This window comes from Planococcus sp. FY231025 (assembly GCF_052078085.1).
Taxonomy (GTDB): domain Bacteria; phylum Bacillota; class Bacilli; order Bacillales_A; family Planococcaceae; genus Planococcus.
Window position 1 is genome coordinate 1 of sequence record NZ_JBQJJG010000004.1, and the last position, 115,343, is coordinate 115,343.

Below are 115,343 nucleotides of genomic sequence, written 5' to 3' on the forward strand. Positions count from 1 at the left end.
GAGTCTGGGCCGTGTCTCAGTCCCAGTGTGGCCGATCACCCTCTCAGGTCGGCTACGCATCGTCGCCTTGGTGGGCCGTTACCCCACCAACTAGCTAATGCGCCGCGGGCCCATCCTGCAGTGACAGCCGAAACCGTCTTTCCGTCGGGTCCCAGGAGGGACCCAAAACTATTCGGTATTAGCACCGGTTTCCCGGAGTTATCCCGATCTGCAGGGCAGGTTGCCCACGTGTTACTCACCCGTCCGCCGCTAAAGTTGAAGAGCAAGCTCTTCAACTTCCGCTCGACTTGCATGTATTAGGCACGCCGCCAGCGTTCGTCCTGAGCCAGGATCAAACTCTCCATTATAGAAGATTTGATTGCTCAAATGCTTGCTGGCGTGCCGCCGTCCAAAAGGACGCGCGGCTCGCTTTGATCTGCGTGAGCTGATCAGTAATTAAGCCACGAACGCTTGTGGGGTGAAGACCTGTGCTCCGATTGCCTTGCGGCAACCTTCGCAAAAGCCGTTCTCGCGCCTCGGCGCTCGTGACGTCTTTCGTTGACGTTTTGCTGTTCAGTTTTCAAGGTTCATGTTGTTCGCCGCACTCATTGGCGACTTGATTAATATACCATGTACAAAAGTCTGCGTCAACAGTTTTACGAAAAAACTTCTGCATTTAGAAATTCTTTTTCTCTAAGGAAACTTTTCAGAATTGAACGTCAGCTTGCCCGAGGTAAAACCTTCCGGCACAGGCAAAATAAAAACCCGCTGATTGCCTCAGCGGGTTGTGTTCTTATTCTTCATCTTCTTCTTGCTCGTTGTCTTCAATTACTTCTTCGACATGATCGACTTCTTCATTGGCCACGACTTCATCTTCTGCGAAGACATCAGCTGCAGCACTTTCTTCGATCAAGGCTGTATCCACATCTTCATCCTGCTCTTCAGCATCTTCCGGAATGTCGATGTCTTTTTTCACGCGTGCGACTGTCGCAACCGTCTCGTCTTCTGACAGACGAATCAGGCGGACGCCTTGTGTGCTCCGGCCGGTCGTCGAGATATCGTTGACGTCCATACGGATCAAAATGCCGTTGATGGTGATCAACATGATATCTTCCGATCCATTGACTGTGCGGACTGCTACCAGCGGGCCGTTCTTATCGGTGATCTGGCACGTCCGGATTCCCATCCCGCCTCTTGACTGGACGCGGTACTCGGATTCCTTCGTCTGTTTGCCGTAGCCTTTTTCGGTGATGACCAAAATGTTATCGTTCGGCTCCAGGATTTCCATGCCGACCACTTTGTCGCCTTCACGCAGACGGATGCCGCGGACACCGCTGGCTGTACGTCCCATGCTGCGGATATCCGTTTCAGGGAAGCGGATCAATGCGCCGTCGCGCGTACCGATGACCATTTCCTGTTTGCCGTCCGTAAGTTTGACCGAAATCAGCTCATCGTCTTCACGGAGGCTAATGGCAATCAATCCGTTTTGGCGGATATTGGCGTAATTCGATACCGGTGTCCGCTTGCTGATGCCTTCGCGCGTCGTAAAGAAGAAGAAGTCGTCTTCTCTGAACTCTTCGACACGGATGACGGCGGTCACTTTTTCATCTTTGCTGATTTCCAGCAGGTTGACCAATGGAAGGCCTTTGGCGGTGCGGCCATATTCCGGTATATGGTAGCCTTTTTTGCGGTACACTTTCCCTTTGCTCGTAAAGAACAGGATCGTGTCATGGGTGGACGTATATAGAAGGTGTTCAACGAAATCATCGTCGTTCGTGCCCATTCCTTGTACGCCGCGCCCTCCGCGTTTCTGGCTGCGGTACGTGTTCGCCGGCAGGCGTTTCACGTAGCCATTATGCGTCAACGTGATAACGGACGCTTCTCTTGGAATCAAATCTTCATCTTCGAACATTTCAGTTCCGCCGGAAGTGATTTCCGTTCTCCGGTCGTCGCTGAAGCGTTCCTTCACTTCGGTCAATTCTTCGCGGATGATTTCAATGATCCGGTATTCGTTGGCCAAAATTTCACGAAGCTCTTCAATAAGTTTGACAAGACCCTGGTACTCTTCTTCAATCTTGTCGCGTTCGAGGCCCGTCAAGCGCTGGAGGCGCATATCGAGGATTGCTTGCGACTGGCGCTCCGACAAATTGAAATCTTTCATCAATCCATTGCGCGCTTCCTCTGTTGTCTGGGAGCCGCGGATCAATGCGATGATGGCATCAATATGGTCGAGCGCGATGCGCAAACCTTCCAGGATATGTGCGCGGTCTTCCGCTTTCGTCAAATCAAATTGCGTACGGCGGCGGATGACCACTTTCTGGTGTTCTAAGTAATGGTAAAGGACTTCTTTCAATCCCAGTACTTTCGGATGGCCATCCACGAGTGCCAGCATGTTGATGCCGAAGCTCGTCTGCATCGCCGTTTGTTTATAGAGATTGTTCAATAGCACGCTGGCGCTTGCATCGCGGCGGACTTCGATCACGATGCGCATGCCATTGCGGTCGGACTCGTCGCGAAGATCCGTAATGCCGTCGATTTTCTTATCGCGGACAAGTTCAGCGATTTTTTCGATCAGGCGGGCTTTATTGACCTGATAAGGAAGTTCGTGGACCAGAATGACTTCTTTGCCATTCGGTTTTGTTTCGATTTCGACTACGGAACGGATCAGGATGGATCCTTTGCCGGTTTCGTATGCACGGCGGATGCCGCTCCGGCCCAGGATGATCCCGCCTGTCGGGAAATCAGGCCCTGGAATGAACTCCATCAATTCTTCCGTGCTGATGGCCGGATTTTCAGCTACAGCCAATACGGCATCAATTGTTTCGCCCAGGTGGTGCGGCGGAATATTCGTTGCCATTCCGACTGCAATCCCTGACGTTCCGTTAACCAATAGGTTCGGAAAACGGCTTGGCAGAACAATCGGCTCTTTTTCCTGGCCATCGTAGTTGTCGCGGTAATCAATCGTATTTTTGTTCAAGTCACGCAGCAATTCCATGGAAATCTTTGACATTCTGGACTCGGTATAACGCATTGCGGCAGCCGAATCGCCGTCGACGGATCCGAAGTTTCCGTGTCCGTCCACCAGCATGTACCGGTAGCTGAAATCCTGGGCCATGCGGACCATCGTTTCGTAAACAGCCACGTCGCCGTGCGGGTGGTATTTACCGATTACATCCCCGACGATACGCGCTGATTTTTTATAGGCCTTGTCCGAAGTGATCCCTAAATCATGCATTGCATATAGGATGCGGCGATGGACAGGCTTTAACCCGTCGCGCACATCCGGTAAGGCACGGGAAACGATGACGCTCATCGCATAATCCAAAAACGATGTGCGCATCTCCGTGCTTATATTTATTTCTTCAACACCACTGCTAGGCCGTTCAGCCATATCCGCAGCCTCCTCTCAACTCTACATCACTTAAACGTCCAGGTTTTTCACGTATTTCGCATTTTCCTCAATAAAGTTGCGGCGCGGTTCGACGTCGTCTCCCATCAGAATATGGAAGGTTTCATCCGCTACCATCGCATCGTTCAATGTCACTTGCAGCAAGGTCCGGACATCCGGATCCATTGTCGTATCCCAAAGCTGGGTCGCGTTCATTTCCCCTAACCCTTTATAGCGCTGGATATTCGGCTTCGGCGTCGGAGACAATTTCTCAAGCGCGTCTTTCAGTTGCGCATCGGTATAGACATAATCCACGTGCTTGCCTTGTTTAATCTGGAACAATGGCGGCTGGGCAATGTAAATATAGCCAGCTTCAAGCAGCGGCCGCATGTAGCGGAAGAAGAACGTCAGCAGCAACGTACGGATATGGGCGCCGTCGACGTCGGCATCGGTCATGATGACGACTTTATGGTAACGGGCTTTTTCCAAGTTGAACTCTTCGCCGATCCCTGTGCCAAGCGCTGTAATGATGTTGCGGATTTCAGCATTTGTCAGGATTCTATCGAGGCGGGCTTTCTCCACGTTCAGGATTTTACCGCGCAGCGGCAGAATCGCCTGGAAATGGCGGTCGCGTCCTGATTTTGCCGAACCTCCGGCCGAGTCGCCCTCAACGATGTAGATTTCACTGATTTTCGGATCGCGTGAAGAACAGTCGGCCAATTTGCCGGGCAGACTGGAGACTTCCAATACGGATTTTCGGCGCGTAAATTCACGGGCTTTTTTCGCAGCCATGCGGGCATGCGACGCCATGATGCCTTTTTCGACAATCTTGCGTGAAACCGATGGGTTTTCAAGAAGGAAGCGCTCAAAACCGCCGGAGAACAAGTTATTGACGATTGTGCTGACTTCCGTATTGCCCAATTTGGTCTTCGTCTGGCCTTCAAACTGAGGATCCGGGTGCTTGACCGAAATGATGGCCGTCAACCCTTCCCTTACGTCATCGCCTGTTAAATTGGCATCCTGTTCTTTCAGCATGCCGTTTTTGCGGCCGTAATCATTGACGACGCGCGTCAAGGCCGTCTTAAATCCGGACTCGTGCGTACCGCCTTCGTGGGTATTGATATTATTGGCAAACGAAAAAATATTGGCAGCATAGCCGGCATTGTATTGCATCGCAACTTCCACCGTAATACCGTCTTTTTCAGCCTCAACAAAAATCGCCTCTTCATGAAGCGGGTCTTTGGTTTTATTCAAATGTTCGACGTAGGATTTGATCCCGCCTTCGAAATGGTAGACCTTCTCTTTTTCTTCGCCTTCGCGCTCATCGCGGACAACAATCCGCAAGCCGCGGTTCAAATAAGCGAGCTCGCGCAGACGGTGATCTAGAATGTCAAATTCGTAGACAGTCGTTTCCTTGAAGATTTCGCCGTCCGCTTTGAAACGGATCGTCGTGCCGGTCTTTTCGGCGTCGCCGATCACGTGCAGTTCTTCTGTAACCGCTCCGCGTTCGAATTTGATGTAATGGCGTTTGCCGTCGCGGTTGACGTATACTTCCGTCACTTCCGACAATGCGTTCACTACAGAAGCGCCAACGCCGTGGAGGCCGCCGGAAACTTTATAGCCGCCGCCGCCGAATTTACCGCCTGCGTGGAGGACGGTCATGATGACTTCAACAGCCGGCCGGCCCATTTTTTCCTGCATGCCGACCGGAATGCCGCGCCCGTTGTCTTCTACACGGATCCAGTCGCCGGATTCGATCGTCACTTGGATTTCATCACAATAGCCTGCAAGTGCTTCATCGATACTATTATCCACAATTTCCCAAACGAGGTGGTGAAGCCCTTTTGAACTCGTTGAACCGATGTACATCCCGGGTCTTTTGCGGACTGCTTCCAATCCTTCCAGAACTTGAATCTGATTTGCGTCATATGATGGTTGAAGATCTTTTTCTTCCATTGCCACTGCGTTCACCTGCTCTTTCCTTACTGCATAATCTATTGACATATTTGCTATAGCCTTTGTTCTTGCACTTTTTTCAAGATTGACTGCGCCTTTAGAGGCGTTCCATAAATGAAATCATCCGTAACGACGAATGATTTCACTTTATCTATGGGCACAAGCAGCCGCACGAAAGCGGCGGGCGTGTAGTTTTCATGCGAAATGACAGCGATGATTTCATCGGTCCGGACGGTCTGGTCCGTGCTGATGGAAACATACATGGAACCTCACTCCTTGACCGCGCCTTTCGATACTTCGAAAAGGCGGGCGTTCTGGATCGTTGCGTGTTCGATGCCATCCACGCTGGTGGTGGTGACGAATGTCTGGACCGATCCATGAATCGTATTGAGCAGATGCGACTGCCGGTAATCGTCAAGTTCCGACAAAACATCATCCAAGAGCAATACAGGGGCTTCGCCGACTTCCTGCTTGATCAACTCGATTTCCGCCAGTTTCAGCGACAACGCGGTTGTCCGCTGCTGCCCTTGGGAACCATAGGTCTGGATATCGTATCCGTTGACATAGAATTGCAGATCGTCCCGATGAGGCCCGACCAGCGTCACACCTCGTTCGATTTCCCGTTTGCGCACTTCCATAAGTTTCTGCTCTAAAAAAGACGCCATCTCGGTCGGCGTCCATTCGGGCTTTAAACCGCTGATTGGCTGATAGCGGATTTGAAGTTGTTCCAGCCCTCGGGAAATGCCATGATGGATCGGCTCGGCCCATTTCTGCAAAAGCTCCATGAACTGATAGCGTTTCCGGATGATTTTCACTGCCGCATCGATAAACTGCTCGGTGTAGACATCAAACATGACGTCATTGATCTCTTTTTTGCCGTAATGCTGCTTTAATATATGGTTGCGCTGTTTTAATAGCTTTTGGTAAATCAATAAATCGTGCAAATAAACCGGGGAAATCTGCCCGATCTCCATATCGATAAAGCGCCTGCGCACTTGCGGGCTTCCTTTGACGAGATGGAGGTCTTCCGGTGCAAACATCACCACATTCAGCTGTCCGATATAATCGCTCAGCCGGCGCTGCTCCAGGTGGTTGACCTTCGCCTTTTTGCCTTTTTTTGACAAAATTATTTCAAGGGGCAATTTGCCGTATTTACGATGCACATCAGCTTTTATTTTACCATAGTCTGCATCCCAGCGTATTAATTCCTTGTCATTGGTCGTCCGGTGCGATTTAGCCATGGATAAAACATACAGAGATTCCATGATATTGGTTTTCCCCTGCGCATTTTCCCCGATAAAGACGTTGATTTCCGGTGAAAAGTCCAATTTGAGCGTTTCATAATTCCGGTAATCCGTTAACTCGAGATGGTCAATCCACATCGAAGCTCATGCCTTCAGCAACTGCAATGCGGAATTCACCCACTTCTGGAATTGATACTGTGTCGTCCGGACGAAGCTTGCGGCCTCTGCGGTCTTCCGGCTCCCCGTTGACAAAAACTTCATGTTCGCTCAGGAACCATTTGGCCATTCCGCCGGAGCTGATCGTATCGGTCATCTTCAATAATTGGCCAAGGGTAATAAATTCCGTTTCAATCCCTATTTCTCTCAAAATGCACTCATCCTTCAATTCGTAGTCTATCCCTCTATTTTACCTTACCGGGGGTAAAAAGTAAAAAGGATAGCCTTTATGGCTATCCTTGAGGGTCTTTTGTGTTTTTAGTATGTCCGGACAGGAAGAATCAGCTGCAAAATGGAATCGTCCAGCGCTGATTTCAAAATGAACGGGCGCATCGCTCCTGTGAACTGGATCAAGACGTCCTGGCCGTCGATCGCCTTCAGAGCGTCCATCATGAATTTCGCGCTGAATGAAATCTTCAATTCTTCGCCTTCAATGCTTTGTGCCTGGAGCTGCTCTTCCACTTTCCCGACTTCCGGTGAATTGGAAGAAACTTCGATTTCGCTGCCTGAATTTGTGGAAAAGCGCACTACATTATTGCGTTCTTCACGGGCAAGCAAAGAAGCACGGTCAATCGCCTGAAGCAGCGAACGGCCATTGACGACCACTTCCGTTTTGTATTCAGAAGGGATCAGCCGCGACGTATCCGGGTAGTTCCCTTCCAATAGACGGGAGAAGAACAGGATATGCTTCGATTTGAAAAGGACTTGCTGGTTGGTCATGACGATTTCAACCGGATCCGAATTGTCATCGAGGATCTTGTTCAGTTCATTCAAGCTTTTCCCCGGGATGACCACGCTGTACTCATCTTCCGGAAGCGTTTCAAGCTTCGTTTTGCGGCGTGCCAAGCGGTGGCTGTCTGTAGCGACACAAACAAGCTCCCCGTCCTTGACTTCCCAATGGACGCCCGTTAATACCGGCCGCGTTTCCGAACTTGAAACTGCAAACACGGTTTCGCGGTTGATGGTTTTCAACAAGTCGGCAGGAATTGAAAACAGCCGGTCATCTTGGATTTCAGGCAATTGTGGATAATCGAGTGCATCCAGGCCGATCAAGTGAAACTCAGATTTCCCTGAACGGATATGCGTCTGGAAATTCCCGGTGATTTCGATTTCGACATCATTTGTCGGCAATTTGCGGATGATTTCCCCAAAAACTTTTGCCTGGAGCACGATGCTTCCGCCTTGAGTGACACGGATGATCTGTTCTCCATCTTCTTCTGCAGGGATGAACGTCTGGATGGTAATATCCGAATCGCTTCCTGTCAGTCTCATGCCTTCTGAAGAAACATCCATTTTAATACCGGTCAAAATCGGAATCGTCGTTTTTGAACTGACCGCTTTCATTACATCATTTAAACCTTCGACTAATCGTTCACGCATTATCTCGAATTTCATTCTCGAACCTCGCTTATATATATATTTTATTTAATGCTTTTAAAGTAATAATAGTAGTAGGGCCTGTGATTATGTGGATAACCCCAATAAAGTGAATAAAAGCAGCTTATCCACATGTAGATAGCCTGTGTATAAACTGCTTGGGAAAATACCGGGTTATCCACATGTGGATCAACCCTTTCCGAGCGTGCTCCGGATGTCCTTGACGTCCTGCTGGAGCTGCTGGTTGTCTTTCAACATCTTCGAAATCTTCTCATGGGCATGGATGACCGTCGTGTGGTCCCGCCCTCCGAACTCTTCCCCTATTTTCGGCAAAGAAAAATCCGTCATTTCACGGGACAGGTACATCGCTACCTGGCGCGGATAGGCAATGTCCTTTGTCCGGCGCTTCGTCTTGAAATCTTCCAATTTTACATTGAACTGCCCGCCGACCGCGTTCTGGATGTCCAGAATCGTGATCACTTTCGGCTTCGAGTTCGGCATGATGTCTTTCAATGCTTCCGCTGCCAGCTCTGCACTCATATCACGGTTGATCAAAGAGGAATACGCGACCACGCGGATCAAAGCCCCTTCAAGTTCCCGGATATTCGAATCGATGGAATTGGCGATATACGTCATCACGTCATTCGGGATATCGAGCCCGTCGGCTTTCGCTTTTTTGCGCAAAATCGCAATCCGCGTCTCCAAATCAGGCGGTGTGATGTCGGTGATCAATCCCCATTCAAAGCGGGAGCGCAAACGGTCTTCGAGTGTCGGGATTTCCTTAGGCGGCCGGTCACTCGAGATGATGATCTGTTTCGACTCTTCGTGGAGCGTATTGAATGTATGGAAGAATTCTTCTTGCGTCTGCTCTTTTCCGGCCAAAAACTGAATATCATCAATCAAAAGAATGTCGACACTGCGGTATTTATTGCGGAAATCGACGGTCTGGTTGTCGCGGATCGAGTTGATGAACTCGTTGGTGAATTTTTCCGAAGACAAATAAACCACTTTGGCATTCGGATTGTGTTCGAGGACATAATGTCCGATCGCGTGCATTAAATGTGTCTTGCCAAGTCCGACTCCCCCGTAGATAAACAGCGGGTTGTAAGCTTTTGCAGGCGCTTCTGCCACTGCCAGTGAGGCAGCGTGCGCAAAGCGGTTGCCGGATCCGATAACAAATGTATCGAATGTGTATTTGGGATTGAGCATCCCCGGCAAAAATTCCTGCTGCTCATTTTGCCCTGGCTTGACGCGCGGGGCCGGAAGTTGAAAATCGTCCATATCCTGATCTTTGGGCACAACAAACTTTATCAGCAGATCGTCACCCGTCAAATCTGAAAGGATCCCAGTAATTAAATGCACGTAATGGTTTTCCAACCAATCACGTGCAAACGAATTCGGCGCTGATATTGTGACTGTATCGTTCTGATAAGATAAAAGTTTTGTTGATTTTAACCACGTTTCAAAACTAGGTTTGGAGATTTTGGTTTCAACTTGGGCTAAGACACTTGACCATAGTTCGTCTAAGTGTTCCAATAGCTCTTCTCCTTTATATGTAAATATTTTTTTAGTATACCATACACAAAACCACAGCCTGTGGATAACGTTTGCAAACAAGCCCTTGGAAAACTGTCCACACCTTACCCACAATTTGTGGATAAGTTTTTAGGGCTCAAAATTATCAACAAGTGAAAACAAGTTAATGTTATCAGAAAAACTGAGACATTACAAGCGCTTCTTCAAGTTATCCACATTACATTTATTACACACATAAAAGCTATCCACAAGGGGTTCTTATGTGCGGAACTTGTAGATAAGGGGTGTGGATAATTTTATTTGAGAAAAAAACAGCGCACACTGATTTTCACTTTTTCTGGAGGGAGTGTGGATAACTCTATAGAAGAAGAATGTCGGCGAAATAGCATCTTTTTTAATAAGGCGTTGACATTTGATGCATAGCGACTATATAATAGTCAAGACTGTCTTTGAGAAATAGTTGACTTATATAATTCAGGAGGTGTCACCATGACATTACGCACATACCAACCAAATAAACGCAAACACAGCAAAGTACACGGCTTCAGAGCACGTATGAGCACAAAAAACGGACGTAGAGTAATTGCTGCACGCCGTCGCAAAGGAAGAAAAGTACTATCAGCTTAAGTCCACTGACCGCATCAGTGGTCTTTTTTTTCTTTTCTGCCGCTTTTTCGGCAGAGATGAACCAAAATAAGCAGGTGAAAAAATGAATAAGCACCAACGGATCAAGAAGAATAAAGAATTTCAACGCATCTTCAAAAAAGGGAAGTCGTTTGCGAACCGCCAGTTTATCGTCTATGTATTGAAAAGCGATCAGCCGGAATTTCGCCTGGGCTTGTCCGTCAGCAAGAAAGTGGGAAATGCAGTCACCCGCAACCGCATCAAGCGTTATATCCGCCAGGCCTTTCTTGAATGCAAGGAAGAACTGATGCAGAATGCGGATTACGTTATCATCGCCCGGCAACAGGCGGCCGACCTCGATTACCATGAAAGCAAGAAAAGTTTGGAGCATGTGCTGAAAATTGCCCGTGCTTTGCCAAAGAAGTAGAAAGTGCTTCAGCGTGAATGTTATTATAGAAGTAATTGAAATTAGTTTGGGGGAAGAAGGTTGAAGAAACGCACAGTATTGCTCCTTTCATTGATAGCGGTTGCATTGCTGCTATCCGGCTGTACCGAGTTCGAACAGCCGATCAGTGAAGACAGTGAAGGATTTTGGAATGAATTCATAGTATGGCCGCTCGTATCGGCTATCACGTACTTCAAGGATCTGCTTGGAACATACGGACTGGGAATCATCGCAGTAACGGTTCTGATCCGTCTGGCGCTCCTGCCGCTTATGGTCAAACAGACGCGCAGCTCGAAGCGCATGCAGGAACTTCAGCCGGAATTGGCGAAGCTTAAAGAAAAGTACAAATCGAAAGATGCGGTAACGCAGCAGAAGTACCAGCAGGAAATGATGGCGATGTTCTCAGAACGCGGCGTCAATCCGATGGCGGGGTGCTTGCCGGTATTGATCCAAATGCCGGTGCTGATCGGTTTCTATCACGCGATCAGCCGCATGAACAGCACGCCATCGATCGATCTTGGCGCTTTCCTGATTTTCCCGCTCGCTGAACCAAGCATCATCCTCGCAATCATTGCCGGCTTGATGCAATTTGTCGTATTGATGACAGGCCCGGCAATGGACAACCCGCAGATGAAGATCATGATGTACTTTATGCCAGTCATGATCATCGGATTCGGTATCATCCTTCCATCGGCGCTGACCCTATACTGGGTAGTCGGGAACATCATTTCCCTGATCCAGAACCTGGTCATCTACCGTCCGTGGGAAAAGAAAAAAGTAAAGCCGGCAGCTCCTACACATGAAAAACAGCCGGTGGGACCGAAACAGACGAAACAAGTGAAGCAAACGAAGCAACCTGTTAAAACGAAAGCAGGAGGGGCTAAAAAGTGAAACGGATTACGCAAACGGGACTGACTGTTGAAGACGCGATATCTGCCGCCTTGGAAAAACTCCAGGTTTCCCGGGAAGAAGCCACGATCAATGTGATTCAAACCGAGAAAAAAGGATTTTTCGGCTTCGGCGCCAAAGAGGCCGAAGTGGAAGTAACGGTGAACGAAGCGGCCGCTCCGCCGGCCGAAGAGAAAGAGCCGGTTGTTGAAGCGGCTGAAGCCGAACCGGCAGCAACCGAGGAGCAGGCTTCCAGCAAACCGGAAGAAATCCTCGAAGAGCTGGTGGAAGAAGCTTCCGAAGAGTTGAATGAGCGGGCGGTCGAAGAGACGAAAAACTACATTCAAACGATTGCCAAGGGCATGAAGATTGATGACTTGCAGATTACGCACCAGCGCAAAGGCAAGCAAGTGAGTTTCTACCTCGAAAGCGAAAAAGTGGCAATGCTGATCGGGAAGCGCGGCAATACGCTGAACTCCCTTCAGCAATTGGCACAGCTTGTCGCCAATAAACACTCGGACCAGTTCATGATTGTTGAGCTGGACGCTGAAAACTACCGTGAACGGCGGCAAGAGACATTGGAGCAGCTGGCTGACCGGATGGCCGACAAAGCGATCCGCACAGGCGGCCGCGTCCAATTCGAACCGATGCCGTCCTATGAACGGAAAGTGATCCATCAGGCGCTTTCACGGCGGCTTGATATCGACACGTATTCAGAAGGAAAAGAACCGAATCGTTATCTGGTCATTGAACCTCTACGATAATCCCGAACAGCCTGCCTATCCGGCAGGCTGTTTTTTTTTATTGTTTTGTTTTCTTTAGTTTCTTTCAACTTATTGGGATACGGTGAATTAAGGAAGATCCTATTTATATGCCGCTTCGGCGCTTTGGGCATGGCTCCCGCCATGAGCCGAGAAGACCACTCGTCTCATAGCTTCGCCCAGCCCGTAGGCGCGCCGGCGCTAGTTTCAATCTTCAAAAGCTGATAACTTTATCCGTTTTAGCAGTGCTGTCTGAGATATGAAGCAAAACAGCGGAGACGCCCGAGGGAAAGCGAGACAGCCGAGACCCCGCAAGCCGCAACGTGGCTGAGGAGGCTTGGCGCTCGCCCGCAGGCAAGCGCAGCTGTTTTGCGGAATATCGAGAATGAAAAATCACTACTTCCCCGTATCCCAATAATGAGCAAAAGAACGTCAAAATTTTTTCTGCTTATTGCAGTAGTGAAAAAATTGGACGTAAAGATTCGGCGGAGATGGCGAGGAATTATGAACTTAAGTAAATTTCAAGCAAAAACCAAGCAGTCTGTCTTTCGGAATGGCGCCATTTGTGCTAATGTAATATGTTAGAAAGTCGTGTGCTTTTGTTGGTTGTCCACATGTGGACAACTTTTTTAAAGAGGAAATCCCCGATTTCGGGCAGAAAAAAGCCTGGGGATAAGTTTTTTGGACGTTTTTTATTGCCAATACCATTTGAGCGTTTACGCTTTTTATAATTATTGAAGGAGGAACACCATGGAATTCGATACAATTGCTGCAATCTCCACGCCAAGCGGTGAAGGGGCCATTGCCATTGTCCGTCTGAGCGGGCCGGAAGCGATCCCGATTGCGGATAAGCTGTTCCGTGCGCCGAGCGGAAAGAAACTGGCCACACAAGCCACCCATACGATCCATTACGGGCATCTGGCAGATCCGTGGACGGAGGAAACAGTGGAAGAAGTCATGGTATCGTTCATGAAAGCTCCAAAAACGTTCACCCGTGAAGACGTCATCGAGATCAATTGCCACGGCGGCATCGTTTCCGTCAACCGGGTGCTCGAACTTGTGCTGCGTGCAGGCGCACGCCTCGCAGAGCCGGGGGAATTCACCAAGCGGGCGTTCCTGAACGGGCGCATCGACCTGTCGCAGGCGGAAGCTGTCATGGATCTCATCCGTGCAAAAACCGACCGTGCGATGGACGTCGCCTTGAACCAGATGGAAGGCCGCCTGTCGAAGCTGATCGGTACACTGCGCCAGGCTTTATTGGAGTCGATTGCCCAGATGGAAGTGAACATCGATTACCCCGAATACGACGACGTGGAAGAAATGACGCGCCCGATTATGCTGGAAAAAGCACAATGGGTGCGCACGGAGATCGAAAAGCTGCTCCAGACATCCTCGCAAGGGAAAATTTTGAGGGAGGGGCTTTCAACGGTCATCGTCGGCCGTCCGAATGTTGGCAAATCCTCTCTTTTGAACAGCCTGGTGCAGGAAAACAAAGCGATCGTCACGGAAATTGCGGGGACAACCCGTGATATAATAGAGGAATATGTCAATGTCCGCGGCGTGCCGCTGCGTTTGGTGGATACGGCCGGGATCCGCGAAACGGAAGATATCGTGGAACGGATCGGTGTTGAACGCTCACGCAAAGTGCTGAAAGAAGCGGATTTGATCCTTTACGTGCTGAACTACGCTGAACCGCTGACCGCGGAAGACGCTTTGCTGTTTGAAGCGGTGAAAGGCATGAATTATATTGTGGTGATCAATAAAACCGATCTGCCGCAGAAGATTGATTTGGACGAAGTGAAAAAACTCGCCGGCGGCAAATTGCTGGTGACGACTTCTTTAATAGAAGAAGAGGGCATCGACCAATTGGAAAAATCGATTGCTGATTTATTTTTCGAAGGGGAGATCGAAGCGGGGGACATGACGTATGTTTCCAATGTCCGCCACATCTCCCTGCTCCACCAGGCGCATGGAACCATTTCGGATGCCATTGAGGCTGCCGAAATGGATGTGCCGGTGGATATGATACAGATTGATGTCACCCGGACTTGGGAATTGCTTGGCGAAATCATCGGCGATACCGCAGATGACGGATTGCTGAACCAGCTGTTCTCCCAGTTCTGCTTAGGGAAATAAAACTCGAAGGGAATGAACGGACATGCCACAATACGAAGCAGGCACGTTCGATGTCATCGTCGTAGGCGCCGGACATGCAGGAGCGGAAGCTGCTCTTGCATCGGCCCGCATGGGTGCTAAAACACTTGTGTTGACGATGAATCTGGATATGATCGCATTTATGCCGTGCAACCCGTCAATCGGCGGACCAGCAAAAGGCATCGTAGTACGCGAAATCGACGCACTTGGCGGTGCCATGGGGCGCGTGATCGATAAAACACACATTCAAATGAGAATGTTGAATACAGCAAAAGGGCCGGCTGTCCGCGCACTGCGCGCACAAGCCGACAAAGTGCTTTACCAACAGGAAATGAAGCGTTTGATGGAAGAAGAGCCGAATTTGACGCTCCACCAGGGCATCGCGGAAGAATTGATCGTCGAAGACGGCAAAGTACAAGGGTTGATCACACAAGTAGGCGGCATTTACCGCGCCAAATCCGTTGTCATTACGACAGGGACGTTCCTGCGCGGAGAAATCATTATTGGTGATCTGCGTTATTCAAGCGGCCCGAACAACCAGCAGCCGTCGATCAAGCTGGCGGAAAACCTGGAAGCGCTCGGTTTTGAAACTGTGCGTTTTAAAACAGGCACGCCGCCGCGCATCAACAGCAACTCCATCGATTACAGCAAGACCGAAATTCAGCCGGGTGATGATGTACCGCGGGCATTCAGCTATGAAACGACGGAATTCATCATGGACCAGCTGCCTTGCTGGCTGACGTATACAAACGAAAAAACCCACCAGATCATCGATGATAATCTGCACCTGTCGCCGATGTATTCCGGGATGATCAAAGGCACCGGGCCTCGTTATTGCCCGTCCATCGAAGACAAAGTCGTACGGTTCAATGACAAGCCGCGCCACCAGATTTTCCTCGAGCCGGAAGGCCGCAATACGCGCGAGGTTTACGTACAAGGGCTTTCGACAAGTCTGCCTGAGCACGTCCAAAGACAGCTGCTGGAATCGATTCCAGGGCTTGAAAAAGCCGAAATGATGCGTGCCGGATACGCGATTGAATACGATTCGATTGTTCCAACGCAATTATGGCCGACACTCGAATCGAAACAGCTTGAAAACCTCTACACGGCAGGCCAAATCAACGGTACGTCGGGCTACGAGGAAGCAGCGGGGCAAGGCCTGATGGCGGGCATCAATGCCGCAGCGAAAGTGCTCGGCAAAGATGAAGTCATCCTCAGCCGCTCAGATGCTTATATCGGCGTGCTGATCGATGATCTTGTGACCAAAGGGACCAATGAACCGTACCGGTTGCTGACGTCGCGTGCAGAATACCGCTTATTGCTGCGCCATGACAACGCGGACATGCGGTTGACGGAACTGGGCCACAGAATCGGCATGGTTTCCGATGAACGCTACGCGAAATTCCAGGCGAAAAAAGCGCGCATCGAAGAAGAGATCAAGCGCTTGAGAGGCATTATGATCAAGCCGAATGAAGCCACCCAGCAATTGATCCGGGATGCAGGCGGCAGCGAATTGAAAGACGGCATCCGGGGTGCGGACCTATTGAAGCGCCCGGAAATGACCTATGACATGATCGCCCAGCTGACGGCTTCTGAAGTGGATCTGGAGGAAGAAGTGAAAGAACAGGTAGAGATTCATATCAAATATGAAGGCTATATCGAAAAATCGCTTCAGCAAGTGGAAAAACTCAAGAAAATGGAGAACAAAAAGATTCCGGAAGACATCGATTACCATGCAATTTCGGGGATTGCGACCGAAGCGCGCGGCAAATTGGCGGAAGTCCGTCCGCTCTCCATTGCACAGGCTTCCCGGATTTCCGGTGTGAACCCTGCTGACATTTCGATTCTTTTGGTGTATATTGAACAAGGAAGAATCGCGAAAATATCAAGCTAAGCAAGACCGATAAAACGTGGGCTGGTTTGTGCCAGCCCATTTTTACATAGAAGGCGAAACAGAAGAGGGAGGCAGACGGGCATGAACGAACAGCAATTCAAAGAAGCCCTCAGCGCAAAAGGCATCGAGCTGACCGACATACAAATGGCTCAATTCCGCACATATTTTGAAGAGCTGGTCGAATGGAATGAAAAGATGAACTTGACGGCGATTACGGACCAGCCTTCGGTTTACTTGAAGCATTTCTACGATTCGATCACGGCCGCATTTTATCTCGACTTCACCAAGCCGATGAAAGTGTGCGACGTAGGTGCCGGGGCCGGATTTCCGAGCATCCCGCTGAAGATCTGCTTCCCGCAGATTGAAGTGACGATTGTGGATTCCTTGAACAAACGGATTCAGTTCCTGGAGCATCTGAGCAAAAAGTTGAATCTTTCCGGCGTGCAGTTTGTCCATGCACGGGCGGAAGATTTCGGCCAGTCGGAACACCGTGAAAAATACGATCTTGTGACCGCCCGGGCAGTTGCCCGCCTTTCCGTGCTGGCTGAATTATGTGTGCCGCTCGTGAAAAAAGATGGTTTGTTTGCAGCAATGAAAGCTGCGTCAGCACCGGATGAACTGAAAGACGCTGAAGGGGCGCTCGAGAAGCTTGGCGTTAAAAACGAGAACGTATATTCGTTTTTATTGCCTATCGAAGAAAGCGAACGCCATATCCAAGTGTTCCGCAAATTCAAGACGACCCCGAAGAAGTACCCGAGAAAAGCGGGGACGCCGAACAAATCGCCGCTCGTGTAATCCATGCGGCGAAAGGGATGTTCCACGTGGAACATTGCAAGGAAGGTATCCAGTCATAGGGCAGCGAATACTATACAAGTGAGCTTTTAAAAGGTGGTGCTTGAGGATGAAAAGTCCTTTCTCCCGTTTCTTCGGGGGCAATGAAAAAGCGGATGAACCAGAAGAACAACAGTCAATCGAATCGGCGAAAGACACTTCGGAAGAAGTAGTCAAATTGCCGATCGATAAAATAAGTGCGAATAAATTCCAGCCGCGGACAGTCTTCGATGAAGAGAAAATCGAAGAACTGGCCCGGACGATTCATATGCACGGCGTAATCCAGCCGATTGTCGTGCGGAAGACCGACGAAGAGGGGACCTATGAAATCATTGCCGGGGAGCGCCGCTTCCGGGCGATGTCTTCATTGGGCTGGGTAGAAGTGCCGGCCATCATTCGCAATCTGAGCGATAAAGAAACGGCTTCGATTGCATTGATCGAGAACCTTCAGCGGGAAGAGCTGACTGCCATTGAAGAGGCAAATGCGTACCAGAACTTGTTGGAGATCCATGCGATCACCCAGGAAGCATTGGCGCAGCGCCTTGGAAAAGGGCAGTCGACAGTGGCCAATAAACTGCGTTTATTGAAGCTGCCGGATGAAATCCAGCAAGCGCTGTTGGACCGCCAGATCACTGAGCGGCACGCCCGCGTGCTGCTGCAGCTGAAGGATGCCGCCGTGCAGAAAAAAATGTTTGACGAAACGATTGAGCAGAACCTCAACGTCAAACAGCTGGAGCTGAAGGTCGAAAAGCTTTTGTCTGTGGAACCGAAGAAACCGAAGCCGCGCCGAAAAGCGTTCAGCCGGGACGTCAGGATTGCCGTCAACACCATCAAGGAATCATTGAACATGGTCAGCAAGAGCGGCATTGATGTTTCGACGGAAGAAGAAGAACATGAAGAGTATTACCAGATCACCGTGAAAATCCCGAAGAAAAAATGAAAAAAAAGCTCTTTCCGACCTAGGAAAGGGCTTTTATTATGTGAATGTAACATTCTTTTCTACAAAGATTTGCTACAATGGATAAAGATGTACCAAAAAAATATGCGTTATTGATGGTATTAGTCACGTGAGCGCAGTAAAATGAGAGAAGTATGAAAGAAAGTTGGTGCAAGTGTGGGTAGAATTATTGCGATCGCCAATCAAAAAGGCGGCGTAGGAAAAACGACTTCTTCAGTAAATTTAAGTGCCTGCCTTGCTTATTTGGGCAAGAAGGTCCTTTTGATAGATATCGATCCGCAAGGAAATGCGACGAGCGGAGTGGGCGTCAACAAAGGGGACGTCGACCAGTGCATCTATGAAGTGCTGATCGATGATGTGGATGTCAAAGACACAATCATGGAAACGAAAGTGGAGAACCTGCACGTCGTGCCGGCCACGATTTCACTCGCAGGAGCGGAAATTGAGCTCGTTTCTACGATGTCCCGCGAGGTGCGCTTGAAGTCAGCGCTGCAGGAAGTCAAGGAAATATACGATTACATCATCATCGACTGTCCGCCGTCGCTAGGGCTGTTGACCATCAATTCGTTGACGGCTTCTGATGCCATCATCATCCCGGTCCAGTGTGAGTATTATGCGCTTGAAGGATTGAGCCAGCTGCTCAGTACAGTCCGGCTGGTCCAAAAGCATTTAAACCACGACCTGGAGATCGATGGTGTTCTTCTGACCATGCTCGATGCCCGTACAAACTTGGGCCTGCAAGTCATTGAAGAAGTGAAAAAGTATTTTCAGGACAAAGTATACCGGACGATCATTCCGCGGAATGTCCGCCTGAGTGAAGCACCGAGCCACGGAGAACCGATAATCATATACGATCCAAAATCCAGAGGCGCAGATGTCTACTTAGAATTAGCAAGGGAAGTGATTCGTAATGGCTAAAGGATTAGGTAAAGGGATAAATGCATTATTCCCTGGCGAATCATTGAGCGAAACAGAAAAGATTACACAGATCAAAATCGGGCAGCTAAAGACCAATCCGTACCAGCCCCGAAAGATTTTCGATGATGCTGCGCTTCAGGAATTGTCAGAATCGATCAAAGAACACGGCATCCTACAGCCGGTTGTTGTCCGGAAGCACGGACAGCATTTCGAGCTGGTGGTGGGGGAGCGCCGGTTCCGTGCCGCTAAACTTGCCAAGCTCAAGGAAGTGCCGGCGATCGTCAAAGAATTGACCGATCAGCAGATGATGGAACTCGCGATTCTAGAGAACCTCCAGCGCGAGGATCTGACGCCGATTGAAGAAGCGGAAGCTTATCAAAAGCTGATGGAAGCCCTGAGCCTGACTCAGGAGCAGTTGGCATTCCGCCTCGGCAAGAGCCGTCCGCATATCGCGAACCATGTCCGTCTGTTGGCGTTGCCGGAAAACGTGCGGAACATGATTTCGGACAAAAAGCTGACGATGGGCCATGGCCGGACATTGCTCGGCCTGCGCTCCAAGAAACTCATTCCGGAAACCGCTGAAAGAGTGGCGAAAGAAGGATTGAACGTACGCCAGCTGGAAAATCTCGTCCAGAAATTGAATGAAGATGTTCCACGTGAAACAATCGAGAAGAAAAAGGACTTGTTCATTGAAGAAAAGCAGTCTGAACTCCGAGACCGCTTCGGGACGAATGTCCAAATCAAGAAAACAAAAAACAAAGGGAAAATCGAAATCGAATTTTTCTCTGAAGAAGACTTGGAACGCATACTTGAAATCCTAAATTGAGCCGCGCCTATTCCTTGGAAAAGGGATAGGCTCTGTTATGTTGTGGAAATGGGCAGGCAACTTGAAAGGCCTGCTAAGGGCTATAAGACTTTTTCGGGATTAGATGAACTAGTTATTTGAGATAGCCGATATTCCGCAAAACAGCTGCGCTTGCCGCGGGCTCGCGTCTAAGCCTCCTCAGTCGCTAACGCGACTTGCGGGGTCTCGGCTGTCTCGCTGTCCCGCAGGCGTCTCCGCTGGTTTGCTCCATATCTAAGATAGCACTGCGGAAACAGCTAGTGCTGTTGTTCTCAGAGAGCTAATCTAGCGCCGGCGCGTCCAAAGGCTAGGCGGAGCAATGAGACGAGTGGTCTTCTCGGCTCATGGCGGGAGCCAAGGTGGTGCCGGGCACTTTCGGCAGCGCCTTTGCGACGAGCTTGCGCAGGAGCAATTGTCTTTGCTCTGCCCAAAGCGCCGAAGCGGTATATAAATATGATCTTCATTAATTCAACGCATACAGACACAAAAGCATATTTCTATCTACATATGCAAAAAGACGTCAAAATTAAATAACGAAACGCTGGCTTCGGGAGTGAGGAAGGGGAAGTACGGAACATGGTTCTCTTAGGAACATTGATCAATGCGATTTTAATTGTAGTGGGAACTTTAATCGGACGGGCGCTTCGGAATATCCCTGAAAAGATGAAGGAAACAGTATTGTACGCCATTGGCCTTGCAGTCGTAGTCTTGGGCTTGCAGATGGGCTTTGAAAGCAACAATTTCGTCGTGGTCATCGTCAGTCTAGTGATCGGGACGGTCATCGGCGAATGGATGGACCTGGATAAGATGCTGAACAACTTCGGACATTGGATTGAAGAAAAGCTTGGAGCGAAAGAAAGCAAAGGAAGCATTGCACAAGGGTTTGTCACGGCAACGCTCATTTTCGTCATCGGCGCCATGGGCATCATCGGAGCCCTGGAAAGCGGTTTGGCCAATGAACACGGCGTGCTGATTTCGAAAGGGCTGATTGATGGATTCACTTCCATCATCCTGGCATCGACGCTTGGCATCGGTGTATTGCTGGCAGCGATTCCGGTATTCGTCTACCAGGGATTGATTGCGCTGTTCGCGACACAGATCAGTTTGATCATTCCGGATGCTGCGCTTGATATGTTCATCACGGAAATGACAGCAACGGGCGGCGTCATGATCGTCGCCATTGGCTTGAATATGCTTGGAATCACAAAAATGCGTGTGGCGAATTTCTTGCCGGGCGTAATCGTAGTAGCATTTATCGTCACGGTCATCTATAAGCTGAATTTGGGGTAAGGCAAGTGAGGAAGGTGAAACAATGAGTGTGAAAACAGGTGCAGAAACAGCTGCAGAAACGGCGAAAAGCGTCGAAAAAGCGGCATTGGAATGGAAGAATGTCCTGCTTGATGAAGGCATGTGGCTCAGTATCGGATTTGTGCTAATCAAAGTGCTTTTGATTGTCATCGTCGCGGCGATTGTAGTAAGAGTGGCAAAAATGCTCATCCGGAAGACCTTTTCGGTGCGCATCAAAGGGCCGTTGAAGTATAACGAGCGGCGCCAGCAGACGATGTCGAAGCTTTTGGAGAATGTCGTAGCGTATGTGGTTTATTTCATGGCCATCATCGCCGTTCTATCGGCGTTCACAATCGACATCACCGGGTTGATTGCAGGGGCCGGGGTGCTCGGCTTGGCCATCGGCTTTGGTGCACAGAACCTGGTGCGCGACGTGATCACCGGATTCTTCATCATTTTCGAAGATCAGTTCTCGGTCGGGGATTATGTGCGCATCGGACAGGCTGAAGGGACGGTTGAGGAAATCGGTCTCCGGACGACCAAGGTGAAAGGGTTCACGGGAGAGTTGTTCATCTTCCCGAACGGCAACGTCACAGACGTCGTCAACTTCTCGATCCACAATTCGATTGCGGTCGTCGATGTCAACATCTCGTATGAATCGGATATGGCGAGAGTCGAGAAATTGATCCAGGAATTCCTGGTGGATATCCAGGACAAATACGAACAGATCATCAAGCCGCCGGAATTGCTTGGGGTGCAGAACCTGACGACGACGGAAGTGGTTATGCGGGTCATCGCCGAGACGCTGCCGATGCAGCATTTTGCGGTATCGCGCGGCATCCGCCGGGACTTGAAGGAATACCTCGACAAGCAGGGCGTAGAAATCCCTTATCCGCGGATGGTCATGGTGCAGCGTTCGCCGGAAGACACGAATCCGTCGGTAATTGCCAAAAAGTGAGTAGGAGGCAGGGCCATGGAAAAGAAAGAATACGGATTGAATGACATTGTGGAAATGAAAAAAGGCCACCCGTGCGGCGCGAATGCCTGGAAAATCATCCGGATGGGCGCCGATATCCGCATCAAATGCGAAGGGTGCCAGCACAGTGTCATGCTGCCGCGTGTGGAGTTCAATAAAAAGATCAAGAAGATCCTGGTGAAAGCCGAAGCGGCGGAATAAAAACCGCGGCGTATAAGAAGAATATTATATTTGTATAAGTTTTGAAAAATGGACAGATTGCGCTTCTATTCCTATAATGGAGAGGTCGCAAAAAAATAATTCGTTTCATATAGAAGAGAGGTTGTGAATCCTATGGCATTGACTGCAGGGATTGTAGGTTTACCAAACGTGGGGAAATCCACTTTATTCAACGCTATTACAAAAGCGGGGGCTGAAGCAGCCAACTACCCGTTCTGTACAATAGACCCGAACGTCGGGATTGTGGAAGTGCCGGACGAGCGGCTGGACAAATTGACGGAATTGGTCGACCCGAAAAAGACCGTTCCGACAGCTTTTGAATTCACCGACATCGCAGGCATCGTCAAAGGCGCCAGCAAAGGTGAAGGACTTGGAAATAAATTCCTTTCCCACATCCGTGAAGTGGATGCCATCGTCCAGGTGGTCCGCTGTTTCGCCGATGAAAACGTCACGCACGTATCCGGCAAAGTGGATCCGATTTCGGATATCGAAGTCATCAACCTTGAATTGGTGCTTGCGGATATGGAAAGCATCGAAAAACGCATTGCCCGCGCAGCGAAACTCGTCAAACAGAAAGACAAAGATGCCGTTGCTGAAGAGCCGGTATTGATGAAGCTCCGTGAAGCGTTTGAAGCCGGCGACTTGGCCCGTTCGATCGATTTTACAGAAGACGAATTGCGCATCGCGAAAAACCTGAACTTGTTGACGCTGAAGCCGATGCTTTATGTCGCGAACGTGGCAGAAGATGAAATCGCAGATGCTGATAACAATGAATACGTCCAGCAAGTCCGCGATTATGCAGCGAAGCAAAATTCGGAAGTGATCGTCGTTTGTGCGAAGATCGAAGAAGAAATGGCTGAACTGGATGACGAGGAAAAAGAAATGTTCTTGGAAGAGCTGGGCATTCAGGAATCCGGCTTGGATCAATTGATCAAAGCTTCTTATAACCTGCTTGGATTGGCAACGTACTTCACTGCCGGAGTGCAGGAAGTGCGCGCATGGACGTTTAAAAAAGGCATGAAGGCTCCACAATGTGCTGGCGTCATCCACTCCGACTTTGAACGCGGATTTATCCGCGCAGAAACAGTCGCTTACGAAGACTTGGTCGAAGCGGGTTCCATGGCTGCTGCGAAAGAAGCCGGGAAAGTCCGCCAAGAAGGCAAGGAGTACGTCGTGAAAGACGGCGACGTTATGTTGTTCCGCTTTAATGTGTAAGTTTTAGGTTTATGCAAGTGGCGGAACGGCTATGTAGGACCAGTATGAAAACACGCCACGGAATACAACCGAACTGGCTGGATGCAAAAGCATCCAGTCTTTTACAGGAGGATCGAACATGCTTTTATTTGTATATGGAACATTGAAACAAGGCGGGAAATACCATTGTTATCTGGGGGAAGCCGCTTTAGTCGCAGAACACGCCACGGCAAAAGGGACATTATATGATTCAGGAATGGGCTATCCGGCGATGGCCGTTTCAGATGAAGGCGAGATTCAAGGCGAGGTTTACGATATTCCTGAAGAGCTTTGGCCCGCCATCGATGATCTGGAAGGATATACGGATGGAGCAGTGACTGACCTTTTCGATAAGATTGAAACCACTGTCAACGCTGCAGGCGAAGTGCTGAATACGATCGTTTACGTTGCGAAAGATCCGGCATTGCTTCAAAAGCAAGTGGAGTCCGGCGTCTGGGACGTCCGCATCCCACAAGAACAGCTGTAAAAAATAAGGCCCCGATGCTTACGCGTCGGGGTTTTTTAGATTGTTGAGAAAGATATAAAATACTTGTCTCTTAATCGATATTCCGCAAAAAAGCTGCGCTTGCCTGCGGGCGAGCGCCAAGCCTCCTCAGCCGCGCTGCGGCTTGCGGGGTCTCGGCTTTCTCGCTTTCCCGCGGGCGTCTCCGCTGTTTTGCTTCATATCTTGGATAGCACTGCTAAATAAGCAAGGTATCAACTTTTAAAGAACTGTACCAGCGCCGGCGCGTCCACGGGCTAGGCGTAGCTATGAGACGGATGTCCTTCCCGGCTCATGGCGGGAGCCATGCCCAAAGCGCCAAAGCGGTATAACTACTTTATTCCATTCATTAATCGACCTCTAAGAGGTTTTTCGACAACTTTAAAGCCCCGATGCTTACGCGTCGGGGCTTTTACTATGTGGTTTTTCGTCGAAGATGTGCAGGCGCGGCAGTTCGGGGTCATCGAGCACCCAGGCGCTTTTCGGTTCTTTCAGCAACGCTTTGTACATATAGAAGTCGCCGTAAGCGCCGGCTGCGAGCATTGCGGCAAGCAGGACCAGCACCTGGTCGCCGATCCAGAAGCCAATGAACCCCGGAATGGCGGCAGTCATCCAGAAGGGCAGAAGAAGCGCTTTTTTCATCGCTTTGACCGGAATGGGCTCAGTGGTCGTCGCATAGGCGACACCCATATCCAGATTCAATCCGACGTCTAGGGAAGAGAAGGGCACTTTAGCGAACAGGACAAAGCCGATCAAATGAAACGCTTCGTGGATAAAGATCAAAACGGCATAGCCGATGATGAAATAAAGGATGCCGGGAATCGAAAAGGCGAAATCCAGCGGTTCGGCCAAAAAATGAAAAGCGGCGGCAAATCCAATAAGAAGCAGGATGTTTGCCCACAGCGCTTTCGGGGCAACTTTCCGCACTTCCATGGTGATAATGCGGGACCTTTCCACGTCATCACTCCTTTCGGCGTCTTGCTTCAATTATAGCTGAGGAATGGCTGAAAAACATAGTTGCGGCGCATCGACGCTTGTGATACAATACATTGATGTGAGTAATAATATGAATTGCTTGCTCCTTGCCCGCTGGAAACAGCAGGGCCCAAGTCCATGAGGAGGTGACAACACGATGAGAGAGTATGAACTAATGTACATCATGCAGCCTGCAATTGAAGAGGAAGCGAAAAAAGCTCTAGTTGAGCGTTTTAACGATATCCTTACTTCAAACGGTGCTGAAATCATCGAGTCGAAAGAGTGGGGTAAACGTCGTTTAGCTTACGAAATCAACGATTTGCGTGAAGGTTTCTACCAGATCGTAAAAGTAAACGCTGGTTCTGAAGCTATCAACGAATACACACGTCTTGCGAACATTAACGAAGACATTATCCGTCATATCGCTGTACGCAAAGACGCGTAAGGCATATAACGAAAACCATGACTTAAAGGAGGTTGAATTCTGATGATTAACCGAGTTGTTTTAGTCGGAAGACTGACAAAAGATCCTGACCTTCGCTACACTCCAAGCGGAGCGGCGGTTGCCCGTTTTACACTTGCTGTAAACCGGACATTCTCCAACGCGCAAGGCGAGAAGGAAACAGATTTTATCAATTGTACTGTTTGGCGCAAACAAGCTGAAAACACGGCGAACTTCTTGAAAAAAGGAAGCTTGGCTGGTGTAGAAGGCCGCATCCAGACTGGAAGCTACGAAGGACAAGACGGGAAACGCGTCTATACGACGGAAGTTGTGGCAGACAGTGTCCAGTTCCTTGAGCCGAAAAACTCTGGAGCTAATGCAGACCGCTCGCAAGGGCAGCAGCCGTCTTATCAGCAGAACCAATCGCCGAGCCCAAGTCAGCAGAACTATACACGTGTAGACCAGGATCCATTCTCAAGCGGCAGCGGCCCGATCGAAGTATCGGATGACGATTTGCCGTTCTAAGAAGGACCGGAACTCGCGATGAACGAAAATCCATTATAAAAAGGAGGTAATTCGATATGGCACCACGTCGCGGAGGAAAGAAACGCAAAAAGGTTTGTTATTTCACTTCAAACAACATTACTTTCATCGACTACAAAGACACTGACTTGTTGAAGAAATTCATTTCTGAACGAGGAAAAATCTTGCCACGTCGTGTTACAGGCACTAGCGCTAAATGGCAACGCAAGTTGACAATCGCTATCAAACGCGCTCGTATCATGGCACTTCTACCGTTTGTTGCGGAAGAAAGATAAGTAAGATGAGGAAAGGCCGGGAAACCGGTCTTTTTTTATTGCCCTAAAATCCGGGCAGGCATGCCGGCGAGCCCCCCTTTTTTGTTCACATTCCTTAATCGTGATACAATTACAAGGATGAAATCAACCCGAAAGAAGGGGAATCTCACTCGGATGCAAAATCAACAAACACGACAACTTACGAACGGTGCGATGATGGCGGCGATCTTCACAGTTCTGCTGGCAATCACAGTCTACGTGCCCGTTTTGAATTTAGCAGCGCTGCTTCTGCTGAGCCTTCCGGTGGCGTGGTACAGCGCCCGCTTCGGCTGGAAAGCGTCCGCCGTTTTTGCGGCGGTCTGCCTCTTGCTGGCCTTTATCGCCGGCGGCCTGCTGGCGCTGCCGCTCGCGCTCGTCCATGTGCCGCTCGGCCTGGCCATCGGCTTGTCGATCCATTATAAAAAGAGCAAGCTGTATATGTTCATGGGCTCGGGCCTCGTGTTTCTGCTGTCGGCCATGCTGCAGTACCTGGCACTGATCTTCCTGTTTGGGATCAACATCCTCGAAGAAATGGTGAATGAAACCAAACGGTCTGCCGAATGGTCTGCGGCTTTAATGGAAGACTTCGGCACGCAGACAGAAGAGTACAAGGAAGCGCTCAATGCACTGATGACCACTTTTGAAATCTTGATGCCTGCCTTTTTGGTGCTGACGGTATTTTTCATGGTGTGGGTCCTCCTGGCGATCCAGCTGCCGATATTGAAGCGCCTAGGCACGGAAGTTCCAAAATTTCCGCCTTTTCGGGATATGAAATTGCCGAAAAGTATATTATGGTATTATCTAATCGTTCTGCTCGCCTCGATGCTGACGGATCTGCAGCCAGGCACCATGGCGTATATGGTGTTCCTGAATGCCTCGGTGCTGCTCCAGTTCCTGCTGTTCCTGCAGGGGATCTCGTTCTACCATTTCTATGTCCGCCAAGAAGGCTGGCCGCAATGGGTGACGGTACTGGTGACAGTGCTGGCGCTGCCGCTGCAGTCGTTCACAAGCATCGTCGGCATCATAGACCTCGGGTTCGATATCCGGGGCTGGGTGAAGCGGGCGCACGAGTTTAAAGGAAAATGAGGAGCTGAAACGGAATGTCGGCTTTTTTTAGACAAAGAAAGCTTCGTTATCCGCTCTTGGCGCTGCTCCTTCTGGGAGTGGCGGCGATTATTTTCATCGCCCTCTGGTCAGAATGGGCAGCCGGGATTTTCACGCTGCTGTTCGGCCTGGCTTTTACAGCCGCCTGGGTGACGGAAAAACGGGTATACGAAGAAACCGAAAAACATATTGAAACGCTCTCCTACCGCATGAAGAAAGTCGGGGAAGAGGCGCTTCTTGAAATGCCGATCGGCATCCTGCTGGTCAATGAGAATTTCGACATCGAATGGGCCAACCCCTATATGACGTCGACGCTGGAATACGATACGCTGATCGGCGAATCGCTTTACAGCTTGTCCGATGAATTCCATACATTGGTGAAGTCGGATGAAATCTCCGACATGACCATCACACTCGGCAACCGCAAATACCGGGTTTATTACCGGGCGGATGACCGGTTGTTCTATTTGTTCGACATTACTGAACAAGTGGAGATCGAGACGCTGTATTATGCAGACCGCACCGTCATCGGCATCCTGTTCATCGACAATTACGATGAATTGTCACAAGGGATGGATGACCAAACGCGGAGCAATCTCAACAGCATCGTGACGTCACTCATCAACGAATGGGGAGCGAAGCACGGAATTTTCGTCAAACGGGTTTCATCTGACCGGTTCGTGGCCGTTTTCAACGAGTCCATCCTGAAAGAACTGGAACAATCGAAGTTCGCCATCCTGGACGACCTTCGCGAAGTGACGTCGAAAGACAATCTCGCACTGACGTTGAGCATCGGCGTAGGGGCCGGTTCGGCTTCGCTTGTCGAACTCGGCAGCATGGCGCAGTCCGGCCTGGACCTGGTCCTCGGCCGCGGCGGCGACCAAGTGGCGATCAAGCATCCGAGCGGCAAAGTGAAATTCTACGGGGGCAAGACGAACCCGGTCGAAAAACGCACACGGGTGCGCGCACGCGTCATTTCGCATGCGTTGCGCGACTTGATCCAGGAAAGCGACCAAGTCTTTGTCATGGGCCATAAAATGCCTGATATGGACGCAATCGGAGCGGCGGTCGGCGTTGCCAAAATGGCGGCGATGAACAAAGTCCAAGGGCGCATCGTCCTGGATTTCAACGAATACGACCGGAGCGTCATGCGGCTGATGGAAGAAATCGAAGGGGACGATGAACTGTTCGACCGGTTCATCACTCCGGAAGAAGCCTTGGCCGACATGACCGACAATTCGCTCCTGGTCATCGTGGATACCCATAAACCGTCGATGGTCATTGATGAACGCCTGCTCCAGCGCATGGAGCGGGTGGTATTGATCGACCATCACCGGCGAGGCGAGGAATTCATCACCAATACGATGCTTGTCTACATGGAGCCGTACGCGTCCTCGACTGCGGAACTGGTCACCGAATTGCTTGAATACCAGCCGAAGCACGAAAAGCTGTCGATGCTGGAAGCGACGGCGATGCTTGCAGGCATTATCGTCGATACGAAGAGCTTCACGCTGCGGACCGGATCGAGGACGTTTGAAGCGGCCTCGTACCTGCGCTCGAACGGCGCGGATACCGTACTGGTCCAGCGCTTGCTGAAAGAAGACCTGGAAACATATATGGAACGCGCGAAAATCGTCGAGACCGTCGAATTTGTGGCGAACGGCATCGCGATCGCCAGAGGAGAAGCCGGCAAAATCTACAGTCCGGTGCTCATCGCACAGACGGCTGATATCCTGCTGACGATGAAAGACGTCAATGCCTCGTTCGTGGTAGCGGAACGGTCAGAAGGCGGCGTCGGCATCTCGGCGCGGTCGCTCGGTGAAGTCAACGTCCAGATCATCATGGAAAATATGGGCGGCGGCGGCCATCTGACAAATGCCGCAACCCAGATGCCGGGCACGACGATCGATGAAGCGATCGACCAATTGAAAACTGTAATAAGGGAACAATACGAGGAGGGCAAATCCGAATGAAAGTTATATTCTTGAAAGACGTAAAAGGCAAAGGCAAAAAAGGCGAAGTGAAAAATGTGGCAGACGGTTATGCACATAACTTTCTGCTGAAAAACAACTTGGCGAGAGAAGCGGACCAGGCGGCAATCAGCCAATTGGCGGGCCAGAAGAAAAAGCAGGAAAAAGAAGCAGCGCAAGAGTTGGAAGAAGCGAAAGCGCTGAAAGAGAAGCTCGAAAGCCTGACGATCGAATTGAAAGCGAAATCCGGTGAAGGCGGCCGCCTGTTCGGCTCGATCACCACCAAACAAGTGGCGACGGAATTGGAAAAGGCGCACGGCTTCAAAATCGACAAGCGCAAGATGGAATTGGATGATGCCATCCGTGCACTCGGCTACACCAACGTGCCGGTCAAAGTGCATCCGGAAGTCACGGCGACACTGCGGGTCCATGTAACAGAAGAAGCGTAAGGTGATGAACTCCATGAATGAAACATTGGACCGCACCCCTCCGCATAACCACGAAGCCGAGCAATCGGTCATCGGGGCGATCTTCCTGGAGCCGCAGGCGCTCATTACCGTAGCGGAAATCGTCATGCCGGAAGACTTCTACCGCCTTGCGCACCAGAAGATCTTCCAGACCATGATTGACCTTTCCGACCGCGGCAAAGCGATCGATGTGGTGACCGTAACCGAAGAATTATCGGTCAAGAAAGAGATTGAAGACGTCGGCGGCCTGTCGTATTTGGCGGAAATCGCCAATTCGGTGCCAACTGCGGCGAACGTCGTGCATTATGCGCGCATCGTCGAAGAGAAAGCGCTGCTGCGCCGTCTGATCCGGGTCGCGACCACGATTGTGGAGGACGGCTTTACCCGCGAAGACGAAGTGGAAGCCTTGCTTGCAGAAGCGGAAAAGAAAATGATGGAAGTGTCGAACCGGAAAAATGCAGGCGACTTCACCCACATCAAAGACGTCCTGGTGAAGACCTACGACAACATTGAACTCTTGCATACCCGCAAAGGCGACGTCACAGGCATCCCTACAGGCTTCCGGGACCTCGACAAGGTCACAGCAGGGTTCCAGCGGAACGACTTGATTATCGTGGCTGCACGGCCTTCTGTCGGTAAGACGGCATTCGCTTTGAATGTCGCGCAGAATGTGGCGACGAAGACCGACGAAAATGTCGCGATCTTCAGCCTGGAGATGGGCGCCGACCAGCTGGTCATGCGGATGCTCTGTGCCGAAGGCAATATCGACGCACAGGTGCTCCGTACGGGGGCCCTTCAGACGGAAGACTGGCGCAAGCTAACGATGGCGATGGGCAGCCTGTCGAATGCCGGCATCTTCATCGACGACACGCCGGGCATCCGGGTCAACGACATCCGGGCGAAATGCCGCCGCCTGAAACAGGAATACGGCCTTGGCATGATCCTCATCGATTATCTGCAGCTGATCCAGGGACCGGGGCGCGCAGGCGAGAACCGCCAGCAGGAAGTATCGGATATTTCCCGTTCGTTGAAAGGATTGGCGCGTGAACTCGAAGTGCCGGTCATTGCACTGTCCCAGTTGTCCCGTGGCGTAGAGCAGCGGCAGGACAAGCGCCCGATGATGTCGGATTTGCGTGAATCCGGATCGATCGAGCAGGATGCCGATATCGTATCCTTCCTGTACCGCGAAGATTATTACGACAAGGAAACCGAAGACCAGAACATGATTGAAATCATCATCGCCAAGCAGCGTAACGGCCCGACCGGAACGGTGAAACTGGCATTTGTGAAAGAATACAATAAATTCGTCACCATCGACTGGAGCCAGCACGAATCCGGCGGGGACTTCTAAACACGAACGTTGAATGTTGAGATACATTCATACGTTCGTGTTTTTCTCTGTTTTTGATTGACGAAGCGGCTTTTCGCTGATACAATGAAGACTGTTTGAAACAAGGGCATAAGCCTAACGGAGGTGCGGACGATGACATCAGTCGTAGTAGTAGGAACGCAATGGGGAGACGAAGGAAAAGGGAAAATCACGGATTTTCTATCGGAACACGCAGAAGTGATTGCGCGTTACCAGGGCGGCAACAACGCCGGCCATACCATCATTTTCGGCGGCGAGACATATAAACTGCATTTGATTCCATCCGGAATTTTCTATAAGGACAAGATTTCGGTAATCGGCAACGGCATGGTCGTGGACCCGAAAGCGTTGGTCACGGAGCTGAAGGCGCTGCACGCACGCGGCGTGACGACGGAGAACCTGCGCATCTCGAACCGCGCACATGTCATTTTGCCGTACCACATCAAGCAGGACGAAGTGGAAGAAGCAAGACGCGGAGCGAACAAAATCGGAACAACTGGTAAAGGCATCGGGCCTGCTTATATGGACAAAGCAGCGCGTGTCGGCATCCGCATGGCGGATCTTCTGGACCACGTTGTGTTCGAGGAAAAGCTGCGCTTGAATTTGAATGAGAAAAACCGGATGTTCGAGAAGTTTTATGAAACGGAAGGCTTCACGGTTGAAGAAATCATGGAAGAGTATTACGAATACGGTCAGGAAATCGCGAAATACGTAACCGATACGTCGAAAGTGCTGAACGATGCCATCGATGACGGCCGCCGCGTCCTTTTTGAAGGCGCACAAGGCGTCATGCTGGATATCGACCAAGGTACATATCCATTCGTCACGTCATCAAACCCGGTAGCGGGCGGTGTAACCATCGGTGCCGGCGTCGGCCCGACAACAATCCAGCACGTCATTGGCGTCTGCAAAGCGTACACATCACGCGTCGGCGACGGCCCGTTCCCGACGGAATTGTTTGATGAAGTCGGCAACCGGATCCGCGAAGTCGGCAAGGAATACGGTACGACAACAGGCCGTCCACGCCGCATCGGCTGGTTCGACAGCGTCGTGGTGCGCCACGCTAGACGCGTCAGCGGATTGACAGATTTGACGGTCAACTCGATCGACGTATTGTCCGGCCTTGAGACAGTGAAGATCTGTACCGCTTACCGCTACAACGGCGAGCTGATCACCGAGTATCCGGCGAACCTCCGCATGCTTGCGGACTGCGAACCGGTATACGAAGAACTGCCAGGCTGGTCGGAAGACGTAACCGGCTGCAAATCATTGGACGAACTGCCGGCGAACGCACGCCATTACCTCGAGCGCATCGCCCAATTGACAGGCGTCCAGATCTCCATCTTCTCGGTGGGGCCTGACCGCAACCAGACCAATATCGTCACAAGCGTTTGGAGATAAGCTTGGACTAACTAAATAAATGCGAAAAGAGCCGGAATACACCTTATTCCGGTTCTTTTTTTGGTTGTGGAGCAATCGATATTCCGCAAAACAGCTGCGCTTGCCTACGGGCGAGCGCAAAGCCTCCTCAGCCGCGTTGCGGCTTGCGGGGTCTCGGCTGTCTCGCTGTCCCGCGGGCAAGTATCGGCCAAACAGCATTTGGTCGATACTTTGCGACGAAGCGCGTAGCGCTGCAGGAGCAGTACGGTTTTCTCCGCTGTTTTGCTCCATATCTCAGAGATGTTTTACTCAACCAGGTTCATAACAAGTACATTTCTCGGATAGAAAGCTTATCTAGCGCCGGCGCGTCCAGGAGCTAGGCGGAGCAATGAGACGAGTGGTCTTCTCGGCTCATTGTGGGAGCCATGCCCAAAGCGGCCGAAGCGGCGTAAATAGTTTTTTTCGTTTATTAACTGGTTTATAAAAGATTCTCGATAGCCCAAAAAGAGCTGGAATAAACATTATCCATCTCTTTTTTTGTCGTTTTTTTGCCCTTTTAACAAAATAGACATATTTTAAGTGGGAAATCTAGTGTTTATATGACAAATATGACAGGAATCCATCGTGTAATTATCGATTTTATTGCATAAAAGGCTCAAATAAAGGCTTTTTCCTCACTGAAAATGCCCGGAAATCTCGGCTCTCTGGCATGTATTGGCAGCAATAAGACAGTTGGGTTACAGGATTGGCGGCGCTGTCGCAGCCTAGGCGGAATATGCTAGAGTGGGAAAAGTTGAAGGAACAGAAAATGAAAAGCGGCAAGCGCTTTAGATATAAAGGAGTAAATGATGAAAAATATCCATACCAAAGGCCTCGCAGCAGGAGGCGGAGCAGCACTCAAGGCAGCTGCCGCGTCTGCCTTGCTGCTGACAGGCCTGACGTTCAGCCCTGCATTCGCCAATCCCCTGGAAATGGACGGCCTCAAGCCGGTCTACCATCTGTATGATGGAGAAGAATATCTAGGTGCAGTCACCGATAAAGACGCCGTCGATTCACTAGTGGAAGCCAAAATCGCCGAAGCCCAGCCCGCATTTGCCGACATGGAACTGGAAGCGGACAAAGAATTCCAAGTGATCAAAGAGCAGGTGTTCAAGCCGGCCGTCAAGGACGAACAGGAGACGCTTGCAAAAGCGTCGGACAGCCTGGAAGTGAAGACGCCGGCCGTCGCCTTGTCGGTCAACGGAGCCGTTGCGGTCCACGTCGAAGATGAAGCGGCGTACCACGAAACGCTGCGCGAGCTGAAATTGGCGTATGCGACGCCGGAGGAACTGGCCCAGTGGGAAGGTGACAATCGCGCTGAAGCGGCCGATACGTCCCTTGCAGCCGGGGAAACCCGCATCCTTGGCCTGTCGGTCAAAGGAAACTTCTCCGGAAAAAGCACACAGGCCGATCCGGAAGCCGTCATGACGGCCAAGGAGGCCGCCCATTACTTGTTGACCGGCGAACGCATCTACACGGCTTTGGACGGAGACAATGCCCGCAAGATCGCCAAAGCGTTCGGCCTGGAATCGGGGCGGCTTGCTGAATGGAACAACGAAGAGGAATTCTCCAAGATCAAAGAAGGAAGCAAGCTTGTAGTGGCAAAAGATGAGCCGCGCGTTGCGGTGGAAATCAAAAAGCTCCAGAACAAGGCGGAGCCGGTTGCTTTCCAAGAGAAGAAAGAGGACGACGCGGCGCTGCTGATCGGCAAGACAAAGGTGAAGCAGCAGGGCAAAAAAGGCGAGAAGCATGTCATGATGGCGGTCCTTTCCATCAACGGCAAGGCGGTTTCGGAAGATGTTATCGAAGAAGAGACCGTCCGTGAGCCGGTGGACAAAATCATCGCTAAAGGCACGAAAGAACTGCCATCTGTCGGCACCGGCCGCTTTGCCTGGCCTGCAGAAGGCGGCTATATTTCAAGCGAGCGCGGCCAGCGCTGGGGGCGCCTCCATAACGGCATCGATATCGCCCAGCCGGACGGGCCGGCGATCAAGTCAGCAGACCACGGCGTTGTAAAAGCGGTGGGGGCAGCCGGCACATTCGGCAACCGAGTCATCGTCGACCACCAAAACGGCTATGAAACGATCTACGCCCATCTGTCGTCGATTGACGTCAAACCGGGCCAGAAAGTGCCGAAAGGGACCAAGCTTGGCAATATGGGGAACACAGGTCGTTCTACTGGCGTCCACCTCCATTTTGAAGTATCTTTAGATGGTAAAACAAAGAATCCATTAAATTATCTTAAATAAATGCTCAACAGATCGGCCTTCCGCAAAGGCCGGTCTTTTTCAATTCATTGCCGATTATTTCCCGGGAAATAGGGTCCGGGGAATGAGAGATGCGAAACCTTCTTAACAGTGATAAAGTAATGGTAGAAAAGAATGTGCATTGGAACAATTCCACCGAAAAAATGCTGGGATATGAAGGGGAGAAAATGATGAATAAAACGATTTTGGTTGTAGATGATGAGAAGCCGATTGCAGACATTCTGCAATTCAATTTGAAGAAAGAAGGATTCAACGTGGTCTGTGCTTATGACGGCGACGAAGCAGTGAAGATCGCTGAAGAAATCCAGCCGGACCTGATGCTTTTGGACATCATGCTGCCGAACCGCGACGGCATGGAAGTATGCCGCGAAATCCGCAAGAAATTCGATTTCCCGATCATCATGCTGACGGCGAAAGACTCGGAAATCGATAAAGTGCTCGGCCTTGAGCTGGGTGCTGATGACTATGTAACAAAGCCGTTTTCAACGCGCGAATTGATTGCACGCGTCAAAGCGAACTTACGCCGCCAGAATGTCGTGCCGCTTGAAGAAGATGGCCCGAATTCGAACGATATCGAAGTCGGCGCCTTGACCATCCAGCCGGACGCATACCTGGTCCAGAAGCGGGATGAAACGATCGAGCTGACGCACCGTGAGTTCGAGCTTCTCCATTACCTTGGGAAACATATCGGGCAGGTCATGACCCGCGAGCATTTATTGCAGACCGTCTGGGGCTATGACTATTTTGGGGACGTCCGCACTGTGGACGTGACCATCCGCCGCCTTCGTGAAAAAATTGAAGACAACCCGAGCCACCCGGCCTGGATTGTGACCCGCAGAGGAGTAGGCTATTACTTGCGGAACCCTGAACAGGAGTAGGTTGAATGCACAAAGTAGGTTTTTTTAAATCGATCCACGTAAAGTTCGTGGTCATTTACATCCTTCTGATCTTGCTGGCGATGCAGATCATCGGGCTGTATTTCGCACAGCAGCTTGAAGATACACTCATCGAGAACTTCACCGGTTCGATTGAAGACCGTATGAATATCGTGGAGTTTAGCGTCAGGGAAGAAATGATCAAAGAACGCACCGAAGACGACTTGACGCTGGAGCAAAGCCTGCGCTCGGTCCTTTACGGCTTCCAATCGGAAGATATCGACGAGATCCGGGTTATCGATTCACGCTACCGGATCCTTGCTTCTTCCGCTGTCGATAACCAGTCGCTCGTCGGCCAGCGTTCGACGGAAGAATTGGTGACGCAGTCCGTGACGAGCGAAACGCCGCTGGACCGGACAAAAGTCAATGCCCAGAAAAACCGGGTATGGGTCCGCACGCAGCCGATCATGGCTGAAGGCGGGGAAGTGCTCGGCACGCTTTATATGGAAGCGGATATCGAAAGCGTCTATAACCAGATGGACGATATCAACTCCATCCTGGCAGGCGGAACCGCCATCGCATTGGCCATCACGGCAATCCTCGGCGTTTTGGTCGCCCAGACCATCTCCAAGCCGATCTCCGATATGCGCCGCCAAGCACAGGCCATGGCCAAAGGGAATTTCTCGCGCAAGGTGCGCGTCTACGGGGACGATGAAATCGGCCAGCTGGCCAAGTCGTTCAATAATTTGACGAACCGCCTGCAGGAATCTCAGCAATCCACGGAAAGCGAACGCCGCAAACTTGCATCGGTCCTGTCGAACATGACGGACGGTGTGCTTTCGACCGACCGCCGGGGGCGGGTGATCCTGATCAACGACCCGGCGCTCCGGCTGTTGAATGTTTCACGTGAAACGGTCATCAACCGGCCGATTACATCTGTCCTAAAGCTCGAAAATGAATATACCTTTGAAGATCTGATCCATTTGAAAGAAGCCGTCACGCTCGATTTCAGCAGCTACGACGAAAGTGCGCTCCTGCGCACCAGCTTCTCGGTCATCCAAAAAGAGACCGGCTTTGTCAACGGCGTCATCGCCGTCCTGCACGACAACACGGAGCAGGAGAAGATCGATGCCGAACGCCGTGAATTCGTCGCGAACGTATCGCATGAACTGCGGACGCCGCTGACGACGATGCGCAGTTATTTAGAAGCGCTCGCAGACGGTGCGTGGGAAGACCCGAACTTGGCGCCGAATTTCCTGAACGTGACCCAGACGGAGACCGAGCGCATGATCCGATTGGTCAACGATTTGCTGAAGCTGTCCAAAATGGACGCCAGCGAAACGGAAATCAACAAAGAAATGGTCGAGTTCAATGTCTTTTTCAACCGCATCATCGACCGCTTTGAAATGTCGAAATCGCAGAATGTGCGTTTTGAACGCCAGCTGCCGGACGAACCTTATTTTGTGGAAGTCGATCCGGACAAGCTGACCCAAGTCATCGACAACATCATCTCCAATGCCTTGAAGTATTCGCCAGAAGGCGGAAAAGTCCGCTTTACCGTGACGGTCGAAGACGGTTTCCTCTTAATCCGCATCAAAGACCAGGGCATGGGGATACCGAAAGAAAACGTCGAGCGCATTTTTGACCGCTTCTACCGGGTCGACCGGGCGCGTTCCCGTGAAATGGGCGGCACCGGACTGGGCCTTGCGATTTCAAAAGAAATGATCAACGCCCATGGCGGCGCCATCTGGGCCGAGAGCGAATACGGCCGCGGCACCACCATCTTCTTCACGCTGCCATTCGAATTGGATGACGGAGGTGAATGGGAATGAAGTATATTGAACACATCAAAACGATCGTCCTGTTCCTCTTGATTTTCCTCAGCCTGGCACTGACATTCAGCGTCTGGACATTCACGCCGGACTACGATGAAATCGAAGCCACGCCGGCTGTCGAAGTGGCCCTGGGTGAAAGCAAGTCGGTCGAACGGGTGGTCAAGCCCCATAAAGTGCTCTACCACGGCGAAGATGAAACAAAAGGCACGATCAACCAAAAGCAAGTGGATCTTTTGCTGAATACGATGAAGAATTGGCAGATCAACGAAATCATGGAAGTCGAAGAAGATGCCTCTCCGGCGCTTCTGAAGTCTTATATGCATGACCCGAACCGCGCGGTCGTCTATTATCCGGCGCCGCTGCCGTTCCCTGTACTGGGTTCGATCCTGCAGATTACAGATGAAAGCCTGCTCGAAGCATCGTTCGACCGCATTGTCCTCGTTTGGGGAGAAAGCAATCAGCCGGAGATGACGCTGTATTTCATCAACTCCCGGTCAGGCCGTATCCATAAAGGCAATGTGGTTTCTGCAGAACTGAATCAGTTCATCCCGAGAATCGTCGAACCCGCGCTGGCGGATTTCGACACATACGTCACAGAGGAAGGGCTTGGCACCATGCCGATCTACTTGCCGGAGAATAAATTGACAGTGGATACGTACCGCTACTTGCTGGAAGACATTCCAGACAAGAAATTCGTCGACGGGCTCTTTGAAAATCCGGGGCAGGTGGAATCTTCCGGAGAGCTGACGAACGAGGAGTACAGCGATGCATCGGAAGCGCTGATGAAGTTCGACGACAGCAAGAAAAGCATCCGCTACGTGCAACCGCAAGCCCAGACATCGGATCCGGCAATCCCGTCCGAGCTGATTTTCGATACGGCCGATTGGATCAACAGCCATAGCGGATGGACGAACGATTACCGGTATTTCAGCATGGAACCGCTGAACCAGCAGATCAACTACCGCCTTTACTTGAACAATCTGCCGGTGTTCAGCGCAGCGCTGGCCGACAGCCTTGAGTTGACGTGGGGCATCGATGGTGAAACGGAACAAATTTTCCGCTATTACCGTCCGTATTATGTACTGGAGTCCCTCGGGGAGCCGCAGCCGGTGGAATTGGCTTCCGGCAGTTCGGCGCTCCACGCCCTCACGCATATGAAAGGACTCAAACCGGAGTCCGTGACGGACGTGATGCTCGGCTACCAGATGACACGCGATGAAAAAGATCCGGACAGGCTCGTGATCCTGGAGCCGACCTGGTTCTATAAAGCCAATGGAAAATGGACGCCGCTTTCAGCAGAAGAGTTAGGGGGCGATCAATTTGGATTGGAATAAAACCAAATCCATTTTCATCATTGTTTTTTCCATCCTGAATGTCTTCCTTTATTCGCTGTATCTGGACCGGTACAACGAGTCGCAGGAATACGATTTTCTGGTGGATCCCACAAACGAAGAAAAACTGAGCGCAGATGATATCACGTACGACGAGCTGCCGAAAAATGTGGAAGATCAGCCGTACGTGACCGGAAAGATTAAATCATTTGTCGCAGCAGACGTTCCGGGTGTAGACTTGAAAGAGAACATCCAGGAAGAGAGTTTTTTGTCGGTGAAATTCACCGAACCGCTGCCGCTCGACGGCAAAGTGAGCACCGAGACGCTGGAGGAATTTGTCGCGAAGACCGTCTACCAGGGCAAGAACTACAGTATCTGGAAAATTGACGAGAAGGAGCGGCAAGCGGTGTTCTTCCAGAACATCAACGGCAAGCCGCTGTACTACAGCGAGCGCGGGAAGCTGACGCTCTATTGGAACGAAGAGTCCGAAGTCACCAATTACGAACAGACGATTTTCGGTGAGATCGAGCTCAGCGAGCAGCAGAAAAAGCTGGTCCCGGCTATCCAGGCCGTGCATACGCTGTACCAGAAGCGGATGCTGCCGACCGGCACGCATATCGATTCTGCGGAAATCGGCTACACCGAATATGTCACGGTATCTGAAGGGACCCAGATGTTTGTGCCGACCTGGCGCATCCAGGCAACACTCGAAGACGGCACGGAAAAGGAATTTTTCGTGAATGCGGTCAAAGGCGACGTCATCGAGCTGAAAGGCAAAACAGAGTCAGAAGTTACACCATAAGGAGTTTTTCACATGCGTTTTAGCGTATTGGCAAGCGGCTCAAGCGGCAATGCGATTTATATAGAAAGCGGGCAGCATTCATTTCTGGTGGATGCGGGCCTGAGCGGCCGGAAAATGGAGGAGCTGTTCGCCGGCATCGGCAAGAACATGGCAGACCTCGACGGCATCCTGGTGACGCACGAGCACAGCGACCACATCAAAGGGCTCGGCATTGTCGCCCGGAAACACAAAGTGCCGGTCTATGCCAATGCGAAGACGTGGGACGCGATGGACGGCCTGGTCGGAGCGATCCCGGTCGAGCAGCGCTTTCATTTCGACATGGGCACCGTGAAAACGTTCGGCTCGGTCGACATCGAGTCGTTCGCGGTCTCGCATGACGCGGCGGACCCGATGTTCTATGTGTTCCACGAGAACGGCCGCAAGCTTTCGCTCATCACCGATACGGGATATGTCAGCGACCGCATGAAAGGGGTCATCGGGGCTTCGGATGCGTACGTCTTCGAGAGCAACCACGACGTCGGCATGCTGCAGATGGGCAGATACCCTTGGTCGGTCAAACGGCGCATCCTGAGCGACGTGGGGCATGTTTCCAACGAAGATGCGGCGGTCGCCATGAGCGAAGTGATGGCGGAGAAGCCGACCCGCATCTATTTGTCGCATTTGAGCAAAGACAACAACATGAAGGCATTGGCACGCATGAGCGTCGAGCAGACGCTGCAGTCCAAAGGCATCATTGTCGGCGAGTACGTCGACCTGCTCGACACGGACGCCAACGTGCCGACGCCGCTTGTCTTGGTATAAAGAAGAATGAAGGCCGGAAGCTTATGCTTCCGGCTTTTTTCTTTGGGGAAATGAAAGGATCGGGCTGAATGATCATGGAACGGCGCAACCTACTTATCGGAGTCGGACTGGAAGTCAGGTGAGTTGGGTGTAAGGGCTGTTAATGAAGACTTCATGTAGAAACGTAAAGAGTTCATGTAGAGGATGAAAAAGTTCATGTAAGAGACGAAAGAGTTTATATAAGAATGAAAATACTACCTGTAGAAATTGTCTTTAAGCGTCATTATTTTATAGACCGCTTCGGCGCTTTAGGCATGGCTCCCGCAATGAGCCGGGAAAAGCACCCGTCTCACAGCTTCGCCTAGCCCGTGGGCGCGCCGGCGTTGGAGAGGTGTTTAGGAGATGCTAGTCACCTTCGTCCTCGTTGATAGGGAGGGTAGAAGTTAAGATGCTGCTTCGGCGCTTTGGGCATGGCTTCGCTGGAGAGTTGTTTAGGAGATGATAGTCAACTTCGTCCTCATAGATATGGAGGAAAGAAGCTGAGGCACTGCTTCGGTGCTTAGGGAGGTTTGGGATCTGACACAAATCGATTTTTTAGGTAAGGAGGAAAGGGTCTCCTGCTTGCCAATCCCGTTTGAGCTTTTTACACTTAGGCTATAGAGAAATAAAGAGGAAGAGAGGATGAGCGAATTGGGATATTACAATCAACCGCCGGAAGGGCGGCAGCGGCCGAGACGGGGTAACTCTTTCCTGGCAGGCCTCGCCGGCGTGTTAGTCGGCGCCTTGCTGGTGTGGCTGCTGTTTCAGACGGTGCCGCAATTGCTGCCGGGTGCCAATAATCGGGCAGAGACGGGCCTCCAAACGACGGAAGGAAATAGAGAAGGCCAGCAGCAGGAATCGGTGTCGGTCGATGTGACGACGGATGTCACGGCAGCGGTCGATGAAGCAGCGGATGCCGTTGTCGGCGTATCGAATTTGCAGGAGACGTCTGATTTTTGGTCCCAGCCGCAGCAGCAGGAAGCAGGCACCGGTTCCGGCGTCATTTACAAAAGTGAGAACGGGCGGGCATTCGTGGTGACGAATCACCACGTAATCGATGGCGCGACCAATATTGAAGTGACGCTGTCGGACGGGACGAAAGTGCCGGCTGAGCTGGTCGGTTCGGATATCTGGACGGATTTGGCCGTTGTAGAGATGGATGCCGCGTCGGTCCAGGATGTAGCGGAATTCGGCGATTCGGATGCATTGAAACGCGGGGAGACGGTGATTGCAATCGGCAATCCGCTCGGCCTTGATTTCTCAGGTTCGGTAACGACCGGCGTCGTCTCCGGCAAGGACCGTGCTGTACCGGTTGATTTGGACGGCAACGGCACGGAAGACTGGCAGGCGGAAGTCCTCCAGACGGACGCCGCCATCAACCCCGGCAATAGCGGCGGTGCATTGGTGAACCTGGCGGGCCAGCTGATCGGCATCAACTCGATGAAGATCGCCACTTCCAACGTGGAAGGAATCGGATTCGCCATCCCGATCAATTCGGCTATGCCGGTCATCCAATCGATTGAGGAAAACGGGGAAATGATCCGTCCGGCAATGGGTGTCGCTTTGCTCGATCTTGCCCAAGTCCCGCAGGCGCAGCGCGAAGAGTCGCTGAACCTGCCGGCCGACATTAAAGAAGGCGTTGTCGTCAACTCGGTCGTCGAAGGCTCAGCAGCCGAAAAAGCGGGCATGGAGCAATTCGATGTCATCGTCGAAATGGACGGCAAGCCGATCGGCGACATCATCGACCTTCGCAAGCATTTATACAACGAAAAGAAAATCGGTGACACGATGGCGGTTAAAGCGTACCGCGACGGAGAACCTTTGGATTTCGAACTCGAGCTTGTGGACAACTCGGCACTATAGGATGGATCCAAAACCGGAGGCACATCGCTTCCGGTTTTATTCGTTTAAAGGGAATAAAACCGATGCCCTTCTGCAAAAGCGGTCCTGAGGCAGGAAAACGTTCTTATGCGGCGAATAGACCAAAGGAGAAAGAAAATGGAGGGATCGAGCGTGTACAGAAAACTGAATGATTTTTTCAAGGATTGGAAGCGCGAAGAAGAAGCCACCCAGAAGATTCTGGATGCGCTAACAGACGAATCACTCAGCCAGCAGGTCACAGATGAACACCGGACGCTTGGTCGGCTGGCATGGCATCTGGTAACCACGCTGGATGAAATGGTCGGACATACCGGGCTGCAGTTTTCAGCAGCTAAATTCGGCAACCCTGTTCCGGATACCGCCGAAGAAATTGCAGAAGCCTACCGGTTTTCCAATCAATCGATGATCACGGCAATGAAAGAAAACTGGACCGATGAAACCTTGGAAGAAGAGCATAATATGTACGGCGAGATGTGGAGCGTGGCGACGCTCCTGCAGGTGCTGATTACTCACCAGGTCCATCACCGGGGCCAGATGACGGTCCTGATGCGCCAGGCAGGATTGAAAGTTCCCGGCGTCTACGGCCCGGCAAAAGAAGAATGGGCAGCAATGGGAGCCCAGCCGCCTGAAATTTAATAAAGTCCGATAGACCGGAATACAGCTTCCCTGTATTCCGGTCTATTTTTATGTAACGCTCCTGTAATTTTTGTAAACAATCTGTCCAAAAATAATAAGCAATGTTCGTGAAAGCAAAAAACTATTATGTGGATAACTTATTTCGATGCAAGAAGGAACAGACTATCCACAGGTCTTCTGAAGCTTGGCTATTCGGGAAGATATTCTTCTGTTAAAATAGAGTGTGGATAAACGTGAACGAAATGTGTATAACTGTGTGGAATATTCGGAAATCGAAAGGAATGAGTATTATGAAAATTTATTGCTGCAAAACCCACGTGGAGCATGCGTTAGACATGTTTGTGGCAGAGGCAAAAACTTATCCGATTCTTACAGAATTGTCAGAGCAAGAAAAGTTATCCACAAAATGCGAGTACTGCGAAGAGGCTGCTTTGTATCTTGTGGCGAACACCTGAGCGGACACAAGATGTAGAAACTTCTGTGGATATGTGTATAACATTTGTGGGTAACTTGTTTGTAAATTTAGCGTAAAGGGGGATAAGGTGTGAATATCTCAATTATCAGTGTCGGTAAACTGAAAGAGAAATACCTGAAGGCGGGTATCGAAGAATACACAAAACGGCTTGGAAGCTATGCGAAAATCACGGAAGTGGAAGTTGCGGATGAAAAAGCGCCGGAGCAATTGAGCGAAGCGGACATGGAAATCGTCAAAAAGAAAGAAGCGGAGCGGATCATGGCCAAGATTTCTCCCGACGCCTACGTCATCGCCTTGGCGATCGACGGCAAGATGAAAACATCCGAAGGGCTGGCAAAAGACATCGAATCCCTCATGACCTACGGCCGCAGCAAAATTGTTTTTGTAATCGGGGGATCATTAGGCCTCCACGACGAGGTCTTGAAGCGGGCGGATGAAAAACTGTCATTCTCGAAGATGACGTTTCCCCACCAGTTGATGAAACTGATCTTGGTGGAGCAGGTTTACCGGGCTTTCCGGATTATGAAGGGTGAGCCGTACCATAAGTAAGTGAATTTTTATATAAATTTAAGGAGAATTATCATGATAACTATTCGATAAATCTATCGAAAAATCTTTCTGAAGGGAAATAGTGTTTTATGAATATATCTTGAAGAATCTTATCATAAGTAATCCCCTGTAATCATAAGATTACAGGGGGTTTATCAATTGGTCGGCAAATTTGCAAGTTCAAGAATTTCATTTAAGTCTTGGAATTGAAGCCACATTATAAAACTCTTATCTACTACACTCAATCGTAAATTGGTTTCATCATAATCAATTATGATAGGTTGAATTTTTTTGGTCACTTGTAGAGAAGCTACAGATTGCAAAGCTTGAGTTAAGTTACCTGGATTTAAGTCAATTCCGCTAGGATGTTTTGATTGGATAGACTTTCTAATTTCAGAATATCTAATGCCTTTTCCTAAAATTTCTGGAGTTGCGGTTATCAAAGGATATAATATCCATTTATGCATTTCTAATGATGTTGCTTGAAATCCATCTGAAAATTTTGTTAAAAAACTATTATATCTTCCAGATTGTTGATTAACTATTTTTTTAATTAATTTATCCATATCGATGTTTGTTCCAATGGTAATATTGGAGTCCTGCGTTTCGTAAATATTATTTTCTAAACAAGCACTATAACAGGCTTCTTGAACAATATAAATACTATCAAAACAATTTTTCAGAAGATAATTTTTAAAGTTGGCATCAAAGGTAATATTAAGCAATTCTTCACCATTAGTTATTGCTTTCTCCAATTCATTTTCTGTCCATTTGTCAGCGTTTATCGAAATTACTCTGCCGGTTAAGTCACCGTTATAAATAGACAGTCTATTTTCATCCAACCATACTCCAATTACTATAAAAGTAAAATTTGAGTTTTCATGAAATGCCTTTAAAGCAATGGAAAAATCTCTTTGAGCATCAGTATTGAGATAGTGAAAATCCTCTAAAAGAATATATTTTTTAAAATTTAATGATTTCAAAGCACTTATAATATCGTTAACATCTTCAGGATCTAATTCCAGTGGATTTAATGTAATTTCAGTTTGTTTTGACTTCTCGATTTCTGAACCAACTGAAGGCGTAAATCCTGGTATTAACATTGATTTTATTGAAGCGACAATTTTATATTTGCCAGAAGAGGTTTTTTTAGTGGATTGAGTAATTTCAAAACCAGCTCGCTTTAAGATGTTTATATGAATATCTTCTAAAGACCATTTGTTGGAACAATGTATTACAATTGTATCGTCTTCGGATAAATATTTTTTCCTGAGTGACGTTTTACCTTGTTTTGAACTTCCAAAAATTACAACATGTTTATTTCTTTTTAAACTATCGTTAAATAGTATATCAATATCATTTCGAATTACGTAATTCAATGGTAAATCTCTAGAAATGCCAAAAACTGATTCAGCTCTATAAATAATCTCTTTAATTTGAACCACCCCTTTCAATCTATGATACAACAAATTTCAGGAAAATTATATTGAAATTTATGAGAAAATAGTCATTATTACTTATTCATAAATATTATCATGTTTATTTATTAATGATTAACTGTGTTTTTTTCTCTAACTCAATTATTGTTATAATAAAAGAGCACCAAAAGCTGCACGCCGGCTTTGGATGCTTCTTTTTTTGTGCCTTGCACGGATTTTATTAGCCAGGGAGTTGGAATTGGACATGAACAACAAAGATATAGCAGATATTCGCAAGCGCTTTAAGCTCGATACCGATCTACTGAAGATCGCCGAGATTTACAACGTCTACATACAGCAGGAAAGCACTGAGATCTTCCATGAGGAGAGCCGTCCGTTTTCGATGTTGGACCGGGAGCAGCAGGAGCTGTTCCTCGCTAATTTCAAGAAGGTGCTGGGCGGCAAGATGGACGTGAAGCTGTTTGAGGTGAAGTTCCAGCCGCAGGAAGAAGGGCAGGCGGACCATACGCAGCGGCTCTTGTACGAAGGCCTGGAGGCAGAGGACGCTGCAGAGTGGAAAACGAATATGCAGCGCATCGCCTTGAAGACGGTGGAAGAGAAGCCGTACGAGAAGGACATGGTGATCACGTTCATCCGCGGCACTTATTTCAAAACGACAAAGCGCCAGGCGGATGAAACGGAAATCGACATGCGCGATGAGGTGTACACGACGCCGTTCATCCTCTGCAGCATGAACCAGACCGAGCTGCCGAAAAGTTCGCTGGTGTTTGATTTTGTCGAAAAGGAGTTCAAGTCGAATGTGCTGATGGATCCGGTCATCAAACTGGCATCGCCAATCGGCGGCTTCCTGTTTCCGAGCTTTACGGACAACGCCGCAGACATCCATCACATCGTCTATGCATCAGGAAAGGCGAATAAACCCGATTTCGGATTTATCGAGAACGTCTTGAACGGCAATGAAATCATGACAGCCGAAGAAGACAAGGCGGTGTTCGAGGAAATCGTCAAAGCGGTAATCGGCGAAGAAGTGAATTCGCGGACGCTTGCTGGCCTCTACGATGAAATCAACATCATGCTCGAAGTAGAGAAAGAAGCCGAGAATGAAGACGCAGAAGCGCCGGTATTGGATACGGTGGAAGTGACGCGTGTGCTGAAGGCGAGCGGCGTCAAAGACGTGAGTGAGGAAAAAGTGGAGCGGGCATTCCAGCAGGTGGTGGAAGACCGCAACTATGAAATGAAAGCAAGCCACGTCGTCCCGAGCTACGCCTCTAAATCCATCAAAATCAGCACGAAAGTCGCGGACATCAAAATCAGCCCGCAGGACTTACGTTACGTCAAAGAAGTCAATTACAACGGCAAGCGCTGCATTTTGATCGAAGTGGAAGAAGACACGATGATCGAAGGGTTCAAGCTGCTTGCGGAAGAAGAGCTGGAATAGGAGAGCGTCGGAAGGGTTTGATGAAAAACACACGAAGGAGGAGCTAACATGATCAGTGAAACGGATTTGAAGCATTTGCAGCGTTGTGTGGAATTGGCGGAAACGGCTTTGGAAAAAGGGGACGAGCCATTCGGGTCGGTTCTGGTTTCCAGAGCGGGGGAAGTGCTTTTTGAAGATCATAACCATGTGGCAGGCGGCGACCATACGCAGCATCCGGAGTTTGCGATCGCGCGGTGGGCGGCTAATAACATGGCACCCGAGGAAAGAAGCCAGGCGACGGTCTATACATCCGGAGAACATTGCCCGATGTGTTCTGCTGCCCACGGGTGGGCTGGCTTGGGGCGGATCGTCTATGCAAGTTCTTCCGAACAATTGGCCGGGTGGCTGAGTGAACTGGGCGCTCCAACCTCGCGCGTCCGGAATCTGGCCATTGCGGATGTGATCAAGGATACGGAGGTAGACGGCCCTGTCCCGGAACTAGCGGAGCAGGTCCGCGAACTCCATCGCCGGCTGTATGAAGCGAAGGGGTAAACAGGCGATATTTTATGTAAGTTGAAGCTAGAGAGCTAGCTTTTATAGGCCGCTTAGGCGCTTTGGGCATGGCTCTCGCCATGAGCCGGGAAGGACACCCGTCTCATAGCTTCGCCTAGCCCTTAAACGCGCCGGCGCTGTTTATGCTCATTAACTTTAAGCATCTCCACCTTTTTTTGAAGTGCTATCTAAGATATGGAGCAAAACAGCGGAGACGCCTGCGGGATAGCGAGACAGCCGAGACCCCGCAAGCCGCAACGCGGCTGAGGAGGCTTGGCGCTCGCCCGCGGCAAGCGCAGCTGTTTTGCGGAATATCGACAATACAAGAAGATGAAAGAGCGGGACTTTATTCCAACAAACAAAAAAAGGACTGCGGAAGAGAGGCAATCTCTTTCCACAGTCCTTTTCATTTTTTATGCCATGACAGGGACTTCGCTTCGGATGAGGTGGTCGAACGCACTCAATGAAGCAGTGGCGCCGGATCCCATCGAAATGATGATCTGTTTGTACGGGCTGTTCGTGCAGTCGCCTGCAGCAAAGACGCCCGGGATGTTCGTTGCACCGCGGTTGTCGATGACGATTTCGCCGAATTTATTGCGTTCGACGGTGTCGCCGAGCCAGTCGGTGTTCGGCACAAGGCCGATCTGGACGAAGACGCCGGACAGTTCGACATGCTTTTCTTCGCCTGTTTGCAGGTCGATATAAGAAATGCCGTTCACTTTGTCCGTGCCGGTGATTTCCTGTGTGCGGGCGTTTGTCAGAACCGTTACGTTCGGCAGGCTCTTCAAGCGGTCCTGCAGCACAGAATCTGCTTTCAGTTCGGCATTGTATTCCAGCACGGTTACGTGGTTCACAATGTTTGCGAGATCGATGGCCGCTTCGACGCCGGAGTTTCCGCCGCCGACAACTGCCACATCTTTGCCGGCAAACAATGGGCCGTCGCAATGCGGGCAGTAGGCGACGCCTTTGTTCTTGAATTCAGCCTCGCCCGGCACGCCGATGTTGCGCCAGCGCGCACCGGTGGAAAGGATGACGGTTTTGCCTTTGAGGACAGCACCGTTTTCGAGTTCAATCTCGACGAACTCCTTCTTCTCCAAGCGCTTGGCGCGCTGCAGGTTCATGACATCGATGTTGTACTCTTTCACGTGCTCTTCGAGGCTTGCTGCGAACTTCGGCCCTTCCGTGTGCTTGACGCTGATGAAGTTTTCGATGCTCAGCGTATCAAGCACCTGGCCGCCGAAGCGTTCAGCGACGATGCCTGTGCGGATGCCTTTGCGCGCCGCATAGATGGCTGCGCTGGCACCTGCCGGCCCTCCGCCGACGACAAGGACATCGTACGGATCCTTGTCCGCGAATTCGGATGCGTCCGGCGCAGTGCCCAGTTTCGCAAGCAGTTCTTCAAGGGACATGCGTCCGCTGGAGAACGGTTCGCCGTTCAGGAAGACCGTCGGGACGGCCATGATGTCTTTGCTTTCGACTTCTTCTTTGAATGCTCCGCCGTCAATCATCGTATGCGAGATATTCGGGTTGAGCACGCTCATCAAGTTCAGGCTCTGGACCACTTCCGGACAGTTCTGGCAGCTTAGGCTGATGTACGAGTCGAAATGGTAGTTGCCTTCGATGCTCTTGATCTGCTCGATGACTTTCACGTCGGCTTTCGGCGCACGTCCGCTCACTTGCAGCAAAGCAAGGACCAAGGACGTGAACTCATGGCCGAGGGGAATGCCGGCAAACGTGATGCCGGTGTCTTCGCCGATGCGGTTGACGCTGAAGCTCGGCGTTCTTTCAAGCTGTGCATGTTCCACTTTGATGCGGGCAGACATTGCGGACAATTCTTCTACGAGAGCCGCCATGTCGCGGGAGACGTCGTCCCTACCTGCGCTGACTTTGAGCAGCACGTCGCCCTCAAGCAGCTGCAGGTATTGCTCTAATTGTGCTTTTATATCTGCATCTAATATCATGATCAGAACTCCTTATATTTTGCCGACAAGGTCGAGGCTCGGCTTCAGTGTCGCGCTGCCTTCTTCCCATTTAGCCGGGCAAACTTCGCCTGGGTTGTTGCGGACATATTGAGCCGCTTTGATTTTGCCTACTAGCGTGCTTGCGTCGCGGCCGATGCCGTCCGCATTGATTTCCGCTGCTTGGACGATGCCGTCCGGGTCAACGATGAATGTACCGCGCTGTGCAAGGCCGGCTTCTTCGTCCAAGACATCAAAGCTGCGTGAAATGCGTTGTGACGGGTCGCCGATCATGACGTATTGGAGTGTGCTGATCGCGTCTGAATGGTCGTGCCATGCTTTATGCGTGAAGTGAGTATCCGTTGATACAGAATATACTTCAACGCCCAAGCTTTTAAGCGTTGCGTATTGTTTCTGAAGGTCTTCAAGTTCAGTCGGGCAAACGAATGTAAAGTCAGCTGGGTAGAAGCAAACCACACTCCATTGGCCTTTCATGTTTTGTTCTGATACCTCGATAAAGTCACCGCTTCCCGCGTGGTAAGCAGAAGCTGCGAATGGCTGGATTTCTTTTCCGATCAAAGACATATTAAATTCCTCCTAAATGTTTTTTTAGAATGATCAAAGCCAATAATTCCATAAAAAAATATTAATCAAAGTCCATCACCTCAATTAATATAATTATTTAACTATAATCATTCTAATTCCTGCTTCTAATTGTTATATGAAATCGGATATTTGTCAAAGGAAACCCTTGAGTTGAAAAAAATCTTTGAATTACTCCGGAAGTTATGGGAGAGTAAGCGTTATCATTTTTCCTTCTGGACCGTTTTATTTCGAAAAGGAGCAAGAAGAACTAATATAAATATTTTAGAATAATTTTAATTTTCAAACCACAATAACGTTTCTCATGTAGAAAACGTTAATTGATAAAAAGGCTTGGTGCTCGTAAAAGGAGTTGAATCAATTGGACACCGTGTGCGGTAATTTTATCTTGCTGCATGCTTTAATAATCACTCAAGCGTCCATCGTCATTCCATTGGCCGTATATCTTGTTCTCGCGGGTGTTTTTAATGAACTTATCCAATCGTTTATTGTAAATTTCAGAATCAACTTCTTTATATCCTTGGATGTTGTCAATTCTGATTCTCCGGTACAATTCGGGGAAATTCATGAAGTTCTGATAGACCTGCGCGTCTTCTTGCAGACGGGATAAAATCTCTGGATGAACCGCAAACGATTCAGGGCGCATGTCAGGGAGCACGTTCAATCCCTGGTCTTTCATCAACCCCAGCTTTTCGAGCCTCCGCACTCTTTCTTTGTTCAATTCCGTCCAGTTGCTCTTTTTCTGTCTCGGGGAAAGCCTTTGGGCCACTTGGGTGCCGGTAAGCTTCTTCTTGATGCCGTCGATCCAGCCGAAGCAAAGGGCCTCTTCGACTGTGTCCAGGTACTGGAGGGCATCGGGCTGCTGCTTCGTGCCAAGAATCACCCAGCAAAACTTTTCTTTCGTTGAATTTTCTTCCAGCCAATCCCTCAATTCCTGCCGGGTCTTAGCGCCGATCATGTTCACGATTTCCATGCCGGTTCCGTCCTTTCCAAAAGAAGGTTTTCTTTACTATAACGGTTCGGAGAAGGCATGGAAAAGCGCCGGATGCACGAAACAGGGATTTAAAAAGGACTTCCTGAAACGCCGATTAAAGAAGCGTTCAGGAAGTCCTTTTGGAGATGGTCCGAAATTTGTCACTCCACGAATCGGTTAAGCGAGAAGATGGAGATGTCCAATTCACTCCGTCCCTCCAAAACCATTTGGCTCAGGACTTCGCCCATCACGCTTCCGAATTTAAAGCCGTGGCCCGAAAAGCCGCAGGCGAAAATGACGTGCTTGTTTTCAGGATGGAAGTCGACGATGAAATCATGGTCGCTTGAAACGGTATAGAGGCAGGTCTTCGCTTCGAGCAGTTCGCCGTTCGCTTCCGGCAGGAAAGTTTGGAGCACGCGCCTAAGGTCGCCTTCATCGGTTTCATACTGCCCGAAGTTCTGTGAATGCACGTCCGGATCAATCGGGTCCCCGCCGTCGGACCGCCCGATTTTCAGGCCGGTGCCGTCCAAGTTCGGGAAGCCGTACGCCTTGTGGTTGTTGTCCTCGATGAAAAAGGACGGAAAGTGTGCGGCATCAAAAAGAGCGGCAGGGGCTTCGAACCAGCCGACGGCTTTTCGGGTCGGCTGGATGGGCAAATGAAGTTCCGGCAATAATTTCGCTGCCCAGGCACCCGCTGTAACAATCACTTTCTTTGCATAAAAGTCCGTTGTTCCAGTCGAAATTTTCACGCCTTGCGGATCATTGGGGTCAATGTGCTGAACCGGTGTATTGGCAGCAAGGTCTGCTCCGTATTTCAAAGCGGTTTCCTTATAGGCCCGAATGGCATTTTCGCTGTAGATCAGCCCCGATGCCGATTCAAAGCAGCCGATGTACTGGTCTGGCACGGAAAACCCCGGCCATCTTTCGTTGATTTCCCGGCCGTTCAAAATCTCTAACGATAGGTTATGCTTCCGGGCAGAAGCGATCGTTTCCTGAAGAAAAGGGGAGTCTTCCGGGCCGATGCCGAGCACACCGGTGTTCTCGAAAATTTTATGGCCCGTTTCTTGTTCGAGCTGCTCCCATAATTGCTGCGCGCGCTTCACAAGCGTCACATATTGCCGGCCTTCGCCGTACGCATGCCGAATCAGGCGGGTGTCGCCGTGATGGCTCCCTTTAGTATGCGGCGGATCGAAGGCATCGATCAGCAAGGTCTTCGCATTCTGCTTCGCCAAAAAGGCGCCGGCCGCCATGCCCATCGTTCCTGCACCGATGATTGCGACATCATAAACCTGGTCTTTTGTCATGTTCAGTCCGCTCCGCTCTTTGTGGAATTCGAAAGTATGACTAGATGGTATGCAAGATTCCGATGATTGTCAATTGGCCAAAAGAGTGCTGCCTGCCTTGGACGAATGAGCGGTTAGCACTTGAAATAAACCCTTCAATCAAGCGAGGAAGGGAAACACGCCGCATGAATTCCGGACATTTCCCGGGAAATAATTCATCAAAATTCGAAATAGATGAAAAATGTGTTTGACAGAAGCGGTAATCTCAAATACTATCTTAATTATGTAAAAAAATTAAATAACTTATCAAGAGAGACTGAGGGACAGGCCCTGTGACGTCCAGCAACCATCATTTTCATGAGCGGTGCTAATTCCTGCAGGGCATTTGCTCTGAGAGATAAGATCTAGATTAAAACCTATTTCCTATCGAAATAGGTTTTTTTGCGTTTACTTGCCTCATCCATCCCAATAGCGCAAGGTTTTCCTGCAAGGCAGGAGCTTGCGACTCTCTACTAACGAAGGAGTTTTAACATGAAAAGAAAAAATTATTTAACCCTCTCACTGGTTTTATTGATCGGCGCAGGCGGCGTCTTAAGCGGCTGTTCGTCAAAAGAAGCGACAGCCACGGGCGAAGGAGTGATCCTGGTGGGAACGCAGAATGACTATCCGCCGTTTGCGTTTGCGGACGATAACAACGAATTGACCGGCTATGATGTGGAAGTGGTCAAAGCGGTCGATGAGAAACTGGACGGCTACACGTTCGAATTCACCGCCGTTCCTTGGGATAGCATGTTCCTGGCGCTCGAGTCCAATAAAATCCAGGCGATCGCCGACCAAGTCGCGAAAACGCCGGAACGCCAAGAAAAGTATCTGTTCACCGATGAATCCTATTTTGCGGCCGAAACGGTCATTGCCGTGAAGAAGGGACGAGAAGATATCCAGACGATTGAAGACTTGGAAGGCAAGAAAGTCGGGGCTTTGGCCGGCGACTCCTACACTTTGCTCTTGGAGGAATACAATAAGGGAGCAGCGACGCCGATCGAATTGAAATACAGCGAAAGCGGCAACCCTTCCGAGATTCTGCAGGACGTGCAAAACGGCCGAATCGACGCTTATGTCAACGATCCGATCATGATCGATGCAGTTTTGGAGAAAAACGATCTGGGCGTGGAAATTGTCGGGCAGCCATTGGTCAATGACGACATGGGAATCGTCTTGAAAAACGGAGAAGAAGGCGAAAAGCTGAAAGCGCTGATCGACCCTGTTCTTGAAGAGCTCAAGCAGGACGGCACACTCGCGGAGCTGTCGAACAAGTGGACCGGCGGAGAGTACATCCCTGAATAGGTTTGTGGAGGGGAAGAGACAATGGAGAATTTACTGGATATCAATTTTTTAATCGAAAGCTTTCCCGCAATCCTTGCGCGGTTGCCCATCACGATAGGCATCGCAGTGGGGTCGCTGGTTATCAGCTTATTGATCGGCGTGATTACCGCCCTTATCAAAATTTATAAAGTCCCGGTATTGCGGGTGATTTCGTCCATCTACGTATCCTTTATCAGGGGAACGCCTTTACTGGTCCAGATCTATCTGGTGTTTTACGGGATTCCGAAAATCATCTACTATCTGCAGATCGAATACGGCTGGCTCCAGTCGGCGGACGTCAACAGCATCCCGCCTGAAGTCTATGCGCTGGTGGCATTCTCCGTGAATCTGGGAGCTTATCTTTCCGAGACGATTCGCTCTGCGATTGAGTCAGTTGACCGCGGGCAGTTTGAAGCGGCCAAGTCGATCGGAATGAGCCCGTCACAAATGATGATCAAGATCATTTTCCCGCAGGCGCTGGCCACAGCCATCCCGAACCTCGGAAACATGTTCATCAGCACGATCAAGGATACGTCTTTGGTATTCATCATCGGCGTCATCGACATCATGGGGCAAGCGAAAATTCTCGGATCCCGCGGATTGGCATTTTTTGAAGTGTATATCGCGGTATCAATCGTCTACTGGATCCTTTGCATCGCAGTGGAGCGGCTGCTGGTAAGAGTCGAGAAGCGGGCACGCCGATATGAAAGAAGGATTGCGTGATGATCAAATTGGAAAATATCCATAAGTATTTCGACAGCCAGCACGTACTGAAAGGAATCGACTTGAACGTCAAGAAAGGCGAAGTGGTTTCGATTCTGGGGCCGAGCGGTTCAGGCAAATCAACGCTCCTGCGCTGCATCAATTTCCTGGAGGAGCCGACCCGCGGGATTGTGGAGATCGGCGGCAAACGAGTGGACGCCGAATCAGCCAAAAAAGCGGACATCGTCTCCTTACGGAATTCGACCGGCATGGTGTTCCAGCAATACAACTTGTTCAAGAATTTCACGGTGCTGCAAAACGTCATGATCGGGTTGACCAGTGTAAAGAAATTACATAAAGAAGAAGCCGAAAAGCGGAGCATGGAAATCCTGGAACGGGTCGGATTGGCGAACCGGATGAACCATTATCCGGCCCAATTGTCGGGCGGCCAGCAGCAGCGGGTCGGCATTGCGCGGGCACTGGCGCTGGGCCCGGAAGTGCTGCTGTTCGATGAACCGACCTCCTCTTTGGATCCGGAGCTGGTGGACGAAGTGCTGGCGACGATCCGGAAAGTGGCGGACGAAGGGAACACGATGCTGATTGTGACCCATGAGCTCCATTTTGCGCAGGATATCTCCGACCGCGTCGTTTTCATGGAAGACGGACAGATTGTCGAAGAAGGAACGCCGGAACAGCTTTTCAATAATCCGAAAATGGAACGGACAAAGCAATTCTTAAGTAGAGCCAACAGAAGCAACTAAGGACAGTATCTTGAAGGTGGACATGGAAAGGATGAGGATGCATGAACCCGATTGAACAGATTTTAAAGGACTTTCCGGTCCTCATTCTCGACGGCGCGATGGCGACAGAACTTGAGAATTACGGCTGTGATTTGAATGACCGGTTGTGGTCGGCAAAAATCGTCATGGAAAACCCGGAAATGATCAAAAGAGTCCATCTGGATTATTTTGAGGCAGGGGCGGACTGTGCGATCACAGCAAGCTACCAGGCAACGATCCAAGGCTATCAGGAAAGAGGGCTTACAGAAGAAGAGGCGATCCGTTTGATCCAACAGTCGGTCGGGATCGCCGTCGGGGCCCGCGATGAATTCTGGGCAGGCGTTGCAGACAAATCCGCAAGGCCGAAACCGTTAGTGGCGGCTTCCGTCGGCCCCTACGGCGCTTTTCTCTCGGACGGCTCCGAGTACCGCGGCGATTATTCGCTGACCGAAGAGGAGCTCGTGGCTTTCCACAAAGACCGCATCCAGGTGCTAATCGAAGCGGGAGCCGACATCTTAGCGTGTGAGACCCTGCCATGCCTTGCGGAAGCGAAAGCTATCGTACACGTGCTCAAGGATTTTCCGGATGTCCATGCCTGGTTCAGCTTCAGTGCGAAAGACGGGCTCCACATCAGTGACGGAGAAAAGATCTCCGCCTGTGCGGAATGGCTGGACGGCGAAGCGCAGGCAGCGGCCATCGGCATCAACTGCTCCGCGCCAGGCTTTATCGAATCGCTGATTGGTGAAGTGAAAAGCCGGTCTGCCAAACCGGTCATCGTCTACCCGAATTCAGGCGAAGAATACGATGCCAAAAGCAAGACGTGGAGCGAAGAGCCGTCGGCAAACCCGTTCTCCGCCCACACCAAAGGATGGCATGAAGCAGGCGCACGAGTCATCGGCGGATGCTGCAGGACCACACCGGAAGATATCGCAGCCATTGCGGCATGGGCCCGGTGAAGCAGAAAAGAACCGGAAGTCAAAATGAATAAGCCCCCGGATGGATGGGCGAAGCCATAAGTGTCATGGCTTCGCCCATCTTTTTTAGGTGCCGCTTGAAGAAGTAGTGAAGAACAGGCCGCAACGCCGAGCGAATTTCCCCTCTCCCTTGTTGCACAATTCCTTTGTGGATGCGGTGTTTATCAAATAAAAGAATTAAATGCTATATTTTATTTGATAATTCTGATAACTTACAGTAGAAAAGAACAAAGTAAATATTAGTAATTAGAAAAGGCTGTTGCCTAAATGGCAACCGAAAGGAGGGAGAAACCATGGTAAGGGAAGAGCGATTGCGCAAAGAACATGAAGTGAATCCATTCACCGCTATTTGGCTGCGCACACGTGAAACGGTCCGCTTCGTCATTGACCGGAAGCCTGTCAATTTTATTATTCTGCTCATCGTCTTGACAGGCTTTGCATCCGGTCTGATCGGGCTTATGAACACCCGCAGCGCCGATATGGGAGGGTGGAACATCTTTATTCAGGTGCTGATCGGCGGGCCGATCGGCAGTGCTTTCGGCTATTTCATCGGTGCTGCCATCTTGCTGCTGGTAGGGCGGCTGTTCAAGGGGACGGCTTCCTACGGGGACATGTTCAAGGCGCTGGCCACTGCACAGATACCGCAAATCTGGCTCCTGCCGGTGCTGGTCATCTGGGCGCTGGCAGCACCGGAAACGTTCTTTGCGGACCGCATGGACGTGGAAGGGAATCCGATTGTGGTAATCATGTCTGTGGTGATGGCAGTCGTTTCGATTTGGACATTCGTCATCGTCTGCAAAGCGGTAGGCGAAGCGCATCGCGTTTCGTCCTGGAAAGGATTTTTCATCGTCATAATACCAGGCATCATCATTACTATCGCTGTGCTAATTATCGTCTTTGTCTTGTTTGCCTCATTCTTCGGCCAGTTCTGGTAGGAAACCGGCGCTGATTCAAATTTAAAAAGCAGATCCCGAAGCAAGGCTATCGGAATCTGCTTTTTATTTAACATTCGACCGATTGAATTTCCGGTAATTTCCAGATTACATACTGGTCAAAAAATTTGAACTTGTTTGAATTCTTATTGCTGTTCAGACGTAGCCCACTTTAGTACAATTCTAATGTAAGAATTATTATCTGCCTCTGGCAATGGCCATGGATAATAGTTATAAACTGAAATTCGCTTTTTGCACTTAATTACTCAGGGGGTTAAAAGATGGAGAACAATGTACATGACAGCAATGACAAAAAACGCCACACAGCGGCAGCAGATGCACAATGTCCGGTAACCGGCGCAGGCGGCGGGGAACTAAGAGGCCAAACTGACGGACATCGGGACAGTGCCATCACAACTTCGAACAAACCGGGCAAAACACAAAATAAAGACTGGTGGCCGAACATGCTGAACGTGGGCATCCTGCATCAGCATGATAAAAAGTCGAATCCTCTAGGGGAAGATTTTGATTACAAAGCAGAATTCGAGAAATTGGATTATGAGGCATTAAAGCAAGATCTTCATGCTTTGATGACCGACAGCCAAGACTGGTGGCCGGCTGACTATGGCCATTACGGCGGGTTGTTCATCCGCATGTCCTGGCATGCCGCAGGTACTTACCGTACGACAGATGGACGCGGGGGCGGCGCTACAGGAAACCAGCGATTTGCACCACTTAACAGCTGGCCGGATAATGTCAACCTGGACAAGGCCCGCCGATTGTTGTGGCCGATCAAGAAAAAATACGGCAACAAAATTTCCTGGGCTGATTTAATTGTCTTAACGGGCAACGTGGCACTTGAATCCATGGGCTTCAAAACGTTCGGATTCGGGGCAGGCCGTGAAGACATTTGGGCACCCGAAGAAGACGTTTATTGGGGCAATGAAAAAGAGTGGCTGGCGGACAACCGTTATTCAGGAGACCGCGAGTTAGAAGAACCTCTTGCTGCAGTTGTCATGGGCTTGATCTATGTCGATCCGCAAGGACCGAACGGCAAACCGGATCCTCTTGCAAGTGCTTACGATATTCGCGAGACATTCGGCCGCATGGGAATGAATGATGAAGAGACCGTTGCATTGATTGCAGGCGGGCATACATTCGGCAAGGCCCACGGTGCTGGAGACGCTTCTAACGTAGGGGACGATCCGGAAGCAGCTGTTATGGAAAACCTGGGCATGGGCTGGAAGAGCACCTACGGCTCAGGAAAAGGCCGCGATACGATTTCAAGCGGCATCGAAGGCGCATGGACGGCCAACCCGATTCAATGGGACAACGGCTATTACGAGCAATTACTCGGCTACGAGTGGGAATTGACGAAATCTCCTGCCGGTGCATATCAATGGACGGCAAAAGATCTGCCCGAAGACCATATGGCGCCTGACGCAGAAGATGCATCCATCAAAGTGAAAACGATGATGACGACGGCAGACATGGCGCTGCGCATGGATCCGGAATACGAAAAAATTTCCCGCCGTTATTATGAAAATATGGAAGAGTTCCAAGATGCCTTTGCCCGCGCGTGGTTCAAGCTTCTCCACCGTGATATGGGACCGATAAAGCGCTACTGGGGACCAGAAGTTCCAACAGAAGAATTGATCTGGCAAGATCCGGTACCGGAAGCACCAGGTGCAGTAAAAGACAAGGAATTGGATGAGCTGAAAGTGAAGATCCTTGAAAGCGGATTAAACCCGCAGTTTTTGGTCAAAACAGCGTGGGCTTCTGCTAGCACGTACCGTGATTCAGACAAGCGCGGCGGTGCCAACGGAGCACGCATCCGATTCGCGCCTCAACGCGATTGGGAAGTAAACGAGCCGGAAGAATTGGCGAAAGTTCTTTCCTTCTACGAGCAGCTGAAAGCGGAAACTGGCGATAAAATCAGCATTGCGGACCTGATCGTGCTTGGAGGGAACGCTGCCATTGAACAAGCTGCAAAAGCAGCCGGCTTCGACCTTGCCGTTCCTTTCACGCAAGGACGCGGAGATGCACTCGAAGAACAAACGGATGCGGAAAGCTTCAAGGTATTGGAGCCGATTTCAGACGGTTTCAGAAACTACCAAAAGAAAGAATATGCAACCAGCCCGGAAGAAATGCTGCTTGATAAAGCGAACTTGCTTGGCCTGACTGCACCGGAAATGACGGCACTAGTCGGCGGCATGCGCGCATTCGGTGCGAATCACCAAGGGGCTACCGAAGGGATTCTGACCGATAAAGTCGGCGTGTTAACAAACGATTTCTTCGTCAACTTGCTGGATATGAACATCGAGTGGACGCCGGCCGAGTTCAATAAATACGAAGGCAGATACCGCGGCACTGAAGAAGTTGTCCGCACAGCCACACGTTTTGACCTGGTGTTCGGCTCGAACGCGATCCTGCGGGCAATTGCCGAAGTATACGCACAAGATGACAATAAAGAAAAATTCGTCCGCGACTTCATCAAAGCATGGAACAAAGTGATGAATGCCGACCGTTTTGATGTTGTAAACTGATCAGGAAAAATCGGAGCTTGCAGAGCAAGCTCGCCGAAAGTTAGATGGTATCTATAAATTACAAAGACATGAGCCCGCTGGTTTGCCGGGCTCATGTCTTTAATTTTGCCTTCATTCGCTACCGGTGGTTGCCCGTGAAAAATGATTCTATCCTAAATTTGGAGAAGTGAAAAAGCGGTCATCTTGAATATCGGCTCACTTGTTAAGTTCTATGTCCACTAATGTTCCGGTTGCTTTCAAGTATGTAGCTTTACAATGGATGTTTTCTTCTTGCAAAAAAGGGAATTCGTCGGCAGCTGCTTTTAGGTTCAGCCCGTTTATGTGCACCGTATAATAGCTTGGATGACCACCCCGGGCACTGTTATTTTCCTCGAAAAAGAAAATTTCACAAATTCCTTCTGAGGTATGGAAATTGTTCGTCTTGAAACTAACGATGTCCGCAACTCCTGTGGAAAAAAGATACAAGGCCAACACTCCGAAAAAGCCACAACCAGTTACGATAAGGTAAAAATCTTTATGGTGCCTGTTTTTAGTTAGGAAATGAACAACGATTAAAAGTAAAACCACCAGGAAGATGCCGGAAAAAATGGTGTTCGAATAGATTTCATTCAATATTTTTAGCTCCTTTCCTCTTACTTTACAACAATCCAAGGCATTCACCTATGTCTGATTCATTGATTTTGTATACGGACAAACAAGAGGAAGTGGACAAGCTCTTGATCCAAATCAAACAAGCCGCCGGACCAGTTGGTGAAAAGAGCCGATAAATTGCTTTACGCAGCCAAAAACATGGGAAGAAACCGGATTGTCTATGCACCGGCAGGGTAAAAGGGAAAGCAGGAATTCATGAACCAAAAGCGGTCGTTTGTTCACCGAAAATCCGGCGCCGGGAACCTCTCCTGCGCCGGATTTTATTAGTAGGGACGCCGAAAAGGGATTTTACAGAGGATGTGGAATAGGTATATAAACGCTGAAACGAAGGGGAGACGCTGCTTGAAGACAGTAGCTGCTTGGTCATGTGTGATAGGCGGAATGTTGTGGGGATTGAAGCCGTTATACGACTGGCTGGTATTGGGCAGAAGGGCCAATACCGGCTATATTGCCAGTGATTTCACTGATTGGATCAAGTTCCTGTTCCCGTTTCTCTGCCTCGGAGGGCTGTATGTTCTTTTCGCGCTGTATAAAGGGAAGGTAAGGAAGTCCGTCGTGATCCTTGCGGCTGCGTTGGTTTTCAATGGCCTGTTCCACTTTTTTGAAATTTATTTCACCGGTTCCGGAATTCCATTCGGCCTTCTGTTCTTGTTTTCCGGGACGCTCCTGCTCTTGGCCGGCGCAGGTTCCCTGATGATCCAGCTGCGTGGCAGCCAGGAGATTCCGCGCGCCTTGGCACGATCGGCCGAAGCCTTGTTCACCGTTACGCTCCTGTTCTGCCTGCTTCCGTTCCTTTCGGGAAGTCTGTCGGAACGGATCCTGAAGCCGGTCATGGTGTTGCTGATGCTCCTCACCGGGTTTATTTGGGCAGCCATGGGCGCTGTGCTTGCCGGTATCGTCAGGAAAGAAGCTTCGGTAAAACTTGGGAAGTCCGAGGTGTAAGCAAGCAGGTTTTTAGCCAAGCACAAAGGGGGAAATCAGATGAAACAATTCTACATCAAGCAAAAAGTATTCAGCTTGAGCGGCAAATTCACCGTGAAAGACCAAGAGGAGCAGGATGCCTATTTTGTGGAAGGCAGCTTCATGCAAATCCCGAAGACGTTCACAGTCATGGACGCCGAGCGGAATGAAGTGGCGCTGATTACGAAAAAGACATTCAGTTTTTTGCCGACATTTTTTGTAGAAGTCAACGGACAGGAAGCCGTGACGATCAAGAAGGAGTTCACGTTCCTGAAAGCGCGATATACGATCGAGGCGGCGGGCCTGGATGTGCAGGGCAACTGGTGGGATATGAATTTCCAGATTCTGCGCGGAGGGGAAGTCGTAGGGGAAGTGAGCAAGGAATGGTTCACATGGGGCGACAGCTATAAAGTTCAGGTATGGAATGAAGAAATGGAGCACCTTATCCTTTCGCTTGTCATTGCGATCGACTGTGTAAAAGCTGATCAGGCAGCGGCTTCCGCGGCCGGTGCAACGTAAAAGGGAGCCACTCATAGAAGGACGGCTCGCACACTGCATTTGCAGCTTGCGAGCCGTCCTTTTTGTTATAAGAAAGAATTCTTCACCGGTGCTGGTCGAACAACACCGGGTTCCCATCCGGGTCATCAATGATGAAGCTGGCTGGCCCTTGGCCCGATTCATCGACTTCGCTGGCGAATGGGACCCCCGCAGCTTTCAGGTTTTTCTGAAGTTCGCGGATGTCAGTGAACGCGTCCAGGTTCTGGGCGTTTTGGTCCCATCCCGGATTGAATGTCAGCATATTCTTCTCGAACATCCCCTGGAACAGCCCGATAATCGTCGGCCCGTTTTTCATAATGAGCCAGTTTTGCTTGATGTCGCCGCCGAACGCCTCGAATCCGATTTTTTCATAGAAGTCTTTTGATGCGTGGATATCCTTCACGGCGAGGCTGATTGAAAAAGCGCCTAATTGCATCTTGTTGCCTCCATTCATTTTTTACTGTTGGATGGGTTGCATCCGGACTCTCCTAACCATTCAAGAAGTTAGGGGGAGATTCCTGCATTGCCCGGCTGGCTTCCTGTAAAGCAGTGCAAAGCCGGAAAATGAAATACAGCCCGGCGTTATCAAAAAATGGAGCGAAAACGTTGTTTTTTAGGGGGAAATGAGGCTCATAGACGGACAATTTCGGCGAAATGGCTTATAATAGAAATGTTTTGAGCTATAATTATCAATCTCACATTATGATATAGTTAGTAGTAACAAGGAAAAGATGGCCTTCCCGGAACGACAGAACGGGCAGCGCATGCATCCTTTCTCCAAATTTCAGGTTAGAAAAGGAAGGTAATAATGAGCAATAGAGAAGCTGATACAGACGTTATCTTGATAGGTGCCGGAATTATGAGTGCGACATTGGGAATCCTTCTGAAAGAATTAGCGCCGGACTGGAAAATTTCCGTTTATGAAAAACTTTCAAGCGCTGGGCAGGAAAGCTCCAACGAATGGAACAATGCGGGAACCGGGCACGCGGCACTTTGCGAGCTGAATTACACGACCGAAAAATCTGATGGATCTGTTGATATTAGCAAGGCCGTCAAAATCAATGAGCAATTCCAGGTGTCCATGCAATTCTGGTCGCACCTCGTGAACAAACAAGTGGTGCCGAACCCGAAAGATTTCATCGTGCAATTGCCGCATATGAGCATGGTCCGCGGGGAAGACAACGTCCGTTTCTTGAGAAAGCGCTTTGAAGCGATGTCGAAAAACCCGTTGTTCGAAGGCATGGAATACTCCGAAGATCCGAAACGGTTGAAAGAGTGGATGCCGCTGGTCATGTATAGCCGGAAGCCGGGCGAACCGATTGCGGCCACCAAAATCGACACAGGGACTGACGTCAACTTTGGCGCATTGACTCGCATCTTGTTCAACCAGTTCCAGCGTGCCAATGTGGACGTCAATTACAACCACAGCGTCGAAGATCTGAAGCGCACGAAAGACGGCCTGTGGGAAGTGAAAGTAAAGGATCAACAAAGCGGCAAAACGAAGCGCCAGACGGCGAAATTCGTCTTTATCGGCGGCGGCGGCGGAAGCATCCACTTGCTGCAGAAATCCGGCATCCCGGAATCGAAGCATATTGGCGGATTCCCGGTAAGCGGCCTGTTCATGGTCTGCAACAACCCGATCGTCATCGACCAGCACAACGCCAAAATCTATGGAAAAGCGGCGATCGGCGCTCCGCCAATGTCCGTTCCGCATTTGGATACCCGCTTTATCGACAACAAGAAATCATTGCTGTTCGGGCCATTTGCCGGCTTTACGCCGAAGTTCCTGAAAACCGGATCGAATCTCGACTTGATCACTTCCGTGAAGCCGAGCAATGTCCTGACAATGCTGTCGGCAGGCGCGAAAGAGATGGCGCTGACCAAATACTTGATCCAGCAAGTCATGCTGACGAAAGAACAGCGCATGGAAGAATTGCGTGACTTTATTCCGGATGCGAAAAGCGAAGATTGGGATCTGATTGTAGCCGGACAGCGTGTCCAGGTCATCAAAGATACCGAATCCGGAAAAGGCACATTGCAATTCGGCACCGAAGTGGTTACAGCTTCGGACGGTTCGATTGCAGCGCTTCTCGGCGCATCTCCTGGTGCGTCGACAGCCGTGAACGTCATGCTGGAAGTCATCACGAAATGCTTCCCGGAACGCATCGTCGAATGGGAGCCGAAAATCAAGGAAATGATTCCTTCGTACGGATTGGCGTTGATGGATAACCCGGAACTGCTCCGCGAAATCCATGAACATACAGCCCGGACGCTCGGTTTTCCTGAGAAAAAACCTGTAGCCCGCTGATCGAAAGCTGATTAGTGCAGCGCTAAAATCTGAACCGCCCATCTCGAAACGGATGGGCGGTTCTTTTGGGTTCGCCGGGGTTTATTGCCATCGAGCGGTTCGGGAATGGAGGGAGGAGCAGCCATCCAAAAGAGCCTTCTGCCCGTGAATTACCGGACGGAAGGCTCTTTTTCTATTGGCTAAAAACCTGAAAGGTTTCCGGCCCCTTGCTATTCGTGTTTTTTAAAGAACGCCAGCGTTTCATCGATGATGCGCTGCTGGTCGTTGTCGAGCGTAGCCACATGGTAGCTTTCGGGCATTTCGATGATGGACTTTTCTTCGGAAGCGATGCCGTCATAGATGAGCTGCGCATTTTCAGGCGGAACCACATGGTCTTCCGGCGATACGAAAATCAGCGCCGGGCATCGGACATCGGACAAGCCGCTGCGCACTTCGTCCATGAATGCGAGGATCTGCTTGACGGAGGCGACCGGCGTCTTTTCGTAGGCCAGTTCCACAATGCCCGGTTTTTTGATGTCCGAGCCGATGGCATCGAGGAATCGGATGTCCTCCTGCATATCGTGCACCGACTTCATCGCCGGCACGTCCACTGCCGCGTTGATCAGGGAGATGGCGCGGATTTCAGGGTGCTGCTGCGCCATATAGAGGGCGAGCGTTCCGCCCATCGACAGGCCGGCCATGAAAATGGTGTCGCACCGTTCCTTCAGCCAGGCAAAAGCCTCTTCAACAGAGGCTATCCAATCCTGGTACGTCGTTCCTTCCATTTCTTCGTGGTGGGTGCCGTGGCCTTCCAGGCGCGGGACCGTCACCGTATAGCCCTCCCGTGCAAATGCTTCGCCAAGCGGCCGCATGCTCTGCACGGTCCCTGTAAAGCCGTGTGAAACGAGTACGCCGGTACGGCTGCCTTCTGCTGTATACGGTTCGGCACCGCTTAATACTTTGAAATCTCCTGCCATTCGCCATCCTCCTTTTTCTTTCTGTTAGTTACTTCGCTGCAGTTTTCAGGAATTCCTTTTTAGCCGCCGCCTTCTTTATGCCAGCAGCCGGGTGCCAATGGGGTGGTGGCAGCCAGCGGCAGGTTTTGCGCAGCAGCTTCAATGAAGAAAAAAAAGACTAAAAAGGAAGGCAGGATGCTAGTTGAACATCCGGCCTTCCTTTTCATGTTTTTAGGAATCGCTGCGTGGTGGAGACAGTACAAAAACGATATAGCCCAAATCCTCATCGAAATTCCAATCCAAAAAAGTCTCCTGTATATTTTGATGCAGAATATTCTCGAGGCCGGCTTGGTCCAATAGAGAGCGTTCCAACGGACGTTTGGCCAACTTCAAAATCTCTGTATAGCCTTCGCCAATTAGCGCTTTTTCGATGCCGACCAAGATCTCTACCCGTTTAATGATCAGCGTCCGGTCGCTGAGCCAATAGCTTTCAATGCCACCCGGCTTTTTCTCTGCTTCCTCATGAACCTTTTCAATTTTTTTGTAGAAGGCCTGTTTGTCTGCCTCATCATGCCATTCAAAATCCTTTTGCGTCGGTTTTTCGTCCATGACACCGAAAATCATCCCTGTTTCCAAAGGCAGGTTCCAGTCGGCATATAAGTGCTTGAACTCCAATCCGGTTATTTTCAATAGTTCATCGGTTATCAAGGGTTTAAGGCTGCTCATCATCAAATCCCGGGTTTCCAGCACCCGTTTCCATTCGTCTTGTTTGAGCAGGACTTTCTCCATCGGGCTATTGAATCCTCTAAAGTGGATGGTGATAAAGGGCCTTTTCATTGTCACATAGACAGAAGTCGGGCCCTTGTCAAAATGCTGCCGCATCAAGGTGGAAATGAACCCGCTTATTTCGGTTTGGACAGTTCTTTCTTTTGGCATGTTTAACAATCCCTTCTCGGCAGATAACCCGCCATTAAAGAAAAGTGAAATCGGCAGCTCCACAACGGGCTTTTAATTCATCACTTTTCAAGCAGCAAGACCATATAGCTGTTATCTTGCTGGAAATCCCAATCCACAAAAAGTTCCTGGACCTGTCCGTTCAATAGCGACTCCAGGTTGAACAGCTTGGTGATCCGGTGTTCAAGCGGCCGTTTAGCCAGCCGCAGCTCTTCGACTATTCCGTTCTTGACCAATTGCTTTTCAATTTCCACTAAGATGCCGATGCGTTCAACCAGCAAAACCTTTTTGCTCAGCCAGTAAAAATTGGTCTGATCCGGCTTCTTTTGGGTATGCATGCTGTTCATGAGGATGATATCCCGGATGGCTTCCTGGTCGACCTCTTCCGGCCATGGAAACTCTTCCGGAAGAGGAGTCTTTTCCATGGTGGCAATCAGCATGCCGCTTTTGTTGGCCAGATTCCAGTCGGCATACAGATCCAGCACTTTTCGGCCGCTGCGTTCTTCGAGTCCCGTGATCAGCTCAGCTTTCATGGACGCGATGATCAAATCGCGTGTTTCCAGAACACGATTCCAATCTCCCCGCTCCACAAACATTTTTTCAGAAGGCAACAGAAATCCGCTCAAGTGGACCAAAAGAAAAGGCGGGTGGAGTGTCACTGTAACTTGATCCGGTTTTTCACCAAGCTGGCTTTCAAGGAATTGTTCAATATATTGAGTAATGGCAGTTTGAACTTGTGGATTTTCAGGCATTGGAAATACTCCTTTCATTGTCGGGAATATGCTGCTGGTACCAATCAATACTGCTGTAAAAAAATAACGCCAAAAAGAATAGTTCATTCTTTTTGGCGTTATTGCCAGCGCTAATTGTCTGGAATACTCTACCTCTATACATCAGCCGCTAGCAGCCAGTTTTGCAAAATCACTATAAATAAATAATAAAAACCAGGAATTTCTCTACATCTCCACCATATCTATTCTTTCCTGAAAAGTAAAGGAGGAGAGCGCCTTTATGTCTATTTTAATGCATCAACATGCTTATTTTTGGATAATTATCGAGTCCGACATATATTTAAGAACATTTGCTTTTTCAGCAATAAAAAAGCTGGAATCGATTGATTCCAGCTTTTGAGAGCCTTTGGTGATTCAGCAAAAATTATTTGAAAAACGGTGTTTTTTTCAAAGCAGCCGCCACCGGAATGGCTACCAGGAGCCCGACGACGTTTTGGACGATATTGCCCGGGATGGAAGCGGCCGGCACCACGAAGTTGCCGAAGATGATCGCTTCGCCGACATAATAGACCGCCAGCATAACCGGAATCGATGCGATAGCTGCGAGGATATTGAAGCTGAAGCTGTTTCCGTTGCGGCCATTCGACCAGGCAATTTTCCCGACAAGGTAGCCTTGTAAACCGCGTGCTACGATGGTGATCGGCGCCCATAATGTCCAACCAGAGACCAGATCGAACAATCCCATGCCGACAGCGCCGGCGATGGCCGCTTTTTTCGGGCCGAAGACGAGGGCAATGATGAAGAGCATGGCTGTTCCGAGGTGGACCAAGCCGCCGTTTGCGGTGATCGGCAATTTGATATTCAGGAGGAGAGTGGCCACGAATACGAGTGCGATGGCCATGGACGTCAAAATAAGATCAAAAGTGCGTTTGTTTGAATATGTCGCAGTGGTTGTTTTTTGCATAGCCTGAACCTGCCTTTTATGTTATTTTTTATGGCTGAAGAAGAGCCGGTCGAGAGCAGCATTCTGCACGCCGTTTATAATTTCTTGCTAATACTAGCAGAGGGGTGGCCTAGTGGAAAGTATCAATAACGAACAATTCTTAGGGGTCAGTTTGGAAAGAGCTTGGAGTTCCGGCTATCCTTCCCAAGCGGTACCAATTGACACAGCGGGCGCCATGCCTTATTGTTAAAGACGCGATGAGCTCGTTTGCGTAAGACGGACCAATACCCCTTTAATTAGGAACACGTTGTGAACCGTGATTTGGACGCCGCAATACACAAGACACTTTACCTTCGGGTAAGGTGTTTTTTTTGTTTCCACGGACAGTCCTATCCATTGCAGCAGCAGGATTTTCATCTCCTGAACAACTTCACTTTCCGAAACATTGCCCCTTGCGCTATTAGATTTCCCCTCCGGCATGTAAAATAAAAGGAGACAGGAATTTATTAGAAAAAGCATGCAGGCTTTTCTGCTCGGCCTGGTGATAGGAGACTGCGCGGATGATACAGGAACAAACAAGATATTCTAGGCTAGCCAATATAACAAAAGTCATCAATACGAAACTGGAGCTTCGCGAAGTGCTCCAGCACGTCACGCTGGCCATCTCGGAAGAAATTATGCAATGCAGTTCGGTCGGCATTTTCCTGCCTTACAAAGACGGGAAATACAAAGCGTTTGCCGGAAAGCCGGAAATCCAGAGCGGCCAATCGCTGGACTCACAGATCATCGACCCGGAAGTCGATCTTTTGGCACGCGAAGTGATTGAGACGAGAAAGACCATCTACATTCCGGACACGTCAAAAGACAGCCGGCCTGATACCGGACCGATCAAGTCATTTGAGATCAAGTCGTTGTTGGCCCTGCCCATTTCGTTTGAACAGGAGCTGTTCGGGCTCGTTTTCCTGTTTGACTACGGGACGCCGATGAATTTGACAGAATTGGAAATTCAGAGCGTCGAAGCCTACGTCAACATGGCGGCGGTGGCGATCCAAAATGCGAAAAACCTGAAGCAGAAGGAAAACCTCATCGCCCAGAAGCAAATGCTGCTCAATGTGACGCGGGACTTGTCGATGTGCTCGTCAATCGAGGAAAGTTTGGAAAAATGCTTCTACTATCTGGAAAAGATTTTGGAGACGAAAAATCTGGCGGCCCACTTGCTCGACCCGGTCGGAAAAAAAGAGATCCGGCTGACGAAGTTCGGCAAAGAATGCGAATGGGCGGAAGAGGAATGGGGTGTGCCGGAAGGGTGCCTGGAAACTTATGAAGAGCTGATCCAGCAGGTCATCCGCGAAAGGGAGATCCTGTTCATCCCGGATACAGAACGGACGGACCTGCTCATGATTCCGTTGGTTTCCCGCGGGCAGGTGCTGGGCGTCATTACCGCCGCCGGCTTGATCGGGGGAGGGCCGAGCTACGAGGACTTCCAGATTCAGCTGGCGCAATCGATTGTCGATGCGACAGCACCGACTTTTTCGAATTTGATGTACATGGATGAACTGGAAAGCATGGTGGATGAACGGACGAGCGAACTCGCCGCTGCCAACGAACGGGTGACCAGTGTCATCGAAAGCATCACCGACGGATTTTTTGCCTTGAACAAAGAATGGCAGTTCATCTACGTCAACAAGCATCAGTATTTGCCGGACGGAAAAAAAGCGAAAGAAGTATTGGGCAAAAGTTTCTGGGACGTCTTCCCGGATACAGCCGGCACCATCATGCAGACGGAGTTCGAACGCGCCATGGTGGACCGGATTCCGGTGCACTTCGAGATGTCTTCGATTTCCGAGGAGCATTGGCACGAAGTGGTCGCATACCCGTATGATGAAGGCATCTGCTGCCTGTTCAAGAACATCTCGGAGAAAAAGAAATACGAAAAAGAATTGAAGAGGCTGGCGAGCCTGGACTTGATCGGGCAAATGGCGGCCGGCATCAGCCACGAGATTCGGAATCCGATGACCACTGTCCGTGGATTTCTCCAGATCCTGCATCAAAAGGATGGGCTGGAAGAGCATAGCGAGCATTTCAAGCTGATGATCGATGAGCTGGACCGGGCAAATTCCATCATCACTGAATTTCTGTCCGTGGGGAATACCCGGACATCTCCGCTGCAGATGCTCGATTTGAACTCAATCATCCATGATATCGCCCCGCTCATCAAAATCGATACGTTCAGCCAGGACAAGCTGATTGAATTCGAAACGGCGGATATACCGGAGCTGCTGCTGAACCGCAACGAGATCCGGCAATTGCTGATCAATCTGTACCGCAACGGCTTGGAATCGATGGAAGCAGGGAAGGTCCTGACCATCGGCACTTATACCGAAGGGGACCATTGTGTGGTGCTGGCCGTGAAGGACGAAGGGGAGGGCATCAAGCCCGAGGTGCTGGAAAAGCTCGGTACGCCATTCTTTACGACGAAAGACAATGGCACCGGCCTGGGCCTTGGCATCTGTTATGCCATCGCCGCCCGACACAATGCCAAGATCGAAATTGACACCAGCCCGAAAGGTACGACATTTTTCATCAAGTTCTATACATGAAGCACGGCGCCGGATGAATAAAATCCTGAAAAAGCTGAAGGGGATTTTATTTTCAAGCGGTGCCGCATCGTTTCAGCGAAAGGGGGAACCGGTTTGTCTTCACTGTCCTATTGGTTCAAAGAGAAATTCTGGGTCACACCTGCAATTTACAGCATTCTCGCTGTGCTGCTGTCGGTCGGTTTTTTCTACGTCGACTTGCTGCTGGTTGAACGCTATAAGGACTTTATCCCGTCGATTCTCCTCACCAAAGTGGATTTGGCGAAAACGATCATGGGCACCTTGTCGGGCGCCTTGCTGACCATGAGCACGTTTACCTTTTCGACAATCCTCGTCGTATTGACGATGTATTCTTCCCAGTTCTCTCCGCGCGCATTGAAGAACTTTGTCCACGATCCGGTGACGTGGCGCGTGCTCGGTGTTTTTCTGGGCGGGTTCATCTACAATACCTTGTCGCTGCTGTTCATGCGGGAGCATCTTTATACGCATGACGTGATTTCTACATTTGTCGGCATTTTGATCGCGTTTTTCTGCCTGGCGACATTCGCATTCTTTATCCATAAAATCGCGACGACGGTCCAGGTCGGGAAGCTCGTTGACGAACTGGTCAAAGACACAGAAGAAGTCATTGCCCGCAGCAAGAAGCTGGAGGAAAAAGAAGCGGACGCTCCTGCACCGGGCTCATGGGCTCCCACCGGCATCAAACAGGAGGTCAAAGGGGAACGGGACGGGTACCTGCAGTTTGTCTCGCTCGAAAAGGTCAAGCAGTATGCCAAAAAGCACGAGCTCGAAATCGAGATCCTGGTTTCCGTCGGCGATTATATTTATGAAGGCATGCCGATCATAAATGTTTATTCGAAGGAGCAAACAGATTTTTCGTTGAAAGAGTTCTACGCTATCGGAAGCGAACGGCTGTCGGGGCAGGACATTCCTTACGCACTGCAAAAACTGGTCGAAATCGCGCTCCGCGCCATCTCGCCGGGCATCAATGACCCGAACACCGCAAACGACATCCTCCTGCGTACCGGCAGCCTGCTCGGGAAGATCGGATCCATCCGGACCGGGACGCTGATCCTCGCGGACAAAGAAGGAACGCAGCTGGTCAAATACCAGTTCCCATCCTATCAATCGATTTTGTACAGCGTGTTCTTCCAGCTGTCGCATTACGGAAAAGAGGATATCTCCGTACTGTATTCCATGACGGACTCCTTGAAGGTGGCGGCTAAAATCGCTCCACAACACCAGCACGAAACCATCTGGAACATGCAGATGTATGTCCTTGAAGTACTGGAAGGGCAGAAGTTGAAATCGTTCGACCACCAAGCGCTCCAGAACAAAATTGACGAACTTGCAGCGGCGACGAATCAGCGCTCCATCGTGCTCGATTCTTTCGAAGCATAAGTTCCACGTGGAACATAAAAAAGCTCCAGCTCTGCAGGCAATGCCGCAGGGCTGGAGTTTTTTTGTCCCTTAGGGGAAAAGCAATTTCGCTGAATAAACGACCACAGTGACCGTCACGATGCTGAAAACGGTCGACATCAACACCGCCTGTGCAGCATAATCGGGATGGTTTCCGTATTCCAGCGCAAAAAGCGAGCTGTTGCGGGAGGTCGGAAACGAACTTGCGATAAAGAGAGCCTGGGCCGTCGTGCCTTCGAGGCTCAGTGCTGTAATCACTAGGATGGCGATGGCCGGAGACAGCACCAGCCGGCCGAGGATGCTGAGCGTCAGCGGCAAGGAAAACCGGATCAGTTTGAGGGAAGCGCTTTGTGCGCCGAGCGTGACCAATGCAACGGCTAAAAAGGCATCGGCCGTATTATCGATAGGCGTCCAGATGGATTGGGGGATATCGACCGACAGCAAGTGGAGAAGCAAACCGGCCACGAACGCATAAATCACCGGATTCCGCAGGAACACTTTCATCGCCTGCAGCCCGCGGTTGTTGACGGAGACGGAATTGTACAAGCCGTATGTGTATGTCAGCAGGTTCTGGAAAATCATGACGATGATCTGAATCGACAGCCCAAGGGGGTTCTGATGGAACACCAGCTGGCTCACCGGCAAGCCGAAATTTCCGGAATTGATGAGGACGACACTGTTCTTGAACGTCGCAGACATGCCGGGTTCGAACTTGGCCGCCCGGGAAATGGCGGTGCTCACAAGCATGAGTGCTGCGCTTTGGACCACCAGGAAACTCAGAACATGGAGGAGCGTATCTGCGCTCATGGAGCTTTCATACACATTGACGAAGCTCAAAGCGGGCATCAGGAGATAGGTGTTCAGCTTGGCGAGCGTCGTCAGGTCCAGCGTATATTTAAGGTGAAGAACCGCTCCTGCCCCGATCAGCAGGAATACCGGCAAAATGACGTTGAGGATAATGAGGGACAGTACATCCATAAGGGCCAACTCCAATTCGATAAAGGGCAGCAGGGTGGTTCCTGCTATACCTCCATCTTAGAACAAGCCGCTTCCGGGGTGAAATAGCAATTTCGCATGTCCGGCCATGCCGAAAGCGAATGGCATCAAAAAGAACGCAGGCTCCAACAGAAGCTTACGTTCTTCAACTTGTTAAGAAAAACATAAATTTCTTTTCTTTTAATTGTTAAACCGATATTCCGCAAAACAGCTGCAAAGCTATTGGCCGAAGGTAATTCGGTCGATAGCTTTGCGACGAAGCGCATAGCGCTGCAACGGTTTTTCATGTCCCGAAGCTAGCGCAGCGATGCAGGGACAGGAGCATATGTTTTAGCCGCGGGCGAGCGCCAAGCCTCCTCAGTCGCGTTGAAGACCTTGTGCTCCTGCATCGCTTCGCAAGCTTCGTCGCAAAGACTTAGCCTCGCAAGCTTCGGCTAATGTCTTGCTTGCGGGGGCTCGGCTGTCTCGTCGCTACGCTGCTCCGTGGGCGTCTCTGCTGTTTTGCTTCATATCTTGGATAGCACTGCTAAATAAGCCAGGTATCAACTTTTAAAGAACTGTACCAGCGCCGGCGCGTCTAAGGGCTAGGCGAAGCAATGAGACGAGTGGTTTTATCGGCTCATGGCGAAAGCCATGCCCAAAGCGCCGAAGCGGTGTAAATAGTTTGTTTCGTTCATTCCCTCATCTATGGAAAGTTTCTCGACAGCCTGAAAAATGCAAACTTATCACTAGCCTGGGTTCTTTTATAATTGATTCTTGAAATCCAGTTCGCCGACGAAACGGACAAATTCTTTGACGGCGCGCGATTCCAGGGAATCTTCCCGGTAGAAAAGCCAAGTCCGCCGTACGAGGGGCTCGCCGTTTCCGTCTAGCAGCGGGATGAGGTGGAGGCCGGGGGCATTTTCAGCGAGGACACCCGGCAGGATGCCGTACCCTAATCCGTTTTGCACCATCTCTTTGCACGTGTCGGCTTTATCGACTTCCATTCCGATCAGTGGCGCCTGCGAGAAGGTGCCTGTCCACCAATTGTCGATCATCGTCTTCAGCAAAGCATCTGTCTCGTACTCGATCCGCGGGAGGCGGGGAAGTTCCTCCAGTTCGATCGCATTCTTGGAAGCGATGCACAAATTCTCTTCAAACAATAAAAGCTTCGGCCCGGCCCATTGGTAGTCGCCGCGGACGATTCCGACTTGGACTTCCTGGTTATAGGTGAGATTGAAGACGTCGCGGCTCCAGCCGGTTGTCACTTTGAAATTCACTTTCGGAAACCGGTCCTGGAACAGCTTCAACAGGAGCGGCAGCTTATGCCGGGTGATGAAATTCGAAACCCCGAGCCGGAGTGTGCCGGCAGCTTCCTGATCCATGTTCTGTACATGGGCCTTGATGTGGTGGAGGCGGTCGAGCATCTCATCTGCACAGCGTGCTAAATATTCGCCTTCGGGAGTGAACCGGATGCCTTTGGTTCCGCGCTGCAGAAGAGGGCGGTCGTATTCCTTCTCGATCTGCTGGATCCTTTTCGTCAAGGAAGGCTGGGACAGGTACAAGCTTTCGGCCGCCTTGGTAATATTCTTTTTCTCATAAAGCGTTTTTAAAATGAGCCAGTCGCGTTCGTTCATTGCGTTTCCTCCAGTACCTGAGTAGCGGTGCGGGCAAATGCCTATAGAAAAACCTTACCACAGAAAGGAACGGGAAGCGGCAGCCTATTCCGGAAAAAATATTGGTGCCCCGCCGTTTAGATTAGGTATTTCCGCAGATTCTTAGTATATTAAGAGGGAAATCAACAGAACCGGATCTTGCCGGGAAAGTAAAGAGGATTCCGTGCAATCGGCTGGGAGGAAGAACGATGGAAGCAATCTTGCTGGAGTATGCCTGGGTGCTGCTGGTCCTTGTGGGGCTTGAAGGGGTTTTGGCTGCCGACAATGCGGTGGTGATGGCCGTCATGGTCAAGCATTTGCCGAAAGACCAAAAGAAAAAAGCCTTGTTCTACGGGTTGGCGGCTGCTTTCGTCTTCCGGTTTGCCGCGCTTTTCATGATTACGCTATTGGTCAACATCTGGCAGATCCAGGCGCTCGGGGCCGCATATCTGCTGTTCATCGCAATGAAACACATCCTGGATGGCAATAATGCAGCCGAGGATATCCGCCGGGGCGGATCGGAGAAGGGTTCAGGCTTTTGGGTCACGGTGCTGAAAATCGAATTAGCGGACATCGCCTTTGCCGTCGATTCGATGCTCGCCGCCGTCGCGCTGGCGGTCACACTGCCGCCTGTCGGCGATTTCCAAATCGGCGGCATCAACGGCGGACCGTTTTTGGTCATGCTTGCCGGCGGGCTGATCGGGGTGGTGCTGATGCGGTTTGCGGCGCATAAATTCGTCCAGCTGCTGGAGAAATACCCCCATCTGGAGACGACCGCCTTTATCGTCGTCGGCTGGGTAGGCGTCAAGCTCCTCGTCATGACGCTCTCGCATAAAAAAATCCATGTGCTGCCGCATGAATTTCCGCATTCCTTGGAATGGTCGATCGCTTTTTGGGGAGTGCTGGTCGCCATCATCGTCACAGGAGCTGCCATCGGATTGAAGAAAAACCGTTCTTAACGCGGCAAGGAAGAGAGGGCTTCTTTCTGCGTTACTTTAGGAACACCGAGTTGAAAAGACACGGCTTCAACCAATAAAAGATGCCATGCGCAATCGGCTGGGAGGGAGTGCGATGGAAGCAGTCTTGCTGGAATATGCCTGGGTGCTGCTGGTCCTTGTGGGATTGGAAGGGATTCTTGCTGCAGATAACGCAGTGGTGCTGGCGGTCATGGTTGACCACTTGCCAAAACAGCAAAAGAAAAAAGCCTTATTTTACGGCTTGGCTGCCGCTTTCGCTTTCCGTTTCGCCGCGCTTTTTGTCATTACACTGCTGGTGGATCTCTGGCAGATCCAGGCGTTCGGTGCCGTGTTTGTCCTGTTTGTCGCTTTCAGAAACCTCTTTAACAAAAAACGAAGAGCAGGAGGCCGCACTAAAGCAAAGCCGGCGAAGGCGTCGGGTTTCTGGGTCACCGTGCTGAAAATTGAACTGGCTGACATCGCCTTTGCTGTTGATTCGATGCTCGCCGCCTTTGCGCTCGCTACGACCTTGCCGCCTATCGGCGATTTCGACATCGGCGGCATGAATGGCACACAATTTTTTGTGATGCTCGTCGGCGGCCTGGTGGGAGTGGTGCTGCTGCGTTTTGCGGCGCATAGATTTGTGGGGCTCCTGGAGAAATACCCGTATTTGGAAACCACTGCTTTTGTGGTTGTCGGATGGGTGGGAGTGAAATATCTTGTCATGACACTGGCACATGAAGAAATTCGCGTACTTCCCCATGCATTTCCCCACTCGTTTGCATGGACGTTGGTTTTCTGGGGAGGAATGATCATCATTATCCTCATTGGTGTTTCTAGCAGGTGGAAAAAGAAGCTTGATTGAAAGCATAATTTATCCGCTTATAGCTGTTGGCAAAAACCATATAGGCACATTTGTTCAGAGGGACGTTTACAAACGCAAAAGAAAGGAATAGGGGGAGTATAGAACAGATTGAAAAGAGGCGTTTGTATTGATGACCCACCAAATACTTATTCTTTTGCTTATCGGCTATATCATCTATACCGTCGACCTGAAGAAAAAGTTCTTTCCGGTTCCTGTCATCTTGGTCGTGATCGGGCTGGCGCTATCGTTTGTCCCTTATTTTTCTGAGCTCCACATTTCCAAGGATATGGTTTTCGAAGTGTTCCTGCCTGCGCTCCTTTTCACAGCCGCTTATCAGTTTCCGCTGAAGCAGCTGAAAGAAAACTGGGGCATCATAGCTGTCCTCAGTACGCTCGGCCTGATTGTGACAGCCGTGCTATTGGGGGCTTCCATCTACTGGATCAGCGGTTTTTTTGTTTCCCTTTCTTTTACGGGGGCGCTGCTGCTGGCCGCAATCCTGATTCCCACAGACCCGGTATCGGTAACCTCCATCCTGAAAGAAAGTACCGGTGCAGAACAAATTGCAGACGTCGTAGAAGGGGAGTCGATGGTGAACGACGGGACCAGCATCGTGCTGTTCACCGTTTTCCTGTCGATGTTCCAGACCGGGAACGGCTTCTCCATCGGGAAGTTTTTGGGCGAATTTCTGCTGGTGTCCGTCGGCGGAGTCGCAATCGGCCTCTTGCTTGGCTGGATTTTGAGCAAAGTCGTCCACATTACGCACCATAAGGAATATCAGGTGATGCTGAGCATCGCCGTTGCTTACGGCGGTTTCTATATTGCCGAAGCTCTGGGCGTATCCGGCGTGTTGGCGACGGTTGTGACCGGCATCATGCTGTCTTATGAAATCGAAAAAACAAAGGAAGACCACAACATCCGGGAATACCTCGACGGCTTCTGGGACATCATCACCCCGACGCTCCTGTCGGTTTTATTCCTCTTGATCGGCATCCAGGCGGCAAGCTACCTGGCGTTTCCGGAGTGGGGCTTCGCAGCGGCCATTTTCCTCTTGTCCCTTGTGGCCCGCTTCGTCATGCTCGGCGGCTTCATCTATGCCGTTCCTGCCTGGCGCAATGAATTCCAGAACGACTTCTCGACCATCTCATTGATCACCTGGTCCGGAATCAAAGGCTCGATGTCAGTAGCGCTTCTTCTCTGGCTGGAGGAGGCGGCGTCCAGCCAAGACCAATTGCTGGTATCGCTGTCATTTGCAGTGATTGTGATTTCGCTGATCGTACAGAGCACCGGCATCTATCCATTGACCAAGCTATTGGCCAAAAAGGACGGCAATTAGAACCGGTCTTCCTTGGAATGGAACATGTGCCGCTCAAAGAGCCGAAGGGAGGGAATCCCGATGACCGCAAGGAAAACCATGGCTTCTGCCACATTCTTGATCGCCTTTATGGCCGCAATCGCCTCTGGGGGCGGCCTGTTCCTTGACGGGCTTTACCGGGACAATGCACTCGTTGTCGCGGCCTGGCGCGGAAATGACATCGTGACCTTGTTCATCGTGGTGCCGCTGCTCCTGGCTTCGCTGGCCTTTTCGCTCCGCGGCTCAAAGAGGGGGCGGCTGTTCTGAATGGGTTCGCTGTGGTATATGGCTTATAATTACATGTTCTACCTTTTCGGCGCGGCCTTCAACGAGTTTTTCCTGCTCTATGCCGCGCTGCTCGTGCTGTCCATCTATGGACTGATTTTTGCATTGGTCCAAACCGATGCACCGGAATTCAGCCGAAGCTTCGGCGAAAAGCTTCCGTATAAACCGGTCAGCGCATTCATGCTGTTTTTTGCTATTCTGCTTGGGGGCATATGGGTCGGCCTGTCACTGCTTTTCGTGTTCACCGACCAGGTGCATGAAAGCATCGCGCAAACCGGCCATCCGACCGCCGTGGTGTTTGGGGTCGATCTGTCGCTGCTGATTCCTTCTTTAGTCATCAGCGGCGTCTTGTTATGGCGCAAGAAAGCATGGGGGCCGATATTAAGTGCCGTGGTATTAATCAAAGCTGCCGCCTACGGATTGGCCTTGATCAATATGACGGTCATCAGCTATCGGGATACGGGAGCGGTGGATCCGTTCCTGTCGTTGTGGATCGTTCTGACGATAGGGTGCGCCGTTTCGCTGGCTTTCTTGCTGCGGAATATTGGATCCGGCTCGAAAAAAGCGGACGGCGGCACGGCCTGAAGGGTGGAAGAGAATAAAAAAAGGAGCCTGCAACTTGCCGCAGGGCTCCCCGTACTTCGATTTCGAAGCGAAAGCTTCTTTACGCTTCAAAGCTATGATAATCCTGGGCATGCATGACTTTAAAACCGACTTCCTCATACAGGCGTAGCGCATGGGCATTCTTGGTTTCCACTTCCAGATGGACGGAATGGCCTTTTTCGCTTTCGGTTTTAACAACGTGCTTCAGGACTTTGCGTCCGATCCCTTTCCCTTGGTGTTCGGGAAGAATCGAAAACCCATAGATCCATGTTTGGCCCGCATCACGCGCCAAGCGGATCTTTCCGATTGTTTCCCCATCCACATCGATCATCAGCATATCCGTATCTTCATCTTTATCAATCCGGCTTTCCGATGCCTGGGCATCTTCAGCCGGCAGTTTGAACGCCTCCACATCAAGCCGTACGCGCATCTCCAAGTCGGCAGTCGTCGCTTTGCGCAGCGTGAAGCCGGTTGAAGCATCGAGCGGCTGAGGCTGCCACTGCATCTGGTGTTCCGAGAATTTATATGGTGCGCCTTGCTCCTTCAGGAACGCTTTCGCGGCAACAGAACTTGCCGGAGCGTTCAAGAGGATCGTCTTATATCCGGTTTGCTTAACTGCTGCCATGGCATCAGCAAACAGCCGGGTGAAATGGCCTTTCCGGCGTTTGCTCAGCTTCACCATTCCTGTGGCTTCGACAGTAGAGCCGAATGGATATAGGCCTAAAAACGCAATCAGTTCATCTTTTTCATAGTGGAAAAAATCGAACCGGTTCGAAGCCCGGGAGCGAAGCATATCCCAGTTCAGCTTCAGTTCCAATCCATCTTGGGCTTCCACTTCTTTTTGCAATTTCTCAATATCACCAAGCTGGCTGGTTGTTAGCATACGTATCTCCTTCGTTTTTTGAATATTCACCTTTTAAAAGTTTCCCATATTCCATTTTATGAAGCAAGCAGTTGTTTTGCTGCGTATCGGGATACGGTGAAGCAGGATGATGTAATTAACCGATATTCCGCAAAACAGCTGCGCTTGCCTGCGGGCGAGCGCCAAGCCTCCTCAGCCGCATTGCGGCTTGCGGGGTCTCGGCTGTCTCGCTTTCCCGCGGGCGTCTCCGCAGTTTTGCTCCATATCTAAGATAGTACTGCTAAATAGGTGAAGTTATCAGCTTTCAAAGAACTGAACCAGCGCCGGCGCGCCTACGGGCTAGGCGAAGCAATGAGACGAGTGGTTTTCTCGGCTCATTGTGAGAGCCAAGGTGGTGCCGGGCACTTTCGGCAGCGCCTTTGCGACGAGCTTGCGCAGGAGCAATCGTCTTTGCTCTGCCCAAAGCGCCGAAGCGGCATATAAATATTTTCTTCATTAATTCACCGTATCCCGATAAGTTGAACTAATTGAAAAAATCCATTCAAAAAGACAGCTTGTGCGGCTGCCTTTTTGGATATTACCATTTAATAGCGATGTCTTTCCTCGGGTACTGATGTTGAATAGTATGCGGCTTCGCGTTTTTCGGGATTCTTCCGGTTTTTCACCAGATCGAACAAGCCGAAAGCCGTGTTGGTCCATTGGTTGACCTGGGCGGTTTTGCTTCTGTCGCGATCGACTCGTGAAGCAATTCCGCTCGTGATGGCATGGACCGATGCGTTCAAGTCGACGACCGAATTCTTGGTGCCTTTTGCGGCATCAAGAAAAACGGTGACTTTCTCTGATTTCTGCTGCATGTCTTCCTTCAATTCATTTGTATGGTGCTGCAGGCTGGTCGTTTCCAGTTTGAGCTTGTCCATCCGGTCTTTTAGATTGTCTGCAGAGCCCTTGATCTTTTTCATCGGCTCTTTCATGCCCTTGATGAACAGGAAAACCCCGATGCCGGCTACAATCAGCGCCAATACAACGATAGCGAGTGCTATGTAAAGCCACATTGTTGAATCCATATTGTTTCCTCCTTCGTTTTGTTGACGTGTTGGTATGCTATACCCGTTATAGGGATTTGATTAACATCATCTGTCCCGGTAAAGTGCAAGGTTTCCGCCTTTACATAAGAAAGACGGACTTTCCATATACCTGGATGCTCTCTGGTTGTTATACTTAAGCGGAAGGCAACTATGATTTTGGCAGCATCCCCGAAGCGGGGCACAAAGAATATTCATTGGTTCATCCATATAAGCAATACATACAGGCGTACGGAGAATAAGTTTTTGGAGGAGGATTCCGGATGTTGAATTTAAAGTACTTGGATTTATTGGCACAGAAATACGATAGCGAAGAAAAAGTGGCGACAGAAATCATCAATCTGGAGGCGATACTGGATCTGCCCAAGGGGACGGAGCATTTTGTCAGCGATCTGCACGGCGAGTACCAGGCGTTTCAGCATGTGCTTCGCAACGGTTCCGGGAATGTGAAAGTGAAAATCAGGGACCTTTTCAAAGATGAAATGCAGGAAAAAGAACTCAATGAATTTGCGACATTGGTTTATTATCCCGAAGAGAAGTTGCAATTGATCAAAAGCCATTTCAGCAGCAAAAAGGAATTGAAGGAATGGTATATCGAAATCATCGAACGGATGCTGAAACTGGTGTCCTATGCGTCCTCAAAATATACCCGCTCCAAACTGCGCAAGGCTTTGCCGAAGCAATTCGTCTATATTATCGAAGAGCTGCTGTACAAGACGGATGAGTTCACCAATAAGAAGGATTATTACGGGAAGATGGTCGAGCAGGTCATTTCACTTGGCCAAGCCGATAAACTGATCATTGGCCTGGCTTACACCACACAGCGGCTGGTGGTGGACCATCTGCATGTGGTCGGCGATATTTATGACCGGGGGCCGGATCCGCATAAGATTGTGGATACACTGATCGATTACCATTCGGTCGATATCCAGTGGGGGAACCATGATGTCCTTTGGCTGGGTGCCTTTGCCGGATCTAAGGTTTGCCTTGCGAACATCATCCGGATCTGTGCGCGCTATAATAATCTCGACATCATCGAAGATGTCTATGGCATCAATCTGCGGCCGCTTTTGAATTTGGCGGAGAAATATTATGACGACAACGCGGCATTCCGTCCGAAACGGATTTCAGGCGAGGTCTTGACTGAGCAGGAGCAGCTGCAGATCACCAAGATCCACCAGGCCATCTCCATCATCCAGTTCAAGCTGGAAAGCCCGATCATCAAACGGCGCCCATGCTTCGATATGTCGGACCGCCTGCTTTTGGAGAAGGCCAATTATGCCAACAATGAAGTCACGCTCAACGGCCAGACGTACGCACTGGAAAATACGTGTTTTGCGACGGTCAATCCGGAGAAGCCGGAAGAATTGCTGGAAGAGGAGCAGCAAGTGATGGATAAATTGCTGTTCTCGATCCAGCATTCCGAAAAACTGGCGCGGCATATGAACTTCCTCATGAAAAAAGGGAGCCTTTATTTGAAATATAACGGGAACCTCCTGATCCACGGCTGCATTCCGTTGGATGAGGAAGGCAATATGGAAAGCATGGAGATCGAAGGGAAGACTTATGCCGGACGTGAGCTGTTGGACGTTTTTGAGCATTATCTTCGGTACGCATTCGCCCATCCGGAAGAGACGGATGATTTCGCGACCGATATGGTTTGGTATTTGTGGACAGGGGAAAAATCGTCCCTTTTCGGCAAACGGGAGATGACCACGTTCGAGCGGTATTTCATCAAGGAGAAAGAGACGCATAAGGAGCGGAAGAACCCTTACTATTACTTGCGGGAAGACGAAGAAGTGTGCCGCAAAATGCTCGCGGAATTCGATTTGAACCCGGACTACGGCCGCATCATCAACGGGCATACGCCGGTGAAGGAGATCGACGGGGAAAACCCGATCAAAGCGAACGGCAAGATGCTGGTCATCGACGGCGGGTTTTCGAAAGCCTACCAGTCGACGACCGGGATTGCCGGCTACACGCTCCTGTACAATTCCTATGGCATGCAGCTAGTCGCCCATCAGCTTTTCAATTCAAAAGAGGATGTGCTCAGCAAAGAAACCGACGTCTTGTCTGTCAAACGCCTGGTGGACGAGGAACTGGAGCGGAAAAAGGTGCGGGAGACGAATATCGGCGAGGCGCTGCTGCAGGAAATTGCAAGTTTGAGAAGCTTGAGGGAACACCGGTATATGGATTGAGGATCGCTTGGCGGGACAGCAGGGTTTATTCCAAAATAAAAAGCCCCTGAATAGGAGCCTGTATATTAGTGAGCCTGCAGTTGCTGGGAAATGGTGTGGGCTGCTTCTGATACAGAGGTGAAGCACTCGATCTTTCCGGTAGTGAGAAAAGTCAGTTCCAAGGTGCTGGTTCCGGGAACGCAACTCACGCTGATCCAATCTGTTCCCTCACGGGTGAAGACCTGGGTGATTTTTACGAAATTGAATCTGCTTACGGTTTCCAATAAGGTTTCTATGCTTTGTAATTTCATCGTAGATTCCTCCTTTCCTTGGCTGGAAATTGACTAAGTAAAGTCGGGAAGAATCCACTGACGTGAAACTTAACCATAACACACAGCAGGCCGAATAAAAACTGTAAGCGGCTCCGCTTGAAAAGGCGGAATCCAAAAAGACTGAAATTAAAAACAGAGGGGGAAAAGCGTCGCTTTTCCCCCTCTGTTGCTTTATACAGTGACAGTAGAATCGATTTCCTGCAGGATCGTTTCTGCAGCTTCGGAAACCGAATCGTAAAGTTCTATTTTTTGATCATGCAAGTATGTAAGTTCCAAAGTGCATGTGGACGGGATGCAGCGAACGCTGATCCAATCGGCCTGGCCGCGGGTGAAGGTCTGGGTGATTCTCACCGTGTTGTATTCACAAACCGTTGATAACAGAAGTTCAATGCTTTCTAATTTCATGCGAATTCCTCTTTTCCGTGACTGGAAATTGACTAAGAAAAGTCTCGAAGAATCCATTGATAATAATAGCCCCAAACATACCATACAACCCCATAAGTAACAAACAAAGCGAGTTAAAAAGCAACAAGGCGCCTTGCTGTCTAAGAGATGCAAACGCCGCTTGAACATATAAGCATATGCTGATATGCTGTTATTGAATAGAAAAATAAAAATACTATAGTAAGTGGCGAGCCAATGTGGCAAATGAAACGGGGTGAACGAAAGTGGAAGTGAAAACAAAGGAGATCGAAATCGAAAAAGCCAGCATTGTCCTGAAATTACTGGGGGACAAAACCCGGCTTGCGATGATGAAGCTGCTGGAGAAAAATGAGTGCTGCGTCTGCGAGTTTGTGGAGATTTTCGGCATCAGCCAGTCGGCGATCAGCCAGCATTTGCGGAAACTTCGGGATGTGGGATTGGTGAAGGAAAACCGGAAAGGCCAGTGGATTTTCTATTCCTTGAACAAAAACAGCGATATGTATGAAATGGTGCTGCATATCCTGGAGCTCATCCCGAACCAGGACGAGCGGATCCGCGAGCTGGAGAAGCGGGGCCTGCGGATCAGCTGCGGCTCGTAAGGGTTTCATTACAGCGCATTTTAAACTATAAAAACAATCATTCGAACCGGAAAAGGAGTTTTATATTATGACGAAAAAAACATTGTATTTCCTATGCACAGGCAACTCATGCCGCAGCCAGATGGCAGAGGGCTGGGGGAAAGAAATTCTTGGAGACGAGTGGCAGGTGCTGAGTGCCGGCATTGAAGCGCACGGGTTGAACCCGAACGCGGTCAAAGCGATGAACGAAGTGGGCATCGACATCTCCAACCAGACATCGGATGTCATCGACACCGACATCTTGAACAATGCGGACTTTGTTGTAACCCTTTGCGGCGACGCAGCGGACAAATGCCCGATGACGCCGCCTCATGTCAAGCGCGACCACTGGGGCTTTACAGACCCCGCAAAAGCGCAAGGCACGGAAGAAGAAAAGTGGACCGTCTTCCAAAACGTCCGCGATGAAATCGGTGCACGCATCCGCCAGTTCGCAGAAACTGGCAAGTAATCAAAGAGCCGTGATTTGGCATCACGGCTTTTTTTCTCAAATGAACATTCGTATATTCTACTATTCGTAATGGAGGGGAATTTATCATGAAAAAAGTCGAAATCTTTGATCCGGCGATGTGCTGCTCCACAGGCGTCTGTGGACCCGTTGTAGATCCGGAGCTCACCCGCATTGCATCTGCTGTTTATTCACTCGAAAAGCGAGGCTTCACAATCAAACGCTATAATTTGACCAGTGACCCCGGTGCATTTGTCGAAAACGGAACCGTCAACCAAGCGTTGGCAGAAAAGGGGCCGGAAGCGCTTCCTGTGGTCCTGGTCGATGGAGAAATCGTGAAGATGGCGGAGTATCCGACAAATGAAGAGCTGGCGAAATGGTTCGGAACAACGCCGGCCGAATTGCAGGAAAAACCGCGGTTACGTGTGTCCGTCAATTTTGGCAACTAAAGGAGAGACGCAAATGTATTCACTGTTCAATCCGAAAAAGATGCCCCTAACACCGTTTCTGTTCTTCACCGGCAAAGGCGGAGTCGGGAAGACCTCGACAGCTTGTGCCACGGCGGTCGCTTTGGCTGACCAAGGAAAAAAAGTGCTGCTGGTCAGCACTGACCCGGCCTCCAATCTGCAGGACGTGCTGGAAGTCGGCTTGACGAACGAGCCGATGGCTATTCCAAGCGTTGCCAATCTTTCGGCGTGCAACATCGATCCCGAAGAATCGGCGCGGGCTTACAAGGAAAACGTGGTCGGCCCGTACCGCGGCAAACTGCCGGAGGCGGTCTTAGCCACCATGGAAGAGCAGTTGTCCGGCGCCTGTACGGTAGAAATTGCCGCCTTTGATGAATTCTCACATTTGCTGGCGGATGAAACCATCTTAGAGCAATTCGACCATGTTTTGTTTGATACGGCACCGACCGGTCACACGCTGCGGCTGTTGCAGCTGCCGACGGCATGGAGCGGATTCCTGGAAGAAAGCACACACGGCGCTTCTTGCTTGGGACCGCTCGCAGGCTTGGAAGGGAAAAAAGAGATGTACGCCAAAGCGGTCGCTTCCCTTTCCGACCGGGAAAAGACGACACTGCTGCTGATTGCGCGCCCCGACAATTCGTCATTGCTTGAAGCGGACCGCGCTTCGGCCGAATTGAAAGAAATCGGCATCCGCAACCAATTGCTGATTGTGAACGGACTGCTGCAGACGCACCAGCCGAAAGATGCGGTATCGGCTGCATTCTACAGGCGCCAGCGGCAAGCGCTGCAAGAAACGCCGGAAGCCTTGAAACAGGTCATGACGTTTGCGCTGCCGTTTGTTTCATATTCCCTGACTGGCGTGGAGAACTTGCGCCACCTGTTCAGCTCGTACGCCATGACGAATTTCGAAGTGGAAGATGCGAACGAAGAAGCGTTGGCCCTTCCGGGTTTGAACCAAGTGATTGAAGATTTCTCTGAAAAGAATATGCGGGTCATCTTCACGATGGGCAAAGGCGGCGTTGGCAAAACCTCGATTGCATCAGCTATTGCGGTGGGCTTGTCCGAAAAAGGGCATCGTGTTCATTTGACTACGACAGATCCGGCTGCGCATCTGGCCTATACGTTTGCAGGAAGCGAGACACGCGATAATTTGTCCATCAGCAGCATCAATCCCCAAATCGAAGTTGCACGGTACAAGCAAACGGTTCTTGCCAATGCTGGGAACGGGCTGAGCGAAGAAGAGCTGGCCTATCTTCAGGAAGACCTGGAATCGCCGTGCACGGAAGAAATCGCCTTGTTCCAAGCTTTTGCAGCGGTGGTTGAGAAATCGGAGAACGAGATTGTCGTGATTGACACGGCTCCGACCGGCCATACGCTGTTGCTGCTGGATTCGACCGAAGCCTACCATCAAGAGATGAGCCGTTCGACGGGTGACGTGCCGGAAAACGTCAAAAAACTCCTGCCGCGCCTGCGCAATCCGCAGGAAACCGCTGTGGTCATTGTGACGCTGGCGGAAGCGACGCCTGTACTCGAAGCGGCAAGGTTGCAGGAGGACTTGAAGCGAGCCCAGATCGAACCGGAATGGTGGATCATTAACCAAAGCCTGTACGCTACGGAAACGGCAGATCCGATTTTACGCGGCCGGGCGAATTCCGAGAAGAAATGGATCAAGAAAGTTAACGATGAACTGGCTCCAAAATGCGCCGTGATTCCATGGCTGCACGAAGAAAAAATCGGCTATACCCAGTTGAAAGAATTCATCCTATAATCCGTTGGAGGGAAGCAGCATGCATAAAGTAGTCATCCTGGGAACCGGCCCTGCCGGTCTTACAGCAGCGATTTACTTGGCAAGAGCGAACATGAATCCACTGATTATTGAAGGGAATGAGCCGGGCGGACAATTGACGCTGACGACAGAAGTAGAGAACTTTCCCGGCTTTGTCGATGGCATTATGGGCCCGGAATTGATTGACAATATGCGCAAGCAGGCCGAACGCTTCGGTGCGGTATTCAAAAGCGGCTGGGTCACTTCAGTCGATACTTCGCAAAGCCCTTTTCTTTTGCAGGTCAATGGCATAGGCGAAGTGGCGGCAGAAGCGCTTATCTTGTCCACCGGCGCTTCCGCCAAAATGTTGCAGATTCCCGGCGAAGCCGAGAACATCGGCACCGGCGTCAGCACGTGTGCGACATGCGATGGTTTTTTCTACCGCGGCAAAAAGATCGTCATTGTGGGAGGCGGGGATTCAGCGATGGAAGAAGCAAGCTTCCTGACGAAGTTTGCAGCAGAAGTCGTTATTGTCCATCGCCGGAACGAATTGCGGGCTTCCAAAATCATGCAGGACCGCGCCCGCCAAAACGAAAAGATTTCATGGAAGCTGAACCGCACGCCGGTTGAAGTGGTCAGCGACGGCATGAAAGTGACCGGGTTGAAAGTGCGCAACGGCGAAACAGGGGAAGAAGAGATCATCGAAACAGACGGCATTTTCGTGGCGATTGGCCATACCCCGAATACGGCTTTCCTGGACGGACAGATTGAGACGGATAACACGGGCTATATCCAGGTGGTGCCTGGCACCACTGAAACGAACATCCCGGGCATCTTTGCCTGCGGCGATGTGCAGGACAAGCGCTATCGCCAAGCGATTACGGCGGCGGGGTCCGGCTGCATGGCCGCGATGGATACCGAGCGCTACCTGGAAGGACAGGAAATCATCGACTGGAGCCAGACATTATCAGAAAAGGCGGGACCGAAATGACCAAAGACTATCAGGAACTTGTAAAAGACCGCATTTTCATCGGCGGGGCAGCAGATGCCAAGGATGCAGTCGAAACGGAACAGGTTGACCTAGTAGTCGATTTGCGCGCCGAAGCGGCGGAAGACGATTACGGATATGAACGGATCCACAGCCCGATTCTTGACGACTCCGAAGAACACCAGGATGAATCGGTCAAGAAAGCGATTGAAGAGGTCGTCAATGCCTACAACGATGGCAAGAAAGTTTATTTCCATTGTGCAGGCGGCAGCAACCGCACCGGCACTGTGGCCATCGGCACACTCCTGGCGTTGGGTAAAGCCGGAAGCATCGGGGAAGCGGAAGCCCAGGCAACCGCCGTGCGCCCTAAAATCAGCGTAAAACCGCAAATGAAAGAGTCGCTGCAGCGGATTTTTCCGAACGCCTGACACAAAAAATAAAATGAACTTTCACCCAAAAGGAGAGACAGATTCCATGAAAATCACAGATGAAGCAAAACAATACATCCAAACGATCCTCGAAGAACATAACGCCGAAGGCCTACGCATTTATGCGACAGCCGGCTGCTGCGGGCCGTCGATCGGCTTGTCGCTTGATGCACCGGAAGCGGCGGATGAAGTGGCGGACGTCAACGGAATCCGCACGGCGATTGCCCCGGATGCAAAAGAAGCTGCCGAAAGCCTGACGCTGGATTTCGAGACGCAAGGCGAGCAGTCCGGCCTTGTAATGGTCGGAGCGACAGCCGGCTGCTAAACAAAGTAAACGCCCGATGAATTCAAAATCCAAAGCCCGCGGAGAAAAGCATCGCTTTCTCCGCGGGCTTTTTGTGTTTCATTGATAAATTAGGTTTATAAAAAGGAATTCGAGCCAGCATATCGAATACTCAGTGGACAGACATGAAAAAGGAAAGGACTTGGTCATCGTATTGCTGGAAACCGCTGGACTCTGACAGTAAAAAGGCGTTGTAAAAGAGGGGATGGATGAAGATGGACGTGATCAGGCATTCGGAATGGGCAGAAACCAAATTCACCTTGCATTTGATCTCACAGATTCTCGGGAAAATAAAACTGGAAACCGCACAGCAGGAACCGCAATGGGCGCATGTGGCTCTCGCCGTTACCCCGGATGGCTTCTCTACCGGCCTGTTGTTTTGGAAAGAGACTGCCTTTCAGCTCGATCTGGATATCCGAAACAGCCGAATACTCGTGAACGCCGATGGGGAGGTTGAAGCGTTTCAATTGGCGGCTTCCAAATCCATCAAGGATTACTACGATGAAGTGTTCAGATCGCTGGCTTCCCACGGCATCGGCGTCGCCATCAACCCAAAGCCGCAGGAGATGGCTTATCAAAAGGGCCTGAACGAAGACCATACACCATTGGCATTCGACCAGCCGGCGGCAATGAGAGGGCTTCGGCTTTTCCATTTCGCCCTTCAGGAACAGCAGAAGTTCCTGGCGCCGCTGCGCTGCCGGAAAATGATGCCGGCTCTTTTCTGGGGAACATTCGATGTATCGATGCTCCTCATCCAAAACAGAATGGAGCCGTTTCCGGAAGACAAAGTGATTGAAAAAGCGGCGTTTGACGAGCCCATGATTGAATATGGGTTCTGGCTTGGCGACGGCAATGTGGATGTGCCGTCCTTTTTTGTCCTGCCTTACCCGTTTATCTACAAGGACTTGAATGGTCCTTCGGTGAAGCCCGCGCAGGCCTATTACGACCAGTCGCTGAGCGAGTACTTTTTGGACCTGGAAAGCGCCGCTGCGTCGAACGGCACAGGCGAAACCGTACAGGAATTTTTCCATTCCACGTTTGCAGTTTTAGCAGAGGAACTCGAGTGGGAAGGCACCTCCCATTTTTTCATTCCGTTGAAAATGAAAAAAACGGAAGGACAAGGCTAAAAAGGCCGATAAAGTTCTCGGCTGTGCTGCATGAGATTCTTCTTTTTTGTTAATTTATACGAATATTCGGTATTTAATTTGAAATCGACAGATATTTCTTTTACGATGAAGGTGCATCAAGGAGTGAAAGTTCACCGGTTTAGACAATCACAAATTGAGGAGGACGATATCGATGACGAAGATTGGCATTATTACAGGAAGCACACGGCCGGGGCGCAACAGCCCGCAGGTGGCGGAATGGGTCAAAGGCATAGCGGACAAGCGGGGGGATGCAGAATACGAAATCGTGGATCTGGCGGAATTCAATCTGCCGATGTACGCCGAACCGATTTCCGCTGCCTATAGCCAGGACTACCAGACGCCGGAAGCGATTCCATGGTCGAAGAAAATTGCCGAGCTGGATGGCTATGTCTTTATTTGCCCTGAATACAATAGAGGCGTGACGTCAGCGCTGAAAAATGCCATCGACTATCTGTATATCGAATGGAACAACAAAGCGGCCGGCATCGTGAGCTACGGCTCGGCCGGCGGAGTCCGGGCAGCGGAATCCTTGCGCATCATCTTGGCAGAGCTCCAGATAGCCTCCGTACGCGCCCACCCGGCAATGTCGCTGTTCACGGATTTTGTCAAAATGAAAGAGTTCAAGCCGGCGGAGGTCCATGAAAAGTCCGTAACAGCGATGCTCGATCAGGTTGTTGCCTGGACGAACGCTCTCGAGCCGATGCGGAATAAAGGATAAATACCAGAGGACAAGGGGCTGCCTATGGTGCCTTGAAAATAAGAAGCGGACGGGGAAAAGCAGGTTCCCGGACGCTTTTCTTTTTCCACAGGTGAGATGCTGAGTCGTATCGATTGTTTCCCGGAAGCCGAAGCGATACTCTTAGAGGTATACATACCCCAAGGGGTTTAAAAGCAAGGAGGAGTCGTTCAATGAGCGAAAAACAATTCGATCCAGGAAAAGCGGAAGTGTTGTTCAGTGAAGAGCGCCAGACACTCTTGCCTACAGAAGCTGTGCTGCAGCATCTGAAGCTGAATTCGGCTGATGCTGTAGCGGATTTGGGCGCAGGGAATGGCTATTTCACCATTCCGATGGCCAAAAAAGTGGATGGCTCGGTCTATGCAGTGGACATCGAACCGAAAATGCTGGCGCTGCTGAAAGAGCGGGCGGCAAAAGAAGGGCTTGGGAACGTCGAATACATCGTCAGCGATTTGGAGAATATCCCACTGAGCGAAGGGTCGGTGGACAAGGTGATGGCTGCATTTGTCATCCATGAAGTGCCGGATGTGGCAAAAGCCATCCACGAAGCAAAAAGAGTATTAAAGCCCGGCGGTACGCTGATGATTGTCGAATGGGAGAAAGTCGAGACTGCTGTCGGCCCGCCGCTGGAAGATAAAATTTCTTCACAAGAAATGGCGGAACTGCTCAGGCAGAACGGATTTGTTCCAGAAGTGGTGCGCTTGAACGACAGGCATTACGCCGCCGTCGCAAAAAATGGTTGATGAAAGGGGCAGAACATGAAACCATTTTGGAATGCGTTATGACCGTCCCAAAAACTTGCGTTCCTGGGAGGAATCGCTTTTCTATTATTCACTTTAGCCGGGAAGTTCTAAATACGATTTGGCGACAAAATGTTTTATTCGGATGAATGAGGGAAATTTACCAAAGACCAAGTTTATAAAAAGAGAGGAGCACCAACATGTTCAATTACACTGTAGAAACATCGAAAAGCCGCGAGGAAGCTGTCCGTGCGCTTGAAGAAAACCTGAAAGAAGAAAAATTCGGAGTCCTGTGGAATTTTGATCTGACGGCAAAACTTCAGGAAAAAGGCACTGACTTTGATACACCGTTCACGATACTGGAAGTCTGCAACCCGCAGGAAGCGAACCGGGTCTTGTCCGAAGATTTGCTGGTCGGCTATTTCCTTCCATGTAAAATCGTCGTCTACGAAGAAAACGGCACAACAAAGATCGGAATGCCGAAACCGAGTGCATTGATTGAAATGGTACAGAAGGATTCGATCAAGGAAATTGCTGTGGACATTGAAGAAAGATTGATCGGGTGCATCGATAAATCTGTCTAACAGCCAATGGTTTTTTTTTACCTGTTTTATACCCCATACGGTAAAAGTGCTGAATGCTAGGAGGAATTCTACATGACGGTAAAATCAATATCGCCAAAGGACGTTGCGGATCAGGTGATCAAGCAGGAGCCGGTATATATCTTGGATGTCCGTGACACTGAGGCTTCAAAGGACTGGCAAATCGAAGGGAGCAATGTGCAGCTCCTGAATATTCCGTTCAAAGAGCTGAAAGGTTCCGGGTCATCGGAGCTTGCGGACCTTCCGAAAGACCGGCCGGTGTATACGGTTTGTGCAAAAGGGAATACGTCGAAGCAAGCGGCGGAGTATCTGACAGAGAACGGATTTGAAAACATCTACTCTATTGAAGGCGGAATGGCTGCCTGGAGTGAACAGCTGGAACCGGTGAAAATCGGGGATGTGGAAGGCGGAGCCATCTATCAATTTGTCCGCCTCGGAAAAGGATGCCTTTCCTACTTGATTGAATCGGATGGCGAAGCTGCGGTGATCGATGCGAACCGCATGATCGAAAACTATAAGAAGTTTGCTCAGGAAAAGGGCTTGACCATTAAATACGTATTGGATACCCATCTGCATGCTGACCATATTTCAGGAGGCAAAGCGCTGGCTGACGATTCGGGGGCCGCATATTATCTGCCGCCGGATGATGCTGACGAAGTGGTGTTTGATTTTGAAGCAGCCACGGACGGGCTGAAGCTGGAAGTCGGCAAAACGGTGATAGAAGCGGTATACTCGCCGGGGCATACAATCGGCAGTACGACCTTCCTTGTCGATGATCAATACCTTCTGACAGGCGATATCCTTTTTGTCGAATCGATCGGCCGTCCGGATTTGGCCGGGAAAGCGCAGGATTGGGCAGACGATTTGTACGAAACATTGAACAAGCGCTATAAAGAGCTTGCCGGGGACCTGCTTGTCTTGCCGGCTCATTATGCAGAATCCGGCGAGATGAATAAAGACGGCAGCGTCTCGGAAAAATTAAGCGTCCTCTATGAAAAGAATGAAGGGCTGCAGATCAAAGACGAAGCCAGCTTTATCAAGCGGGTGACGGAAGGCCTGAAAGAACAGCCGAACGCCTATGAAGAAATCCGGCAGACCAATATGGGGAAACTCAAGCCGGAACCGGAAAAGGCAAGTGAAATGGAGACAGGCCCGAATAATTGCGCGGTCTGATTGATGAAATGGTCTATCTTTGGCGCGCAGCTGCGGCAGACAGCTGGCGTTGGAGATGGTCCATTTATTGTGCTGAGCTAATGGGTTGATTTTATACCCTAAAGGGTATATACTAAGGGTAATGAAGTTAAGAATTAAGGAGGCAAACCATAATGGAATACGATAAACAAATTCAGAATCGCTTGAAGCGGATTGAAGGCCAGCTCAAAGGTGTACTTCGAATGATCGAGAAAAACGATGATTGCCGTGACGTAGTAACTCAATTGTCAGCTGTACGAAGCGCAGTGGACCGCACAATCGGAGTGATTGTCAGCGAAAACCTCGAGCAATGTGTACGGGAAAGCCTTGAAAACGGGGAAAGCACCGACAAATTGGTTAAGGATGCAGTAAGCCTTCTTGTAAAAAGTAGATAAAAAGCAGACAAGAAATCGATTTAAGCTTTCGGGTTGACGCAGGTCATCTCGGATGTTAGGATACCCATGTAGGTATTAAAACTTTGTCGCTCAAGCCGGTGATTTTTTTATTTTGATTTTTAAATACCCCTATAGGTATATTGGATGGAGGAAACAGGATAGTGGAACAAACAAAATCAACAAACATTATTTTATTCAGTGGGGATTACGACAAAGCGATGGCAGCATATATCATCGCGAACGGTGCAGCAGCCTATGACCACAAGGTGACCATCTTCCATACTTTCTGGGGATTGAATGCATTGCGGAAAGATAATCCGCCGGCAGTGAAGAAAACTTTCCTTGAACGGCAGTTCGCGAAAATGATGCCAAGAGGCGCAGACAAGATGGGCTTGTCCAATATGAACATGGTTGGCATGGGGCCAAAAATGATCAAACAAGTCATCAACAAGCACAACGCAATGACAATGCCGCAGCTGATCGAAATGGCGCAGGAACAGGAAATCGATTTGGTGGCATGCACGATGACGATGGACCTTCTCGGACTGAAGCAGGAAGAATTGCTCGACGACGTAACATACGCCGGAGTTGCAGCATACCTGGCTGACGCTGAAGACGGCAACGTGAATCTGTTCATCTAAAAAATATCAATATAATTAATAAATGGTGTAAAAATCGCTCCGGTCGCTTTGGGAAGAGCAAAGACGATTGCTCCTGCGCAAGCTCGTCGCAAAAGAGTCACCCAAATGCTTTGGGCGCCTCTTTGGCTCTCGCCATGAGCCGAGAAGAACGCTCGTCTCATAGCGAAAAACCTTCTGCTCCTGCATCGCTGCGCTAGCTTCGTCGCAAATAAAATGGCCCAAACCACCTTTGGACCATTTTATTGCCTAGCCCTTGACGCGCCGTCGCTATAAAATCTCTCGATATGGAGTGAAATAGCGGAGACGCCTGCGGGATAGCGAGACAGCCGAGACCCCGCAAGCCGCCACGAGGCTGAGGAGGCTTGGCGCTCGCCCGCGGCAAGCGTAGCTGTTTCGCGGAATATCGGATAATAAAATTCATTAGTTCAACTCTAAACTAAATAGAAAAGAGGGGTATTATGGACACTTGGGTAATGATTTTAATCGGTGCAGTAATCGTCTTTAGCGGCTACCGGGCCATCACTCCGTCAAAAGGGACCAAGTCCATTTCGACAGATGAATTGAAACCTGAACTGAAAAAGTCAGGGAAGCAGTTTATCGATGTCCGGACGCCAGCTGAATACAAAGCGAATCGGATCAAGGAATTCAAGAACATCCCGCTAAACGAATTGTCGGCGCGCATCGGCGAACTTGATGCAAACAAGGAAACTTATGTGATTTGCCAAAGCGGCATGAGAAGCAGCAAAGCAGCCGCTCTTTTGAAGAAAAAAGGTTTCGACAAAGTGATCAACGTAAGAGGCGGCATGGGCAGTTACCATCCACAATCCATTCACCATTCAGAGGAGGAAAACCGATGAATCGCATGACAACGCAAGAAGTGGAAAAATACATGAACGCCAATAACGATGTTTCAATTATAGATGTACGGAAAACAGAAGAAGTGAGAGCCGGGAAGATTCCGGGAGCCGTGAATATTCCGCTCAGCCTTCTGGAGTTCCGTCTTCAGGACATCGACAAGTCCAAAGAGCATGTCCTCGTTTGCCGATCCGGCAACCGGAGCGGTATGGCGGCACAGCTGCTCCAAAGCCGCGGCTATAACGTCATCAACATGGATGGCGGCATGCTCGACTGGGATGCCCCGACCGAATAAATTTTTTTAAAGATTAATATACCCCGCGAGGTAATTAGGAGGAATCTTGATGATTAAAACAGACCAAATTCTTGATGCTAAAGGGCTTGCGTGCCCGATGCCGATCGTGCGCACGAAAAAAGCGATGAAAGATTTAGAGCCAGGGCAAGTGATTGAAGTGCAGGCGACTGACAAAGGATCGCTCGCAGATATGAAAGCCTGGGCAAAAAGCAGCGGAAACCAGTATCTTGGCACTTCTGAAGAAGGCGACGTGCTGAAGCATTACTTGCGCAAAGCGGACTCATCAGAAGAAAAAAACGAAGCCAAATTCCCGCACACCGTGACGAACAGCGAATTGCAGGAGCAGCTTGGGCGCGACGATGTCATCGTCTTGGACGTCCGCGAACCGGCAGAATATGCATTCGGTCATGTAAAAGGCGCAGTATCGATTCCGCTTGGGGAACTTGAAGGGCGTGCAGGCGAACTGGATTCAGAAAAAGAAGTTTTCGTCATCTGCCGCACAGGCAACCGCAGCGATTTTGCAGCGAAGCAATTGGCTGAAAAAGGATTCAGCCGCGTGAAAAACGTAAATGAAGGCATGTCCGTATGGGGCGGCGACATCGAACAGGACAACGCATAAACCAAAAATAAAACACATTAGTGGAGGAATATAAATGACAGCAAAAACAGCAATCATTGCATCAAACGGATCTTTATTCGACGCATACAAAGTGTACAATATCGCAACTGCAGCAGCAGCGAGCGACCACGAAGTGGCAATCTTCTTCACATTTGAAGGGTTGAACCTGATCCACAAAGAAGCATACGGTCAATTGGCATTGCCGGAAGGCAAGGAAGACTTGGCAGAAGGCTTCGAAAAAGCGAACGTACCGGCAATTCCGGAACTTGTGGAAATGGCACAGGAACTTGGCGTCAAATTCATCGGTTGCCAAATGACTATGGACTTGAACGGACTTGAAAAAGAAGCATTTGTAGACGGCATTGATGTTGGCGGAGCGGTAACATTCCTAGATTTCGCTAAAGATGCAGACGTGACATTGACATTCTAATTAAAAAAATTTAAACGATAAAATACACCGGGAGGTATTATAGTGGCAGTAAAAGCATTGTCAGCAAAAGAAGTAGCAAGAAAAGTAATCGATAACGAACCATTGTTCATCCTTGATGTGCGCAACGGCGACGCATTCGCCGACTGGAAAATCGAAGGCGGCAACATCCAATATTTGAACACACCTTATTTTGATTTATTGGACGGAGTCGAAGAAGTGGTTTCAGAGCTTCCAAAAGACAGAGACATCCTTGTGGTTTGTGCAAAAGAAGGATCTTCTATCATGGTAGCCGAAATGCTTTCTGAAGAAGGCGTCGACGCGGCGTACTTGGCAGGCGGCATGAAAGCCTGGAGCGAACATTTGGAACCAGTGAAAGTCGGCGATTTGAAAAACGGCGGCGAATTGTACCAGTTCGTCCGTATCGGAAAAGGCTGCTTGTCTTACATGGCCATCTCCGGCGGCGAAGCTGCAATCATCGACGCAACTCGCATGGCTGATATCTTCTTGGATTTCGCGCAGGAAAAAGGTGCAACGATTAAGCACGTATTCGATACACATTTGCATGCTGACCATATTTCAGGAGGTCGCACAATTGCAGAAGCGACTGGCGCAACGTATTACTTACCGCCTGCGGATGCAGAAGAAGTGGTATTCGACTATGCGAAATTGGTCAATGGATTGGAAGTGGCGATTGGCGATGCAAAAATTGAGATTGAAGCATTGTACTCACCAGGCCATACAATCGGTTCAACATCCTTTATCGTAGATGACCAGTACTTGATGACAGGCGACATTTTGTTCATCGATTCCATCGGACGCCCTGACCTTGCCGGCCTGGCGGAAGACTGGGTAGGCGACTTGCGTGAATCACTTTATAGCCGCTATGCAGAATTGGCCGATGAGTTGATCGTATTGCCGGCTCACTTCATGATCATCGAAGAGCTTAACGAGGACGGCAGCGTCGCGAAAAAACTAGGCGACCTGTTCAAAGAAAACCACGGCTTGAATATTGAAGACGAGCAGGAGTTCCGCGATATGGTAACGAAAAACCTGCCGCCGCAGCCGAATGCTTACCAGGATATCCGCAAGACGAATATGGGCAAAATCACACCGGATGATGAAGTTCAGCGCGAAATGGAAATCGGACCGAACCGCTGTGCAGTTCGGTAAGCGATAATCTTTATTATCCGATATTCCGCAAAACAGCTTCCTTGCCTAGGGGCTTGCGCTTAGCTGCTCCCCTAGGCGGCTGTGCTGTTTTGCTCCATATCTTTAGAGACTTCACTTAGCGCCGGCGCGCTTCCGGACTGAGCGAAGAACTAAGAAGAGTGCACTTCTCGGCTTAGTGCGGGAGCTTTGTCCCAAGCGCCAAGCGGCATACAAAATTGAGTTTTGATTCAACAACAAACAACACAACCCAAAAGGAGAGATTATGATGAACGCAGATAAAGTATTAGACGCAAAAGGCTTGGCTTGCCCAATGCCGATCGTAAAAACAAGAAAAGAAATGAAAGACATGGAGTCAGGGCAGGTACTTGAAATCCTTGCAACAGATAAAGGCGCAAAAGCGGACATGACTGCTTGGGCGAAATCCGGAGGCCACGAACTTTTGGATATCCAAGAAGATGGCGACGTCCTTAAATTCTGGATCCAGAAAGGCTAAAAGCAGGGAAGGGTATCTCCGATGCCCTTTTTCCTTTTAGAAAGGTGGAGTTAGGATGAGTATAGATTTTATTATCGTTATTTTCCTGATCGGTTTTATCGGCTCATTCATCTCGGGAATGGTCGGCATCGGGGGTTCCATCATCAAATACCCTATGCTTCTCTATATACCGGTGATGTTGGGGTATACGGCATTCAGCGCCCATGAAGTATCAGGCATCAGTGCGATCCAAGTGTTTTTCGCGACGATCGCCGGTGTCTGGGCTTACCGCGGCAGCGGCTATATCAATCGGACACTCATTGTTTACATGGGTGGAGCGATTTTGCTGGGCAGTTTCATCGGCGGCTATGGTTCCACCTTGCTGTCGGAAGGGGCCATCAATATCGTCTATGCGATTTTGGCAACCATTGCTGTCATCATGATGTTCATGCCGAAAAAAGGCGTCGATGACATTCCGCTTGAAGGAGTCACGTTCAATAAATGGCTGGCTGCCGGTTTGGCATTCATCGTCGGGATTGCGGCAGGCATTGTCGGGGCAGCAGGAGCGTTCATCCTCGTACCGATCATGCTAGTCGTCTTAAAGATTCCGACGCGCATGACCATTGCAACGTCGCTTGCGATTACGTTCATTTCGTCCATCGGTTCGACTATAGGGAAAATTGTCACTGACCAGATCCTTTATGGGCCTGCAGCGGTGATGATTGTGGCCAGTCTCTTGGCTGCACCGCTTGGCGCGAAGCTGGGGCAGAAGATGAACACGAAATACCTCCAGTGGATTTTGGCGCTGCTCATCCTGGGCACAGCCATCAAAATCTGGGCAGACATTTTATAAGCATCAAAAAAGGAGGCAGCGATTGGCTGCCTCCTTTTTGTATGGCTTTACGAATAAAAGCCGGTATAGATCTTTTCGATTTTCCGTTTGAATTCGTCGACATGCACAAATCTGGCTTCCCGCAGGATTTCTTTTCCGCCAGCAAACAAGACAAGGACAGGGACGGTGAAAATGGACAAGAAACCAGCGAGTTCCGGGATTTCTTCTGCATTGACTTCCCTTGTTTCGATTCGCGGAAATTCGTTCATCGCTTCCTCAACCTGAGGAAGTAGCCCATGGCAGACGCTTCAACTGGTGGTTAGTACATAAAGGAATTGCAGCCCCGGTTCCTGTAGATAGTTTTCCACTTCTTCCATTGTTGACAGTTCTTTCATTTGGCATCACTCCTGACGTTCGCTTTTTTATTCCATACCCTTTTTAGCCCGTTTGAAGCCAGCGAATCTGCAGGGAGGCAGCAAGAGACAAAAATGAAATGTCCGGATGCGCCATAATTCAGACAAATTTACTGTGTCGCTCAGCCTTCCGGTATGGTATTCTATTGATACAACTCAAGAGACTTTTGACATTCGTCAAAGGGGAGTAGCTATAGGGAAACCTATTTCACAGTCGTCATTACATGGCTTTGCGCCATCGGTTGTGATAGCAATGAATTTTGCTTAGCAAGACCTTTGCCTTTAATTAGGCATGGGTCTTTTTTGTTGGCCAAAAAGAGGGGGATGGAAGATGGAAGCAATTTTATTGGAGTATTTATGGGTGCTGCTCGTGCTGGTGGCGCTCGAAGGGTTGCTGGCTGCCGACAACGCTGTCGTGATGGCGGTCATGGTCAAGCACTTGCCGAAGGAACAGCAGAAAAAGGCGCTGTTCTACGGATTGGTGGGGGCGTTCGTGTTCCGCTTTGCCGCTTTGTTCATGATTACGCTTTTGGTCGACGTTTGGCAGATCCAGGCGCTCGGGGCCGCGTACCTGTTGTTCATCGCATTCAAGCATATCTACGATCAGCGGAAAGGCAAGGAGCATTCCCTGGAGCCTGAAGCGACAAAAGGGTCCGGCTTCTGGATGACCGTCCTGAAAGTGGAACTGGCGGATATCGCCTTCGCGGTCGATTCGATGCTCGCAGCCGTGGCGCTGGCCATGACCTTGCCGCATTTGGGCGCTATGGAAATCGGTGGCATCAACGGCGGCCAGTTCGGCGTCATGCTGGCAGGCGGTATCGTCGGAATTATCATCATGCGTTTTGCCGCCCATAAATTCGTCAAGCTGCTGGAAAAATACCCGCAGCTCGAAACCACAGCTTTCGTCATTGTCGGCTGGGTGGGCGTGAAGCTGACGGTCCTCACATTGGCGCATAAAGATCTTGGCATACTGCCATATGACTTCGCCCATTCAGCTGAGTGGAAGCTGATTTTCTGGGCAGTGCTGCTAGGTATTGTGGCAGTTGGCGCATTGATCAGTGTGAAGAAAAACAAAGCGCAGGAAGCGTAAAGCCTTCCCCTGCGTCAAAGGTTCTCAAATTTGGAGATGGTGCCGGAAAACCGGCACCATCTTTTTATTTTTATAATCGTTACTTTTAAGATTCCCCTTACGTCAGTCTTTTGGTATGTTGAATTTCTTGTGAAGAAACTAAAAGCCCCTCGGACAGGGCTGCAAGCAGGGCAGCACCGTCCGGGGGGAAGGTCTTAGGAATATTTTCTTTATTCTTGAAGCGCTTTGGCAACCCGGTTGATGCCGTCTTCCAAAACGGTCCGCGGACAAGCGATGTTCATCCGCAAGAAGCCGCGGCCGGCCTCGCCGTACTTGCTGCCAGGCTCCAAAGCGACTTTTCCTTCCGAAAGCAGTTTCTCCATCACTTCATCTTCCGATAAGCCAAGGGCTCGGTAGTCGATCCACAACAAGTACGTAGACTCCGGTTTCACGATGCGCAGCGCCGGAACTTTCACAGCAAGCGCCTGGATGGCGAAATCCATATTTTCAGAAATGGTGGAGAGCATTTCCGTAAGCCACTCTTCGCTTTCGTTGTAAGCTGCCAGCAACGCGGCAGGGGCAAAAGAGTTCAGCATGCCGTTGCCGTGGGCCGCCGCGTGCTGCTCGAGCTTCAAACGCTTTTCTTCGTCAGTCGCCACAATCATCGCCACTTGGATGCCGGCCAAATTGAATGTTTTGGTGGGCGCCATGCATGTAAAGATCCGGTGGCTTTCTGCACCGGCAATCTTCTCCAGCGGAATGTGGTGGTTTGAGCCCATCATCAAGTCGCCGTGGATTTCATCTGAAATGATGAGGACGTCATGCTTGCTGCACAATCGGACAATTTCCTGCAATTCGGCTTGGGTCCATACACGTCCGCCGGGATTGTGCGGGTTGCAGAAGATGAACAGCGAAGCGCTTCGCAGTTTTTCCTCGAAGTCTCGGAAATCGATCGTGTAGCGGCCGTCCTGTTCGACAAGGGGCGAATACAGGACTTCGCGGCCCTGGTTTTCAGCAAGCTGGAAAAACGGAGGATAGACAGGCGGCGTAACCACTATTTTATCCTCTTTTTCGGTGAACGTTTCGATGATCGAGGCGATTGCCGGGATGATTCCGTGATGGAACAGCAGCCACTCCGGTTTGATGTGCCAATCGTTCCGTTTTGCGTGCCAGTCGATTACAGCTGTGCGGCATTCTTCACACATGAACGAATAGCCGAAAATGCCGTGCTCGAGCCTTTTATGCAAGGCCTCAAGGACGGGCGGCGGGGCAGGGAAGTCCATATCCGCAATCCACATCGGCAGGATATCTGACGGGTCTTCCAGCTTGTAGATGGTTCCGACGGCATCCCATTTAACGGAACGTGTATTTTTTCGGTCGTGTACTTTTGTGAAAGCATTCATTCGTTGCGTGCTCCTTTATGGTCTGAAGTATAGCCTAGCCTAAATCGTTATTAGCATCAGCAATGGTTATTAAAAGCATAGCCCGTTCCCTTGTATCTTTCAAGATTCCTTCAGCCTAGCTCCGGCTCTTGGGCTGAAGGAATCGGAAAGAATCGATTTAAGCAATTGAGGAGAGCGGACTAAACATTCCGATTCAACATCCGCAGCCCGTTCAGGATGACCAGGATTGTGCTGCCTTCATGGCCGATCACGCCGTAGGGGATCGTGATGGACTGCATGAAGTTCAGAATCAGCAAAATGATGATGACGCCGACGGAAAAATACATGTTCTGCTTGATGATCCGCTCCATTTTTCTGGCCAGGCGAATCGAATAGGCGATGCGGGACAGGTCATTTTTCATCAGGATGATGTCGGCTGTTTCAAGCGCTACGTCCGTTCCTTCCCCCATGGCGATGCCGGTGGTGGCAATCGCGAGTGCAGGCGCATCGTTGATGCCGTCGCCGGTCATCGCGACGTATTGATACTCGGCGACCAGTTTCTTCAATTCCTTCACCTTATCGCCGGGCATGCAGCTGCCCACATACGCATCGACGCCGCTTTCTTCAGCGATGATTTTGGCGGTCTTTTGGTTGTCGCCGGTCAGCAGGATGCAATAAAGGCCAGCGTCTTGCAGTTCCCTGACCGTGCTCTTGGTATTGTCGCGGATGGTGTCTTTCAAAGCAATGGCTACGGCAATCCCTTGGCTGTCCCGCACAAAGGTGACAGTTTTCCCTTCGTTCGCCAATCGGTTCAATAAACCATCCTGAAACTCTTCTGCGTCGGCCTCATTGACGAAATCCGGCTTGCCGATGCGAATTTCCTCGCCGCCGATGACCGTTTTCAATCCATTTCCCGGGACATCCGTGATGTGGAGGTTGGCCAAAGGGGCAATCCCTTCGTTTTGGATATATTCCGTGATGGCTTTGGCGAGCGGATGGTTGGACTGCATTTCGATTCCTGCGATTTTCTCCATCGTTTCTTTCGGATTCAGCTCTTCGCGCAGCACAAAATCCGTCACTTCCGGACGACCCCGCGTCAACGTGCCCGTCTTATCGAAAGCGATCGCCCGGACCGCGCTCAGGTTTTCCAGATGGACGCCGCCTTTGAAGATGATGCCGCTTTTGGCACCGTTGGAAATGGCGGCAAGCGTCGCCGGCATGATGGACGCGACCAGCGCACAAGGCGAGGCCACGACAAGAAGGAGGATTGCCCGATAGAAAGTGGTATTCCAATCCCAGCCGACCAGGTAATGGGGAAGAAAGAGCATCAGCACAAACACGACCAGGACCACTTTTACGTATTTTCCTTCAAAGCGTTCGACGAATTGCTGGGAAGGCGGTTTTTCGCTTTGCGCGGACTGCACCAGGTCGATGATTTTCTGGACCAGCGTTTCTGAATTCGGTTTGTTCATTTCCATCGTAATGGCTCCGCTTAGATTGACGGTCGAAGCGAACAGCGGATCAGCTTCGTTCTTTGAAACCGGAATTGCTTCCCCGCTGATGGTCGACTCGTCAACTACCGTATGGCCGGTCAGCAATTTGCCGTCTGCCGGTATGCGTTCCCCGGGTTTGACGACCAGCGTATCGCCGGGCAGCAGGGTTTCGATCCCCACGCGGATGGTTACATCGTCTTTCAGCAGCCACGCTTCTTCCGGCTGGATTTTCATCAATGCCGAAAGTTCCTTGCGGCTTTTATTGACCGTATACGTTTCCAGTGCGCCGCTCAGGGAGAAGATGAAGATCAGTATTGCGCCTTCCGTCCAGTAGCCGATGATCGAAGCGCCGATCGCAGCCAAGACCATGAGCAGCTCCACATTGGGTTCCCGGTCCTCAATCGTCTTCTTAAAGCCGTATTTCGCCTTGGCGTAGCCTCCGATCAGAAAAGCGAGCAAGTAGACAAGGACGAACCAGCTGCCCGTTGAAGAAGACTCCAGGAAGTAAGCAATCACAATTAAAATGCCTGACGCAATGGCGGCAATCAATTCGATGTGGGTTTTCCAGTTGCCCATGAAACCATCCCCCTTGGACGTGTCCGGATTCCTGCCGACTGACGGCAGGAGCAAATCATGTTTTTTCTTTGAGGATAAATTTTTGAACATTCGATAAACAATGGTATATCTCTAGTCTACTACGATTGCAAGAAAAGATAATCTTTCCTGTCCCAAAATTGCCTCCTGATTCAGGAACGGGGAATAAAAAAATGGCTCCAGCATCAAGCCGAAACCATTCTTTGGCGTACCATCCCGCACCCCTTCTTCAAAGAGGGAGCGGCTGGCGTTCATCGTTTAATTAATATAGCGCCTTGCGCCAGCGTAGTTCGTTTTGTAGACGCCGGCATTCAAAGCTTCGATGCGCACTTTTGAGGAGGAGTTCGGCGCATGGAGCATCTTGCCGGAGCCGATATAGATGCCGACATGATAGACTTTTCCGCGGCCGCCGCTATACGCGAAGAACACGAGGTCGCCGGGCTTCAAGTTCTGCTTGGAGACGGCGGTTCCTTTGGTGGCCTGATAGAACGAGTCGCGCGGGATGAGCATGCCGTAATTCTTGTAGACCGCATAGATGATGCCGGAACAGTCAAAGCCGTATGCCGAGGTGCCGGCCCATAAATACGGAAGCCCCAGGAATTTTTTCGCGCTGTAAACGATATCCGCCTGCGTCGGCTTTTTGAAAGCGGCGTAGTTTTTCGCCGTTTTCGCCATCGATTTATGCAATAGCTTGATGCCATTGGCAGGAGTTTGGACGTGAAGCCATTCGCCTTCCGTTTTAATGACGGGAAGGAGGGTGGAGTAGCTGATGTCCAAAAACTTTTTCTTGTTGTCGGTGTTATAAAGCGTCGCCATTTTTGCCGTGACGAGGGCTACGGCGCAATCGGAATAATCCTTTGTCACTTTGGTGATGTGTGATTTCGGAATCCAGCCGGGATAGCCTTCTTTCTGGTAGGGAACATACTGGTGTTTGGCCGCAATCCGGTACCAGCTGCTGCCGGTTGTCAGCAGATTCACTTCTTCGCCGAACACCGCTTGGGTATCTGTGCGGTCGGTCAGCCATCTTTTCTGGCTGGTGGTCATGCTGCCGAGCCATTTCGGCATATCGACGGGATACGCGAGGGACGGCCGGTCAAGGGTGCGGGTCTGGTTCGGGTATTTCCACATATTCGTTACCGCCACATTCACTTTATAGGAGGCAGTCTTGGCCGGCTTTTCGCAGCTTGTAGGCGGTGTCGGAGCAGGCGGTTTGGCCGCCGGAGGCGGGGGCACCTCTGTCCGGAACTCCGGATTCAAGATGCGGGCAAGAAATACGATGAAATGAGAGCGGCTGATGAATTGATTCGGCTTGAATGTATAGTCCTTATAGCCGACGGTGATTTTATTGCCGATCAGGGTCAGGATGTAAGGCGAAGCCCAGAACTTTGCCGGCACGTCTTTGAAAGTGGTCGACGAAGTGCCTTTTAGGCCAAAAGCTTTGACGAGGATGACAGCCATCTGGGCGCGTGTCAGCTTATCATTCGGCCGGAATTCGCCTTCGAGTGTACCGAGCATGATCTTTTCATCGACGATTGCGGCAATGAGGGGGAGGTTCGGGTCGTCCGGCGAAACGTCTGAAAACACCGGAACCGGCCGGTTTTCAACATCGAGCTTCAAAGCAGCTGCTAAAAAAGCAGCTGCTTCAATGCGTGTGATTTCCTCATCCACCCGGAAATCGGCCGCCGCATCAGGGGCAAGTATGCCTTGTTTGGCCAGGAAATCGAATTCGGCTTTGAACCGGTAAGAATCGGTGACATCTTTGTAGACGGGAGCAGCATATGTAGGGGCGGCGAATGCGAGAAACATGAAAAAAGCCAGTGAAAAAACCAAAACTCTCTTGCCCATCAGAAACCTCCTTCTAAAATATCTTAATTTTCAGTATACAGTAAAAGGAAAGAATGGAAATGGGAAAACAGATTTTTAAGTGCTGATTTTTATTTTGAATAAAAAACAGCAACACCGTTTGCTTTCATCTGATTTTCACTTAAACCCCTTATAGTATAGATAGGACAAGAAACGGAAAAATTTTTAAACAGGGGGCTATACTATGTGGGTAAAAGAGAAAAGTTTGCTGTCAGTAATCGATTGCCGGGACAAAGTGCGCTGGAATGGCATTATAGATGAATTTTCGGAGCAGGACATCTACTTTTCCCACGAATATTTTACGGGTTCCCTGCTTTTGGATGAAGGGGAGGCGATCTTATTCTTTTATGAAAACGGGAACGGGAAAGTCGCCTATCCGGTAATCAAAAGAAAAATCGAAAACGGCGCGGATATGGAGTTGTGGGACATCACAACGCCTTATGGATACGGAGGTCCGCTTGTTTCCGCTAATGGAAACAAGCAGGCGCTGCTTCTGGAATTCCGTGAAGCAGTAGGCGAATATTGCAAGGTGAACCGGATCGTTTCGGAGTTCGTGCGGTTCCACCCGCTGCTCGACAACCACAATGGGTTCCAAAGCAGCATGGAGATAGTGCACGCCAACAACACTGTGAAAATCGCATTACAGAAAGACGGCGATCTCTTGGGCCGGATTCCCGGAAAAAACCGCAATATGATCCGGAAAGCGATGAAAAATGGCGTGGAGATCAAGAAAATCGGCCTTGAGGAAAATCTGGAAGAGTTCATCCTGATCTACTACGCGACCATGCGCCGGAACGACGCAGCCGCCTTCTACTTTTTCACCGAAGCGTATTTCCGCAAGGCCATCGAGCTGTTCGGCGAAGATATCCATTTGTTCGGTGCTTTTGTGGACGGCAAAATGATTTCGGCTACGCTGATCCTGACCCGCGGCAACTACATGCATTACCACCTGTCCGGTTCGCTGGACGGCTACCGGAACCTGGGCGCCAACAACCTGCTGCTCTTTAAAATCGCGGAATGGGGCCAAGGAAGAGGGATTCAGAACTTTCACCTAGGGGGAGGATATTCGGGGCAGGAAGACAGCCTTTACCGCTTTAAGAAGACGTTCACGGCAGACGGGCCGTCGGAGTTCTACATCGGCAAGAAGATCCACAACCCAAACCTGTACCAAATGCTCGTCCTGGAGAAGGAGATTCCCGAAGACAGCGGGTATTTCCCGCTGTACCGCTCGCCAAACTGAACGGAAAGCTCTAGCACACCTCCATGCGGAAGGTGTGCTTTTTTGCAATGTGCAGGAGTTGGTTTACGCGTTCAGGAAAGGTAAAATGGAGGCATATCAGTTCAGAGGAGAGGGTTTTATGGATAGCATCATTTTCGATTTGGACGGCACCTTGTGGGACTCGAGGGAAACCGTTGTTTTGGCATGGAATAAGGCGATTGAACAGAACGATAAAATAGATCATACCTTGACGAAGCAGCATTTGAAAGAAACAATGGGGCTCCAGATGCATGAGATCATGCAGAAGCTGTTCCCACATTTGAATGCAGAGGTGCACACGGAACTCATCCAGTCTTGCGGAGAGATCGAAGGCGATTTCTTGAGCGAACGCGGCGGCATCCTTTATGAAAACCTGGAGGAAGTCCTGAAGGCGTTATCGGAGAAATATGAATTATACATCGTCAGCAATTGCCAGGAAGGCTATATTGAAGCCTTCTATGCCTATCATGGCTTGGACAAGTATTTCCGGGATTTCGAAAATCCGGGAAGAACAGGGCTTTCAAAAGGTGAAAACATCAAGCTGCTCATGAAACGCAACGGTCTGGAAGCACCGGTTTATGTAGGGGATACTGCCGGAGACCAAAAAGCGGCAGAAGACGCAGGCATTCCTTTTGTTTATGCCAAATACGGATTTGGCGATGTCGAGAAGTACGACTATGCCATCGAACGGTTTGATGAACTGTTGGAGATTTTTTGATCAAAGCTGTATGTTTAATCCGAATAATTAAGTTCAATTTATATCGGTTGAATAAAGAAGCTGGCTTTTGCATGCCGCTTGGGTGCTTGGGGCATAGCTTCCACAATGAGCCGAGAAGTCCACTCGGCTCATTGCTCCGCTTAGTCCATGGGCGCGCCGGCACTGGTTTAGCTCATTGAAAACTGGCGGCTTTGTTCGTTTATACAATGCTATCTGAGAAATTCGTTGATTCAACATATAATAAAAAAGTGCTGAAGCTTAAGTCTTCAGCACTTTTTCCTTTTAAACAGCTTTTATGGATGGTGAAGCCTCTCAATAATTCGTCCATGATTTCTCGTAGACCTCGATCAAGTTCGGCCGGATCAGCGTGTTGGGTTCAAGCGTGACCGCTTCGCCGCTGCTGTCCAGGATCTCTGCATCTTCATCTTTGCCGAACGCCGTGAGTGCCGGGAGCAGCTCGGTGGTCAGGTACTCGGTGTCCTCGATGATGGCCAGGCTGTCGATGTCCACTTCGCTGCGAGAGGCAAGCACATAGCCCCAGCCGCCGAAGCTCGGGATGTCGGCATGCAGGTTCTGGGTCTGGAGGCCGGTTGCCTGGATGGTCTTGTCAATCGTCCAATAGACTTGCGGCGCGAACACCGGGCTTGTGGCCTGGACCATCATGGCACCGTCCGGATGCAGGTGGTTGCGGGCAAGCGAATAGAATTCCTGCGTGTAGAGTTTATTGAGCGATTCGTTGTTCGGGTCCGGCAGGTCGATGATGATCACATCATAAAAGCCGTCCGCGGTTTCCAAAAAGCGGAAGGCGTCTTCGTTGACCACCTTCACTTTCGGGTGGTCGAGTGAGCCTTCGTTGAGTTCGGTCAGCAAATGCTGGGTGCGGGCGATTTCGGTCATTTTCGGATCAAGGTCGACCAGGTCCACAGTGCCGAGGTCCTTATATTTCAACAGTTCCCTTACCGCGAGCCCGTCTCCACCGCCCAGGACCAGCACGCGGTCATGGCGCGCTGCCGCAGCCATCGGCGGGTGGACCAGGATCTCGTGGTAGCGGTGCTCGTCGGATGCACTGAATTGCAGCTGGCCGTCCAGGTAAAGGCGCGTATCGCCCTGCTGCTTGGTCAGGATGATTTTCTGGTACGATGTCTGCTCGGAGAAAATCACCGGATCCTTGTAGAGCTGCTGCTCGAAATGAAAAGCCGCCTGTTCACCGAACAAGGCGCCCCCGATGAGAATAGCCAAAAAGAAAATTCCGGAAGCCGCATGCAGCTGGAAGCGTTTCAGTTCATGCTTGAAGCGGAAAACGATCCAGAGGGCGACCGAGACGTTGATCAGCGCCACCAGAAAGGATGTTTTGACGAGCCCGAAATACGGGCGCAGCAAAAACAGGAAGAGCAGACCGCCGACTAAGCCGCCGGCATAATCGGAAAACAGCACTTTGGCCGCGCTCTTCTGGAGAGAGACGCCGATTTCATTCGCTTTGCGGATCAAAATCGGCAGCTCGACCCCCGTCAGCGAACCGACAATCAGGATGACGCTGTACAAAAACAGCGAACTGGTCCCGGGCGGCAGGTAAGCGGTCACGCCGAACAGCAGCATGGCCGAAAAGCCGCCGATGATGCCGATAGCGTATTCGATCCAGATAAAAGAGGCGATCAGGTGCCGGGTCATTTTCTCGCTGAGGTAGGCGCCGATGCCCATTCCGGTTAAAAAAAGGGAGATGGTGAGCGTATACTGCTTCACTCCATCTCCTAAAATGTATGAACCGAGCGCTCCGAACAGCACCTCGAAAATGATGCCGCAGATGGAGACGATTCCGGAAGCATAGTAAATCGCCCGGCTTTGCCGGACGGATTCCTGTTGGGTCAGCATGGGAACCACCGCCTTACGTTATCGAAGCGCCGATGACGAACGCCAATCCGACAGAAACGGCAAATGAAATGATGCCGACAGATGTATTTCTTTCTTTCAGCTGGGTTTCAACCGAAAAGCGGGGCGTCAGCAATTCGAACAGGAAATAAGCGATGAATTGCAGGAGCAGCCCGAAAAGGCCCCAGATGACGGTTTCGATGATGGTGTCGTTTTCCAGGATGGAGAACGTCAAGATGACGCACGTACCGATGATTTTTCCGGCAATCGACAAGGCGACGGCCGTATTGTTGGCGTTGATTTCTTCCCAGTCCTTGTATTTTCTCGTCAACAGCTCGAAAATGACGAGGCCGACAAGGACAACAGCGATTGCTGCCAGGAAATATAAAAAAGTCAGTAAGAATGAATTCACAAGTCAAGCTCCTTTGCTATGAGTTATTTTCCGACACCCGGACCGCCGCCGCGGAATACGGATCCGCGCCCGCCTGTAGTGGATGGAATCGAATTGTATCCGCCGCCGCCGGAATAGCATCCGCCGCGTGCACAGCGGGTGGCCTGCGATTGGCTCCAGCCCGAACCGAACCGGTTGCTGATGAATGAACCGAAGAACATCCCAGTGAAAAATCCTGGGTTGTAATGATTCCGGACAAATTCGTCATCTGCCACTTCGACAAGGGTGGAGCCGGGATTGTCCGGATCTTCCGTCAAAATAATGAATTCATCATCATAGACCATCACTTGGCGGCCTTCGACTTTCTCGCCGATTTGTTCCGGTTCCTGGATTTCACTCAGTTCCGCTATGGTGCCTTCAATGTCCTTGCCGGACCGGTACATCATTGCACGGCTGTTTGAACCGCTTTCGCTTTGGACGGCATTTACAAACGTATAATTGTCTTCTACATAATCTTCCGCCTGTACAAGGCTGCCGCATGCTGACAGGAACAGGACTGCAGCCACCAGGCCCGTTAGCCAAGTTTTTTTAGTCATCGTCTAAACACTCCATATGAACGGAAACGGCCCGTCCGCAAGGGAGCGGGCCGCGGTTCGTTATTCTTTTCCAAACTGTTTTTTCAAGGCGGCCAGCTCGTCGTCCACAGCGCTGCCTTTTTTCAGGGACTCGAATTCGTCGTCGAGGCTGCGCGAACCTGCCCGCAGGTCTTCCGACGTCTCCGCTTCCGCTTCCAGATGCATGACTTTCTCTTCCATCCGGTTGAAGCCTTGGCGGGATTCGTCGCTGCCGACAGAACTCATCGTACGATTGATCTTGGTGCGCGTCTTCGCGGATTCCGCACGCGCTTTCAGCGAATCCTTCTTGATCTGCATTTCTTCGTATTCGCGCTTCATCTCCGCTAGCTTTTCGCGCAGCACGGCCGAATCATTCGCTGCCCGTTCGTAAGCCTCTTTCATGGAATTGGCCTGGATCACATGGTTCTGCTTGTCTTCCAGCGCGCGGCGGGCCAAGTCTTCATTGCCGGCTTCGACCGCTTGGACGGCCTGCTGCTGGCGTTTTTCCATCATGCTGCTGGCATCATCGTATTTTTTCTTCAGGATCTTTTCATTGGCGATCTGTTTGGCGACAGCCGTCTCTGCTTCCCGGATGTCCAGGGCCATGTCCCGCATGAACTGGTCGAGCATTTTCACCGGATCTTCCGCTTTATCAAGTGCTGCGTTAAGCTCCGATTCTACATAAGTGCGTACACGACTGAAAAATTGAAACATATTCTCTCCTCCTATTGGTTAGCTTGCCGCTAGAATGGTGATTTCGTATTCTTCGATGCTGTAGCCTTTGCTGACTTCGACTTCGCTGCCCCATACTTCGACGGACAGGAAGGTTTCACCGGACTCATCCAAGTATTCGAAATAGTCCATTTCCGCACCATTGATATTTTCGCTGCGGCCTTGGGAGGTGACATATGCCTGGCCCTGCTCTTCGAGATAATAGGTTTTGCCGTCATGCTCAATTTGCTTCGCTCCGGGTTCAAGCCCCGGAATCCGGATCTTTTCATAAATGCCCACTTCCAGCTCATCATCCATTTCCACGCTGAGCCATTTGCTTTTGCCGGCAGATGCAAGCTGATAGGCATCCCATGTATAGCCGCTGTCATTGTAATGGATTTTGCCGACCACTTCGTAGTCTGCCAGGTCGTAGGTCACAAAGTCCTTGACCCGCAGATTGCGCAGCGTCCGCTTTTCCACTTCCGGCGCCTGTTTGTCCGTTCCGCCGAACAAACGATTAAAAAACCCCATGTTCTCACCTCTTTAGAAATTACGGGCCATGTGCTTAGAAGTTTCATTTTTTGATTGGGACTGTTGTTAAAAAAACGGCCCTTCAAATTCCTGGAATTGAAAAGAATTTCGTTTTTGTTTACCCGTTCCAAACGGCGTTTAAGCCTGTTTGGGCGGGGCGGGAAAGAAAAAAGCCCGCGGCACAAACCGGTCGATCCGATTGGGCCGTGGACCATGCTGAAATCTTTCAACTTCACTGTTTTTTCATAATAAAAGCCATATGCCGGCCGCATTTTTTGTCCTGCCGGTAGGAGAAGCCTTGAGGGCTGTCGAACGTACACGTGCGGTCGATGGAAATCCGTTCTTCCGGGACGCCCGCAAGTTCGATCTGTTTTTTCACGGCCGCCTGGTTATCGATATGGTATTTGCCCGTCGCTTCCTTGAAATACATGAACTCATCCGCATAGCCGAGCGCTTTGAATTTGGAATAGACGTCTTCGTCCACTTCGAAGCGGTCTTGGCTCAAGGCGGCGCCGATCTGCACGCGGAAACCGTCCGGCGTGCAGTTTTCCATTTGGATCAAATGCCGGAAAAGCTGTAATGCGATTTCCTTTACGGTTCCCTGCCAGCCCGAATGGACTGCACCGATGAGCCCTGACGTTTCGTGATAGAAGACGATCGGCACGCAGTCGGCGGCAAAGCTCGTCAAGACCATCCCCGGTTCATACGTATAAAGTGCATCGGTCTCCGGTATTGCCGTGCTTGCTGAAAAGGCGCCGCGGCCTTTGTCCGCGGCCTCGGCACGGTGGAAATTCGCGCTGTGCGTCTGATTCGCACAGACAAAGCTTCCGGGCTCCGTACCGAGGGAGTCGGCAAAATGCTGCCGGTTCACGAGGACGAGCGCCGGATCGCTGCAGGCATGGAGCGCCATATTATTGGATTCCAATGTTGACTCATCTTTCAATGTCAGCCCTGCGATGGATCTTTCATTATCAAAATAAATTTTCCTGTCCATATCATCACCCAATTTCAATATAAAGGAGCAGGGGAGATAAGCCAAACAAAAAAAGGGGATTCCGCTAATCAGTCCCTTCGCAGATGGCTTTGATGTTTTCGAGCGTATGGTTTGCAGAATTTCTGCTGATCCGTTCGTAGATCATCCGGTCGGTGATTCGGCCGAAGAGGTCATGCGGAATATAGCTCTCAATATCCAGCGTCAGCTCGGTGCCGTTGTCGACCGCTTTGTACAAGCCGGTCTGTTTTGCGGTGAAGCTGCCGCTCATCATGCCGGTCCAGCGGGCAGTGGAGCCTGAAAGCTCGCATTCCGTCACTTGGATTGTCTGCGGGAAATGCATGCCCATGATGGCGTAGTCCGCTTCGACGACAGTGCCGGCTTCGCCGTTTCCGTCGATCCTCTTCGGGGACGCGAGGTTATTATAGAAATAAGCCCAGTTTTCAGGATTGATCGTATACTGGAAAACATCTTCGAGCGGGGCATTGATGAAAATGCTTTGGTTTGTATGCGCCATGGAACCGTTCGCCTCCAATAAAATAGGGTATACATTTAAATTAACATAAAATTCTAATAACTTCATGTTATTATTGAAAGGCCAGCAAAAGGGCTTCGGCTGCCGAGTATTAAAACACTGCTGGAAAACGGTTGGGTGTATACTTGGATAGGAGGCTTGGAAATGCCAGGCCGAAGTACAAAGTAACCTTAACGAATGCTGCCGGCAGAGTATGGCGGCGGCTGTACAAGGAACTTTTGGAGGAAAGAATCATGTTCAGCAATATAACAGTCGAAGAGCTGGTCCCGGCAATCGAAAATGGAGGAATGGTCCTGATCGATGTCCGGTCACCGGCTGAATTTAAAAATTTCACGATTCCCGGAAGCATCAATATCCCATTTTTTGATGACGCGGAGCGGGCGGAAGTCGGCACGCTTTATAAACAGGTCAGCGTGGAAGCTGCAAAAGAGCGCGGACTGGAAATCATTTCTGCAAAGCTGCCGGAATTTATCCGGCAATTCAAAGCGCTCGAAGGAGATCTGACGGTTTTCTGCTGGCGCGGCGGAATGCGAAGCCGGACCACCGCTACGCTATTGAGTTTGATGAATATCCATTCGCACCGCTTGGAAGGCGGAATCCGCAGCTACCGGAAATGGGTAGTGGCGCAGCTGGAGGAAATGGCGGCTCCCTCCCGTGCGTTCGTGTTGAACGGCTTGACGGGCGCCGGAAAAACGAGAGTGTTGAAGGCATTGGAGAAGGAAGGCTTTCCGGTCATCGATTTTGAAGGGATGGCGAACCATAAGGGGTCCATCTTCGGCCAGATCGGCCTCGAGCCGCATAACCAGAAAGTGTTCGATTCGCTGCTTGTCCATCGGTTGAGAAAGTTGGCAGATGCTCCGTATGTGCTGTTTGAAGCAGAAAGCCATCGGATCGGGAAAGTGGTGATCCCGCCGTTTTTATGCGATTTGAAAAACCGGAGCACGCATTTGGTCATCGAAATGCCGATGGCTGAAAGAGTGCAGGAAATCATGGAAGATTACCGTCCGAGAGAGTATGCCGCAGAATGCCTCGAGGCGTTCCACCGCATAAAGTCCCGCATCCGCGTGCCTGTTGCAGGGCAGATCGAAGCGGATTTGGAAACGGGGCGCTTCCCGTCGGCCATCCAATTGCTGTTGGAATACTATTACGATTCCCGCTACAAGCACACGGAACATCAATATCCGGATGCGCAGAAAAAGTTCCTGCAGGTAGGCAATGTGGAAGAAGCCGCGCGGGCTGTCAAAGGGAGCATCCCGCACTTTTCCGAAGGGCAGAGGGAGGCACGCGGAAATGGGGCCGGCGCTTGGCGGGAGAGCCCCGATTCAATCGAAGTCGGGCAATGAAAACTTAGATTGACAGGTAAAAAGCCTTATTGTAGACTATGAAAAACAAGTGAATATATAACCTCACTTTCCGGTGAGGTAGAGGCGCGGGATTTATTAGTCCATAGAAGAGTTTGAGAAGCAGGGATGCTATGGAGAAGGAAAGACCGCCGAAGTTTGTAATATTTCTCGACTATTACTTGCTGGGTCTGCAGTGAACAATTGCAGGACTGCCGCCATGGACTTCCCGGTCCATAGCGGAGCGCTATCTCGAACCAGGGAAAAGAGGATTTAGGGCAACTATGCATATAGCGATCTGAGTCTAACTCAGATCTTTTTTTGTAGCTGGTTGCCTTTTTTGTATATTCAGGAAAATGAGAAGTGCAGAAACCAAAGGGGGAAAAGGATTATGAAGAAGAAAACAGGATTGTGGTTGACGGCGATTCTTTCGGCCGGCATGCTGCTGGGCGGATGCGGATCGGAAGAAAGCGGCTCGACAGGCGGAGGAGCTTCAGAGGAAAGCGAAACATTCAAGGTCGGCTTGGAAGCGGCGTATGCTCCGTTCAACTGGACGCAAGGGGATGATTCCAACGGCGCAGTGAAAATTTCAGGAAATGCGGAATATGCCGGCGGCTATGACGTGGAAATCGCCAAGCGCATCGCTGAAGACATGGGCAAAGAGCTTGAAATCGTCAAAACGGAATGGGACGGTCTGGTGCCGGCTCTGACTTCCGGCAAAATCGATGCGATCATTGCAGGCATGTCGCCGACAGCCGAACGCAAAGAGACCATCGACTTTTCGGACCACTACTATACATCTGAACTGGTGATGGTCGTGAAAAAAGGCGGCGAATATGAAAATGCCACAAAACTCGCCGATTTTGAAGGGGCGAAAATCACGGCACAATTGAACACGTTCCATTACACCGTCATCGACCAGATCGAAGGCGTCTCTAAAGAAACGGCTATGGAGAGCTTCCCGTCAATGC

Annotated in this window: 114 protein-coding genes, 1 rRNA gene and 2 riboswitches (1 of these 117 running past the window's edge); of the genes, 78 read left to right on the forward strand and 37 right to left on the reverse strand. The window is 50.3% G+C overall.

Annotated features, from left to right (window positions below; translation table 11 throughout):
* From ACTL32_RS03295 to dnaA, 8 genes are all read right to left on the reverse strand, one after another.
* A 16S ribosomal RNA gene (locus ACTL32_RS03295) occupies nt 1–347 on the reverse strand; the annotation flags it as partial.
* A gap of 425 nt (nt 348–772) precedes the next feature.
* Nucleotides 773–3,370, reverse strand: a complete 2,598-nt coding sequence (gene gyrA / locus ACTL32_RS03300; RefSeq protein WP_441340136.1) for a DNA gyrase subunit A — start codon at nt 3,368–3,370, stop codon at nt 773–775.
* Nucleotides 3,371–3,400: 30 nt separating this feature from the next.
* Nucleotides 3,401–5,323: a DNA topoisomerase (ATP-hydrolyzing) subunit B gene (gene gyrB, locus ACTL32_RS03305; protein WP_441340671.1), complete on the reverse strand. Its 1,923-nt coding sequence runs from the start codon at nt 5,321–5,323 to the stop codon at nt 3,401–3,403.
* Nucleotides 5,324–5,376: 53 nt separating this feature from the next.
* Nucleotides 5,377–5,586, reverse strand: coding sequence for a hypothetical protein (locus tag ACTL32_RS03310; RefSeq protein ID WP_204893135.1), 210 nt, complete (start codon nt 5,584–5,586; stop codon nt 5,377–5,379).
* A gap of 6 nt (nt 5,587–5,592) precedes the next feature.
* Complete coding sequence (recF, locus tag ACTL32_RS03315) at nt 5,593–6,705, reverse strand: DNA replication/repair protein RecF (RefSeq protein WP_204893136.1); 1,113 nt, start codon at nt 6,703–6,705, stop codon at nt 5,593–5,595.
* Complete coding sequence (gene yaaA, locus ACTL32_RS03320) at nt 6,695–6,934, reverse strand: S4 domain-containing protein YaaA (RefSeq protein ID WP_377340074.1); 240 nt, start codon at nt 6,932–6,934, stop codon at nt 6,695–6,697. The genes recF and yaaA overlap by 11 nt, the downstream gene beginning before the upstream one ends.
* Before the next feature lie 107 nt (nt 6,935–7,041).
* On the reverse strand, nt 7,042–8,178 hold the full coding sequence (gene dnaN, locus ACTL32_RS03325; RefSeq protein ID WP_204893137.1) for a DNA polymerase III subunit beta: 1,137 nt from the start codon (nt 8,176–8,178) through the stop codon (nt 7,042–7,044).
* A gap of 171 nt (nt 8,179–8,349) precedes the next feature.
* Nucleotides 8,350–9,696 (reverse strand): chromosomal replication initiator protein DnaA, encoded by a 1,347-nt coding sequence (dnaA, locus tag ACTL32_RS03330; protein ID WP_204893138.1) that lies wholly within the window; start codon nt 9,694–9,696, stop codon nt 8,350–8,352.
* A 489-nt stretch (nt 9,697–10,185) separates the two neighbouring features.
* Between dnaA and rpmH the strand changes: the two genes are divergently transcribed.
* The 15 genes from rpmH to ACTL32_RS03405 all read left to right on the forward strand — a co-directional run bounded on the left by rpmH (nt 10,186) and on the right by ACTL32_RS03405 (nt 24,215).
* Nucleotides 10,186–10,323 carry a 50S ribosomal protein L34 gene (gene rpmH / locus ACTL32_RS03335; RefSeq protein ID WP_033544046.1) on the forward strand — a complete coding sequence of 46 codons (138 nt, stop codon included), beginning with the start codon at nt 10,186–10,188 and terminating at the stop codon, nt 10,321–10,323.
* An 82-nt stretch (nt 10,324–10,405) separates the two neighbouring features.
* A complete protein-coding gene (rnpA, locus tag ACTL32_RS03340; RefSeq protein ID WP_204893139.1) occupies nt 10,406–10,747 on the forward strand; it encodes a ribonuclease P protein component in 342 nt (113 codons plus the stop codon).
* A gap of 60 nt (nt 10,748–10,807) precedes the next feature.
* Nucleotides 10,808–11,656, forward strand: a complete 849-nt coding sequence (yidC, locus tag ACTL32_RS03345) for a membrane protein insertase YidC (protein ID WP_204893140.1) — start codon at nt 10,808–10,810, stop codon at nt 11,654–11,656.
* Complete coding sequence (gene jag / locus ACTL32_RS03350) at nt 11,653–12,417, forward strand: RNA-binding cell elongation regulator Jag/EloR (RefSeq protein ID WP_441340137.1); 765 nt, start codon at nt 11,653–11,655, stop codon at nt 12,415–12,417. Before yidC ends, jag begins: the two co-directional genes overlap by 4 nt.
* A 747-nt stretch (nt 12,418–13,164) precedes the next feature.
* Nucleotides 13,165–14,550, forward strand: a complete 1,386-nt coding sequence (mnmE, locus tag ACTL32_RS03355; protein WP_441340138.1) for a tRNA uridine-5-carboxymethylaminomethyl(34) synthesis GTPase MnmE — start codon at nt 13,165–13,167, stop codon at nt 14,548–14,550.
* A gap of 22 nt (nt 14,551–14,572) precedes the next feature.
* Entirely contained in the window at nt 14,573–16,462 is a 1,890-nt protein-coding gene (mnmG, locus tag ACTL32_RS03360; protein ID WP_441340139.1) for a tRNA uridine-5-carboxymethylaminomethyl(34) synthesis enzyme MnmG, read from the forward strand.
* A gap of 81 nt (nt 16,463–16,543) precedes the next feature.
* Entirely contained in the window at nt 16,544–17,257 is a 714-nt protein-coding gene (gene rsmG / locus ACTL32_RS03365; RefSeq protein WP_441340140.1) for a 16S rRNA (guanine(527)-N(7))-methyltransferase RsmG, read from the forward strand.
* A 106-nt stretch (nt 17,258–17,363) separates the two neighbouring features.
* On the forward strand, nt 17,364–18,233 hold the full coding sequence (gene noc, locus ACTL32_RS03370; RefSeq protein WP_441340141.1) for a nucleoid occlusion protein: 870 nt from the start codon (nt 17,364–17,366) through the stop codon (nt 18,231–18,233).
* Nucleotides 18,234–18,407: 174 nt separating this feature from the next.
* Entirely contained in the window at nt 18,408–19,169 is a 762-nt protein-coding gene (locus ACTL32_RS03375; RefSeq protein WP_204893146.1) for a ParA family protein, read from the forward strand.
* The gene (locus tag ACTL32_RS03380; protein WP_441340142.1) at nt 19,162–19,995 is read left to right on the forward strand and encodes a ParB/RepB/Spo0J family partition protein; all 834 of its coding nucleotides are present in this window, start codon (nt 19,162–19,164) and stop codon (nt 19,993–19,995) included. The genes ACTL32_RS03375 and ACTL32_RS03380 overlap by 8 nt, the downstream gene beginning before the upstream one ends.
* 594 nt (nt 19,996–20,589) lie before the next feature.
* Nucleotides 20,590–21,303, forward strand: coding sequence for a DUF554 domain-containing protein (locus ACTL32_RS03385; RefSeq protein WP_441340143.1), 714 nt, complete (start codon nt 20,590–20,592; stop codon nt 21,301–21,303).
* Nucleotides 21,304–21,421: 118 nt separating this feature from the next.
* Nucleotides 21,422–22,258, forward strand: coding sequence for a mechanosensitive ion channel family protein (locus ACTL32_RS03390; protein ID WP_441340672.1), 837 nt, complete (start codon nt 21,422–21,424; stop codon nt 22,256–22,258).
* Nucleotides 22,259–22,273: 15 nt separating this feature from the next.
* Complete coding sequence (locus ACTL32_RS03395) at nt 22,274–22,477, forward strand: DUF951 domain-containing protein (RefSeq protein ID WP_204893150.1); 204 nt, start codon at nt 22,274–22,276, stop codon at nt 22,475–22,477.
* A 132-nt stretch (nt 22,478–22,609) separates the two neighbouring features.
* Nucleotides 22,610–23,710 (forward strand): redox-regulated ATPase YchF, encoded by a 1,101-nt coding sequence (gene ychF / locus ACTL32_RS03400; protein ID WP_441340144.1) that lies wholly within the window; start codon nt 22,610–22,612, stop codon nt 23,708–23,710.
* Nucleotides 23,711–23,828: 118 nt separating this feature from the next.
* Nucleotides 23,829–24,215, forward strand: a complete 387-nt coding sequence (locus ACTL32_RS03405; RefSeq protein WP_441340145.1) for a gamma-glutamylcyclotransferase family protein — start codon at nt 23,829–23,831, stop codon at nt 24,213–24,215.
* Between the two features lie 411 nt (nt 24,216–24,626).
* Here ACTL32_RS03405 and ACTL32_RS03410 read toward each other — a convergent pair whose 3' ends face one another.
* On the reverse strand, nt 24,627–25,187 hold the full coding sequence (locus tag ACTL32_RS03410; RefSeq protein ID WP_441340146.1) for a DUF3267 domain-containing protein: 561 nt from the start codon (nt 25,185–25,187) through the stop codon (nt 24,627–24,629).
* 175 nt (nt 25,188–25,362) lie between these two features.
* Here ACTL32_RS03410 and rpsF point away from each other — a divergent pair, with 175 nt between their 5' ends.
* From rpsF to rlmH, 18 genes are all read left to right on the forward strand, one after another.
* Entirely contained in the window at nt 25,363–25,650 is a 288-nt protein-coding gene (rpsF, locus tag ACTL32_RS03415; protein WP_036810883.1) for a 30S ribosomal protein S6, read from the forward strand.
* Between the two features lie 42 nt (nt 25,651–25,692).
* Complete coding sequence (gene ssb, locus ACTL32_RS03420; protein ID WP_036810886.1) at nt 25,693–26,172, forward strand: single-stranded DNA-binding protein; 480 nt, start codon at nt 25,693–25,695, stop codon at nt 26,170–26,172.
* A gap of 56 nt (nt 26,173–26,228) precedes the next feature.
* A complete protein-coding gene (gene rpsR / locus ACTL32_RS03425) occupies nt 26,229–26,465 on the forward strand; it encodes a 30S ribosomal protein S18 (RefSeq protein ID WP_036810891.1) in 237 nt (78 codons plus the stop codon).
* 153 nt (nt 26,466–26,618) lie between these two features.
* Nucleotides 26,619–27,569, forward strand: a complete 951-nt coding sequence (locus ACTL32_RS03430; RefSeq protein WP_441340147.1) for a YybS family protein — start codon at nt 26,619–26,621, stop codon at nt 27,567–27,569.
* 14 nt (nt 27,570–27,583) lie between these two features.
* Nucleotides 27,584–29,560 (forward strand): DHH family phosphoesterase, encoded by a 1,977-nt coding sequence (locus tag ACTL32_RS03435; RefSeq protein ID WP_441340148.1) that lies wholly within the window; start codon nt 27,584–27,586, stop codon nt 29,558–29,560.
* Complete coding sequence (gene rplI, locus ACTL32_RS03440) at nt 29,557–30,006, forward strand: 50S ribosomal protein L9 (protein ID WP_441340149.1); 450 nt, start codon at nt 29,557–29,559, stop codon at nt 30,004–30,006. Before ACTL32_RS03435 ends, rplI begins: the two co-directional genes overlap by 4 nt.
* Nucleotides 30,007–30,019: 13 nt before the next feature.
* Nucleotides 30,020–31,375, forward strand: a complete 1,356-nt coding sequence (gene dnaB, locus ACTL32_RS03445; RefSeq protein ID WP_204893157.1) for a replicative DNA helicase — start codon at nt 30,020–30,022, stop codon at nt 31,373–31,375.
* Between the two features lie 132 nt (nt 31,376–31,507).
* Nucleotides 31,508–32,794, forward strand: a complete 1,287-nt coding sequence (locus tag ACTL32_RS03450; RefSeq protein ID WP_441340150.1) for an adenylosuccinate synthase — start codon at nt 31,508–31,510, stop codon at nt 32,792–32,794.
* A gap of 824 nt (nt 32,795–33,618) precedes the next feature.
* On the forward strand, nt 33,619–35,061 hold the full coding sequence (locus ACTL32_RS03455) for a peptidoglycan DD-metalloendopeptidase family protein (protein WP_441340151.1): 1,443 nt from the start codon (nt 33,619–33,621) through the stop codon (nt 35,059–35,061).
* Nucleotides 35,062–35,249: 188 nt separating this feature from the next.
* Complete coding sequence (gene yycF, locus ACTL32_RS03460) at nt 35,250–35,957, forward strand: response regulator YycF (RefSeq protein WP_441340152.1); 708 nt, start codon at nt 35,250–35,252, stop codon at nt 35,955–35,957.
* A gap of 5 nt (nt 35,958–35,962) precedes the next feature.
* Nucleotides 35,963–37,786 carry a cell wall metabolism sensor histidine kinase WalK gene (gene walK / locus ACTL32_RS03465; protein WP_204893161.1) on the forward strand — a complete coding sequence of 608 codons (1,824 nt, stop codon included), beginning with the start codon at nt 35,963–35,965 and terminating at the stop codon, nt 37,784–37,786.
* Nucleotides 37,783–39,123 (forward strand): YycH family regulatory protein, encoded by a 1,341-nt coding sequence (locus ACTL32_RS03470; RefSeq protein WP_441340153.1) that lies wholly within the window; start codon nt 37,783–37,785, stop codon nt 39,121–39,123. The genes walK and ACTL32_RS03470 overlap by 4 nt, the downstream gene beginning before the upstream one ends.
* A complete protein-coding gene (locus ACTL32_RS03475) occupies nt 39,110–39,922 on the forward strand; it encodes a two-component system regulatory protein YycI (protein ID WP_441340154.1) in 813 nt (270 codons plus the stop codon). Before ACTL32_RS03470 ends, ACTL32_RS03475 begins: the two co-directional genes overlap by 14 nt.
* 12 nt (nt 39,923–39,934) lie before the next feature.
* On the forward strand, nt 39,935–40,723 hold the full coding sequence (locus ACTL32_RS03480) for an MBL fold metallo-hydrolase (RefSeq protein WP_204893164.1): 789 nt from the start codon (nt 39,935–39,937) through the stop codon (nt 40,721–40,723).
* Between the two features lie 669 nt (nt 40,724–41,392).
* Entirely contained in the window at nt 41,393–42,604 is a 1,212-nt protein-coding gene (locus ACTL32_RS03485; RefSeq protein WP_441340673.1) for a S1C family serine protease, read from the forward strand.
* Nucleotides 42,605–42,754: 150 nt separating this feature from the next.
* On the forward strand, nt 42,755–43,258 hold the full coding sequence (locus ACTL32_RS03490) for a DinB family protein (protein ID WP_204893166.1): 504 nt from the start codon (nt 42,755–42,757) through the stop codon (nt 43,256–43,258).
* Between the two features lie 290 nt (nt 43,259–43,548).
* Nucleotides 43,549–43,713 (forward strand): CxxH/CxxC protein, encoded by a 165-nt coding sequence (locus tag ACTL32_RS03495; RefSeq protein ID WP_204893167.1) that lies wholly within the window; start codon nt 43,549–43,551, stop codon nt 43,711–43,713.
* Nucleotides 43,714–43,802: 89 nt separating this feature from the next.
* Nucleotides 43,803–44,282 carry a 23S rRNA (pseudouridine(1915)-N(3))-methyltransferase RlmH gene (gene rlmH, locus ACTL32_RS03500; RefSeq protein WP_204893168.1) on the forward strand — a complete coding sequence of 160 codons (480 nt, stop codon included), beginning with the start codon at nt 43,803–43,805 and terminating at the stop codon, nt 44,280–44,282.
* A gap of 155 nt (nt 44,283–44,437) precedes the next feature.
* On the opposite strand, the gene ACTL32_RS03505 is transcribed toward rlmH, so the two are convergent.
* On the reverse strand, nt 44,438–45,727 hold the full coding sequence (locus ACTL32_RS03505; RefSeq protein ID WP_441340155.1) for a hypothetical protein: 1,290 nt from the start codon (nt 45,725–45,727) through the stop codon (nt 44,438–44,440).
* A gap of 238 nt (nt 45,728–45,965) precedes the next feature.
* Here ACTL32_RS03505 and ACTL32_RS03510 point away from each other — a divergent pair, with 238 nt between their 5' ends.
* The gene (locus ACTL32_RS03510) at nt 45,966–47,159 is read left to right on the forward strand and encodes a DUF4317 domain-containing protein (RefSeq protein WP_441340156.1); all 1,194 of its coding nucleotides are present in this window, start codon (nt 45,966–45,968) and stop codon (nt 47,157–47,159) included.
* Nucleotides 47,160–47,207: 48 nt separating this feature from the next.
* Entirely contained in the window at nt 47,208–47,690 is a 483-nt protein-coding gene (locus tag ACTL32_RS03515) for a nucleoside deaminase (protein WP_441340157.1), read from the forward strand.
* A 413-nt stretch (nt 47,691–48,103) separates the two neighbouring features.
* Here the strand turns inward: ACTL32_RS03515 and ahpF are convergent, their stop codons facing one another.
* From ahpF to solA, 4 genes are all read right to left on the reverse strand, one after another.
* Nucleotides 48,104–49,651 carry an alkyl hydroperoxide reductase subunit F gene (ahpF, locus tag ACTL32_RS03520; RefSeq protein WP_441340158.1) on the reverse strand — a complete coding sequence of 516 codons (1,548 nt, stop codon included), beginning with the start codon at nt 49,649–49,651 and terminating at the stop codon, nt 48,104–48,106.
* Nucleotides 49,652–49,663: 12 nt separating this feature from the next.
* The gene (ahpC, locus tag ACTL32_RS03525; protein ID WP_204893179.1) at nt 49,664–50,233 is read right to left on the reverse strand and encodes an alkyl hydroperoxide reductase subunit C; all 570 of its coding nucleotides are present in this window, start codon (nt 50,231–50,233) and stop codon (nt 49,664–49,666) included.
* 418 nt (nt 50,234–50,651) lie between these two features.
* Nucleotides 50,652–51,224, reverse strand: a complete 573-nt coding sequence (locus ACTL32_RS03530) for a YdeI/OmpD-associated family protein (RefSeq protein WP_441340159.1) — start codon at nt 51,222–51,224, stop codon at nt 50,652–50,654.
* A 161-nt stretch (nt 51,225–51,385) separates the two neighbouring features.
* Complete coding sequence (solA, locus tag ACTL32_RS03535) at nt 51,386–52,528, reverse strand: N-methyl-L-tryptophan oxidase (RefSeq protein ID WP_441340160.1); 1,143 nt, start codon at nt 52,526–52,528, stop codon at nt 51,386–51,388.
* Nucleotides 52,529–52,807: 279 nt separating this feature from the next.
* A riboswitch (SAM riboswitch) is annotated at nt 52,808–52,911 on the forward strand.
* Nucleotides 52,912–53,038: 127 nt separating this feature from the next.
* Here solA and ACTL32_RS03540 point away from each other — a divergent pair.
* The 6 genes from ACTL32_RS03540 (at nt 53,039) to katG (ending at nt 59,802) form a co-directional block, all read left to right on the forward strand.
* Nucleotides 53,039–53,851 carry a transporter substrate-binding domain-containing protein gene (locus tag ACTL32_RS03540; RefSeq protein ID WP_441340161.1) on the forward strand — a complete coding sequence of 271 codons (813 nt, stop codon included), beginning with the start codon at nt 53,039–53,041 and terminating at the stop codon, nt 53,849–53,851.
* Between the two features lie 21 nt (nt 53,852–53,872).
* Nucleotides 53,873–54,592 (forward strand): amino acid ABC transporter permease, encoded by a 720-nt coding sequence (locus tag ACTL32_RS03545; RefSeq protein ID WP_441340162.1) that lies wholly within the window; start codon nt 53,873–53,875, stop codon nt 54,590–54,592.
* On the forward strand, nt 54,592–55,332 hold the full coding sequence (locus tag ACTL32_RS03550) for an amino acid ABC transporter ATP-binding protein (protein ID WP_441340163.1): 741 nt from the start codon (nt 54,592–54,594) through the stop codon (nt 55,330–55,332). The genes ACTL32_RS03545 and ACTL32_RS03550 overlap by 1 nt, the downstream gene beginning before the upstream one ends.
* A 41-nt stretch (nt 55,333–55,373) precedes the next feature.
* A complete protein-coding gene (mmuM, locus tag ACTL32_RS03555; RefSeq protein WP_441340164.1) occupies nt 55,374–56,306 on the forward strand; it encodes a homocysteine S-methyltransferase in 933 nt (310 codons plus the stop codon).
* A gap of 311 nt (nt 56,307–56,617) precedes the next feature.
* Nucleotides 56,618–57,259 carry a Yip1 family protein gene (locus ACTL32_RS03560; RefSeq protein WP_441340165.1) on the forward strand — a complete coding sequence of 214 codons (642 nt, stop codon included), beginning with the start codon at nt 56,618–56,620 and terminating at the stop codon, nt 57,257–57,259.
* A 278-nt stretch (nt 57,260–57,537) separates the two neighbouring features.
* Nucleotides 57,538–59,802, forward strand: a complete 2,265-nt coding sequence (gene katG / locus ACTL32_RS03565; RefSeq protein ID WP_441340166.1) for a catalase/peroxidase HPI — start codon at nt 57,538–57,540, stop codon at nt 59,800–59,802.
* 195 nt (nt 59,803–59,997) lie between these two features.
* On the opposite strand, the gene ACTL32_RS03570 is transcribed toward katG, so the two are convergent.
* A complete protein-coding gene (locus tag ACTL32_RS03570; protein ID WP_441340167.1) occupies nt 59,998–60,414 on the reverse strand; it encodes a hypothetical protein in 417 nt (138 codons plus the stop codon).
* Between the two features lie 381 nt (nt 60,415–60,795).
* On the opposite strand from ACTL32_RS03570, the gene ACTL32_RS03575 reads away from it, so the two are divergent.
* Nucleotides 60,796–61,395 (forward strand): hypothetical protein, encoded by a 600-nt coding sequence (locus ACTL32_RS03575; RefSeq protein ID WP_441340168.1) that lies wholly within the window; start codon nt 60,796–60,798, stop codon nt 61,393–61,395.
* Between the two features lie 39 nt (nt 61,396–61,434).
* Nucleotides 61,435–61,932 carry an LURP-one-related/scramblase family protein gene (locus ACTL32_RS03580; RefSeq protein WP_204893192.1) on the forward strand — a complete coding sequence of 166 codons (498 nt, stop codon included), beginning with the start codon at nt 61,435–61,437 and terminating at the stop codon, nt 61,930–61,932.
* A gap of 82 nt (nt 61,933–62,014) precedes the next feature.
* On the opposite strand, the gene ACTL32_RS03585 is transcribed toward ACTL32_RS03580, so the two are convergent.
* A complete protein-coding gene (locus tag ACTL32_RS03585; protein WP_441340169.1) occupies nt 62,015–62,386 on the reverse strand; it encodes a VOC family protein in 372 nt (123 codons plus the stop codon).
* 372 nt (nt 62,387–62,758) lie between these two features.
* Here ACTL32_RS03585 and ACTL32_RS03590 point away from each other — a divergent pair, with 372 nt between their 5' ends.
* Complete coding sequence (locus tag ACTL32_RS03590) at nt 62,759–64,258, forward strand: malate:quinone oxidoreductase (RefSeq protein ID WP_441340170.1); 1,500 nt, start codon at nt 62,759–62,761, stop codon at nt 64,256–64,258.
* Nucleotides 64,259–64,467: 209 nt separating this feature from the next.
* Here ACTL32_RS03590 and ACTL32_RS03595 read toward each other — a convergent pair whose 3' ends face one another.
* The 4 genes from ACTL32_RS03595 to ACTL32_RS03610 all read right to left on the reverse strand — a co-directional run bounded on the left by ACTL32_RS03595 (nt 64,468) and on the right by ACTL32_RS03610 (nt 67,842).
* Entirely contained in the window at nt 64,468–65,214 is a 747-nt protein-coding gene (locus ACTL32_RS03595) for an alpha/beta hydrolase (RefSeq protein WP_441340171.1), read from the reverse strand.
* 210 nt (nt 65,215–65,424) lie between these two features.
* Nucleotides 65,425–66,129 (reverse strand): DUF2294 domain-containing protein, encoded by a 705-nt coding sequence (locus ACTL32_RS03600; protein WP_441340172.1) that lies wholly within the window; start codon nt 66,127–66,129, stop codon nt 65,425–65,427.
* A gap of 80 nt (nt 66,130–66,209) precedes the next feature.
* Nucleotides 66,210–66,899 carry a Na-translocating system protein MpsC family protein gene (locus ACTL32_RS03605; RefSeq protein WP_441340173.1) on the reverse strand — a complete coding sequence of 230 codons (690 nt, stop codon included), beginning with the start codon at nt 66,897–66,899 and terminating at the stop codon, nt 66,210–66,212.
* Between the two features lie 403 nt (nt 66,900–67,302).
* Nucleotides 67,303–67,842 carry an ECF transporter S component gene (locus ACTL32_RS03610; protein WP_204893196.1) on the reverse strand — a complete coding sequence of 180 codons (540 nt, stop codon included), beginning with the start codon at nt 67,840–67,842 and terminating at the stop codon, nt 67,303–67,305.
* A 539-nt stretch (nt 67,843–68,381) separates the two neighbouring features.
* Between ACTL32_RS03610 and ACTL32_RS03615 the strand changes: the two genes are divergently transcribed.
* Both ACTL32_RS03615 and ACTL32_RS03620 read left to right on the forward strand, forming a co-directional pair.
* Complete coding sequence (locus ACTL32_RS03615) at nt 68,382–70,421, forward strand: GAF domain-containing protein (RefSeq protein WP_441340174.1); 2,040 nt, start codon at nt 68,382–68,384, stop codon at nt 70,419–70,421.
* A 93-nt stretch (nt 70,422–70,514) separates the two neighbouring features.
* Nucleotides 70,515–71,819, forward strand: coding sequence for a DUF2254 domain-containing protein (locus ACTL32_RS03620; protein WP_441340175.1), 1,305 nt, complete (start codon nt 70,515–70,517; stop codon nt 71,817–71,819).
* A gap of 69 nt (nt 71,820–71,888) precedes the next feature.
* Here ACTL32_RS03620 and ACTL32_RS03625 read toward each other — a convergent pair whose 3' ends face one another.
* On the reverse strand, nt 71,889–72,815 hold the full coding sequence (locus ACTL32_RS03625) for an AEC family transporter (protein WP_441340176.1): 927 nt from the start codon (nt 72,813–72,815) through the stop codon (nt 71,889–71,891).
* Nucleotides 72,816–73,576: 761 nt separating this feature from the next.
* A complete protein-coding gene (locus ACTL32_RS03630) occupies nt 73,577–74,449 on the reverse strand; it encodes a LysR family transcriptional regulator (RefSeq protein WP_441340177.1) in 873 nt (290 codons plus the stop codon).
* A 227-nt stretch (nt 74,450–74,676) separates the two neighbouring features.
* On the opposite strand from ACTL32_RS03630, the gene ACTL32_RS03635 reads away from it, so the two are divergent.
* The 5 genes from ACTL32_RS03635 to ACTL32_RS03655 all read left to right on the forward strand — a co-directional run bounded on the left by ACTL32_RS03635 (nt 74,677) and on the right by ACTL32_RS03655 (nt 78,509).
* A complete protein-coding gene (locus ACTL32_RS03635) occupies nt 74,677–75,426 on the forward strand; it encodes a TerC family protein (RefSeq protein ID WP_441340178.1) in 750 nt (249 codons plus the stop codon).
* 112 nt (nt 75,427–75,538) lie between these two features.
* Nucleotides 75,539–76,288: a TerC family protein gene (locus tag ACTL32_RS03640; protein ID WP_441340179.1), complete on the forward strand. Its 750-nt coding sequence runs from the start codon at nt 75,539–75,541 to the stop codon at nt 76,286–76,288.
* A 130-nt stretch (nt 76,289–76,418) separates the two neighbouring features.
* A complete protein-coding gene (locus tag ACTL32_RS03645) occupies nt 76,419–77,621 on the forward strand; it encodes a cation:proton antiporter (protein ID WP_441340674.1) in 1,203 nt (400 codons plus the stop codon).
* 60 nt (nt 77,622–77,681) lie between these two features.
* Nucleotides 77,682–77,906 carry a hypothetical protein gene (locus tag ACTL32_RS03650; RefSeq protein WP_441340180.1) on the forward strand — a complete coding sequence of 75 codons (225 nt, stop codon included), beginning with the start codon at nt 77,682–77,684 and terminating at the stop codon, nt 77,904–77,906.
* On the forward strand, nt 77,907–78,509 hold the full coding sequence (locus tag ACTL32_RS03655; RefSeq protein WP_441340181.1) for a hypothetical protein: 603 nt from the start codon (nt 77,907–77,909) through the stop codon (nt 78,507–78,509).
* A gap of 79 nt (nt 78,510–78,588) precedes the next feature.
* Here ACTL32_RS03655 and ACTL32_RS03660 read toward each other — a convergent pair whose 3' ends face one another.
* Both ACTL32_RS03660 and ACTL32_RS03665 read right to left on the reverse strand, forming a co-directional pair.
* Nucleotides 78,589–79,410 (reverse strand): GNAT family N-acetyltransferase, encoded by an 822-nt coding sequence (locus ACTL32_RS03660; RefSeq protein ID WP_441340182.1) that lies wholly within the window; start codon nt 79,408–79,410, stop codon nt 78,589–78,591.
* Nucleotides 79,411–79,973: 563 nt separating this feature from the next.
* Nucleotides 79,974–80,453, reverse strand: a complete 480-nt coding sequence (locus ACTL32_RS03665; protein WP_441340183.1) for a DUF948 domain-containing protein — start codon at nt 80,451–80,453, stop codon at nt 79,974–79,976.
* Nucleotides 80,454–80,737: 284 nt separating this feature from the next.
* Here ACTL32_RS03665 and ACTL32_RS03670 point away from each other — a divergent pair, with 284 nt between their 5' ends.
* Complete coding sequence (locus ACTL32_RS03670; protein ID WP_441340675.1) at nt 80,738–82,669, forward strand: fructose-1,6-bisphosphatase; 1,932 nt, start codon at nt 80,738–80,740, stop codon at nt 82,667–82,669.
* Nucleotides 82,670–82,734: 65 nt separating this feature from the next.
* Here ACTL32_RS03670 and ACTL32_RS03675 read toward each other — a convergent pair whose 3' ends face one another.
* Both ACTL32_RS03675 and ACTL32_RS03680 read right to left on the reverse strand, forming a co-directional pair.
* On the reverse strand, nt 82,735–82,959 hold the full coding sequence (locus tag ACTL32_RS03675; RefSeq protein WP_441340184.1) for a hypothetical protein: 225 nt from the start codon (nt 82,957–82,959) through the stop codon (nt 82,735–82,737).
* Nucleotides 82,960–83,151: 192 nt separating this feature from the next.
* Entirely contained in the window at nt 83,152–83,385 is a 234-nt protein-coding gene (locus ACTL32_RS03680; RefSeq protein WP_441340185.1) for a hypothetical protein, read from the reverse strand.
* 263 nt (nt 83,386–83,648) lie between these two features.
* On the opposite strand from ACTL32_RS03680, the gene ACTL32_RS03685 reads away from it, so the two are divergent.
* The 21 genes from ACTL32_RS03685 (at nt 83,649) to ACTL32_RS03785 (ending at nt 98,624) form a co-directional block, all read left to right on the forward strand.
* Complete coding sequence (locus ACTL32_RS03685; protein ID WP_441340186.1) at nt 83,649–84,002, forward strand: ArsR/SmtB family transcription factor; 354 nt, start codon at nt 83,649–83,651, stop codon at nt 84,000–84,002.
* Nucleotides 84,003–84,069: 67 nt separating this feature from the next.
* Nucleotides 84,070–84,489, forward strand: coding sequence for an arsenate reductase (thioredoxin) (gene arsC, locus ACTL32_RS03690; protein ID WP_441340187.1), 420 nt, complete (start codon nt 84,070–84,072; stop codon nt 84,487–84,489).
* Nucleotides 84,490–84,575: 86 nt separating this feature from the next.
* A complete protein-coding gene (gene arsD, locus ACTL32_RS03695; RefSeq protein WP_441340188.1) occupies nt 84,576–84,935 on the forward strand; it encodes an arsenite efflux transporter metallochaperone ArsD in 360 nt (119 codons plus the stop codon).
* Between the two features lie 13 nt (nt 84,936–84,948).
* On the forward strand, nt 84,949–86,721 hold the full coding sequence (gene arsA, locus ACTL32_RS03700; RefSeq protein WP_441340189.1) for an arsenical pump-driving ATPase: 1,773 nt from the start codon (nt 84,949–84,951) through the stop codon (nt 86,719–86,721).
* A gap of 19 nt (nt 86,722–86,740) precedes the next feature.
* Nucleotides 86,741–87,709 (forward strand): thioredoxin-disulfide reductase, encoded by a 969-nt coding sequence (trxB, locus tag ACTL32_RS03705; RefSeq protein ID WP_441340190.1) that lies wholly within the window; start codon nt 86,741–86,743, stop codon nt 87,707–87,709.
* The gene (locus tag ACTL32_RS03710; RefSeq protein ID WP_441340191.1) at nt 87,706–88,134 is read left to right on the forward strand and encodes a protein-tyrosine phosphatase family protein; all 429 of its coding nucleotides are present in this window, start codon (nt 87,706–87,708) and stop codon (nt 88,132–88,134) included. Before trxB ends, ACTL32_RS03710 begins: the two co-directional genes overlap by 4 nt.
* 46 nt (nt 88,135–88,180) lie before the next feature.
* Nucleotides 88,181–88,459: an iron-sulfur cluster biosynthesis family protein gene (locus ACTL32_RS03715; protein WP_441340192.1), complete on the forward strand. Its 279-nt coding sequence runs from the start codon at nt 88,181–88,183 to the stop codon at nt 88,457–88,459.
* Between the two features lie 227 nt (nt 88,460–88,686).
* The gene (locus tag ACTL32_RS03720; RefSeq protein ID WP_441340193.1) at nt 88,687–89,604 is read left to right on the forward strand and encodes a DUF5996 family protein; all 918 of its coding nucleotides are present in this window, start codon (nt 88,687–88,689) and stop codon (nt 89,602–89,604) included.
* Nucleotides 89,605–89,776: 172 nt separating this feature from the next.
* Nucleotides 89,777–90,343, forward strand: a complete 567-nt coding sequence (locus tag ACTL32_RS03725) for an NADPH-dependent FMN reductase (protein WP_441340194.1) — start codon at nt 89,777–89,779, stop codon at nt 90,341–90,343.
* A 191-nt stretch (nt 90,344–90,534) separates the two neighbouring features.
* On the forward strand, nt 90,535–91,104 hold the full coding sequence (locus ACTL32_RS03730) for a class I SAM-dependent methyltransferase (protein WP_441340195.1): 570 nt from the start codon (nt 90,535–90,537) through the stop codon (nt 91,102–91,104).
* Nucleotides 91,105–91,301: 197 nt separating this feature from the next.
* Entirely contained in the window at nt 91,302–91,685 is a 384-nt protein-coding gene (locus ACTL32_RS03735; RefSeq protein WP_441340196.1) for a DUF302 domain-containing protein, read from the forward strand.
* A 72-nt stretch (nt 91,686–91,757) separates the two neighbouring features.
* A complete protein-coding gene (locus ACTL32_RS03740) occupies nt 91,758–92,876 on the forward strand; it encodes an MBL fold metallo-hydrolase (RefSeq protein WP_441340197.1) in 1,119 nt (372 codons plus the stop codon).
* 152 nt (nt 92,877–93,028) lie between these two features.
* Nucleotides 93,029–93,289 (forward strand): metal-sensitive transcriptional regulator, encoded by a 261-nt coding sequence (locus ACTL32_RS03745; RefSeq protein WP_441340198.1) that lies wholly within the window; start codon nt 93,029–93,031, stop codon nt 93,287–93,289.
* 158 nt (nt 93,290–93,447) lie between these two features.
* Nucleotides 93,448–93,930, forward strand: a complete 483-nt coding sequence (locus tag ACTL32_RS03750) for a DsrE/DsrF/DrsH-like family protein (protein WP_441340676.1) — start codon at nt 93,448–93,450, stop codon at nt 93,928–93,930.
* A gap of 458 nt (nt 93,931–94,388) precedes the next feature.
* Nucleotides 94,389–94,787: a rhodanese-like domain-containing protein gene (locus tag ACTL32_RS03755; RefSeq protein ID WP_441340199.1), complete on the forward strand. Its 399-nt coding sequence runs from the start codon at nt 94,389–94,391 to the stop codon at nt 94,785–94,787.
* A complete protein-coding gene (locus tag ACTL32_RS03760) occupies nt 94,784–95,080 on the forward strand; it encodes a rhodanese-like domain-containing protein (protein ID WP_441340200.1) in 297 nt (98 codons plus the stop codon). The genes ACTL32_RS03755 and ACTL32_RS03760 overlap by 4 nt, the downstream gene beginning before the upstream one ends.
* 49 nt (nt 95,081–95,129) lie before the next feature.
* Nucleotides 95,130–95,699 (forward strand): sulfurtransferase TusA family protein, encoded by a 570-nt coding sequence (locus ACTL32_RS03765; protein ID WP_441340201.1) that lies wholly within the window; start codon nt 95,130–95,132, stop codon nt 95,697–95,699.
* A 34-nt stretch (nt 95,700–95,733) separates the two neighbouring features.
* Nucleotides 95,734–96,129 (forward strand): DsrE/DsrF/DrsH-like family protein, encoded by a 396-nt coding sequence (locus tag ACTL32_RS03770; protein ID WP_441340202.1) that lies wholly within the window; start codon nt 95,734–95,736, stop codon nt 96,127–96,129.
* Nucleotides 96,130–96,171: 42 nt separating this feature from the next.
* A complete protein-coding gene (locus ACTL32_RS03775) occupies nt 96,172–97,299 on the forward strand; it encodes an MBL fold metallo-hydrolase (protein ID WP_441340203.1) in 1,128 nt (375 codons plus the stop codon).
* Nucleotides 97,300–97,564: 265 nt separating this feature from the next.
* A complete protein-coding gene (locus tag ACTL32_RS03780; protein ID WP_441340204.1) occupies nt 97,565–97,792 on the forward strand; it encodes a sulfurtransferase TusA family protein in 228 nt (75 codons plus the stop codon).
* Nucleotides 97,793–97,847: 55 nt separating this feature from the next.
* Complete coding sequence (locus ACTL32_RS03785; RefSeq protein ID WP_441340205.1) at nt 97,848–98,624, forward strand: sulfite exporter TauE/SafE family protein; 777 nt, start codon at nt 97,848–97,850, stop codon at nt 98,622–98,624.
* 47 nt (nt 98,625–98,671) lie between these two features.
* Here ACTL32_RS03785 and ACTL32_RS03790 read toward each other — a convergent pair whose 3' ends face one another.
* The gene (locus ACTL32_RS03790) at nt 98,672–98,872 is read right to left on the reverse strand and encodes a thioredoxin family protein (RefSeq protein ID WP_441340206.1); all 201 of its coding nucleotides are present in this window, start codon (nt 98,870–98,872) and stop codon (nt 98,672–98,674) included.
* 475 nt (nt 98,873–99,347) lie between these two features.
* On the opposite strand from ACTL32_RS03790, the gene ACTL32_RS03795 reads away from it, so the two are divergent.
* Nucleotides 99,348–100,106 (forward strand): TerC family protein, encoded by a 759-nt coding sequence (locus tag ACTL32_RS03795; RefSeq protein WP_204893228.1) that lies wholly within the window; start codon nt 99,348–99,350, stop codon nt 100,104–100,106.
* 209 nt (nt 100,107–100,315) lie between these two features.
* Here the strand turns inward: ACTL32_RS03795 and ACTL32_RS03800 are convergent, their stop codons facing one another.
* The 3 genes from ACTL32_RS03800 to ACTL32_RS03810 all read right to left on the reverse strand — a co-directional run bounded on the left by ACTL32_RS03800 (nt 100,316) and on the right by ACTL32_RS03810 (nt 105,399).
* The gene (locus tag ACTL32_RS03800; protein ID WP_441340207.1) at nt 100,316–101,488 is read right to left on the reverse strand and encodes a MalY/PatB family protein; all 1,173 of its coding nucleotides are present in this window, start codon (nt 101,486–101,488) and stop codon (nt 100,316–100,318) included.
* A gap of 179 nt (nt 101,489–101,667) precedes the next feature.
* Complete coding sequence (locus tag ACTL32_RS03805) at nt 101,668–103,536, reverse strand: heavy metal translocating P-type ATPase (protein WP_441340208.1); 1,869 nt, start codon at nt 103,534–103,536, stop codon at nt 101,668–101,670.
* Nucleotides 103,537–103,812: 276 nt separating this feature from the next.
* Nucleotides 103,813–105,399, reverse strand: a complete 1,587-nt coding sequence (locus ACTL32_RS03810) for an NlpC/P60 family protein (protein ID WP_441340209.1) — start codon at nt 105,397–105,399, stop codon at nt 103,813–103,815.
* 202 nt (nt 105,400–105,601) lie between these two features.
* Between ACTL32_RS03810 and ACTL32_RS03815 the strand changes: the two genes are divergently transcribed.
* Both ACTL32_RS03815 and ACTL32_RS03820 read left to right on the forward strand, forming a co-directional pair.
* Nucleotides 105,602–106,657, forward strand: coding sequence for a lipid II:glycine glycyltransferase FemX (locus tag ACTL32_RS03815; RefSeq protein ID WP_441340210.1), 1,056 nt, complete (start codon nt 105,602–105,604; stop codon nt 106,655–106,657).
* A 118-nt stretch (nt 106,658–106,775) separates the two neighbouring features.
* Nucleotides 106,776–107,393: an HAD family hydrolase gene (locus tag ACTL32_RS03820; protein WP_441340211.1), complete on the forward strand. Its 618-nt coding sequence runs from the start codon at nt 106,776–106,778 to the stop codon at nt 107,391–107,393.
* 312 nt (nt 107,394–107,705) lie between these two features.
* Here the strand turns inward: ACTL32_RS03820 and ACTL32_RS03825 are convergent, their stop codons facing one another.
* The 7 genes from ACTL32_RS03825 to ACTL32_RS03855 all read right to left on the reverse strand — a co-directional run bounded on the left by ACTL32_RS03825 (nt 107,706) and on the right by ACTL32_RS03855 (nt 113,014).
* Nucleotides 107,706–109,259 (reverse strand): polyamine aminopropyltransferase, encoded by a 1,554-nt coding sequence (locus ACTL32_RS03825; RefSeq protein WP_441340677.1) that lies wholly within the window; start codon nt 109,257–109,259, stop codon nt 107,706–107,708.
* A 16-nt stretch (nt 109,260–109,275) separates the two neighbouring features.
* Nucleotides 109,276–109,671, reverse strand: a complete 396-nt coding sequence (locus ACTL32_RS03830) for a DUF350 domain-containing protein (protein WP_441340212.1) — start codon at nt 109,669–109,671, stop codon at nt 109,276–109,278.
* A gap of 23 nt (nt 109,672–109,694) precedes the next feature.
* Nucleotides 109,695–110,246, reverse strand: coding sequence for a DUF4247 domain-containing protein (locus ACTL32_RS03835; RefSeq protein ID WP_441340213.1), 552 nt, complete (start codon nt 110,244–110,246; stop codon nt 109,695–109,697).
* Between the two features lie 60 nt (nt 110,247–110,306).
* On the reverse strand, nt 110,307–110,978 hold the full coding sequence (locus tag ACTL32_RS03840; RefSeq protein WP_441340214.1) for a PspA/IM30 family protein: 672 nt from the start codon (nt 110,976–110,978) through the stop codon (nt 110,307–110,309).
* 18 nt (nt 110,979–110,996) lie between these two features.
* Nucleotides 110,997–111,506 (reverse strand): DUF4178 domain-containing protein, encoded by a 510-nt coding sequence (locus ACTL32_RS03845; protein WP_441340215.1) that lies wholly within the window; start codon nt 111,504–111,506, stop codon nt 110,997–110,999.
* Nucleotides 111,507–111,738: 232 nt separating this feature from the next.
* Nucleotides 111,739–112,500 (reverse strand): peptidoglycan editing factor PgeF, encoded by a 762-nt coding sequence (gene pgeF, locus ACTL32_RS03850; RefSeq protein WP_441340216.1) that lies wholly within the window; start codon nt 112,498–112,500, stop codon nt 111,739–111,741.
* A 64-nt stretch (nt 112,501–112,564) separates the two neighbouring features.
* The gene (locus ACTL32_RS03855; RefSeq protein WP_441340217.1) at nt 112,565–113,014 is read right to left on the reverse strand and encodes an SRPBCC family protein; all 450 of its coding nucleotides are present in this window, start codon (nt 113,012–113,014) and stop codon (nt 112,565–112,567) included.
* 251 nt (nt 113,015–113,265) lie between these two features.
* Here ACTL32_RS03855 and mnmH point away from each other — a divergent pair, with 251 nt between their 5' ends.
* Entirely contained in the window at nt 113,266–114,375 is a 1,110-nt protein-coding gene (gene mnmH / locus ACTL32_RS03860; protein WP_441340218.1) for a tRNA 2-selenouridine(34) synthase MnmH, read from the forward strand.
* A gap of 71 nt (nt 114,376–114,446) precedes the next feature.
* Nucleotides 114,447–114,630: riboswitch (Lysine riboswitch) on the forward strand.
* A 133-nt stretch (nt 114,631–114,763) separates the two neighbouring features.
* Nucleotides 114,764–115,343: the 5' portion of a transporter substrate-binding domain-containing protein gene (locus ACTL32_RS03865; RefSeq protein WP_441340219.1), read on the forward strand. Its footprint extends 266 nt past the window's final position; 580 of the gene's 846 nt are visible here — the first part of the coding sequence; it begins with the start codon at nt 114,764–114,766; its stop codon lies beyond the right edge, outside the window.

Coding starts and splice junctions, on each gene's coding strand:
- ACTL32_RS03760 (WP_441340200.1), top strand. CDS start 94,784: ATGAATCGCATGACAACGCAAGAAGTGGAAAAATACATGAACGCCAAT.
- ACTL32_RS03615 (WP_441340174.1), top strand. CDS start 68,382: ATGATACAGGAACAAACAAGATATTCTAGGCTAGCCAATATAACAAAA.
- ACTL32_RS03390 (WP_441340672.1), top strand. CDS start 21,422: ATGTGGCTCAGTATCGGATTTGTGCTAATCAAAGTGCTTTTGATTGTC.
- ACTL32_RS03540 (WP_441340161.1), top strand. CDS start 53,039: ATGAAAAGAAAAAATTATTTAACCCTCTCACTGGTTTTATTGATCGGC.
- arsD (WP_441340188.1), top strand. CDS start 84,576: ATGAAAAAAGTCGAAATCTTTGATCCGGCGATGTGCTGCTCCACAGGC.
- ACTL32_RS03715 (WP_441340192.1), top strand. CDS start 88,181: ATGAAAATCACAGATGAAGCAAAACAATACATCCAAACGATCCTCGAA.
- ACTL32_RS03815 (WP_441340210.1), top strand. CDS start 105,602: ATGTGGGTAAAAGAGAAAAGTTTGCTGTCAGTAATCGATTGCCGGGAC.
- ACTL32_RS03530 (WP_441340159.1), bottom strand. CDS start 51,224: ATGGAAATCGTGAACATGATCGGCGCTAAGACCCGGCAGGAATTGAGG.
- ACTL32_RS03455 (WP_441340151.1), top strand. CDS start 33,619: ATGATGAAAAATATCCATACCAAAGGCCTCGCAGCAGGAGGCGGAGCA.
- yycF (WP_441340152.1), top strand. CDS start 35,250: ATGAATAAAACGATTTTGGTTGTAGATGATGAGAAGCCGATTGCAGAC.
- ahpF (WP_441340158.1), bottom strand. CDS start 49,651: ATGATATTAGATGCAGATATAAAAGCACAATTAGAGCAATACCTGCAG.
- rpsR (WP_036810891.1), top strand. CDS start 26,229: ATGGCACCACGTCGCGGAGGAAAGAAACGCAAAAAGGTTTGTTATTTC.
- ssb (WP_036810886.1), top strand. CDS start 25,693: ATGATTAACCGAGTTGTTTTAGTCGGAAGACTGACAAAAGATCCTGAC.
- ACTL32_RS03725 (WP_441340194.1), top strand. CDS start 89,777: ATGACGAAGATTGGCATTATTACAGGAAGCACACGGCCGGGGCGCAAC.
- ACTL32_RS03660 (WP_441340182.1), bottom strand. CDS start 79,410: ATGCTAACAACCAGCCAGCTTGGTGATATTGAGAAATTGCAAAAAGAA.
- ACTL32_RS03765 (WP_441340201.1), top strand. CDS start 95,130: ATGATTAAAACAGACCAAATTCTTGATGCTAAAGGGCTTGCGTGCCCG.
- walK (WP_204893161.1), top strand. CDS start 35,963: ATGCACAAAGTAGGTTTTTTTAAATCGATCCACGTAAAGTTCGTGGTC.
- ACTL32_RS03800 (WP_441340207.1), bottom strand. CDS start 101,488: ATGAATGCTTTCACAAAAGTACACGACCGAAAAAATACACGTTCCGTT.
- ACTL32_RS03600 (WP_441340172.1), bottom strand. CDS start 66,129: ATGCCAAAAGAAAGAACTGTCCAAACCGAAATAAGCGGGTTCATTTCC.
- trxB (WP_441340190.1), top strand. CDS start 86,741: ATGCATAAAGTAGTCATCCTGGGAACCGGCCCTGCCGGTCTTACAGCA.
- gyrB (WP_441340671.1), bottom strand. CDS start 5,323: ATGGAAGAAAAAGATCTTCAACCATCATATGACGCAAATCAGATTCAA.
- rsmG (WP_441340140.1), top strand. CDS start 16,544: ATGAACGAACAGCAATTCAAAGAAGCCCTCAGCGCAAAAGGCATCGAG.
- mnmG (WP_441340139.1), top strand. CDS start 14,573: ATGCCACAATACGAAGCAGGCACGTTCGATGTCATCGTCGTAGGCGCC.
- ACTL32_RS03755 (WP_441340199.1), top strand. CDS start 94,389: ATGGACACTTGGGTAATGATTTTAATCGGTGCAGTAATCGTCTTTAGC.
- ACTL32_RS03495 (WP_204893167.1), top strand. CDS start 43,549: ATGAAAATTTATTGCTGCAAAACCCACGTGGAGCATGCGTTAGACATG.
- ACTL32_RS03545 (WP_441340162.1), top strand. CDS start 53,873: ATGGAGAATTTACTGGATATCAATTTTTTAATCGAAAGCTTTCCCGCA.
- ACTL32_RS03665 (WP_441340183.1), bottom strand. CDS start 80,453: ATGGATTCAACAATGTGGCTTTACATAGCACTCGCTATCGTTGTATTG.
- ACTL32_RS03790 (WP_441340206.1), bottom strand. CDS start 98,872: ATGAACGAATTTCCGCGAATCGAAACAAGGGAAGTCAATGCAGAAGAA.
- noc (WP_441340141.1), top strand. CDS start 17,364: ATGAAAAGTCCTTTCTCCCGTTTCTTCGGGGGCAATGAAAAAGCGGAT.
- ACTL32_RS03780 (WP_441340204.1), top strand. CDS start 97,565: ATGAACGCAGATAAAGTATTAGACGCAAAAGGCTTGGCTTGCCCAATG.
- ACTL32_RS03840 (WP_441340214.1), bottom strand. CDS start 110,978: ATGTTTCAATTTTTCAGTCGTGTACGCACTTATGTAGAATCGGAGCTT.
- ACTL32_RS03585 (WP_441340169.1), bottom strand. CDS start 62,386: ATGCAATTAGGCGCTTTTTCAATCAGCCTCGCCGTGAAGGATATCCAC.
- ACTL32_RS03730 (WP_441340195.1), top strand. CDS start 90,535: ATGAGCGAAAAACAATTCGATCCAGGAAAAGCGGAAGTGTTGTTCAGT.
- ACTL32_RS03430 (WP_441340147.1), top strand. CDS start 26,619: ATGCAAAATCAACAAACACGACAACTTACGAACGGTGCGATGATGGCG.
- arsA (WP_441340189.1), top strand. CDS start 84,949: ATGTATTCACTGTTCAATCCGAAAAAGATGCCCCTAACACCGTTTCTG.
- ACTL32_RS03820 (WP_441340211.1), top strand. CDS start 106,776: ATGGATAGCATCATTTTCGATTTGGACGGCACCTTGTGGGACTCGAGG.
- ACTL32_RS03385 (WP_441340143.1), top strand. CDS start 20,590: ATGGTTCTCTTAGGAACATTGATCAATGCGATTTTAATTGTAGTGGGA.
- ACTL32_RS03720 (WP_441340193.1), top strand. CDS start 88,687: ATGAAGATGGACGTGATCAGGCATTCGGAATGGGCAGAAACCAAATTC.
- ACTL32_RS03740 (WP_441340197.1), top strand. CDS start 91,758: ATGACGGTAAAATCAATATCGCCAAAGGACGTTGCGGATCAGGTGATC.
- ACTL32_RS03650 (WP_441340180.1), top strand. CDS start 77,682: ATGACCGCAAGGAAAACCATGGCTTCTGCCACATTCTTGATCGCCTTT.
- rnpA (WP_204893139.1), top strand. CDS start 10,406: ATGAATAAGCACCAACGGATCAAGAAGAATAAAGAATTTCAACGCATC.
- ACTL32_RS03590 (WP_441340170.1), top strand. CDS start 62,759: ATGAGCAATAGAGAAGCTGATACAGACGTTATCTTGATAGGTGCCGGA.
- ACTL32_RS03675 (WP_441340184.1), bottom strand. CDS start 82,959: ATGAAATTACAAAGCATAGAAACCTTATTGGAAACCGTAAGCAGATTC.
- ACTL32_RS03655 (WP_441340181.1), top strand. CDS start 77,907: ATGGGTTCGCTGTGGTATATGGCTTATAATTACATGTTCTACCTTTTC.
- mmuM (WP_441340164.1), top strand. CDS start 55,374: ATGAACCCGATTGAACAGATTTTAAAGGACTTTCCGGTCCTCATTCTC.
- rplI (WP_441340149.1), top strand. CDS start 29,557: ATGAAAGTTATATTCTTGAAAGACGTAAAAGGCAAAGGCAAAAAAGGC.
- ACTL32_RS03480 (WP_204893164.1), top strand. CDS start 39,935: ATGCGTTTTAGCGTATTGGCAAGCGGCTCAAGCGGCAATGCGATTTAT.
- ACTL32_RS03805 (WP_441340208.1), bottom strand. CDS start 103,536: ATGGGCAACTGGAAAACCCACATCGAATTGATTGCCGCCATTGCGTCA.
- ACTL32_RS03630 (WP_441340177.1), bottom strand. CDS start 74,449: ATGAACGAACGCGACTGGCTCATTTTAAAAACGCTTTATGAGAAAAAG.
- ACTL32_RS03610 (WP_204893196.1), bottom strand. CDS start 67,842: ATGCAAAAAACAACCACTGCGACATATTCAAACAAACGCACTTTTGAT.
- solA (WP_441340160.1), bottom strand. CDS start 52,528: ATGACAAAAGACCAGGTTTATGATGTCGCAATCATCGGTGCAGGAACG.
- mnmH (WP_441340218.1), top strand. CDS start 113,266: ATGTTCAGCAATATAACAGTCGAAGAGCTGGTCCCGGCAATCGAAAAT.
- ACTL32_RS03845 (WP_441340215.1), bottom strand. CDS start 111,506: ATGGGGTTTTTTAATCGTTTGTTCGGCGGAACGGACAAACAGGCGCCG.
- ACTL32_RS03380 (WP_441340142.1), top strand. CDS start 19,162: ATGGCTAAAGGATTAGGTAAAGGGATAAATGCATTATTCCCTGGCGAA.
- ACTL32_RS03680 (WP_441340185.1), bottom strand. CDS start 83,385: ATGAAATTAGAAAGCATTGAACTTCTGTTATCAACGGTTTGTGAATAC.
- gyrA (WP_441340136.1), bottom strand. CDS start 3,370: ATGGCTGAACGGCCTAGCAGTGGTGTTGAAGAAATAAATATAAGCACG.
- pgeF (WP_441340216.1), bottom strand. CDS start 112,500: ATGGACAGGAAAATTTATTTTGATAATGAAAGATCCATCGCAGGGCTG.
- ACTL32_RS03635 (WP_441340178.1), top strand. CDS start 74,677: ATGGAAGCAATCTTGCTGGAGTATGCCTGGGTGCTGCTGGTCCTTGTG.
- ACTL32_RS03310 (WP_204893135.1), bottom strand. CDS start 5,586: ATGTATGTTTCCATCAGCACGGACCAGACCGTCCGGACCGATGAAATC.
- rpmH (WP_033544046.1), top strand. CDS start 10,186: ATGACATTACGCACATACCAACCAAATAAACGCAAACACAGCAAAGTA.
- ACTL32_RS03605 (WP_441340173.1), bottom strand. CDS start 66,899: ATGCCTGAAAATCCACAAGTTCAAACTGCCATTACTCAATATATTGAA.
- ACTL32_RS03770 (WP_441340202.1), top strand. CDS start 95,734: ATGACAGCAAAAACAGCAATCATTGCATCAAACGGATCTTTATTCGAC.
- ACTL32_RS03405 (WP_441340145.1), top strand. CDS start 23,829: ATGCTTTTATTTGTATATGGAACATTGAAACAAGGCGGGAAATACCAT.
- katG (WP_441340166.1), top strand. CDS start 57,538: ATGGAGAACAATGTACATGACAGCAATGACAAAAAACGCCACACAGCG.
- dnaN (WP_204893137.1), bottom strand. CDS start 8,178: ATGAAATTCGAGATAATGCGTGAACGATTAGTCGAAGGTTTAAATGAT.
- mnmE (WP_441340138.1), top strand. CDS start 13,165: ATGGAATTCGATACAATTGCTGCAATCTCCACGCCAAGCGGTGAAGGG.
- ACTL32_RS03515 (WP_441340157.1), top strand. CDS start 47,208: ATGATCAGTGAAACGGATTTGAAGCATTTGCAGCGTTGTGTGGAATTG.
- ACTL32_RS03735 (WP_441340196.1), top strand. CDS start 91,302: ATGTTCAATTACACTGTAGAAACATCGAAAAGCCGCGAGGAAGCTGTC.
- ACTL32_RS03550 (WP_441340163.1), top strand. CDS start 54,592: ATGATCAAATTGGAAAATATCCATAAGTATTTCGACAGCCAGCACGTA.
- ACTL32_RS03785 (WP_441340205.1), top strand. CDS start 97,848: ATGAGTATAGATTTTATTATCGTTATTTTCCTGATCGGTTTTATCGGC.
- ahpC (WP_204893179.1), bottom strand. CDS start 50,233: ATGTCTTTGATCGGAAAAGAAATCCAGCCATTCGCAGCTTCTGCTTAC.
- rpsF (WP_036810883.1), top strand. CDS start 25,363: ATGAGAGAGTATGAACTAATGTACATCATGCAGCCTGCAATTGAAGAG.
- ACTL32_RS03560 (WP_441340165.1), top strand. CDS start 56,618: ATGGTAAGGGAAGAGCGATTGCGCAAAGAACATGAAGTGAATCCATTC.
- ACTL32_RS03450 (WP_441340150.1), top strand. CDS start 31,508: ATGACATCAGTCGTAGTAGTAGGAACGCAATGGGGAGACGAAGGAAAA.
- ACTL32_RS03395 (WP_204893150.1), top strand. CDS start 22,274: ATGGAAAAGAAAGAATACGGATTGAATGACATTGTGGAAATGAAAAAA.
- dnaB (WP_204893157.1), top strand. CDS start 30,020: ATGAATGAAACATTGGACCGCACCCCTCCGCATAACCACGAAGCCGAG.
- recF (WP_204893136.1), bottom strand. CDS start 6,705: ATGTGGATTGACCATCTCGAGTTAACGGATTACCGGAATTATGAAACG.
- ACTL32_RS03855 (WP_441340217.1), bottom strand. CDS start 113,014: ATGGCGCATACAAACCAAAGCATTTTCATCAATGCCCCGCTCGAAGAT.
- ACTL32_RS03810 (WP_441340209.1), bottom strand. CDS start 105,399: ATGGGCAAGAGAGTTTTGGTTTTTTCACTGGCTTTTTTCATGTTTCTC.
- ACTL32_RS03510 (WP_441340156.1), top strand. CDS start 45,966: ATGAACAACAAAGATATAGCAGATATTCGCAAGCGCTTTAAGCTCGAT.
- ACTL32_RS03745 (WP_441340198.1), top strand. CDS start 93,029: ATGGAATACGATAAACAAATTCAGAATCGCTTGAAGCGGATTGAAGGC.
- ACTL32_RS03710 (WP_441340191.1), top strand. CDS start 87,706: ATGACCAAAGACTATCAGGAACTTGTAAAAGACCGCATTTTCATCGGC.
- ACTL32_RS03645 (WP_441340674.1), top strand. CDS start 76,419: ATGACCCACCAAATACTTATTCTTTTGCTTATCGGCTATATCATCTAT.
- ACTL32_RS03795 (WP_204893228.1), top strand. CDS start 99,348: ATGGAAGCAATTTTATTGGAGTATTTATGGGTGCTGCTCGTGCTGGTG.
- ACTL32_RS03470 (WP_441340153.1), top strand. CDS start 37,783: ATGAAGTATATTGAACACATCAAAACGATCGTCCTGTTCCTCTTGATT.
- ACTL32_RS03625 (WP_441340176.1), bottom strand. CDS start 72,815: ATGGATGTACTGTCCCTCATTATCCTCAACGTCATTTTGCCGGTATTC.
- ACTL32_RS03640 (WP_441340179.1), top strand. CDS start 75,539: ATGGAAGCAGTCTTGCTGGAATATGCCTGGGTGCTGCTGGTCCTTGTG.
- ACTL32_RS03835 (WP_441340213.1), bottom strand. CDS start 110,246: ATGACTAAAAAAACTTGGCTAACGGGCCTGGTGGCTGCAGTCCTGTTC.
- ychF (WP_441340144.1), top strand. CDS start 22,610: ATGGCATTGACTGCAGGGATTGTAGGTTTACCAAACGTGGGGAAATCC.
- ACTL32_RS03595 (WP_441340171.1), bottom strand. CDS start 65,214: ATGGCAGGAGATTTCAAAGTATTAAGCGGTGCCGAACCGTATACAGCA.
- ACTL32_RS03580 (WP_204893192.1), top strand. CDS start 61,435: ATGAAACAATTCTACATCAAGCAAAAAGTATTCAGCTTGAGCGGCAAA.
- ACTL32_RS03435 (WP_441340148.1), top strand. CDS start 27,584: ATGTCGGCTTTTTTTAGACAAAGAAAGCTTCGTTATCCGCTCTTGGCG.
- arsC (WP_441340187.1), top strand. CDS start 84,070: ATGACGAAAAAAACATTGTATTTCCTATGCACAGGCAACTCATGCCGC.